Source organism: Microbacterium phoenicis (genome assembly GCF_047302325.1).
Lineage (GTDB): Bacteria > Actinomycetota > Actinomycetes > Actinomycetales > Microbacteriaceae > Microbacterium.
Genome location: NZ_CP154849.1, coordinates 1,351,519 through 1,462,138, shown reverse-complemented (window position 1 = coordinate 1,462,138; position 110,620 = coordinate 1,351,519). Strand labels below are relative to the sequence as shown.

The following is a 110,620-nucleotide window of genomic DNA, read 5'->3' as shown; positions in this document are numbered from 1 at the left end:
GTTTCGGGAACAGCGCCGGGCATGTTCGCGACGCAGTAGTAGACCGCCTCGTGGACGGCGAACGTCGGGTCATCATGGGTCGTGGGCCTCGATCCCTCGAAGCACCCGCCCTGATCGATGGCGATGTCGACGAGTACCGCCCCCGCCTTCATGCCCGCAATCATGTCGAGCGTCACGAGCTTGGGCGCCGCCGCTCCCGGGATGAGCACAGACCCGATCACGAGATCGGCGGATGCCACTTGCTCGGCGATCTCGAAGCGGGTGGAGGCGCGGGTGTGGAGGCCCGTGTAGCGCTTCTCCAGTTCACGCAGGCGCGGCAGCGACACATCCAGGACGGTGACGTCCGCGCCCATGCCGAGCGCGTTGGCCGCAGCGTGCTCCCCGGCGACGCCGCCGCCGATCACGACGACCTTCGCTTTCGGCGTACCGGCCACGCCACCGAGCAGCGTGCCGCGGCCACCGGCCGCGGTCATGAGCGTGTGAGCGCCGACCGTGATGGAGATGCGGCCCGCCACCTCGCTCATCGGCGACAGGAGCGGAAGGGCGCGGTCGGCGGTCTGCACGGTCTCGTAGGCCACGGCCGTGGTCCCGGCGGCGATGAGGGCGTCGGTCAGCGGCCGATCCGCAGCCAGGTGGAGGTACGCGAACAGCGTGAGATCGTCACGGAGGTGGGGGTACTCCGCCGCGATCGGCTCCTTCACCTTCACGACGAGCTCGGCCCTCCCCCACGTCGATTCCGCATCGGGGGTGATGACGGCACCGGCCGCGGCGAACGCGTCATCTCCGATGCGCGAGCCTGCACCGGCGCCGGACTGCACGAGCACCTCGTGACCGCGCGCCACGAGCGCGTCGACCCCCGCAGGGGTGATGGCCACGCGGTTCTCGTTGTTCTTGATTTCCGTAGGGATGCCGATGCGCATGGCGTCACGCTCCTCGTCAGCGAGTGATGTGCGAATCATCCTGCAGAAGATTCGTTACAGCCGGGTGACAGTCGAAGATCATTCGGTGAGAATGGATTCACACTCCCGAATCGAGGAAGAATGACCGCGACTCCGCTCGATCCGACGAAGAATCATCGGCCGGCGGCTGACCTCGACGAGGTCGATCGGGCCATCGTCGAGGCCCTGGCCGCGGAGGCGCGGCTCACGAACGCCGAGGTCGCGGCCCGGGTCGGCGTCGCGGCATCCACCGCCCACGCGCGCACCCGCGCGCTCGTGGACCGCGGCGTGATCACCGGCTTCCACGCGAGCGTGGACCAGCGGATCGCCGGCGCGGGCCTGCAGGCCATCGTCCATGTGACCCTGCGCCCCGGCTCCCGGCATGAGAGCATCACCGAGTTCGCGCACGAGGTGCGCGGCCTGCCGCAGGTGATCCAGATGTTCTTCCTCGGCGGGTCCGACGACTTCCTCATCCATATCGCCGTCGCAGATTCCAGCGATGTCCGTGCCTTCGTCGTCGAGCACCTGTCGGCGCAGCGCAGCGTCGCGAACACGCGCACGAGCATCATCTTCGACTACCACCGCAACCGCGTCGCCGCCCCGTTCCACTGAGTCGGTAACCGCTTGAAACAAAGCGCCGACCACCTGAAACCTCTGCTTATCCTCGGACCATGTCCGCGCAGAGTCTCCCCGTCCTCGACCTCTCCCTCCTCGATCAGGGAGCGGATGCCGCAGAGGCGTTCCGCACCGAGCTGCGCCGCGCGACCCACGAGGTCGGCTTCTTCTACCTCACCGGCACCGGCGTCTCCCCCGAGCTGGAAGATCGCCTCCACCGCGCCGCGCGCACCTTCTTCGAGCTGCCCGATGAGGCCAAGCTCGAGATCGAGAACATCAAGAGCCCCCACTTCCGCGGCTACACACGCATCGGCGGCGAACGCACGCAGGGTCTCGTGGACTGGCGCGAGCAGATCGACATCGGCCCGGAGCGTCCGGCGATCGACGATCCCGACGCTCCCCCCTATGCCGCCCTCGTCGGACCCAACCTGTGGCCGAGCGCCCAGCCCGAGCTCCGCGAGATCACCGACGAGTGGACCGCGATCCTCTCCGCCGTGGGACGAAAGCTCCTCCGCGCCTGGGCGGAGGCGCTCGGCGCACCGGCGACGTACTTCGACGACCACTTCGGCGAGGCGCAGACTCTGCTGAAGATCGTCCGCTACCCGGGGTCGAGCGCCCCCGAGCCCCAGCAGGGAGTCGGAGCGCACAAGGACGCCGGCGTCCTCACGCTGCTGTGGGTCGAGCCGGGCAAGGGCGGCCTGCAGGTCGAGAAGGACGGCGAATGGGTCGACGCCCCCGCCGTGCCCGGTACGTTCGTCGTCAACATCGGCGAGCTCCTCGAACACGCGACCGGCGGCTACCTCACGGCGACGAACCACCGGGTCGTGTCGCCGCGCGCCCCCGGGGACCGCATCTCGGTGCCGTTCTTCTTCAACCCGTCGCTCGATGCGGAACTCCCCGCTATCGATCTGCCCGCCGAGCTCGCGGCGCAGGCCCGCGGGATCTCCCAGGACCCCCGCAACCCGATTCACGGCCTCCATGGCGAGAACGCGCTGAAGTCCCGACTGCGGGCCCACCCGGACGTCGCCGAGATCTGGCACCCCCACCTCGGCACGGCGCGCGTCTGAGTCGCGCACCCGGCCGGGAACGATGAAGGCCGCCCCACACCGTGGGGCGGCCTTCTCAAGAATGTTCTGCGCGATTGAACGCTGGCAGCGATGCCTTATCGACGGAGGCCGAGGCGCTCGATGAGCGAGCGGTAACGGTTGATGTCGACGTCCTGGAGGTAGCCCAGGAGACGGCGGCGCTGACCGACGAGCAGGAACAGACCACGACGCGAGTGGTGGTCGTGCTTGTGCTCCTTGAGGTGCTCGGTGAGGTCCTTGATGCGCTGCGTCAGCATCGCGACCTGCACCTCGGGGGATCCGGTGTCACCGGGGTGCGTCGCGTACTCTTCGATGATCGCCTTCTTGACGTCTGCTTCCAGTGCCATAGGTGATCCCCTTCCTCTTCGTTGCGCGGCGCCCGACGCCTGATGCGTGGGCTCTCTTTATCCGCGGCCGATCGAACGGCAACCACAGGAGTCTACAGGACGACGCGGACGCGGACGACCGAGGGCCTGGCCGCCGAAGCGACCAGGCCCTCGTGTGCGATGCGTCTCAGCCGACGGCGAGCAGATCGATGATGAAGATCAGCGTCTTGCCGCCGAGGAAGTGGCCGCCGGCCGGGCCGTAGGCCAGGTGCGGCGGGATGACGAGCTCACGCCGTCCGCCGACCTTCATCCCGGGGATGCCGTCCTGCCAGCCCTGGATGAGGCCGCGGAGGGGGAACTGGATGCTCTCGCCGCGGTTCCACGACGAGTCGAACTCCTCGCCGGAGACGTACTCGACGCCGACGTAGTGGACGGTGACGGTGTCGCCGGGCTTCGCCTCGGCGCCGTCGCCCTCGATCAGGTCGCGGACGACGAGGTCGGAGGGGGCGGCACCCTGAGGAGCGTCGATCTCGGGCTTGGTGCGGTCTGCAGTCATGAGTCCATCCAAACCGAGCGGCATCCGGTGGTCAAACGCGACTCAGGCCTGGATCGAGCCCTGGAGGTCGAGCTCGATCGTGACGTCCTTCCCGACGAGCACGCCACCGGTCTCGAGCGCGGCGTTCCAGGTGAGGCCGAAGTCCTCGCGGTTGATGACCGTCTTCGCCGTGGCGCCGGCCTTGTAGTTACCCCAGGGGTCGGTGCCGAAGCCACCGAAGTCGACCTCGAAGGTGACGGGCTTGGTGACGTCCTTGATGGTCAGGTTGCCGTCGACGAGGAAGTCGCCCTTCTCGATGCGCACGCCGGTCGACGCGAAGGTGATCTCGGGGTAGGTCTCGACGTCGAAGAAGTCGGCGCTGCGAAGGTGACCGTCGCGGCCCTCGTCCTTGGTGTCCAGCGACGCGGCGTCGACCTTGGCCTCGAGCGTAGCCTCGAGCGGGTTCTCGGGGGCGACGAGGGTCGCCTCCTTGACGTTGAAGTGGCCACGGACCTTGGAGATCATCATGTGGCGGACGCTGAAGCCCACCTCGCTGTGGGACGCGTCGAGGATCCAGGTTCCCGCCTTGTAGCCGGGGATGTCGAGGGTGGCGGTGGAGTCGGTCATGATCGTCCTTCGTGGAGGGGTTCCGGCACGCGCCGGCGGTCAAGAGGGCGAAACGTCGCCGGATCCGAGCCTATTCCCATGAATGCAGATCCGCCGGTACGCGACCCCTCTTGACACCGTGAGGGGGCGGCGGGATCATTTCAGTACACCAACTCAGCGCCCGGAAGACTCGCAGGCATCGCCGCGGCACCGGGCGCTGAGTCTTTTCTCCCCACGACTCTTCGCCCCGCCCGCGCCTCAGGACGCGAGGACGTCCTGCCGTGCGCGGGTAGCGCGCTCGAGGTATACGCGTTCGTCCGCAGCGGCTCGAGGATCCCGTCCGCTGACGACTCGTTGCCGAGCCGCCGCGAGGGACGTCGCCTCCGCAATGAAGCGTCGCATCGCCGAGACCCGGTCGCCCGGAAGCGACCGAGCCCAGGCGAGGGCGCGAGAACGCCCGCGGCGCGTGGCCAGCATGTCGACCTCGGCGGGAGAGAACCATCCCACCGCCGCATAGTCGGCGAGCCGGGCGCGGGTGAGACGCGCCTCCTCCCGGCGGAGGAGCACGATCCCCACGATGAACGCGGCGAACAGCGGCATCTGAAGGGTCAGATACAGCACGAAGAAGTCCGCCATGGCCGCGGAACCGTTCCACAAGGCGTGCAGGCCGATGGCGCACAGGATCCCGACGGTCCACCTGCCGAACGCGGCGCCTCCCCTCGAGCCCGACCGGGCGGCGAGCCCGAGGGCGTACCCCGTGGCAGCCGTGAACATGACGTGCGCGAACGGCGAGAGGATGCCGCGCAGGAAGAAGGTGAACGCGGCCCCCTCCGCACCGCCGGTGATGAGACTGTCGCCGAAGTACAGGATGTTCTCCGTGAAGGCGAACCCCGCTCCGACCAGCGCGCCGTAGACGACGCCGTCGACGGGACCGTCGAACGCGCGACGGGCAGCGACGAAGAGGAGGAGGACTCCGGCCCCCTTCGCGATCTCTTCCACGATCGGAGCCTGCACCACCGACGACACCGTCTCGGGCAGCCAGGGCGCCACGACCGAGACGACCAGCCCGACGCCGAGCGCCACCGCTACCGATGCGACGGCTCCCCACAGGAGCGCGAAGACGACGAGCCCGCGCGGCTCCGGCTCCCATCGGTCGATGATCCGGATGGCCGCCACCACGACCGCGAGCGGGACCAGGGCGAGGACGGCCGAGACGACCGAGGCGATCGGCCCGAGGAACGCGAGGAAGTAGACCGCGAGACCCAGGGCGACGAACCCGAGCACGATCGCGACGACCCACAGGACCACGCGCCCACCCGAGGCCGCCGGCACCGGGAGCTCGCGGTGCGGTGGAGCTGACGGTGGCGTCATCGCCGTCGCGTGGACCGGCTGCGCAAGGGGCGACGGGAACGACATGCGCTCAGCCTAGGGCGGCCCGATCGAGCGCCGGAGCGGGGGGACGATACCCTGGAGCAATGCGCTTCGCCCACGTTGTCCCCGACGGAGTCGACGAGCCGCAGCTGGTTCTCGTCGAAGAGGATCGCGTCACCATCGTGTCGCGCCTGTTCGACGGGGCCCCGTCTCGTCTGCAGCAGCTGATCGAGGGCGGCGACACTCTTCTCGACCGGGTGCGTGAAAGCGCACCCGCAGCCGAGTGGATGCCGCTCGGCACCCCCGTGTTCGCGTCGGCGATCCTCGACACACCGATCACCATCGCGATCGGCCTCAACTACTCCGCCCACTCCAGCGAGCTCGGCCTCAAAGCGGACGCCGCACCCACGGTCTTCATCCTGTGGCCCGGCTCCCTCACCGGCCACCGCCAGACCACGACCTGGCCTCGCTCGCTCAGCACGTCCGTCGACTACGAGGCTGAGCTCGGCGTGATCATCGGACGACCCGCACGCGACGTGGCGATCGAGAACGCCCTCGACCACGTGTGGGGCTACACGGTGGTGAACGACATCACGGCACGCGACATCCAGTTCTCCGAGGCTCAGTGGTCGCGCTGCAAGTCGTTCGACGGGTTCACCCCCACCGGGCCCTTCGTCGTGACGGCGGACGAGATCCCCGACCCGCAGGATCTGCACATCTGGGCGATCGTCGACGGGAAGATGGTGCAGGACGCCTCGACCGATCAGATGATCCACCCGGTCGCGAAACTCGTCTCGTTCCTGTCGCAGTCGGCGACGCTGCTGCCGGGAACACTCATCTCGACCGGGTCGCCGGGCGGGGCCGGCTACTCCCGTGACCCGCAGATCTTCCTGCGCGACCGATCGACCGTCACGGTCGGCGTCGACGGGATCGGCGAACTCACGACCTTCTGCCGCATCCTCGACTGACGCGGCGAACGAACGACGAAGCGGCGACCACCCGAGGGTGATCGCCGCTTCGCTTTGTGCGATGTCAGTAATCCAGCTGGGTCGACCCGTTGAGGACGTCGGAGCACGGCAGGTCGACGCCGTACACGTTGACGATGGCCGTCGGGTCTGCCGCGCAGGTCATCCCCGCCGCGATGGGCGGCCAGACGAGCGCGAAGAAGATGATGATCCCGACGATCATGAGGACGACGCTCACGATGATGGCCGCGAGGGCCAGTCCGTTCTTGACGCCGGCCTTACGGCTCTGAACAAGGGCGACGATACCCAGGATGAGGCCGATGAGCTGCGTGAAGGGGATGATCGCGAGGATGAGCGCGACGATTCCCATCGTGCGCCCCGGCTTCGCACCGGGCGTGGGTCCGCCCGCGTACTGCGGCGCGTTGCCGTAGGCCGGAGCCTCGTACGCCGGCGGCGCGGGCGGGATGTTCTGAGAGTTCGGCTGGTTGGGGTCGGTCATGGGGTGTCCTTCACATCGCTGATCGGCCGAGATACGACCCTGACGCTAGCGTCCATGGTTCTCTCAGACAACCTGAAATCATTTCTGGTCCGCAGCGGTCGGTTTCGTGATAACCGGGATCGCGCGCGTGACCGCCTGCAGACCCGACAGCCGCGCCGGGGACAGCTGCTTGTCGACCTCCTCGCGTGACATCAGACCGGCCTCGACGACGAGGTCGCCGACGTTGCGCTTGGTCAGCAGCGCCGTCTTCGCGAGGGCCGCCGCCGCGGTGTACCCGATGAACGGCGTCAGCGCCGTGATGACGCCGACGGACGAGCCGACCATCGTGCCGAGCCGCTCGCGGTTCGCGGTGATGCCGTCGACGCAGTTGACGCGGAGGGTGCGCATGCCGCGCCGCATCCAGGTGATCGACTGGAAGATCGAGTGCGCGATGACCGGCTCGAACGCGTTGAGCTGCAGCTGCCCACCCTCGACGGCCATCGTCACGGTCAGGTCCGCACCGGCGACGGCGAATGCGACCTGGTTGACGACCTCGGGGATGACGGGGTTGACCTTTCCGGGCATGATGCTCGAGCCCGCCTGCCGCGGCGGCAGGTTGATCTCGCCGAATCCCGCCTGCGGGCCGCTCGAGAGGAGACGCAGGTCGTTGCTGATCTTGGACAGCTTGATCGCGTTGCGCTTGAGCGATGACGAGAACGACATGAATGCGCCGGTGTCGCTCGTGGACTCGACGAGGTCTTCCGCGGTCTCGAGGTCCAGCTCGCTGATCTCACGCAGGTGCCGCAGGACGGCACCGGAGTAGTCCGGATGCGTCGTGATGCCGGTGCCGATGGCCGTCGCACCCATGTTGATCTCGTAGAGGAGGTGCGCGTTCTCGCGGAGGCGGTGGTAGTCCTCCCCGAGCGTTGTGGCGAACCCGTGGAACTCCTGCCCGAGCGTCATGGGAACGGCATCCTGCAACTGGGTGCGCCCCACCTTGAGCACGTCGTGGAACTCGTCGGCCTTCTTCAGGAAGGACTGCCGCAGCAGATCCAGCTCTTCGAGGAGGGACTGCAGGTCGAGGCCGAGTCCCACCTTGATCGCCGTCGGGTAGACGTCGTTGGTGGATTGGCTGCGGTTCGTGTGATCGATCGGAGACAGGAAGGCGTAGTCGCCCTTCTCGCGTCCGGCCATCTCGAGCGCGACGTTGGTGATGACCTCGTTCGCGTTCATGTTGGTCGAGGTGCCGGCGCCGCCCTGGATGACGCCCACGACGAACTGGTCGTGGAACTCGCCGTCGATGACGCGCTGAGCGGCCTGGTCGATGAGGTCGGCGCGGGATGCCTCGAGCACGCCGATCTCCTTGTTGGCGCGCGCGGAGGCCTGCTTGACCATCGCGAGGGCGACGACGAGGTCGCGGTAGACCGAGATCGGTCGCATCGAGATCGGGAAGTTCTCCAGAGCCCTCGCCGTGTGGATGCCCCAATAGGCGTCGGCGGGGATCTCCATCGATCCCAGGGAGTCGGTTTCGGTGCGCGTCGTCGCGTCAGATGCCATGTGCGGTGTCCTCGTGGGTCACAGGGGTGCAGGGATGGATCGAGCCTATCCCCGCACCCCCCGACCTCACCGGTTCACGCTGGACATGTCGGCGTAACGATCGCCGACCGCCGGCGCGACGTCACCGAGTCGGCGCAGCTGGTCATCGGTCAATGTCAGGTCGGCGGCTCCGATGTTCTCCTCGAGCCGCTCGAGCTTGCGCGTCCCGGGGATCGGGACGATGTCCTCGCCCTGCGCCAGGAGCCACGCGAGCGCCACCTGAGCCGGAGTCGCCTCGGCTTCCGCGGCGATCCCCTCGACGACCTCCACGATGCGGAGGTTGGCGGCGAGCGCCTCGTCCTCGAACCGCGGGTTGCTGCGACGGAAGTCGTCCTCGGCCAGCTGGTCGACCGAGCGGATGGCGCCGGTCAGGAAGCCGCGACCGAGCGGCGAGTACGGGACGAACCCGATGCCGAGTTCGCGCAGCGCCGGCAGCAGCTCCGCCTCGGGGTCGCGGGTCCAGAGGGAGTACTCGGTCTGCACGGCGGTCACCGGGTGCACCGCATGCGCGCGACGGATGGTGGCGACGGATGCTTCCGACAGTCCGTACCCGCGGATCTTGCCCTCCTGCACGAGCTCGGCGAGCGCGCCGACGGTGTCCTCGATGGGGACGCCCGGGTCCATCCGGTGCTGGTAGTAGAGGTCGATGCGATCGGTCTGCAGGCGCTGCAGCGACCCCTCGACCGAGCGGCGGACGTTCTCGACGCTGCCGTCGACGCCGGAGCGGCCGTCCGGGTGGCGGACGATGCCGAACTTCGTCGCGAGCACGACCTCGTCGCGGCGACCCGACTCCGCGAGCGTCGCGCCGAGGAGCTCCTCGTTCGTGTGAGGTCCGTACATCTCCGCGGTGTCGAGCAGGGTCACGCCGCGATCGAGGGCGCCGAGGATCGTCCGCTTCCCTCCCGCGTCGTCCTGCCCCGCGCCGGTGTAGAACGCGCTGATGCCCATGAGGCCGAGGCCGATGCGACCGACCTGCGGTCCGTGGGCTCCGAGTGTGGTGGTCTTCATGATGGGCCGATCTCCTTGTCGTAGATGTCGATCTTGTGGTCGATGGCGGCGAGGCTGAGGGTGACCTCGTCGAGCTGCCGTCGGACGACCTCCCTGTGCTCGACGAGCAGCCGGCGGCGTTCGGCGACCGTCCCCTCCCCTTCGCGGGCGAGCTCGGTGTAGCGACGCATCGTGGCGATCGGCATCCCGGTCCAGCGCAGCCGCGCGAGGAAGCGGATCCAGACGAGGTCTGCGTCGGAGTACCGACGGTGGGATGACGATGCCCGGTCGACCGGGTGCAGCATCAGCCCGGCCCGCTCGTAGTAGCGCAGCGTGTGGGCGCTGACGCCGGTGGCGTCGGCTGCTTCGGCGATCGAGGCGCCGGAGGGACCGGAGAGGAGGGTCATGCCTTCACGGTAGAACTTCGAGCGCGCTCGAAGTCAAGCGGTGGCTCAGGAAGGTTTGCGCGAGAACGCCTCGAGACGCTCCTGCGGGCTGAGGGCGGCCATCCTCTCGACCCACTCGGCCGAGAAGTACTCGCCGGTGGGGGCGTCGACGACGGGTACGACCGTGTGAGTGATCGTGTCGTCGTACACGTGGACGAGGTGGAAGGACTGGCCGGCATCCATCCCGTTCACATCCGTCGCGGGGCGCTGCAGATTCATCGTGTAGCAGGTGGCCGACGCCACACTCACGGGGATGCCCGCGAACGTCCCGCTCGTCGTGTAGTGCAGGTGGCCGGCGAGGATGCCGCGCACGTCGGTTCCGGCGACGATGTCGGCGAGGGCGTCCTGCTCCCGGAGCTCGAGGATGTCGAAGAACGGGATGTGGCTCGGCAGCGGTGGGTGGTGGAGTGCGAGGAGGGTGCCCAGCGGCGCCGGCTCGGCGAGGACACCGCGGAGCCATTCGCGCTGGGCCGCGTCGACCGCACCGTGATGCCAGCCGGGCACCGTGGAATCGAGCACGACCAGTCGCAATCCGCCGAGGTCGTGCACGGCCGTGAGCGGCTCGAGCGAGCCTGGTTCATCGAAGAGACCCTCGCGCATCGCCGGCCGTTCGTCGTGGTTGCCCGCGACCCACACGATCGGCGCGTCGAGCCGCTCCGCGACCGGCTCGACGATCTCGCGCAGGCGCCGATACGCGTCGGGCTCGCCGAGGTCGGTCAGGTCGCCCGTCACGACGAGGGCGTCGGGACGGATGCCGGTACGCTCGATCGCCGCAAGGGCGGCCTTCGCTCCTCCGGTCGAGTCGTACGCGCCACCGAGGCGACTGTCGCCCGCGAGCAGGTGGGTGTCGCTGAGGTGGACGATCGAGCGGAGGGCGGGCGCGTGCCGGCCGAAGGAGACGGACTGCATACCGTCAGCCTATTGACGGTCCCGGACGGCCCGCGATCAGTGGTTGAAGAGGATCAGCAGGAGCCCGCCGAGGACGACGAGCCCGCAGACGGCGAACGAGCCGTATGCGCTCACCAGGGCGACGCGCTTCTGCGCGGGGCTGAGCGGGTTCTTCTTCGCGGCCTTCTTGGCCGCCTTCGCCGCCCGCTTCTGCTCCTTCGGCGTCATGACCGTCAGCGCGTCCGTGAAGGTCGCGGGAATGACGACGGGCACGCGTCCGGCGCGGACGAGCAGCCGCAACCCGGCGGCGTAGAAGAACACGACGACCGACGCGGCGAGGATCGCGGCGACGAAGACCTGGACGAAGGCGAGCCAGTCGATGCTGACGCTCATCGGACGCCCTCCTCTTCGGATGCGGCGGCCGCCTGCGCGACGCGCTGCTGACGGCGAGTGGGCGGCGGCTCCTCGGTGAGGTCGACCGCGGCGCCGGAGTCGGCCACCTCGCTCATCGCGTTGGCCGCGGTGACCTCGTTGCGACGCGAGCGCAGGAAGATCGCGAGGACGATCGCGACGGCGATGACCGCGCCGATAATGACGCCGATGAGCTCACCGACCCCCTGCCCGAACAGGTTCTCGAAGCCCACGATGAGGAACGCGGCGAGCGCACCGACGATGCCGGCCGCGGGGAGCGTCAGCACCCAGCCCACCGTGATGCGCCCGACCGTGCCCCACCGGACGACCGCGCCGCGGCGTCCGAGGCCGGATCCGATGACGGAGCCCGAGGCCACCTGGGTCGTCGACAACGCGAACCCGAGGGCGCTCGATGCGAGGATCGTCGAGGCGGTGGATGCCTCTGCCGAGAAGCCCTGCGCCGGCTTCACGTCGGTGAGGCCCTTGCCGAGGGTGCGGATGATGCGCCAGCCGCCCATGTAGGTGCCGAGGGCGATCGTGAAGGCGCACGCGAAGATCACCCAGAGCTGCGGGTCCGACTGGGTCTGCCAGCCGACCGTGATGAGCGCGAGGGTGATGACACCCATCGTCTTCTGCGCGTCGTTCGTGCCGTGGGCGAGGGCCACGAGGGACGACGTGAAGATCTGCCCCCAGCGGAAGCCGTCGCGCCCGTCGGGCTTGTTGTCGTAACGGCGCGTCACGACGTAGGCGATCTTGGTCGCCACGAAGGCGATGATCCCGGCGGTGAGCGGCGCGATGAGCGCCGGCAAAACGACCTTCGAGAGCACGACACCCGTGTCGATGGCGCTGATCGAGGCGCCGACGACCGTCGCGCCGATGAGGCCACCGAACAGAGCGTGGGACGAGCTCGAGGGGAGCCCGAGGAGCCACGTCAACATGTTCCAGGTGATGGCTCCGATGAGCCCCGCGAAGATGATGGCCGGGAAGATCGATTGCGAGAGCTGGTCCTCGCGAATCATGCCGCCCGAGATCGTCTTCGCGACCTCGGTCGACAGGAACGCGCCGACGAGGTTGAGGACGGCCGCCAGGAGCACGGCGACCTTGGGCTTCAGTGCACCCGTCGCGATGGGCGTGGCCATCGCGTTCGCGGTGTCGTGGAAGCCGTTGGTGAAGTCGAAGAACAGTGCCAGTGCGATGACCAGGACGACGATGAGTGCTGCGGTCTCCACAGTTCGCTTTCCGTCGGGAATCGGGGGAACGGGCGCCGCGGCGATCGGCAGTGCGAACGAAAAGTTCACCCAGACGTCAGCGAGTGTTCAGTCGGGCCTGGAAAATCCTCGCACACGTTGCGCCATGGCATAACCCGCGCGCGCTCGCGAGGGTCGGTTAGCGTGGTCGGGTGACTTCCGAAGCTGTGACACCGCCCGTCGCCGACCGCCGCCCCTTCACCCGGACCCATCACGGCGACGCCGTCTCGGACCCCTACGAGTGGCTGCGCGCGAAGGAGGACACCGAGGTCGTCGGTCACCTCGAGGCCGAGAACGCCTACACCGATCAGCGCACCGCACACCTGGAGGGCCTGCGGAACCGGATCTTCGACGAGATCAAGGGTCGCACGCTCGAGACCGACCTCTCGGTCCCCTCGCGACGCGGGCAGTGGTGGTACTACGGACGCACCCTGGAGGGCAAGCAGTACGGCATCAACTGCCGCGCCCCCATCGCGGACGTCGACGACTGGACCCCGCCGGTGCTCTCCCCTGACACGGACGTCCCCGGTGAACAGGTCCTGCTCGACGGCAACGTCGAAGCCCACGGCCACGACTTCTTCTCGCTCGGGAGCCTCGACGTCTCGAACGACGGCACACGCCTGCTGTACGGCGTCGACATCGCGGGCGACGAGCGTTACACCCTCCGCATCCGCGACCTCGCATCGGGTGAGGATCTGCCCGACGTCATCGAGAACACGTCCTCCGGCGCGGTCTTCTCCCCCGACGGCCGGCATGTCGTCTACACGACGGTCGACGACGCGTGGCGTCCCGACACCGTCTGGCTCCACGTCGTGGGGACGGATGCCGCGTCGGATCGGATCCTCTTCACCGAACCGGACGAGCGCTACTGGGTCGGCGCCGGTTTCACCCGCAGCGACCGGTTCCTCGTGATCGGGGTCGGATCGTCCATCACCTCCGAGGAGTACCTGGTCCCGGCCGATGACCTCACCGCCGAGCCGCGCTCCGTGTGGCCGCGCCGCGAAGGCGTGGAGTACTCGCTCACCCACGCGGTCGTGGGCGGCGAGGACGTCCTCTACATCCTGCACAACGATGGCGCCCTGGACTTCGAACTGGTCCGGGTCGCGGCATCCGACCCGACCGGCCAGCGCCACGTGGTCCTGCCGCACCTCCCCGGACGCCGACTGCTGGACGCCTCGGCGTACCGCGACTGGGCGATCGTCGAGTACCGACGCGACGGCCTCGCCCGGGTCGGCATCCTCGACTACGCGACCGACGACGTCCACGAGATCGCGTTCGAGGAGCCGCTGTACGCGGTCGGGGCGAGTGGGTCGTCGGAGTGGGCACCGCCCGTCATCCGGCTCGGGTACGCCTCGTTCGTGACCCCGGGCACGGTCTTCGACTACGAGGTCGCCACGGGCGAGCTCCTGCACCGCAAGAGCCAGCCCGTCCTCGGGGGCTACGATCCCTCGGACTACGGGCAGGAGAGGGTCTGGGCGGTCGCCGACGATGGCACGCGGATCCCGGTCTCGCTCGTGTGGAAGCGCTCGTTCGGCGAGCCGGGCATGTCGCCGCGCCCCGTCCATCTCTACGGCTACGGCTCCTATGAGCACTCGATCGAGCCGGGCTTCTCCGTGGCGCGCCTGTCACTCCTCGACCGCGGCGTCATCTTCGCCATCGCGCACGTGCGCGGCGGGGGCGAGATGGGCCGGCAGTGGTACGAGGAGGGCAAGCTCCTCCACAAGCGCAACACGTTCACGGACTTCGTCGCCGTCGGCCGCCACCTCGTCGCGGAGGGGTACACCTCGCCCGACCGTCTCGTCGCCGAGGGCGGATCCGCCGGTGGGCTCCTGATGGGCGCGGTCGCGAACCTCGCCCCCGACCTGTTCGCCGGCATTCTCGCCGGCGTGCCCTTCGTCGATGCGCTGACGACTATCCTCGACCCCTCCTTGCCGCTGACCGTCATCGAGTGGGATGAGTGGGGCGACCCGCTGCACCACGAGGACGTCTACGCCTATATGAAGTCGTACACGCCCTACGAGAACGTCCGGGACGGCGTCTCGTACCCCCGCATCCTCGCCGTCACCTCCCTCAACGACACTCGCGTCCTCTACGTGGAACCGGCGAAGTGGGTGGCACGACTGCGCGAGGTCGGTGCCGACGCTCTCCTGAAGTGCGAGATGGTCGCCGGTCACGGCGGGGTCAGCGGCCGGTACAACTCCTGGCGGGAGCGTGCGTTCGAGCTCGCGTGGCTGCTGGACGTGCTGGGACTCGCCGACAGCGAGTGACCGTCGCGATCGCGTCGCGCCGCTGGGTACGATGCCGCCATGGCCTCTGATCCTCGCTACCGCGCGTCGGTCCGGATCGATCTCGACCTGGTCTGCGCGCATCCCGACGACCTCCTCGCCGGCATCGACGATGCGTCTCGCATGTCGGCATCGACGATCGATGCCGAAGACGCCCTCCTCTCGCTCCTCGACGTCGCGGTCACCCCCGGTGCGGAGCGCCTCGTCCGTATCGAATCGACCAGCACGACCATCGTCGATTCGGAATGGGAGGGGACATCCGGCGCGGTTCCGGAAGGCTCCTCCGACACCGCCCGAGTGGCGCGCGCGGGCGCGAGACTGGCTGGCATCGACTGGGCGCTGAACGAGCTCTTCGGCGGGGCGACCGGTGACGCGACGGCATCCGAGTTGCGGCAGCGCACCATCATCAAGGGACTCGTCTGGAACGCCTCCGTCATGGTCGTGGACTGCCTGTTCGATGACGTCCTCCACCTGGCGGATGCCTCGGGCGACCACTCCGCGTGGCGGGATACCCACGTCATCTCGCAGTTGCCGCCGCAGTACGCGACCCATTACGACCGAGGGTTCGCGCAGAAGTTCCTCGCCGCGACGATCGAGGTCACATCGCGCCTGAGCGCGTCGCCCGTGTACCCGCCGACCGTCGCGCACGAGCTGGCGCTCAAACTCGTCCTCGATGAGGCGGAGCGCAACGCGGACCGGCTGAGCGGCGACCTGCCCGAAGGATGGCGGGAGCACCTCGACACCGTGCTGTTCCAGGATCTCGACGTCGACTCGCTGTTCGCCGAGCAGGACGCGGCGTCGAAACGGGATGCCGCAGCGGCGACCCCTCCCCTCGACTTCGCGAGCTGGTTCATCCCGTACGCGCACGCACCGGCGCCCGCGCCGTACGCGAGCGACGACCTCAAGGAGCCCGCAGGGCGCTAGCACGGCCGACCCCGTCGAGGCAATTGTCAGTCTTGGCCTTCGGCATCCCATAAAATCGGAAGTCCCCAGGGGGAGTACTCCGATACGGTCGGTTCGTCATTACGGATGTGAAGGCGCATCCCGGACCACCGGTCTCGAGCAATCGAGATGGAGAAGACTCTGGCGTCATCTGTTCACGCCATCGAGGAGACTCCTGTGGAAATCACCCCGCTCGTCTGGGGCATCACGATCGCCGTCACGATCGCCTTCTTCGTCTACGAATTCTTCGCCCACGTGCGCAAGCCGCACGAGCCGTCCATCGCCGAATCGGCACGCTGGTCGGCCTTCTACATCGGCCTCGCCCTGCTGTTCGGCGTCGTCATCGGCTTCATCCCGGGCTGGGGATGGGTGTACTCGGGTGAGTACTTCGCCGGCTACCTGACCGAGAAGGCGCTGTCGATCGACAACCTCTTCGTCTTCCTCATCGTGATGGCCGGCTTCGCCGTGCCGAAGATCTACCAGCAGAAGGTGCTGATGATCGGCATCGTGATCGCCCTGGTCATGCGCGGTGGGTTCATCGCGGTGGGCGCCGCTCTCATCGAGAACTTCTCGTGGATCTTCTACATCTTCGGCGCGCTGCTGCTCTTCCTCGCGTACCGTCAGGCCTTCGCTCACGGCGACTCCGACCCGGCCAACGGCAAGTTCATGCAGTTCGTCCGCCGTCATCTGCCCGTCAGCGACGAGTACAACGGCGACAAGCTGACGGTCAAGAAGGACGGCAAGCGCTTCGTGACCCCGATGCTGCTCGTCATCGTCGCGATCGGATTCGTCGACCTCATCTTCGCCGTCGACTCGATCCCCGCCATCTACGGCCTCACGAACGAGGCGTACATCGTCTTCACCGCGAACGCATTCGCGCTCATGGGCCTCCGCCAGCTCTTCTTCCTCATCGGCGGTCTGCTCGAGCGCCTCGTGTACCTCGCCCAGGGTCTGGCGGTCATCCTCGCCTTCATCGGCATCAAGCTCCTCTTCCACGCCCTCCACGTCAACGAGCTGCCCTTCATCAACGGCGGCGAGCCGCTGCTGTGGGTCCCCGAGATCCCGATCTGGCTCTCGCTCGTGTTCATCGCCGCCACGATCGTCGTCGCCACGGTTGCGAGCCTCGCCAAGACGCGGCGCGACGACGCCAAGGCGCTCGCGAGCGGGGCGCCCACGACCACTCCCGAGCAGAAGAAGGAGCACAGCTGACCGATGATCAGCGACCATACGCAGACGCCCACCGTTGAGGCCGACGCCGTCGGACGGATCCGATGAACGACCTCGCCCTGAACATCGCCCTCGTCGTGGTGTTCGTCCTGGTGGGCGGAGTGTTCGCGGCCACCGAGATGGCTCTGGTCACACTCCGTGAGAGTCAGATCAATGCGATCGCCGCTCGCGGCAAGCGGGGCGCCAAGGTGGCTGGACTGGCGCGGAACCCCAACACGTTCCTGTCGGCGGTTCAGATCGGCGTGACCGTGGCGGGCTTCGCGTCGGCGGCCTACGGCGCCACGTCGATCGCGCCCTCGGTCGCGCCGGTCCTCGAGTCGTGGGGCGTCGATCCCGGATTGGCGTTGACCCTCGCGACGCTGATCCTGACCCTGCTGATCGCCTACCTGTCGCTCGTGCTGGGAGAGCTCGTGCCGAAGCGGCTGGCGATCCAGCGGAACGCGCAGTTCGCCTACGCCGTCGCCCCCGTCCTCGACGGGTTCGCGAAGGTCATGCGACCCGTCATCTGGCTGCTGTCAGTCTCGACGAACGCGCTCGTGCGCCTGCTCGGCGGTGATCCTCACAAGACCGGTGAGGAGATGACCGACGAAGAGGTCCGCGACATCGTCGCGAGCCACGAAGGCCTGCCCGAGGACGAGCGTCGAATCCTCGAAGACGTGCTCTCGCTGCGGGGTCGCCAGCTCAGCGAGGTCATGCGCCCGCGTCCCGAGGTGACGGCGCTGGATGACACCGCCACGATCGGTGACGCCGTCGCCGAGGCACGGGAGCTGCCGTTCTCCCGGTATCCGGTCGCCGACACCTCCATCGACGACATCGTCGGGTTCGTCCACGTCCGCGATCTGTTCGAGGCGGTCGTCGAGGGCCGGGATGCCCCGTTGTCGGGCATCGTGCGTCCGATCCCGTACTTCCCGTCAACGGCGCGCGTCCTCCCGACGCTGACGAAGATGCGGGCCGAGGGCCACCAGATCGCAGTGGTCGTCGACGAGTACGGCGGGACCGACGGCATCGTCACACTCGAGGATCTCGTCGAGGAAGTCGTGGGCGAGATCTTCGACGAGTACGACACCGCGGTCGCCCCGGACGCGGACCGCGAGATCATCGACGGTCGCCTCAACCTGCAGGACTTCTCCGAGGCCACGGGCATCGTGCTCCCCCGTGGGCCGTCCGACACGGTCGCCGGCTTCGTCACGGAACGGCTCGGCCGTCTGGCGGTCGTCGGCGACGTGATCGAGGTCGACGGCGCGACGATCGAGGTCACGGCCCTCGACCGTCGTCGCATCGCCGAGGTTCGCGTGACGTCGCGCGACGCGGTCGAAGCGGACGAGAGCTGACGCTGGGGCGCCGGTCTCGAGCAGATGCGGGCCCGGGATCATGAGATGCACCGTGAGCTATCGTCGGGCCATGGACCCCGCGGACGACGAGCGCGTCGCAGTGAAGGCCTCCGCGCTGGCATGGGGTTTGCTCTGGATTCTCGGCACTGCCCTCGCGGCGATCTTCTTCGCCGCCCAGGAGTTCGGCGAGTCCATAGGGCGATGGTCCGAAGTGACCACGGCCGGCGCCAGAGGCATTCCGATGCCGCGCTGGATGAGGTTCTCGATGCACGCGAGCGCCTCAGTCCTCTTCGCGATCTTCATCGTTGTCATGGCGCGGCTCATCGTCCGCGAACTCCGTCGGCGTCGTGGGAGCTGAGTTACCGAGTCCTGTCAGCGAACGGAGGAGTGCGAACCGCCCTCACGCGCGACGAGGCTTCGCACCTCAACCACCGCTGAGAGACCGAGCTTCAGACTCTCCTCCTGTTCCCGCCTCACGTCGGGGTGCAGGTCGTCCTCCGTCAGGATCTCGAGCGTGACCGCGTTTCCTTCTTCCAGTCGATCGAGGATGAACGGCAGATCATCCTCCATCAGCGACACGTCGAACGGCGCGTCATCGGGCAGCGGTGAGACATACGGCTGATCGTCGGCGATCTCCTGAGGCGGCTCATTGACCCGCCGAGCGTCATCGATGACGTCCCAAATGCGTTCGAGATCGTTGAGGATGCCTCGCGGATCCATCTCGACACGGTCGCCCGAAGATTGATTCTCCATCTCGGCGCTGATCGTCAATGCGGTTCGGTAGGTCATGATCACGCATCGCACACTACATAGGTCACGCGAGTCGATGCGCAGCCAGGGGCGCCGGCCAAATGGAATACCGAGCTAATGGTGCCGGCTACAGGACTTGAACCTGCAACCCCCGTATTACAAGTACGGTGCGCTACCAATTGCGCCAAGCCGGCAGATGGCCCAGTCTAACCGGGCCGCGCAGCTCACTCCGCAGGCGCGGTGGGCGTCGGTGTCGCGGTCTGCTCGGTGTAGAACTTGTCGCTCGCGCTCGTCAGGACGAACTGCGAGAACTCCGCGGCATCCTTCAGCGCACCCATGTACGGCTGGCCGTTGACGAGGATCATCGGCGTTCCGGCGAGCTGCAGACCGTCGGCGTCGGGGATGCCGGCGATCGCACGCTCCGTGGCGTCCTTCGTCCACTCGATGTAGTCGCCGTCCTCGATGCAATCGCGGACCTTGTCGGGCTCCTGGGCGCCGACGGCCTGCGCGAGGTCGGCGAGTTCCGTGTCTGAGAACCCATCGGTGTCCATCGCGGGCTGACGGCTCAGCAGTTCCGTGTTGTAGGCGAAGAAGACGTTCTCGTCGTGCGTCGCGACACACGCCGCAGCGGCGGCGGCGCGCAGCGAGTACTTGGTGCCGTTGGACTTGGCTGTCAGCATCGACACGGGGTGGTAGCTGAGCGTCGCCGCGCCCTCGTCCACCCACGTCTTCAACTGATCCACGTTGGCGAGCTGCCATTCGCGGGCGCCCGGAGAGAGGTAGTCCACGTAGACGCGGATGTCGACGGGAGCCGCGGATGCCGTCGGTACGGGTGCGGCCTTGTCCGACTCCGGGGTGGCCTCGACCGCGCTGTCGTCGATCGTGCCCTGGCTGCCCGCGACGCCGGCGACGTCGCTGACGGCGAAGCCGTCGGAGCTGGCGGTGTCCGGGGTCAGATCCCGTCCACCCATCGTCGAGGTCACCGACCAGACGACGACGGCGGCTACGGCGGCGACCGCTCCCGTGGCGAGGACGCCGAGCGAGATGCGGCGCGCAAGGCGGACGCGCGACTGCTTGACGTGGACGCGCTGCGCCTTCTCGCGCACGGCCTCGCGACGATCGGTCGCGGATGACGGGGTGTCGCCGGAATCGGTGGACATGAAACCTCGGGGAGATCTGTGGTGCGGCCAGAGGGCCCGGCGCCCGGGTGTGGCGCACGCTCCGATGTTAGTCAGACGCGCTGGAAAAAGGCTGACGAGGAGGCATCCCTCAGCTCCCCGCAGCCGTGGCATACTGAACACGCACCCGATGGCGGGTGTGCGGGGTGTCCCCCGCTCGCTTCACAACGGATCGTCCGGCACGTACCTGCCGGTGAAGGAGAAGAAAAGATGGCGTCCGTCACGTTCGACAACGCAACCCGTCTGTACCCCGGTGGCACCCGCCCGGCGGTCGACAAGCTCAACCTCGAGGTCGCCGATGGCGAGTTCCTCGTCCTGGTCGGCCCCTCCGGTTGCGGTAAGTCCACGTCGCTCCGCATGCTCGCAGGCCTCGAGGAGGTCAACTCCGGCTCCATCCGCATCGGTGACCGCGACGTCACCGACGTGCCGCCGAAGGACCGCGACATCGCGATGGTGTTCCAGAACTACGCGCTGTACCCGCACATGACCGTGGCCGAGAACATGGGCTTCGCGCTCAAGATCGCCGGCGTCGGCAAGGAGGAGCGCGCCTCCCGCGTTCTCGAGGCAGCCAAGCTCCTCGACCTCGAGGAGTACCTGACCCGCAAGCCGAAGGCCCTCTCGGGTGGTCAGCGTCAGCGTGTCGCCATGGGTCGCGCCATCGTGCGTCAGCCCCAGGTCTTCCTCATGGACGAGCCGCTGTCGAACCTCGACGCCAAGCTCCGCGTCCAGACGCGTACGCAGATCGCCTCGCTGCAGCGCCGCCTCGGCGTCACCACGGTCTACGTCACCCACGACCAGACCGAGGCCCTCACGATGGGTGACCGCATCGCGGTCCTCAAGGACGGCCTCCTGCAGCAGGTCGGCACCCCGCGCGACCTGTACGAGAAGCCGAACAACGTGTTCGTCGCCGGCTTCATCGGCTCCCCTGCGATGAACCTGTTCCCGGCCGACCTGGCCGAGGGCGGCATCCGCTTCGGCTCCGAGGTCGTCCCGCTCGACCGCGACACCGTCGGCCGCGCCAACGGCAGCCAGGTCACGGTCGGCGTCCGCCCCGAGGACATCGAGGTCGGCCCCGCAGACGGCAAGGGCCTCGCGGTCCAGGTCGACCTGGTCGAGGAGCTCGGCGCCGACGGCTACCTCTACGGTCACGTGGACATCAACGGCAAGCGTGCCGACATCGTCGCTCGCGTCGACGGCCGCAACCACCCGAACGCGGGCGAGACGGTCACGCTGGCCGCCAAGCCGGGCCACGTGCACGCGTTCGACATCGAGTCGGGCGACCGCCTCAACGACAAGCCGGTCGTCTCGGCCTGATCGTCATCATCAGCAGGACCGCGGCGCGGGTGGGTCTTCCGGACCCCCCGCGCCGCGGTGCGTGAGTCGGAGGTCACCCGCGTGGTCCATTCCCTGAGCATCACCGCCAGCAGCGTCGACGCGGGGCTTCTGGCTCTGCCGTGGGCGACGCCTCTCGGCGAATGGCCCAGTGACGCGATCGTCTCGCTCCCGAAGGGGCTCTCCCGCCATCTCGTGCGCTTCGCGAGCCTGTCGGGGCGTGTCGTGGCGGTGAAGGAGACGACGGCGGAGATGGCCCGCCGCGAGTACGAGATGCTCGGCTCGCTCGCTCGGCTGGACGTCCCCTGCGTGAGCCGCGTCGCCGTCATCGACGGCCGCCGCACCGCGAAGGGCGAGCCGCTCCCCGCCGCTCTCGTCACCGCGCACCTGCGCTTCTCGCTCCCCTACCGCGCTCTCTTCACCCAGGTGCTGCGTCCCGACACCGCCACACGCCTCGTGGACGCCCTGGCGGCGCTCCTGGTCCGCCTCCACAACGTGGGCTTCTTCTGGGGCGACGTCTCGCTGTCGAACACGCTGTTCCGACGGGATGCCGGGGCGTTCGCCGCCTACCTCGTCGACGCCGAGACGGGCGAGCTGCACGAGGGCGGCCTGACGCGCGGCCAGCGCGAACACGACCTGGACGTCGCGCGCACGAACATCGCTGGCGAGATCATGGACCTCGAGGCCGGTGGGCGTCTCGAGGGCGGTGTGGACGCCGTGGCGATCGCCGACGGCATCATGTCGTCGTACCGGTCGCTGTGGAGCGCGCTCACCGAGACCGAGACCTTCGCGGCGAACGAGACCTGGCGCATCACCGAGCGCGTGCAGCGGTTGAACAGCCTCGGCTTCGACATCGGCGAGATGTCGATCGACGAGACATCCGACGGCACGAAGGTGCTGATCCAGCCGAAGGTGGTGGATGCCGGGCACCACCAACGGCGTCTGCTGCGCTTGACGGGGCTGGATGTCGAAGAGAACCAGGCCCGTCGGCTGCTCAACGACATGGACGAGTTCGCGGCCCGCGTCTCGCGCCTCGGCAGCGACGAGGAGATGGTCGCCCACGAGTGGCTGACCCGCGTCTTCGAACCGGTCGTCAAGGCCATCCCGTGGGAGCTGCGCAGCAAGCTCGAGCCCGCCGAGGTGTTCCATCAGGTGCTCGAGCACCGGTGGTACATGTCACAGGCCCGCGGGCGGTCGATCCCGATCGCCGAGGTCCTGTCCTCCTACATCGACGGCGTGCTGCGTCACCGCCGTGACGAGGCGACCGTGATGGGTCCGCCGACCGAGACGACGGCGCTTCCGGTGATCACGTCCGACGTGCCCGTCAGCGACGACGACGAAGACGAGGTCGACTGGCGCGACCTCGTCTGATCGTCGTCGTCAGTACCCGACGGTGAACCGCTCGCGCACGTGCGCGGGCGACTCGATCTCATCGAGGACGGCGATCGCGAAGTCGGCGCCGGAGATGAAGGACTCGCCCTTGTCGTCGGTGACGATGACGTCGCCGCCGATGCGATACGAGCCGGTGCGCTCCCCCGGCGCCCAGGCGCCGAAGCCGCCGGCCGGGTGGATGTAGAACCAGTCGCGACCGCTGGTGTCGGCCTGGAGGTCCTCGAGGATGCCGATGGCTTCCATCGCCTCGGGCTTGATCTCCTCGGGGAAGCCGCTGTCGATCACGCGGGGACCCCCCGGGGCGACGAGGCTGCCACCGGCGCCGCCGATGACGCCGACGCGCACCGAGAGCGGCAGCGCCGCGATGACGCCGTCGACGGCCTCTCGCATCTTGCCGACCATGTCGCCGCGGGGCGAGGTCGCGAAGACGACGACATCGACTCCGTTGAGTTCTGCCGCGAGTGCCGGGGCGTCGAGCATCGTGCCCTCGACGTAGGTCGCCCCCTCGATCCGGTCAGCGGGGATCTTGCGCGCGACGGAGACGACGGTGTGTCCTCGACGGACACCCTCGGCGACGATGTTGCTGCCGGCGTAGCCGGTGCCTCCGATGACGGCGATGCGGGTCATGATGGTTCCTCTCCTGCGGATGAACAGTCGAGTGCCAGTCTGACCCGTTTCCCTATGGTCACGCTATCCGTCGCCCATGCGGCGACGGATGCGAGTCACTCGCTCGCGGCCCGAAGGGTCGACACCTGGTACAGGGCGACGGATGCCGCGATGCCGGCGTTGAGCGATTCGGTCGCCGCGTTGATCGGGATCGACACGATCTGGTCGCAGGTCTCGGTCACGAGGCGCGACAGGCCCTTGCCTTCGGAACCCACGACGATCACGACGGGGCGGTCCGCGAGCTCGAGCGCCGGCAGCGACACGTCGCCTCCGCCGTCGAGACCGAGGATGAAGACGCCCTGCTTCTTGAACTCCTTGAGCGTCGTCGTCAGGTTCGGGGCGATCGAGACGGGGATGCGGGCGGCCGCGCCCGCACTCGTCTTCCACGCGGCGGAGTTGACGCCCGCCGAGCGGCGCTGCGGCAGGATGATCGCCTGTCCGCCGAAGGCGGCCGTCGAGCGGATGATCGCGCCGAGATTGCGGGGGTCCGTGATGCCGTCGAGGGCGACGAACAGCGGCAGCTGGCCGCGGTCGATGACCTGCTCGAGCAGGTCCTGCGGGTGCGCGTACTCGTAGGGCGGCACCTTGAGCGCGACGCCCTGGTGCACGCCGTCGAACCCGGCCATGCGGTCGAGCTCCTGACGCGTGACCTCGAGCACGGGGATCTCGCGGTTCGTCGCGATGGACAGCATCTCCTTGACGCGGTCGTCCATCTCGACGCGCTGCGCGATGTAGAACGCGGTCGCGGGGATCTTGGCGCGGAGAGCTTCGAGCACGCTGTTGCGGCCGGTCACGGTCTCGGTGTCGTCACCGGACTTCGCCTTGGGCGCGCGCCCACCGGTCGTCTGCCGGATCTGGGGCTTGCCACCGGCCGCAACGAAGCGCTCCTTCGCGGCCTTGCGCTTGCCGGCCGGGTGCCAGGCGCGGTCCTCGGCCTTGGGCGTCGGCCCACGACCCTCGAGAGAGCGCTTGTTCTTGCCGCCGGACCCCTTTGTGGGGCCCTTCTTGCCGCGTCCCGCGGACGGGTTGCCGAACTTAGCCATTGTTCATACTCCAATGGGTCCCGGAGGGACCGTCTTCGAGGACGACGCCTGCCGCCGCGATCGCGTCGCGGATGCGGTCGGCTGCCGCCCAGTCCTTGGTCGCGCGGGCCTCCGCGCGCTGGTCGATCATGGTGGTGACGAGGCGGTGCAGGGCGGTCGCCATGGCCTGCGCCATCACCGCGGACCACTTCACATCCATGGGGTCTATGTCGAGGAGGCGAACCATCGCCATCACCTGTCGAAGGGAATCCTCGGCGGCGGCGGAATCGCCCGCATCGAGGGCGGCGTTGCCCCGGCGCACCGTCTCGTGGAGGACCGCCAGCGCCTGCGGCACGCCGAGATCGTCATCCAGCGCCGCCGCGAACTCCTGCGGAACATCGGACGCGAACCAGCCGACGGATCCGTCACCGGCGCGGAACGCACGTTGCAGGAACGCGCGGATGCGGCCGAGCGCGGCATCCGCTTCTGTGAAGGTGGACTCGGTGATGTCGAGATTCGAGCGGTAGTGCGCCGAGATCAGCGCGTAGCGGACCACGAGCGGGTCGGTGTCACGCAGGACGTCCTCGGCCAGAAGGAAGTTGCCGAGAGACTTCGACATCTTCTGGTCGCCGACCGTGACGAGCCCGTTGTGCACCCAGTAGCGCGCGAAACCGTCGCCGGCCGCCGTCGATTGGGCGAGCTCGTTCTCGTGATGCGGGAAGCGGAGGTCGAGGCCGCCGCCGTGGATGTCGAACTCGGGACCGAGGTATCGGCGGCTCATTGCGGAGCACTCGATGTGCCAGCCCGGTCGCCCGGAGCCCCAAGGAGAGTCCCATGTCGCGTCCGCAGGCTCGTCGGGCTTCGCACCTTTCCAGAGCGCGAAGTCGCGCGGATCGCGCTTGCCGCGCGGGTCCGCATCGGCGGCCGATTCCATGGCGTCGACCGACTGACGGGTCAGCGCGCCGTAGGGCGCCCAGGAACGCACGTCGAAGTAGACGTCGCCGGCGGCGGCGTACGCGTGCCCCGCCTCGATCAGACGCTCGATGAGCTCCTGCATCTGCGGGATGGATGCCGTCGCCCGCGGTTCGTAAGTGGGGGGCAGGATGCCGACCGCGGCATACGCGCGGGAGAATTCGAGCTCCATCCGGTAGGCCAGCGCCCACCAGGGCTCCGATTCCGTCGCGTTCGCGAGGACCTTGTCGTCGATATCGGTGACGTTGCGGACGAAAGTGACCCGGCCGAACCGGTGCTCGAGCCACCGGCGGAGGATGTCGAAGCTCAGCGCCGCGCGCACGTGGCCGATGTGGGGACCGGATTGGACCGTCGGACCGCAGACGTACATCGTGACGTTCTCGGGGTCGGCGGGCGCGAAGTCGCGCAGCGCCTGAGCCTGGGAGTCGTAGAGCCGAACCGTCACCGGTCCATGCTACCGGCGGGTGGCATCCGAGCCCGCTCCGAGGCGATAGAAAGGACGGGTGCTGCACGTGTTCGCCGTCTTGGCCGCCGCCCTCCTGTTCGGGACGACCGGAACGGCCCGGGCACTCGGACCCGACGAGGCGTCGGCCCTCTCGGTCGGCGTAGCACGCTTGCTGGTCGGCGGGACGGCCCTGGCCGCGCTGGCGTTCGGACTGGCCGCAGCGCATCGTCGCCGGGTGCCGGATCGCCCTCGGCCGAAGCCGACCTGGCGTCCGCTCGCCCTCATGGCCGTCACCGGTGTCGCGCTCAGCCTCTACCAGCCGCTGTTCTTCGTCGGCACGCAGACGAACGGTGTCGCGGTGAGCACGGTGATCGCCCTGGGCTCCGCTCCCGTGCTCGCCGGCATCCTGGAATGGATCCTCTCGCGCCGCGTGCCGTCGATGCTGTGGATGGGCGCGACCGCCCTCGCTGCGATCGGCGTGGTCCTGCTGGGGCTCGGGGGCGGAGGCGGCTCGGGCGGCGTCGACGCGCTCGGTCTCGCCGCCGCCGTCGGCGCGGGCGCGTGCTTCGCCGTGATCGCGAATGCGCAGCGCCGTCTCCTCGACGCGGGGTGGGACGCGTTCACCGTCGTGGGCGCCATGGGAGTCGGATCCGCGTTGGTGTGCGCGGCCGTCATCCCGTTCGTGGATCTGTCGTGGACCGTCACCCCGCCTGGCATCGCGATGGCGCTGTGGCTCGGCCTCGCGACGATCGGCGTCGCCTACGCGCTCTTCACGTGGGGGCTGCAGGGACTCACTGCGGCGACCGCCGCGACGCTGACGCTCGCCGAGCCGCTGACCGCGACGGTGCTGGGTGTGACCGCTCTCGGCGAGACACTGTCCCCCCTCGCCGTCGTCGGGCTCGCGGTCCTGGCCGCCGGGCTCGTCACGCTCGCGTGGGGCAGCCGTCGGCCCCGCGACCCTCGACCTTTCGCCGTGGAGGCCTGACATGCCCGTATCCGACGACCTCGACATCCGCGTCGACGATCTGACCGGCGAGTCAACCGTCGCGCTCGTCCGCCAGCACCTCGCGGGGATGCACGAGCTCTCGCCCGCCGACAGCGTGCACGCGCTGGACGTGTCCGCGCTTCGGGATCCCGCCGTGACGGTGTGGTCCGCGTGGCGGCGCGACGAGCTCGCGGGGATCGGCGCACTCGCCCGCCTGAGCGACACGGACGGCGAGCTGAAGTCGATGCGCGTGACCGCCGCCCATCTCGGGACGGGGGTGGGACGCGCGATCCTCCGCCACATCCTCGCCGTCGCCAGGGCGCAGGGCATCAGCCGAGTGTGGCTCGAGACGGGGTCGGATGCCGGGTTCCTCGCCGCCCGGACGCTGTACGCCAGCGAGGGGTTCACCGAGTGCGAACCGTTCGGCTCCTACCGACCGGACCCCGCGTCGACGTTCATGACGCGTCCCCTCTGACCCGCGCGATCAGGCGGGGACGACGACCGCGACCGCGAAGGCCGCCACCCCGTCTCCCGTCCCCGTGAACCCGAGGCCGTCGGTCGTCGTCGCCGACACGGTGACCGGCGCGCCGAGCGCGTCCGACAGCACGCGCTCGGCTTCGACGCGCCGCGCGGCGAAGCGCGGGCGCTTGGCCTGCACCTGAACGCTGACATTGCCGATCACCCAGCCGGCCTCCGCCGCGAGCGCGCGGGTCCGAGCCAGGAACGCCGCCGCATGCGCCCCCGCGTACTCGGGCTGATCCGTACCGAAGTGCGTGCCGATGTCCCCCAGGCCCGCGGCCGCGAGGACCGCGTCCACGATCGCGTGGGCGACGGCATCCCCGTCGGAATGTCCCTTCAGCCCCGATTCCCCGGGCCACTCCAGACCGGCCAGCCAGAGGGTGTCGTCCCCGCCGAAGGCATGTACGTCGGTCCCGATCCCGACGCGCGGGATCACCGGGGCGGGGGCCGGGACGACCGGCGGAACCGGTGCGACGAGTGCGCGGGCGCGCTCGAGGTCTGCCGCCGTCGTGATCTTGAAGGCGAGGTCGTCTCCGGGAACCGTTCGCACGACCGTTCCGGCTGCCTGGAGGAGCGCGGCGTCATCGGTGTGGTCGGTAGCCGCGTCGCGGTACGCCTCGTCGAGCACCGCGCGTCGGAATCCCTGCGGGGTCTGGGCCGCGGCGAGGACCGAGCGGTCGACCGGCTCGACCACCGCGTCGTCCTCGACGCGCTTGAGCGTGTCGACGACGGGGAGGACGGGGATGACGGCATCCGATCCGCCTTCAACGGCGTCGATCACACGCGCGAAGACCTCGGGAGGGGTGAGGGCACGCGCGGCATCGTGGACGAGGACGATCTCGACGTCCGGCCAGACCGCCCCGAGCCCGGCGGCGACCGACGTCTGCCGGGTGGCTCCTCCCGCCACCACGGAGACCAGGTCCCGGCGACCCCCGGCAGCCTCGAGCGCCTCGGTCTCCGCGTCGCCGACCCGGTCGGCCGGCGCGACGACGATCACCTGCGCCTCGGGTGCGGCGAACACCCCGCGGAGGGCGTGGCGCAGGATCGTGTGCGAGTCGATGCCGACGAACGCTTTCGCCGACCCCGTGCCGAGTCGTGTGCCCGAACCTGCCGCGACGACGATGACAGCAACACGCGGAACGGGGATGAGGCTCATGCCTCCGAGCGTACCGAGCCGTCGGCGACCGGGCTGCGGCGCAGCAGAAGGACGGCGACTCCCAGGAGGAGGGCGCCGACCACCGCTATCGGGAGGTCGAGGAACCACTCCATGACGGCGAAGGGCGGTACGAAAGCGCACACCCACGCGACCGCCACGATCCCCGTGGCCGGCGTGCGCCCGAGTGTGCCCAGTGCCTCCCACTTCGCGAGCACCAGCGAGAGAGCGAGCAGCACTCCGAGCACCACGATGAACAGGATCGGACGCGACCACCACCACGCGGGCGAGGCCGGCACCGGTGCGGCGCCGGGGATCAGCAGGCTGACGCCCGTGAGGGCGAGCATGACCGGAAGGTGCCAGAGGTAGATCGTCATGAGGCGCGACCCGAGGACGAAGACCACGCCCTGCATCGCCCGGAGCGCCATGAGGCGCGCGAGCACCGGCTTGAGCAGGCGCAGCAGGCAGGCCTGCGCTATCCCGAGGATGACGAGCGGAACCGTCGGCGGATTGAGGTTGCCGAGCATGCTCGCGGAGTACGGGCCGAGGGCGGTGAGCGGCCAGAGCAGGAGGTAGCACGCCGCCGCGATGGCGACGAGGGAGAGCGGATGCCGTCGGTCGAACCATCCGTCGGCGTACCAGAACCCGAATTGCTGAATGAGCGGCCAGACGAAGAGGAGATTGAGCAGCCCGATCTCCGGGATGCCCGTCGAGAAGCGCACGGCGTCGACGAGGACGACGCCCGCCGCTAGGGCCAGAAGGGTGAGGACGGGGCGGCGGGCATGGCACGCCGCCAGGAGCGGCACCGCTGCCTGACAGAGCAGGTAGGCAGCGAGGAACCAGAGGGGGGATCCGGCACCGATGGCGGCATCGGCCACAAGCTGGTCGGGCAGCCCCGCCGCGGTCGCGACCCCGAGGACGACGGCGAAGAAGATGAACAGTGGCAACGCCGGCTGAGCGAGACGGAGCGTGCGGGTCCGCACGAACCCGGCAGCGTCGCCGCCCTTCGCGGTCCAGGAGCGCCAGCCCGTCGCCGAGGCGAACCCGCCGACGACGAAGAACAGCGGCATGATCTGCCCCACCCAGGTTGCCGCGTTGAACCAAGGCTGCTCTTCGGCGGGACGGGATGCCACGAGCCCGCCGTCGGGGCCGGGACCGATCCCCACCTGCACGAGGTGGACGACGATGACGAAGAGGACGCACACCACGCGGGCGAGGTCGAGCGTGAGATCACGACGCGAGAGGTCGACGGCGGTGGTCACGGAACGGGTGGTCACGGGCACATCATGCCGCACCCCGTCACCGCCGTGCGGCATGTGCTCGGACAACGAAGAACGGCCGGCTGATCAGCCGGCCGTTCTCAGGATGTGTCAGGAAGCGAGGACCTCGTCGAGGACTGCGGATGCCTTCTCCTCGTCGGCCTTCAGCGCCAGCGCGATCTCGGAGATGAGGATCTGCCGGGCCTTGGCCAGCATCCGCTTCTCCCCCGCGGACAAGCCACGGTCCTGGTCGCGACGCCAGAGGTCGCGGACGACCTCGCTGACCTTGATGACATCGCCCGACGCGAGCTTCTCGAGGTTCGCCTTGTAGCGACGCGACCAGTTGGTCGGCTCCTCGGTGAAGGGTGCGCGGAGGACGTCGAAGACCTTCTCGAGCCCGTCCTTGCCGATCACGTCGCGGACGCCCACGAGATCGACGTTGTCCGCAGGGACCTCGATGATGAGATCGCCCTGGGTGACGTTGAGCTTCAGGTATTTCTTCGTCTCGCCCTTGATGACGCGATCCTTGACCTCGATGATGGTCGCAGCGCCATGGTGCGGATAGACGACGGTTTCGCCAACCTCAAAAAGCATGCAGTTGTGTCCTTTCGGCAACCTCCAGAATACCACAGGCGACATACGCTAAGGTTCGCCGCCCACCTGCCCGATGCCCCTCCCACGACCCCATAGGATGAGAGGGTCGCCGTTCGTGTCATCTGGAGGATCCGTGAAATCGCGTCTCATCGCGTCCCTGGCCCTGGGCGCCGCAGTCGTTCTGGGCACCACCGGCTGCAACATGCTGGCCCCACAGGCGACGACCATCCAGTACTCCGCGTCAGACGGCGTCAACATTCCCGATTCCGGGCCCCTTAAGGTGCGGAACGCCCTGATCATCGCCGACGAGGAGGGCACGCTGGGCAATCTCGTCGCCTCGATCGTGAACTCCACCGATGACGCCCTCGCCCTGAACGTCTCGATCGAAGGCCAGCCGCAGAGCGTCGAGATCGCCGCGAACTCCTCCGTCACCCTCGGCGTCGACATGGCGCCGATGACCTTCGACAACGTCGGCAAGCCCGGCGCGAACGTCGAGGTCTCATTCCAGTCCGGTGAAGGCGAAGGTGTCCGCGTCTTCGTCCCCATCCTCGACGGCACGCTGCCCTACTACACGCAGTTCGTGCCGACCCCCGCCGCGACGGCGACGCCCGCCGGCTGATCTCACGCTGCACGACGAGGGCCCCCACCGACTCGGTGGGGGCCTTCGTCGTATGGCGGCGTCGTCAGGCTTCGAAGCGATAGCCGAGCCCGCGCACCGTGAGCAGCATGCTCGGGTCGCTGGGGCTCTTCTCGATGCGGGAGCGGATGCGCTTGATGTGGACGTCGAGGGTCTTCGTGTCTCCGAAGTAGTCGCTCCCCCAGACGCGGTCGATGAGCTGACCGCGGGTCAGGACGCGACCGGCGTTGCGCATGAGGAGCTCCAGGAGCTCGAACTCCTTGAGCGGCATCGAGATCTCGGTGCCTTCGACCGAGACCGTGTGGCGGTCGATGTCGAGGGTGACGCGCCCGCCTTCGATGACGCGGTCGTCGACGTCGAGCTCGTCGTTCTCGCTGCGGCGGAGGACCGCGCGCATGCGTGCGAGCAGTTCCCGGGACGAGTACGGCTTGGTGATGTAGTCGTCCGCGCCGAGTTCGAGTCCCACGACGATGTCGACTTCGCTGTCCTTGGCCGTCAGCATGATGATGGGCACCTTCGAGGTGGACCGGATGACGCGGCACACCTCGGTCCCCGGCATCCCGGGCAGCATGAGGTCGAGCAGGACGATGTCGGCGCCACGCGAGGTGAACGAGTCGAGGGCGATGCCACCGTCTTCGGCGATCTCGACCTCGAATCCCTCTCTGCGCAGGAGGTAGGCGAGCGGGTCGGCGAGATCGGGTTCGTCTTCGACGATCAGGACGCGGGTCATGGTGTCTTCCTTTTGGCGGGCGCCTTCGCGCCGATCTTCTTGGGCTTCTTCTTGCGAGTGGGGGTGTCGCGATCCGCCTCGGCGACGAGCGGAAGCCGGATCGTGAACGTCGACCCGCGACCGGGACGCGACCACAGCTCGACCGACCCGCCGTGCCGCTGCACCGCGTGCTTCACGATCGCGAGACCGAGGCCGGTTCCGCCGGTGCGGCGAGAGCGCGCTTGATCGGCGCGGTAGAACCGTTCGAAGACGCGCTGCTGATCGTCCTCGGGGATGCCGATGCCGTGGTCGGCGACGGCGATCTCGACGGCGCCGTCGGCTTCGCGGACGCCGATCCCCACCTGCGCTCCGGCGGGTGAGTAGGCGATCGCGTTGGCGAGCAGGTTGCTGACGGCCTCGGTGAGGATCTGCGGGTCGCCTCGCACGAAGAGACCCTTCTCCCCTCCCCTGGCGACACTGATCTCGGCCGACTCCGCGGCGATGGCCTGGGATTCGATGGCCGACCGGACCACCTCGTCGACCGCCACGTCGCGCATCTCCGCGATCTCATCCGCGGACTGCAGGCGCGAGAGGTTCATGATGCGGGAGGTCAGCTGCCCGAGGCGGGTCGCCTCACCGCTGAGCCGCCGCACGAAGTGGCGCACCTGATCGGGATCGTCGGCGGCGGACTCGATCGCCTCGGCGAGCAGTGTGACCGCGCCGACGGGCGTCTTGAGCTCGTGGGAGGTGTTCGAGACGAAGTCGCGGCGCATCTGCTCGACGCGCTCGCGCTCGGTGATGTCGCGGATGACGATCAGCGTGAGCCGCGGCGTGATGACGCTGGCCCGTGCGGCGACGACGCGCGGTTCGACACCGCGATTGAGCGTCATGTTCTCGGTCGCGGGGAGTCCCGTCTGGCGAGCGTTGCGCACGAGGTGCCGGAGGCGATCGGCGTCGAGGGTCTCGTTGACGGTGAGCGAGAACACCTCTGCCGTGGCGGATGCCGCGAGCACGAGCATGGACGGATCGACCACGACGGCGGCGTCGTCCATCGCCTGGAGGACGGAGGCGGTGCCCTCGGGCATGTCCAGCGATGTCACCAGCCGGGTGCGCGCGCGCTCCTGCATCGCGTAGACCACGAGTCCGACCGCGCCGGCGCCCACGAAGAGCCCCACGACGAGCGCCAGCAGCTCGAGCTGCGTCGAATCCATGACCCCAGCGTAAGGTGGTCGCACCCCCGCAATCGGACGGAAATCGGCCCGTGCGTCGCGCACCGTCGACTGTTCACCGTGTCGGCACCGACCGTTAACCTGAGCGCGGGAGGATCGCCGAGGTCTCTGCGCGACAGGTCGCGCCCCTCACCCGCCCGCACGAAGAGAAGGTGCTCCATGCGCGAAGTTTTCCACCAGTCCCTCGAGGACGTGCAGACCCGTCTCGTCGAGATCTCCGACCTCGTGACGGTCGCGATCGAGCGGGCGACCCGCGCGTTCGCGACGAGCGACGTCGCCCTCGCCGAGGACGTCATCGACAACGACAAGGTCATCGACGACAAGGCCATCGAGCTCGACGAACTGGCCATCGAGATCCTCGCCCGTCAGCAGCCGGTCGCCCGTGACCTGCGCATCGTCGTCGCAGCGCTGCGTGTGAGCGCCTCGCTCGAGCGGATGGGTGACATCGCCGAGCACATCGCCCAGCTGACGCGCATGCGCTTCCCCGAGCGCGCCGTCCCGAAGGGCCTCAAGAACACCTTCACCAAGATGGGCGAGATCGACACCGAGGTGGCCCGCACCCTCGCCGACCTCCTGCGCACCGAGGACCTGTCGCTCGTGAGCCGTCTGCACGAGCTGGACGACGAGCTCGACGCGCTCCACCTCGCGGTCTTCGAGAAGGTGCTCAGCGACAACTGGCAGGGCGAAGCGTCGGCGACCGTCGACGCGACGCTCGCCTCCCGCTACCACGAGCGCTTCGGCGACCACGCGCTCTCCGTCGCGAAGAAGGTCTCGTACCTGGCCACGGGCACGTGGTCGGCCGACCCCGAGGGCGTCGACGCCGAGGTCTGATCCCGGCTCGGGCGCGCCCGGACGACGAAGAGCGGATGCCGCGAGGCATCCGCTCTTCGTGTTCCCGGTGGCGTGCCGGTTACTTCTTGCCCTGCGAGGCGACCGCGGCGGCGCCTGCGGCGGCGGCTTCGGGGTCGAGGTACTCGCCCGGCTCGAGAGGCTCGAGGTTCTCGTCGAGGCGGTACACGAGCGGGATGCCGGTGGGGATGTTCAGCTCGGCGATGTCGTCGTCGCTGATGCCGTCGAGGTGCTTCACGAGTGCGCGGAGGGAGTTGCCGTGCGCGGTGACCAGAACGGTCTTGCCGGTCTTGAGGTCGGGGACGATCTCGTTCTCCCAGTACGGGAGCAGGCGGTCGATGACGATCTTGAGCGACTCGGTGCGGGGCACGTCGCCGTCGATGTCGGCGTAGCGCACGTCGCCGACCTGCGTGTAGGGGTCGTCGTCGGAGATGTCCGGCGGCGGAACGTCGAACGACCGGCGCCAGAGCATGAACTGCTCCTCGCCGAACTCGTCGAGGGTCTGCGCCTTGTCCTTGCCCTGCAGGGCGCCGTAGTGGCGCTCGTTCAGACGCCACGAACGCTTGACGGGCACCCAGAGGCGGTCGGCTGCGTCGAGTGCGATGTTCGCGGTCTGGATGGCGCGCGACAGCAGCGACGTGTGGAGGATGTCGGGGAGCAGACCCGATTCCTTCAGCAGCTCGCCGCCGCGCTGGGCCTCCGCCTTGCCCTGATCGGTGAGGCGGACATCCACCCAGCCGGTGAACTGGTTGGACTTGTTCCACTCGCTCTGACCGTGCCGAAGGAGGATCAACGTGTAGGGGGCTGTCATGCCCGCAATCCTACCGGCGCGCCGGATGGGATCATGGGGTCATGACGCGTTCCGATCCGGTCGTGGGGCAGGTGACCCGGGGGACGACGAACACCAACCGGCTGCGCCGTGTGGACCGCTGGATCGCTCGGCATCCGATCCTGCGACGGACCGCGGACCCGCTCGTGGTCGACCTGGGATACGGGGCCAGCGGCGTCACGGCGTTCGAGCTCGAAGCGAGGCTCCGCCGCGCTCGCTCCGACGTCGAGGTGCTGGGGCTGGAGATCGACCCGGCACGCGTCGCTCGGGCGCGCGAACAACTCGCTCGGGTGCGCACGGGTGAGGCGAGCTTCGCCCGGGATGCCCGGGTCTCCTTCGCGCGCGGCGGGTTCGAGATACCTGTGCCGGGCGGTCGACGTCCGGCCGTCATCCGCGCGTTCAACGTGCTGCGGCAGTACGACGAGCACGAGGTCGCCGACGCATGGGCGCGGATGGCGTCGCGCCTGCGCCCCGACGGCATGCTCGTCGAGGGGACGTGCGATGAGCTCGGTCGGATCTCGACCTGGATCGAGGTGGGGCCGGATGCCGCTCCTCGCAGCCTGACCATCTCGTTGCGGCTCGCGGAGCTCGACTCCCCCGCGGTCGCGGCGGAGCGCTTGCCGAAGGCGCTCATCCACCGGAATGTGCCGGGGGAACGCGTGCACGACGTGATCGAGGCGCTAGACCGGGAGTGGACGCGCGCAGTCGCGGCGTCAGCGTTCGGGCCCGTGCAGCGGTGGCGCGCCGCACTCGACGCGCTCGTCGCCGCCGGATGGCCGATCGGCGGTCGCGCGCGATGGCGGCTCGGAGAGCTGACCCTACCCTGGGACGCCGTCGCGCCGCGGTGAAGGACGAGGTCAGACCCGCGGCAACCGGGCCCGGGCGTCCGCCGGGCTGAGGCCCGTCGCGCACAGCAGGTCGGTCGCCAGCGGGCGGAGGGCCGTGATGAGCGTCTGGTCACCCAGCGAGCCATCGGGCACGAGCGCGATCGGATCGAGCCGCGCGGCGACGGCGGTGAGCACCTCGCGCGCAGCCGGCTCGTAGGTGATGTCGGTGAGGGACTGCTGCACGAGGTCGGCGCCGCGGATCAGCTCGACCAGCAAGTCGGCGGCAACGTCGCGCTCGCGGCCGTCGTCGACGAGGTAGGCGGCGCGTCGCGCGACGACGCGGAGGTTGCGCACCGCGAGGTCCATGCTCGCCCGCATCCGTTCGTACCGTTCCAGCTCGAACCGTTGCCGCCGAAGGAACGGCGAGATGCGGGCGATCGCGGCACCGGATTCGACCGAGGTCTTCCAGTCGTCCACGAGGCTCTGCAGCTCGCGCGCTTTTTCGAGGCCGCGTTCCGTGCGCACCCGGCTGCCGCGGCGCAACCCCTGCGCGACGGTGCCGGCGGCGCCCTGGAACGCGGTGAACAGGCGCCCGGCATCGGTCAGCGCGGTCCGCAGCGGACTGCGCGGGATGAGGGCGGTCACCAGCAGCGCCATCGCGCCGCCGATCAGAGCGTCGAGCAGGCGCAGGAAGGGCACCTGCGCCGGCACGACGACGACGATGATCGACTGGATCGCGGCGGCGATCGCGAACCCCGCCTGCGGCGACACGAAGCGGGCGATCGACAGACTCACGCCGAGGGTGAGGGCGAGCTGCCACCAGCCGTTGCCGGCGAGGAACACAACGAGCTCGGCGACGAACACGCCGAGCGTCATTCCGATGACCGTCTCGAGGACGCGCCACGGTCGTGCGTCGCGGACGAGTCCGAGGCTCGAGATCGTGACGGTCGCCGCGATCAGCGGGGCGGGATGCCCGAGGCCGTAGTGCGCGATCGAGAACGCCGTGCTGGCTGCGACGACCAGCTGCAGGATCGCGACGGCGGATCCCTTCAGCCGGGCCCACCCCTCCCGCGGGTACCGGCGGGCGGTGGGCACCGGAGCCGTCGCCGTCGGTTCCCCCGTCATCGTCAGCGGCGCTGGGACAGGCGCGGCAGGCGCGGGACGGATGCCGCGCGCCCCGCATCCGGCGGCACGACGACCTCTTGCGCCGCGGCGATCTCGCCGTCAGGAACCTCGACCGTCAGCGCAGCGTCGACGGGCACGGACCGCTTCACGATGGCGAGGGCGATGGGGCCCTCCTCGTGGTGACGAGCGACGGAGGTGACGGCTCCGACATCGGCTCCGTCGAGCCGGACCGCTGCGCCGGGTGCCGGGAGTTCGGCATCCGATCCGTCCAGTTGGAGCGACACGAGTCGCCGCGGCGGGTGGCCGAGGTTGTGGACCTTGGCGACGGTCTCCTGTCCGCGATAGCACCCCTTGTCGAGGTGGACCGCGGTGCGCAGCCAGTCGACCTCGTGCGGCAGGGTGCGTCCGTCGGCCTCGCTCGCGGCGCGGGGGCGCCAGGCAGCGACGCGCAGCGCGTCGGCGGCGAGGTACCCGGCGAGGCGCCTCTCACCGCGGACCGCGGCGGCGGCCAGGTCGTCGAGGACCGTGCGCGGCACGACGGCCTCCGCCCAGTCGAGGTCCGCCCCCGGGTGCGGGTCGACGGCGGCGTATCCCCAGCCGCCGATGCCGACGTTCGGCCACGGATCGCGCCAGACGACCTCGGCACCGAGCGCATCGACGGCCGCGTTCGTGCCGGCGACGACGGCGAACGCCTCGGATGCGTTCTGCGGGTCGACGCGCAGACGGAAGCGCATGCGGGTCAGCCACGTGAGGAGCCCATCGGCCCGGTCCCGGTCGACGATGAGCCACGTGCACTCCCCGTCGTCGACGACGGATGCCGCATGCTCCACGTGCCCTTGCGGATCGAGCACCAGCAGTTCGGTGCCGACGCCCGGAGCGAGCGCGGTGAGCGCCTGGGACGTGATCGAGTCCAGCCACGAGAGCCGGTCCTCGCCCGCGACCGTGAGGACGGTGCGATCGGCCAACGGCGCGACCGCGGAGCCCGCGGCGAGGTCACGCTGCTCGCGGACGGGGTTGCCGAGGTGCGCGAGACCGCGCTCGTCGACGACGGCGCCGGGGACCCCCGCGAAGGCGTCGGCGGTCACTGGACCCTCGCCAGCCGCGCTGATGCGTGCGACGACAGTGCGGTGCCGAGGGCCGCGATGTCCCAGGCCCAGAGCAGGTGACCGTCGACGAGGCCGTACATCCGGGTGGCGGACGAGTAGTCCTTCGCGCCGGCGGGACGCACGATCGCATCGGTTGCGATGTCGATGCGCGGGCCGCGGACCTGCCCGAGGTAGAGCTCGCTGATGCCGTCGGAGTGAACGAGCGCCACTTCGATCTCGAACCCGCCGCCGTCGGCGCGGAGCGCCTCGACGTCGTCCACGGTCCGGGCCGCGTCACGGGGGGCGAGGGCGGGAAGGAGCGCCGGCCCCGCGTCCTGCTCCGTCGCGGGTCGGGACAGTCGCCAGTACCCCGTCTCGGCGACGAGGTCGTGGCGGGTGCCGTCGGCATCCTCGAACCAGGCGGTCGCCGCGTAGTTGAGCGCGTCCCCGCCGTCGTGGCTGAAGCTCACGCGGTGGGAGAACTCGCCTGACATGGTCCGACCCTGCGCGTCGTATTCGAGGACGCCGGTGCCTTCCCAGACCCCGATGAGCCAGGAGAGCGGGACCAGATCAGCCGGAAGGTCGGTCGGCAGATCGATCACGGTGTCAGCGCTGACCGCGGTAGAGGTTCCACACCACGACGCCGGACACGAACGCGATCGCGAGCGATGCGAGGCCGAGCAGCCCGACGAAGAAGAGTTCGAGTGCGACGAGATCCATGCGGTCCACTTTAGCCGCCGCGGACGCGGGTGCGGTCGACGGATGCCGCCGGCTCAGAAGCCGGCGAGGAGCTCGGCGAGCGCGAAGCCGGCCCCGAGCAGACCCATGACGGCCAAGGCGCCGAGGACGCTCGCCGCGATGCGGACGATGAAGCCCTGCGACCGGCCCGAGGCGAGCTGGACCGCGAAGGCGACGAAGAAGCAGAGGCCGAAGCCGACGAGCAGCCACGCGCCGCGCCAGTCCGGTTCGACGAAGACGCCGACGGCGAGCGCGACGAGGGCGGCGACGACCCAGACCGCGATGACACCGGCGATCCGACGACGGGGCAGGATCTCGGGCGCGGTCATGATCCCATTGTTGCGCACAGCCCGGGCGGGTGCACCGGCGGCGACACGGCGCGTGCTGGGGGTACCCCTAAGATGAAACGCGTTTCCGAGTCTGCACCGGAGGGCCCTCCTTGGCACAGCTGCTCGTCCTGAGCTCCGCCGCCGGCGGCGACTCCGTCCTGCCCGCCCTCGAGCTCCTCAGCCACCGCGTCCGGCAGATCCCCGCCGAAGCCGCGCAGCTGGTGAACGCCCCGAATGCGGACGTCGTCTTCGTGGATGCGCGCAAGGACCTCGTCGGAGCGAAGTCCCTCTGCAAGATCCTCACGACGACGGGGCTCGACTCTCCGCTCGTCCTCGTCGTCACCGAGGGCGGCCTCACCGCCGTCTCACCCGACTGGGGCATCGACGACGTCATCCTCGTCACCGCCGGTCCCGCCGAGGTCGACGCCCGCATCCGCCTCGCCGTCGGTCGCGTCTCGAAGGAGCAGGTGTCGACGCGCATCCAGACCTCGGGCATCAGCATCGACGAGTCGTCCTACTCGGCGAAGGTGCACGGGAGGCCGCTCGACCTCACCTACAAGGAGTTCCAGCTCCTGCACTTCTTCGCGACGCATCCGTCCCGGGTCTTCACCCGCGAGCAGTTGCTCAGCGAGGTCTGGGGATACGACTACTTCGGCGGCACCCGGACCGTCGACGTCCACGTCCGACGCCTGCGCGCCAAGCTCGGCGACCTCGAGCAGCTCATCGGCACCGTCCGCAATGTGGGCTATCGCTTCAACGTGTACGAGGACGACCAGCTCCCCGGCTCGCCGGCCTGAGGCCGACACAGCGGCATCCGTCCGTCGTGTTCACGCATGGGACACGTCGCCCTGCAATGATGTGGGGATGATCGACACCCAGGTTCACGACTCCGGACTGGGCGACGCGGACGACGACGACTTCGACGACGTCGTCGAGGCGTACGACTCGCAACTGCCCGACAACCGCTACCTCGACCGCGAGCTCAGCTGGCTCGCCTTCAATCAGCGCGTCCTGGAGCTGGCCGAGGATCCGAACCTGCCGACGCTCGAACGCGCGAACTTCCTCGCGATCTTCGCGAGCAACCTCGACGAGTTCTTCATGGTGCGCGTCGCGGGTCTGAAGCGCCGCATCCTCACCGGACTCGCGGTCCCCACCAACGTGGGGCGCGCTCCCCTCGACGTGCTCGCCGACCTCGCCACCGCCGCGCACGCGCTGCAGGAGCGCCACGCCGCGGTCTGGTCGGAGCAGGTGCGGCCCGCCCTCGCCGAGTCCGGCATCGAGGTCGTGTCGTGGGCCGATCTGTCGGATGAGGAACGCGAGATCCTCTACGACTACTTCTCGTCGCAGGTGTTCCCGGTGCTCATGCCGCTCGCAGTCGACCCGGCGCACCCGTTCCCCTACATCTCGGGGCTCTCGCTCAATCTCGCGATCCGCATCCGCAACGCGCGGACCGGACGCCAGGAGTTCGCGCGTCTCAAGGTGCCCCCGATGATGCCGCGCCTCGTCGAGGTCCGGAAGGACGGCAACACCGTCCGCTACCTCCCGCTTGAGGAGCTGATCTCCGAGAACCTCGGCGACCTCTTCCCCGGCATGGAGATCCTCGAGCACCACACGTTCCGCCTCACCCGCAACGAGGACGTCGTGATCGAGGAGGACGAGACCGAGAACCTCATCCAGGCGCTCGAAGCGGAGTTGCTGCGTCGCCGGTTCGGTCCGCCGATCCGCCTCGAGATCACCGAGGACATGGACGACGTCACCCTGTCGCTGCTGCTCGACGAGCTCGACATCACCGAGAACGACGTCTACCGACTGCCCGCGCCATTGGATCTGCGCGGCCTGTTCTCGCTGTCGCAGATCGAGCGGCCCGACCTGCGCTACCCCGCGCACGTACCGAAGACGGCGACGCCCTTCCAGCCCGCCGAGCAGAACGGACGCGCGGACCTGTTCGCCGCCATCCGCAAGGAGGACATCCTCGTACACCACCCGTACGAGTCGTTCACGACCAGCGTCGTCTCGTTCCTGCAGCAGGCCGCCCGCGATCCTCACGTGCTCGCGATCAAGCAGACGCTGTACCGCACCTCGGGCGACAGCCCGATCGTCGAGGCCCTCATCAATGCGGCTGAGAACGGCAAGCAGGTGCTCGCCCTCGTCGAGGTGAAGGCGCGCTTCGACGAAGCGGCGAACATCGGGTGGGCTCGCACGCTCGAGAAGGCCGGCGTCCACGTCGTCTACGGCCTCGTCGGACTGAAGACGCACTGCAAACTCCTGCACGTGATCCGCGAGGAAGACGGCGCCCTCCGCAGCTACAGCCACATCGGCACGGGCAACTACAACCCGAAGACGAGCCGCATCTACGAGGACTACGGGCTGTTCACGGCGAACGAGCAGGTCGGTCGCGACCTCACCCGTCTGTTCAACGAACTCAGCGGGTACGCGATCGAGAAGAAGTTCAAGCGCCTGCTCGTCGCTCCCCTGCACCTGCGCAAGGGACTGCTGCGCCTCATCGACGCGGAACGCCGCAACGCGCTGGACGGCAAGCCCGCCTACGTGCGCATCAAGGTGAACTCGATGGTCGACGAGCAGATCATCGACGCGCTGTACCGGGCGAGCCAGGCCGGCGTGAAGGTCGACGTGTGGGTGCGCGGCATCTGCTCCCTGCGCTCCGATCTGCCCGGGGTGAGCGACAACATCACGGTCCGCTCGATCCTCGGCCGCTACCTCGAGCACTCCCGCATCTTCGCGTTCGCGCACGGTGGCGAGCCGCAGGTCTACATCGGCAGCGCCGACATGATGCATCGGAACCTCGACCGCCGCGTCGAGGCGCTCGTGCGCGTCATGGAGCCGGCGCACGTGACCGAGCTCCTCGCGCTGTTCGACCTCGCGATGGACGACGGCACGAGCTCGTGGCACCTCGGCGCCGAGGGCGAATGGACGCGTCATCACCTGGCCGCCGATGGCACTCCGCTCGTCGACCTGCAGGAGAAGACGATGTCGGACGTCCTGCGCCGGCGGCGCCAGCGGGCGGTGAGATGACCGAAACCGCGGTCTACGCCGCCGGCGGCGTGGTGTGGCGGATGCTCGACGGCAAGCTCCTCGTGCTCGCCATCCACCGCACCAAGTACCGCGACGTCACCCTGCCCAAGGGCAAAGTCGATCCCGGGGAGACGCTCGCCGAGACGGCCGTGCGCGAGATCCACGAGGAGACCGGCATCCGTGTGCACCTCGGGGTTCCCGTCGGTATCTCGAAGTATCGCCTGCCGAGCAAGCGGACGAAGATCGTGCACTACTGGAGTGCGCAGGCGACCGAGAAGGCCATCCGCGAGTCCGCGTTCGTCCCTAACCGCGAGATCGCTGCGCTGGAATGGATGCCGGCGCGCAAAGCGCTCGGCAAGCTGAGTTACCCCGTCGACGTCGAGATCCTCGAGAACTTCCTCCGCCTCGTGGACGACGGCGTGCTCGAGACCTTCCCCCTGGTGGTGCTGCGCCACGCGAAGGCGACTCCGCGCGAGGACTGGTCGGGAGAGGATGCCGCGCGCACCCTCGCGCCTCGCGGCAAGAAGCAGGCGAAGGCGATCGTCGGACCGCTCCGGGCCTTCGGTGTGCGCCGCGTGTACTCGAGCGACGCGGTGCGGTGCGTGGACACGGTCGCGCCGCTGGCGAAGGCGCTGCGCCGCGACATCCGTCGTACCGCCGCGATCTCGCAGGATGCCTGGGATGCCGGGACCGCGGACGCGCGCACTCTCGTCGGCACGCGCGTGCGGGCGCGCAAGCCCGCGGTGCTGTGCTCGCACCGGCCGGTCCTCCCCGACGTGATGCACGAGATCGCGCTGGCGACGGGAACGGTGAAGGGCTCCTACCTCGGCGCCGCGTCGTCCCTCGAACCGGGCGCCTTCTCGGTCGTCCACCTCTCGGCGACGAACCCCGGATCCGGGATCGTCGCGATCGAGACCCACGCACCGCAGGTGTGATCCGACAGACGGACCCGTTCGGACCGGGTCCGTTCACCTGTCGTTCACCTCCGGAGCGGAACCTGGTCACCGGCGGCTCTTAGCGTCGAGCCAGCCCCGCACCGGGGTGTCCCGATCACCCGAAGGAAATCACACGTGAAGCTCAACCGCATCGCCCGCGTGGGCGCTGTCGCAGCCGTCGCCGTCCTGTCGCTCTCGGCCTGCGCGGCCAACGAGGGCACCCCTGCTGGCAGCGGCCAGCCCTCCGACGGCGGCTCCTCGCTGTCGGGCACCGTCAAGGCGACCGGCGCCTCGTCGCAGGGCGCGGCCCAGCAGGCGTGGACCGCTGCGTTCCAGACGGCGAACCCGGACGTCACGGTCAACTACCAGCCGACCGGCTCGGGCACCGGCCGCGACAACTTCATCGCGGGCTCCAGCAACTTCATCGGCTCGGACCGCGCGTACAAGACCGATGAGATCGCCGCCGGCACCTTCGGCGCGTGCGCCACGGCCGACATCATCGAGGTCCCCGCCTACATCTCGCCCGTCGCCGTCGTCTTCAACCTCGAGGGCGTCAAGGAGCTGAACCTGACTCCTGAGGTCATCGGCAACATCTTCAACGAGAAGATCGAGAAGTGGAACGACCCGGCGATCGCCGACCTCAACGAGGGCGTCGAGCTTCCGGACCTGGCCATCACTCCCGTCTTCCGCGGCGACGAGTCGGGCACCACCGGCACGTTCACCGCGTACCTCGCGGCTGTCGCCCCGGATGCATGGCCCTACGAGGACGACGACGCCTGGCCCGTCAAGACCACGCGCTCCGAGGCAGCACAGCAGACCTCGGGCGTCGAGGCTGCTGTCAACGGCGGTCAGGGCACGATCGGCTACATCGACGCCTCCCGCGTCGGCGAGCTGGGCTCGGCCGCCGTCAAGGTCGGCGACGACTTCGTGCCGTTCTCCTCCGAGGCCGCCGCGGAGCTCGTCGCGTCGTCGCCGCTCGAAGAGGGCCGCGCCGACGGTGACCTGGTCTTCGACGTCGACCCCGCCAAGGCACCGGCCGGCTCGTACCCGATCGCTCTCGTGAGCTACCTCATCGGCTGCGCGCAGTACGAGGATGCGGCCACCGCCGACATCGTCAAGGCGTACTTCTCGTACATCGTCAGCGAAGAGGGCCAGAAGGTCGCCAACGAGGCAGCCGGCTCCGCTCCCCTGTCGACCGAGGTCGCCGAGAAGGCCCAGACCGCGATCGACATGATCACCGCCAAGAAGTAAGACCCTCGCTGCTGGTGGCTCCCGCTCGTCGGGAGCCACCAGCAGCACTCACGTCCGCCCCGCTTCCGACCCGAGGACTGCGATGCCCCCCACCACCGAACTGGTCGCCGACCAGGACACCACCCGGCGACCGACGCATCGACGTGGCGATCTCGTCTTCTCGAGCACCGCGCTCGGCGCGGGCATCATCATCCTGATCGTCCTCGCGGCCGTCACGCTCTTCCTCATCGTCGAAAGCGTGCCGGCCTTCACCGCGAACCCCGACGAGACCCAGTTCCTGAGCGGCGAGCCGTTCTGGGAGTACGTCTGGCCATTCGTCTTCGGCACCCTGTGGGCCTCCGTCATCGCGCTCGTCGTCGCGACGCCGCTGGCGATCGGCATCGCCCTCTTCATCTCGCACTACGCGCCGCGCAAGCTCGCCTCGGTGCTCGGGTACGTCATCGACCTCCTCGCCGCGATCCCGTCGGTCGTCTACGGCCTGTGGGGCGCCCTCGTCTTCTCGCAGATCCTGCAGCCCTTCTACGTCTGGCTGAACGAGAACTTCGGCTGGATCCCCTTCTTCGCCGGTGCGGTCTCCCCCACCGGGCGTACGATCCTCACGGCATCCCTCGTCCTCGCCGTGATGATCCTGCCGATCATGACCGCCATCACGCGCGAGGTCTTCCTGCAGACGCCCGTCCTCCACGAGGAGGCGGCGCTGGCCCTCGGCGCGACGCGCTGGGAGATGATCCGCATGGCCGTCTTCCCCTTCGCCCGCGGCGGCATGGTCTCGGGCGCGATGCTCGGACTCGGCCGCGCTCTCGGCGAGACGATGGCCGTCACGATGGTCCTCTCGGCGACGGGAGCGGTCACCTTCCAGGTGCTCAACTCGAACAACCCGACGCCCATCCCCGCGAACATCGCCCTCAACTTCGGTGAGGCGTACGGCGACGGCGTTAACGTCCTCATCGCGACGGGCCTCATCCTCTTCATCGTGACCTTCGCGGTCAATGCGATCGCCCGGTGGGTCGTCAACCGCCGCGCCGAGTTCTCTGGAGCGAACTGATGACCACCCTCACCCGCTCCGAAACCCGCTCGCCTGTGGGCAACTCGCTCACCGCGGGGCAGCTGCCGAAGTGGATGCCGTGGCTGCTGCTCGTCGGCGCGCTCGTGCTCTCCGGCATCCTGTTCGCCATCATGAACAGCCCCGGCGATGTGGCCGATTTCAACATCGCGGGTGCCACCTTCGTCGGTGTCGTGCTGTTCGCGATCGTCCTGGTCGTGCTGTCGAGCGTCGTCGAGACGCGGCGTCGAGCCGCTGACCGGCTCGCGACCGTGCTGGTGTCGATCGCCTTCACGATCGCCCTGCTGCCGCTCATCTCTCTGCTGTTCACGGTCATCGTCAACGGCATCGCCCGGTTCGACCCGATGTTCTTCTCCTACTCGATGCGCAACGTCGTCGGTGAGGGCGGCGGCGCCGTGCACGCGATCTGGGGAACGCTCATCGTGACCGGCTGGGCCACCGTCATCTCGGTGCCGATCGGTCTCATGACGTCGATCTACCTCGTCGAGTACGGCCGCGGCCGGGTCGCGAAGCTCATCACCTTCTTCGTCGACGTGATGACCGGCATCCCGTCGATCGTCGCGGGTCTGTTCATCGTCGCCGTCTGCGCGCTGCTGTTCGGGCCGGGCCTCAACACCGGCTTCATGGGCTCGCTGGCCCTGTCGGTGCTGATGATCCCGGTCGTCGTCCGCTCCAGCGAGGAGATGCTGCGGCTGGTTCCGAACGAGCTGCGCGAGGCGAGCTACGCGCTCGGCGTGCCGAAGTGGCTGACGATCGTCAAGGTCGTCCTCCCCACCTCGATCGCCGGCATCACGACGGGCATCATGCTGTCGATCTCGCGCGTCATCGGCGAGACCGCGCCGCTGCTGCTGACCGCCGGGTTCACCCAGTCGCTCAACATGAACGCGTTCGACGGCCCCATGATGACTCTCCCGGTGTTCGTCTACGACCAGTTCCAGAACCCCGGCACGAACATCCCCGCCGCGCTCGAGCGTGCCTGGGCCGGAGCGCTCACGCTCATCATCATCGTCATGGCGCTGAACCTCATCGCACGCTTCGTCGCGAAGAAGTTCGCCCCCAAGTTCGGCCGCTGACCCGCGGCATCCGACAGAAAGCACCCCGAAGTGTCCAAGAGCATCGAAGTCAACGACCTCAACGTCTACTACAGCGACTTCCTCGCCGTGGAGGGCGTGTCCCTCGACATCGAACCCCGCAGCGTCACCGCCTTCATCGGCCCGTCCGGCTGCGGCAAGTCCACGTTCCTGCGCACGCTCAACCGGATGCACGAGGTCATCCCCGGCGCGCGCGTCGAGGGTGAAGTGCTGCTCGACGGCGAGGACCTGTATGGCCAGGGCGTCGACCCCGTGCTCGTGCGCCGCCAGATCGGCATGGTCTTCCAGCGTCCGAACCCGTTCCCCACGATGTCGATCCGTGACAACGTGCTCGCCGGTGTGAAGCTCAACAACTCGCGCATCTCGAAGTCGGACGCCGACGCCCTCGTCGAGAAGTCGCTGCGCGGAGCGAACCTCTGGAACGAGGTCAAGGACCGGCTCGAGAAGCCGGGCTCCGGCCTCTCGGGCGGTCAGCAGCAGCGCCTCTGCATCGCGCGCGCGATCGCCGTATCTCCCGACGTCCTGCTCATGGACGAGCCCTGCTCGGCGCTCGACCCGATCTCGACCTTCGCGATCGAGGAGCTCATCCAGGAGCTCAAGAGCGAGTACACGATCGTCATCGTCACGCACAACATGCAGCAGGCCTCGCGCGTCTCGGACAAGACCGCGTTCTTCAACATCGCCGGTACCGGCAAGCCCGGCAAGCTCATCGAGTACGACGAGACCGGCACGATCTTCACCAAGCCGTCCGTGCAGGCCACCGAGGACTACGTCTCGGGTCGCTTCGGGTGATCCTCTAGTTCGGGACGAGGGATGCTGCGCGGAGCGCGGTGTCCCTCGTTCTGGTTTGTGGGGTGGTGTGGGCGGGGTGCTGTGTGGGGGCGGTGTGTCGCGTGTGCGGATGCAATAGATCGAGGGCGACACGCGGCATCCCGGGTCCGAACAGCGGGGTGTGGCGGCGGATCTATTGCATCCGCTGACGCTGGGGGCGGGCCTGTGCCTTTGTCGCGCGGGTCGCGGCGGGACTATCGCGTTCGCGGACTTCTCCCCCGCGGGAGTGGGATGCCGGTTGTCCCCGCCATGAGCCGGTGCGGCTCGTGAGGGCCGGGAACGGGCGAGGCTCGCGGGCATGTGCGAGCTCCGGCATCCGATCGTCCGTCTGCGGCAGTTGTTCGATGCGGGGTGGTCGCAGCGTCGGGTGCAACGGGCGCTGCGGCGCGGCGAGCTGGAGCGGGTGCGGATCGGGGTCTACGCGTGGCCTGAGGCGTGCGCGGAAGCGCGGCTGGCCGCGAGGCACGGCGGCTCGCTGGCGTGCGTGAGCGCGGCGCGGCACCGCGGCCTCTGCGTGATGGCGGATGCTCGGATGCCGCATGTCTGGATGCGGCCAGGGCAACGCACGTACGACCATCCGTGCGACTGCACCGAGCATTGGGATGCCGCCGGCCCCGGGGAGGATCGACGGGAACCGTCACTCGCTCGGATTCTGCGACAGATCCTCACCTGCTACGGCGGGGAGGCGTTCTTCGTCGCGCTGGAATCCGCGCGGCGGCAGGACCTCCTGGACGGTGACGACATGCGCTGGCTGAGCCGGCACGTGAATCAGGAAGGGCGCGATGCGCTCGGACTCAGCAGGGACGACGCAGACAGCGGGCTCGAGTCGATGCTGCGGTGGCGGCTGCGCGGCCTCGGACTGCGCGTGCAGACACAGGTGCGTATCGCGGGCGTCGGCGTCGTGGACGCGCTGATCGGCGACCGGCTGATCGTCGAGGTCGATGGTCGCGACAATCACGACGGGCCGTCGCTGCGGCACAAGGACCTCGTGCGCGACGCCGACGCGGCCATGTGGGGATACGTGACTCTGCGGTTCGACTACGCGCTCATCGTCCATGACTGGGACATGGTCGAGCGCGCGATCCTCGGAGCGCTCGCGCGGTTGTGAGGGGGCGCGACGCCGTATGCGGATGCAATGGATCGGCGGCGACACGCGGCATCCCGAACCCCATGGGCCGCGTGTCGAGCCTCGACTATTGCATCCGCGAACGCCGGCGACGCCTCAGTCGCGCGGGCTGAGCAGGTACTGGTTGAAGGATGCCGTGAGCTCGGCGTCGAGGGTCAGGGGCCGCCCGTCGACCGCCGTGATGGGCGCGACCAGGCGGACGCTCGAGACGAGCCACGCGGCATCCGCCTCGTGCAGCGCCGAGACCGGCAGGGTCTCGTACGCGGTCTCGAAGCCGCGCTCGGCGAGGTGGTCGAACAGGCTCAGCTGGGTGGTCCCGTGCAGGATGCCCCCGTTCGGCGCCGGCGTCACGAAGGTGTCGCCGCGGCGGATGATGAGCGACGCGGTCGGCGCCTCGAGCACGAACCCATCGGAGCTGACGAAGACGGCATCGTCGGCACCGCGGCGCTTCGCCTCGCGGATCGCGGCCATGTTCACGGCGTACGACAGGGTCTTCGCGCCCAGCAGCAGCCACGGTGCCCGACCCGGCAGGTCGATGCTGTAGCCGCGATCGAGGACGGCCACGGCGATGCCCTCGGTGCGCGGCTTCGTGAAGTCCGCCGCGGGCGCCACCGTCACCCACGCGGTCGGGGTGGGACCGTGCTCGACGCCGCGGCTCAGGATCAGCTTGATGACCGCCTCGCCCTCCCCTGACGCCGCCTGCGCGCGGCTGATCGCCTCGCGCCACTGCTCGAGGTTCGGGGCGGGCAGCTCGCAGATCTCGGCCGAGTGCGCGAGCCGCGCGAGGTGCGGCTCGACCTCCTGCGCGTGTCCGTCGACGACGCCGATCGACTCGAAGATCCCGTCGCCGCGCTGCGTGCTCAACTCCCCCACGGTCAGCGCGGGAGTCGAGGGATCGATCTCGCTGAACGTGTCGGCGAAGTCGGTGCGTGCATCGTCGGATGCCGCGGGGTCGATCATGAGAGCGAAGCGCCAAGCCATGGCACGAAGCCTACGCGGCGGCATCCCTGTCAGCGGCTGCAGTAGTCCGCACGCGGCGCGCCGTCCCACGGGCCACGGGATGCCGCGTGTCACCAGCGATCCATTGCATCCGCGCGCGCGACCCAAAACCACGACACCCGTCAGCCGATGCAATAGTCCCCGCGCGACACACCGCCCGCCAGCCCCGGGATGCCGCGTGTCGCCGCCGATCTATTGCATCCGCGCACGCGCCTCGAGACCAAACCCCGACACGCCCGACCGACCCCGAATCCGCGCCGGACCGGAATACCTCGGGAGCCCCTCCGTTACACTTTTCTAGCCGGGCCGCAGTAACCCCGGGCTCCATCTTCAGCCGCTGCGAGCGGCCACGCGCCGAGAGGCGTTCTGCGGTCCGGCACTTTCATGCCTACGTGAGGCCGTCGCGTCGCCACAGTGCCGCGGCCGCGACGAGGTCCCCGGCGTACGTGTCGAGGCGCAACGCGCGCGTCGTGAACGTCGAGGCCCGCACCGGCTCGCTCTCGTCGTAGTCGTCGGCGAGATCGGTCGCCCCCGCTGCCACGACGCGCGAGAAGGATGCCGCCCGCTCGAGCGCGAGCGCGAAGTCACCCGCGAACACCCCGCGCAGGATCAGGTCGATGAGCGAGACGAGCTCATCGGGGCTCGCAGGAACCGGCGCACCGGCGATGACGACGTCCGCCGACGACAGCCGAGTCCGTCCGCGCTCGTAGAGCAGCGCGGCGGTCGCCGCGTCGTCGTGGATCATCAGCTGCAGCAGGTACAGCCGCCACAGCGCACCCGGCAGGGATCGTGCCGGCGAGTGCGCCCACAGCTCCGCGATCGTCGCGATCCCGTGCGCGTCGGTGAAGGTGACGAGCCGGTCGATGACCTCGTCGTGCGGCTGTTCGCGTACCCGCGACAGCAGAGCGGATGCCGTGGCGTGAGCCACACGGCTGGCTTCGGCGGGATCGTCAGCGGCGAAGTTGCGATCGAACGAATCGGGTGAGCGGCGGACCGGCTTGTGGAAGTCGCGGGACGCGTCAGACATCCCTCCAGGCTACTCCGGCAGCAACGCACCCCGCCCGGCCGGAGCCGAGGCGGGGCGCGTTGTGGAGGCTGTCAGGCCGTGGGGATCGCGACGATCGGCTCGGTCGTCGGCTTGCCGTCGGGCGACCCGCCCGCCTGCTCGACCGTAATCGCGATGATGTCGCCGGGCTGGAAGTCGCCGTCGAGAAGGGCGGTGACGTCGTTGGACGGGTCGAAGGTCCCGGCCGCGATCGGCTCATCGCCGCGGACGAACCAGAGTTCGAACGTGCGGTCGTCGGCGATGCTGGGGGCATCGTCGGTGGTCAGGACGACCTTTCCGAGCGAGGGAGACCAGTGCACCTCCGCCTCTCCGCCGTCGGTGAACTGACCTGTGGCGCTCTGGGCGTCGGGCGCGGCCTCGATCTGCTCGAGCGCCTGCACCTGAGCCGGCGTCCGCACCTGTTCCATGATGGAACCGACGCCCCAGCCGATGCCGACGAGGAGAGCGGCCGATGCGACGAGCGCGAACAGACCGCGCGTCCAGGTGCGACGTTGGACCGCCTGCACCACCTCGGTCGGCGGGCCGGCGACGACGAGCTCGGGCTCGGGCTCAACGACGGGCTCGGGAGTAGACGCGGGGGCCACCGGCATCCGCTGCGGGAGGGAGCCGATCTGCGCGAGGAGCCGGTCGCGGACGTCTGCGGGAGGCGCTTCTTCTCCCGTTCCTTCGGCGAGAAAGGCGGCAACGTGCGCATCGGCGTCGACGAGCTCTTCCCATTCGGGGTGAGCGGCGAGCGCCTGCTGATAGGTCTGTTCGTCCTCGGGCGACAGTGCGTTGAGCGCGTGTCCTGCCGACAGTTCGGCGAAGTCCTTTTCGTTCACAGTGTCACCCCCATTTCCTGTCGTAGACGGTTCAATCCATCACGCATCCGTGTCTTGATCGTTCCGAGCGGTGCTCCGAGGAGCGCCGCGATTTCACTTTGGCTGTACCCCCCGAAATACGCGAGGGTGATGGCTTCGCGTTGCGCGTCGGGCAGCGTGCGAAGCGCGCGTACGACGCGACGACCTTCGATCCGCAACTCGACCTGTTCGGCGATGCCTTCTTGTTGTGTGTACGCGTCGCGAGTTCCGACGCGTACGTCCCGGTCCACGCTGGACTGCGATGCGCGAACCCGGTCGACGGCCCGACGATGAGCCATCGTCAGGATCCAACTTCTTCCTTGCCCCTTGTTCGGAGCGAACCCGGAAGCGGATTGCCAGATCTCGAGGAATACCTCTTGTAGTACTTCCTCGCTTTGGGAGGGGTCTACGAGGACCCGTCGGATGAGTCCGAACGCCCGCGAGGACAGCATGTCGTAGAGCTCTGCGAAGGCCGTCTGATCGCCACCGGCGATGCGCACGAGGAGCTCGCCGGCGTGATCCGCCGACTCCCCGTCGTCAGGGACTTCTACACCGTCGATAACCATTGCCTCCAGCATGCCATCCCCGCGGGCGCGAACACGGATCACGGGGCTCGAATCCCTGGTGAGCGGGGCGGATCGAGAGCGATTCGTAATCACACCCAACCCGCGCGAATCCGCGGATTCAAAAAAATCTCGACAGATGTGCAATCCGTTTGCCTAGTGGTTCCGAAGACCTGTCATCGCCGCCGCAGAGGGCGGTCCCAACACATGGAGGAAATCATGCTCAGCACGAAGAAGAAGATGACCGCAGCGCTCTCTCTGACGCTGGCCGGCGCTTTCGCACTCGCCGGATGTTCGTCGAACTCGATGGACAGCGGTAGCGGCAGCGGCTCGAGCGAGGCTCCGTCCTCGCAGGCTCCCATGGAGACGCCCGAAGCCTCGGACGGTGGCATGGACACCGCCTCGAACCTCGTCGGCCCCGGCTGCGCGGACTACGCCAAGCAGGTTCCGGACGGTGCCGGCTCGGTTGAGGGCATGTCGAAGGACCCGGTTGCGACCGCCGCGTCGAACAACCCGCTCCTCAAGACGCTCACCGCTGCCGTCAGCGGCCAGCTCAACCCCGACGTCAACCTGGTCGACACCCTGAACGGCGACGAGTTCACCGTCTTCGCTCCGGTCGACGATGCCTTCGCGAAGATCCCGGCCGAGACGATCGAGGGTCTGAAGACCGACTCCGACACGCTGACCAAGATCCTCACCTACCACGTGGTCCCCGGCCAGATCGCGCCGGCCGACATCGACGGCACGCACAAGACCGTCGAGGGCCAGGATCTCGAGGTCACCGGCTCGGGCGACGAGCTGATGGTCAACGATGCCAAGGTCATCTGCGGTGGCGTCCAGACCGCGAACGCAACCGTGTACCTCATCGACTCGGTGCTGATGCCCCCGATGTAATTCACGGTCTCCTGACCGGCGGCGTCGTCGAAGCTCTGCGGGCTTCGGCGGCGCCGCCTCCTTTTGTTTCCTCCTTGCGGGGGATGCCGGTACCCCGGCCTCTGCGTAGCGTCGAGGCATGGCGAACAACAACATGCGCGGAATGTCGTTCGGTCTGTCGATCGCGTTGGGGATGCTCGGCGGCGCGATCGTCGGGATGCTCTTCCTCGACAACATCGGCCTCGGCGCCGCCTTCGGACTCTCGTTCGGGATCATGTTCGGCATCATCTTCGGCTCGCAGAAGAGCACGAAGTGACGGATGCCGCCGCCCTCGCCCATTAGGCTGGGTCGCTGAGGGCCTCTAGCTCAGTCGGTAGAGCATCGGACTTTTAATCCGCGGGTCGTGGGTTCGAGCCCCACGGGGCCCACCTCATTTCGACCCAGCGACCTCTATCCCAGGATGGGATCAGCGGTTCGCGACTCGCCTAAGTGGCAGCTTGACAGCAGCTGACAACTTTCCTGCCGGCTGCGTGGTGCGGTTTCGCCGCATAGCGCCCGATCCCCGCTGTCGCGACAGCACCGTCTCAGAAGCGGTCCGTCCGCGCTAGCGATGTCGGCGAGCGTCGATAGCGTGTCCGCGTCGGCGCGCAACGGCGCCGCATGACGCAGAAGGAACCTCCCAATGGCAATCATCACCTCGCCTTACCACTCGACTGACCAGCGTGATCCGCGTGTCTGGCACGACTACAGCGACTGCCCCAATGGCCAGCAGATCTCCCCGGCGAACCGCGCCGTCGGCAGGGGAGGCCTGCCCAGGTGTGGAGGTTGTCAGCGACTCGACTGATAGAGCGGGGAGCGGCGACCAGCGGTCCGCCGCTCCCTCACCCATCACCTGCGCTGCTCTCATCGGCATCGGTCATCTTCGTACCGTCGACGAAGCTCAAGCGACTCAGTGAGTCCGACGAGCGCTCGGGTGAGTGAGGGCGGCTGCGTACCTCGTAGCGGCCGTCTGCCCGAGCAAGAAAAAGCCCCGACTGTTACCACACAGCCGGGGCGAGACGAATGAGAAGTCCGCCTATCGGTATCAGAATACCCCGGAAACCTGAGAGCTGACGCGGCGCCCCGTGAGTCCAGAGAGTGCGCAGGAGCGTTACGGTTGCGGAATGCTCCGCCTCGTCGCGCAGGTCTATTGGTCGTTCAGCAGATGGACGCTCGCAACCGAGCCCGCGCCGACCCGACCCACCGTCGTCCTCGGGGCGCCGCACACCTCCAACTGGGACTTCGTGCTCATGCTGGCGATCGCCTGGCGCCTGAAGATGCGCTTCCGCTGGCTGGGCAAAGAGAGTCTCTTCCGCGGCTGGCGCGGCCCACTGATGCGCTCGATCGGCGGCATCCCGGTCGATAGAGCGAACCCCGCCGGGGTGGTCGACGCCCTCGTCCGCCGCATCCGTGACGGCGAGGTCTTCGGCCTCGTGGTGACGCCTGAAGGCACCCGCGGCGGCGTCGACCACTGGAAGTCGGGTTTCTACCGCATCGCCCGCGAGGCCGGCCTTGCCGTCACGCTCGGGTACGTGGATCGCACGACCATGACGACCGGGCTGGGGCCGACGCTCGCACTCACCGGCGACGTCGGCGCCGACATGGATGCCATCCGCGCGTTCTACGCCGACAAATCGGGACTGCGTCCCGCCCGACGAGTCGAGCCTCGCTTGCGCGAGGAGGGCGATCCGCGCGCGGCAGCTTCGGCCTAGCCGCAGCTGGATCCGGCGACAAGAAGTCTCACTCCTCTGTCGCCCCAGCGTCGGGCACCACGAACCAGTCGGTGAACGATCGGGCGCGGCCGTCGTCGGTCAGCTCGATGACCATGAGGTTGTCGTACTGCCGGCTCTTCGTCGTCGAACTCGGGTAGCTGGTTCGGCCGCGGATGATTGCGATGTCACCGTCGACCGCGGTCAACTCGTGCTCGAACGACCACGTGCCGGGGTCGTCCTTCTGACCGAGCCAACCCGCGAGGATGGCATCGTGGCCGATCCACGGCTCGGTCGAGGGGCCGTCGCGGTACTCCGCGTCCGGCGTGAAGAGCGACCGGATGTCGTCCGGGTCGTTGGTCCCCCACGCACGGACGTATCGGCCGATCCAGTCGTCGGCGGCTGCAGCCGCCGTCTCGCGATCCCACATCACCTCAGGGTCGCTGACGCCTGCGGCGAGCACAAGATCGTTCGAGACCCTTTACGCGCGCGACCGAGCGAGCAGGTAGATGAAGTACGGCGCACCGACGAGGGCGACGACGATACCCGCGGGCAACTGCGCTGGGGCGATGACCGTTCGTCCAAGCAGATCGGCGATCGCGACGAGCGCAGCGCCGAGCAGCATCGAGACCGGAACGACGCGCGAGTGACGTCCGCCGACGAGGGCCCGAGCGGCGTGCGGAGCGACGAGCCCGACGAAGCCGAGCACGCCGATCGCGCTCACACTGAACGCGGCGAGCAGCGCGGCCGTCACGAGCAGGATGAACCGCGTGCGCTCGAGCCGCACGCCGGCCAAGCGGGGCGTGTCATCGTCGAGCGCGAGCAGGTCGAGCTCACGCGTCCGCGGCACGACGAGCAGCAGCGCGACGACCATCGCCAGCGCGACCGGCAGCGCATCCGACCACCCCCGGCCGTACGTCGTGCCCGACAGCCAGGTGTAGATCGCCGGCGTGTCGAACGGATTCGCGCGAAGGAGGAGGAACGTCGACAGCCCGGCGGTGCCGTACCAGACCCCGATGCCGATGAGGACGAGCCGGTCGGCGCTCAGCCCGCGGCGCCACGCCAGGCCGTACACCAGCGCGAACGCGAGCAGCCCGCCTGCGATCGCGGGCGGCAGGATCCCGACGCCGAGCGCAGCACCCGACGTGATGGCGATGACCGCTCCGAGGCCGGCACCGCCGGTGATGCCGAGGATGCCGGGCTCCGCCAGCGGATTGCGGCTCGCCGCCTGCACCAGCGCGCCGGCCAGCGCCAGCGCAGCCCCGGCGGAGACGGCCGCGAGCACCCGCGGCGCACGCTCATCGAGTGCGAACCGGATGACGGGTGCGGCATCCCCCTGCATCCAGAGCAGCAGATCGCCGGTCAGCAGCCACCGATGCCCGCCGAGCAGCCCGAGCAGGACCGCCGCCAAGAGGAGCGCGGACGTGGCCACGACGACGAGGACGACCCGCCGCCGGTTGCGGACGGTGATGGTCGCCGCGGGCGGGCGGCGCGTGGGTCCGGCGTCACGAGCCCTGCGGGCCAGCGCGACGAGCAGCACAGCGCCTAGCAGCGTCGTCGCGACCCCGGTCGGCACCGACGTGGCCCGGTCGGCGCCGAGGATGGCGCGGATCGCGACATCGGAGCCGACGACGACCGTCGCGCCGACGAGGCCCGACGCGATGAGGAGGATGCTGTGGCGCTGCAGCGCGGGCACCCGCGTGCTCAGCAGCCGCGTGATGATGGGCGCTGCGAGCCCCACGAACCCGATCGGTCCGGCGAGCGTCACGGCGGCAGCCGTGAGCAGCACCGCGAGGATCGTGCCGATCGCACGCGTCGACCGCACGGGCACACCGAGCGACTGCGCCGTGTCGTCGCCGAGGGCGACGATGTCGAGACGGCGCGAGAGCAGCACGCCGACGACGACGGCGACGACCACCAGCGGCGCCGCCTGCTGGAACGCAGCGAGGCCGAGCTGGCTCAAGCTGCCGCTCCCCCAGGCGAACAGACCCGTGGTCTCCTGCGCGAACAGGATGAGCAGCGCGGATGTCGCCGCCTGCAGCGCGAGCATCACCGCGGAGCCCGCGAGGATCAGCCGCGTCGTCGACGACCCCGCACCACCGGCGAGCCCGAGCACGACCGCCGCCGCGGCGAGCCCCCCGACGAAGGCAACCCCGCCCGAGGCCCAGAACGGCAGCGTGATGCCGAGAACGGAGACGAGCGCGACGGCGAAGTACGAGCCGCTCGTCACCGCCAGCGTGTCGGGCGACGCCAGCGGATTGCGCGCCAGCGACTGGAACAGCGCACCGGCCGCGCCGAGGGCGAAGCCGACCAGCAGACCGGCCGCCAGACGCGGCACGCGCGACCCGAGGAGGATCTCGCGCGCACCCGGCTGCGCCGTGCCGTCACCGAACAGAACCGGAAGGAGCTCGGTGAGCCCCAGCCCCGAGGTGCCCTGCGTGAGGTGGATGCCCGACGCCAGGAGCAGGATGCCGCTGAGCAGCACCAGCACCGCGGTCACCCCGAGGGCGAATCGCGCGCCGGTCTGGGCAAGCGCCGGCGGCACCGCCGCTGCAGCGCCCCGCTCCCGGCTCCTGGTGTCGGACGTCACCTGCGGGCTCAGCTCGTGAGCGCTGCGACGTAGGCGTCGAGGATCTGCTCGGCGGAGCGGGGACCACCGAAGGTCCAGATGCCCACCGGGAAGCCGGCGATGCGATCCTCGGCCACCGCGGGGACCGAGTTCCACACCTCGCTCGTCGCGAGCTCCGGCATGATGTCGCTCTCGGCGTCGTTCGTGCTCGTGTGCAGCAGGTACGCGTCGCCGATGGCCGTCGCACCCTCGATATCGGTGATGCCGAGACCGTAGGCGGGGTCGGCCTCACCCGTCCATGCGTTCTTCAGGCCGAGCTCCTCGCCGATCGCGCCGATCAGCGAGCCGCTGCTGAAGAAGCGGAGCGACACGTTGCCGCCGTCGATCCACCCGTCGAAGTACGCGAACGAGTCCGAGACGAGGTCCGCCTCGGACACCGTCTGCTTCGCCTCCGCGACGCTCGCGTCGAATGCATCGAGCACGGCGTCGGCACGCTCCTCGCGGCCCGTCGCCTGCGCGATCAGCTCGAACGTCGCCTTCATCTGACCGATCGGGTCGGCGGCATCCGCGCCCTTAGTAGTCAGCACCGGCACGCCGTACTCCTCGAGCTGACCGATGATCTCGTCCTCGGCGGTGTAGGCCTCCACGATGATCAGGTCGGGGTCGGCGCCGAGGATCGCGTCGAAGTTCGGCTCCTGACGCGTGCCGACATCGGTCACGCCCTCGGGCAGCGCCTCGGCGCTGTTCCACGTCGTGTACCCCTCGGCATCCGCGACCGCGACCGGCGTGACGCATAAGGTCAGCGCGTCCTCGATCTGCTGCCACTCCAGCACGGCGACGCGCTCGGCGGGCGCGTCGAGCTCGACCGTCCGGTCGAAGGCGTCCGTCAACGACACCGGGCCCGTCGAGGTCGCCGTGGAGTCATCGGCGCAGTCGGCGCTGGCCGCGGCCGAGGGCGTCGAGGCGTCGCCGGTCGTCTGCGTGGTTCCGCACGCGGTGACAAACAGCAGGGGCAGGATCAGTGCGGCGCCGAGCAGGGGGCGCGCGGATCGAAGGGTCATGCTTCTCTTTCGGTGAGGGACGGGAGTCGGAAAGGGCTCAGGCCAGGGCGCGGCCGTGGTGACGACCTCGGGGATGCACGCGAACGAAGCCGGTCGCAGGATCGCGGTCGACCTCGATCCGCAGTCCGTACACCTCGCTGAGGTGTTCAGAGGTGAGCACGTGTTCGGGTGCTCCGTGCGCGACCACGCGGCCCTGATGCAGCAGCACGACCTCGTCTGCGACGGTCGCCGCCTGGCCGAGGTCGTGGAGGACGACTCCCAGGGCGGTGCCGTGCTCGTCCGCGAGTTTGCGCACCAGATCGAGCGTCTCGACCTGGTAGCGGAGGTCGAGGTGGTTCGTGGGCTCGTCGAGCAGCAGGACTCCGGTGTCCTGGGCGAGGCAGGTCGCGAGCCAGACGCGTTGCAGTTCGCCGCCGGAGAGCTGATCGACGGCGCGTCTTTGCATCCCGGCGAGACCGGTGAGCTCGAGGGAACGGTCGATCGCGTCGAGGTCACCCTGGGTCATCGCGGTGAAGCGGCGGCGATGCGGATGCCGACCGTAGGCGACGACGTCGCGGACGGAGAGTCCGGACGGGTGAGGCCGGGACTGCGAGAGCAGCGTCACGTGGCGCGCGAAGTCACGCGCGGATAGCGGCGACACCGGGATGTCACCGTCGAGGACGTGGACGTCGCCGGACGAGCGCTCGTGCAGGCGCGCGAGCGCGCGGAGCACCGTCGACTTGCCGCTGCCGTTCGGGCCGATGAGCGCCGTGACCACTCCAGGACGGATGCGCACGGACACCCCGTGGACTACCTCCTGCCGTCCGTAGGCGAGGACGAGGTCATCACCGCGCAGCTCAGTATCCACGAGAGGTAAGCCTAGCCTTACCTGATTCTGAATGCTCACCTGAGTCGGGGTCATCGCACTGACGCAGCGACCCGGCGTCCTCAGTAGTACACCGCCAACCGCCCCCGCGGGCCTTCGACAACATCGACCGGCGTATCGAAGATCCCCGTCAACACATCTCCGCGGATGATCTCATCCGGAGTCCCGAACGCAGCAACCCGGCCGTCCTTCATCGCGCACACCCGATCCGCGTAGTGGCCGGCGAAGTTGATGTCATGCAGCACGACGACGATCGTGCGACCCAGCTCGCGCGCCGCGCGCTGCAGGTGGCTCATCATCTGCACGGCGTGCTGGATGTCGAGGTTGTTGAGCGGCTCGTCGAGCAGCACGTACTCCGTGTCCTGCGCGAGCACCATCGCCACGTAGGCACGCTGACGCTGTCCGCCCGACAACTCATCGAGGTAGCGGCCCTCGAGCCCGTCGAGACCCAGGAAGTCGATCGACCGATCGATGACCCGCTCGTCGTCGACCGTGAGCCTTCCTTGCGAATGCGGATATCTCCCGAACCCGACCAGCTGTCGCACCGTCAGACGAGTGACGAAATGGTTCTCCTGCCGGAGGATTGCGACGACCTTCGCGAGCTCGCGCGACTTCACCGCCGCGACGTCGTGTCCCCCCACCGAGATCGACCCGGCGTCGGCGGGCAGCAGACGACCGATCATCGTCAACAGCGTGGACTTGCCGGCGCCGTTCGGCCCGATGAGCGCCGTAATGCCGCTCGCGGGCAGGTCGAGGGTCACGGGGCCGATCGCGACCTCGGTGCTGTAGCGCTTCTCGACGGCGGTGAGAGAGATCACAGGCGTCCCTTTCGGAGCAGGTGGATGAGGAAGAGCGTGCCGCCGACGATCTCGACGATGACGCCGACCGACCCGGCGGCGTAGAAGACGTGCTTGAGCACGACGTACGCACCACCGAGCACGACGAATCCGACGAGCGCGGCGAGCGCGAACATCCGGCGATGGTCGAACGTGTCGGCCAGCTGATAGGTCAGCATCGCGACGAGGAAGCCGAAGAAGGTCATCGGCCCGATCAGCGACGTCGAGACCGCCATGAGGATCGACACCATCAGCAGCGCCAGGATCGAGTCGCGCCGCTGCGACGACCCGAGACTCAGGGCGACCTCGCGTCCCAGCCCGAGCACGTTCAGCCGGCCACCGCCCCACAGCAGCAGCGCTGCTGCGACCACAACGAGCGGAATCGCGATCGGCAGGTGCGTGCCGTCTGCATTCGCGACGCTGCCGATGAGCCGCGCAGTGAGCAGGTCGAACTCGGTGGGCGTCAGCATCCGTTGAAGGAACGTCGAGAACGCGGCGAGCGCACCGCCCAGGATGATGCCGACCAGCAGCATGATCTGCACGTTCGCGTAGCGGCCCGAGAGCAGCCAGCCGTAGAGAACACCCGAGAACGCGAGCATCGCGAGGATCTGCAAGAGATAAGGGCCCGTGCCCTGGACGAGCAGCGCGCCGGCCGCACCGAAGAAGAAGATCGCGGCGGTCGAGATCGCCGTGTAGAGCGACTCGAAGCCCATGATCGACGGCGTCACGATGCGGTTGCCGGTCACGGTCTGGAAGGTGATGGTCGCGATCCCCTGACAGACGGCGACGATCGCGATGACGACGACGCTCGTGACCCGCAGCTGAGCGATCCGCCAGAAGCCGGCGCTGCCCGCGGGGGCAGGGTTGTCCCACGCGAGGATGCCGACGGCCACCACGGCAGAAAGGACCACCAGCAGCGCGACGGTGAGCGCGTAGCGCCGGGCGCGGAGCGCGGTCGGGAAGGCACCCGACAGCGCGACGGTGTCAGCCACGACGACGCTGCCGGAGGAGGAGGGCGATGAACACGATGGCTCCGACCATGGCGAGGATGAGCGAGACGGGCACCTCGAACGGCGCGTTCACGACACGGGCGAGGATGTCGCACACGGTGACGAGCGCGATGCCGCCGAGCGCCACCCAGGGCAGGTTCGAACGCAGGTCGTCGCCCCGGATCAGCGACACGACATTGGGGACGATGAGGCCGAGGAAGGGCAGGTTGCCGACGACGACCGTGACGACACCGGCGGCGAGGGCGATGAGCACGGTGCCGATGAGGACGACGCGCGAATAGTCGATGCCGACATTCGTCGCGACGTCACGTCCGAGACCGGCGATCGTGAAGCGGTCCGCCGTGATGAACACGACGACGACGACGAGCAGGACGATCCAGAGCGGCTCGTACTGTCCCCGCAGGACCGAGGTGAACGACCCGGTGAACCAGGCCGCCATGCTCTGCAGAAGATTCGTCGACAGCGCGATGAAGGTGGACACCGCGCCGACGACGGCTCCGAGCATCATCCCGACGATCGGGACGATGATCGACGACGTCAGCATGACGCGACGCAGGAAGAGGAAGAACAGCATCGTGCCGACGAACGCCATGCCGACCGCACCGATCATCCGGACCATGAGCGGCGCGTCGGGGAAGATCAGCATGACGAGCAGCAGACCCAGGCCCGCCCACTCGGTCGTGCCGGTCGTGGTCGGCTCGACGAACCGATTCTGCGTCAGCTGCTGCATAACGAGCCCGCACATCGCCAGCGCTGCTCCCGCGAGGACGAGCCCCACCGTGCGCGGGATGCGGGTGATCGCGAACATCTCCGCACCGTCGTCTGCGCCGATCACGTCGTAGACGCCGACGAAGAGCGACAGGACCACCAGCCCCCCGACGACGGCGATGCCGCCGACGAGGGGCCAGGTGAGCAGGCGCCCGCGGGAGCGTCGGCCCACCGCGGGCGCCGTCAGAGCGTCGGTCATCGACCTTCGAGCGCGTCGGCCAGGTCGTTGAAGAACTGCGTGTACGTCTCGATGCCCTCGTTCAGGTAGGTGCCCTGCGGCATGTAGACCACGTTGCCCTCGGTCACCGCGGTCACGTTCTTCAGAGCTTCAGAGTTGCTGATCAGGTCGGTGGCGGGCGTGTACGCCTCGTCGGTGTTGACGCTGACCGCGGCATCCCGATCCATCACGAGGATCCAGTCGGGGTTCGACGACGCGACCGCCTCGACCGAGATGTCATCGCCCTGGTGGTCGGTCGACCCCTCGGACTCGAGCGCCGGGGTCAGCCCGAGGATGTCGTACACCGGGCCGAGGGTGCGACCGGTCGTCGGCGCGGCGTAGTTGATCTCGCCGCCCGAGGTGATGAGACCCATCGCCGTCTCGCTCGTGTCGTACGCGGCCTTCACGCGATCGATGGCGGCCTCGAAGTCGGCGACGAGGGTCGCCGCTTCGTCCTGCTTTCCGAAGATCTCGCCGAGGGCGGTGACCTGGCGCTTCAGTTCCGCGTCGAGCGGCTCGCCGTCGCGCGGGTCGAGCTCGACGATGGTGGCGTCCGGCACGAGGGTCTGGAAGTCGCCGTAGTACGTCGAGAAGCGCTGGCCGTTGATGATCAGGTCGGGGTCGGCGGCGACGACGGCTTCGAGGTCGGGCTCGCGGTGGTTGCCGAGGTTGGCGACGTTCGGGTCGTCCTTGAACGACAGCCCGGCAGGGAAGATGTCGAGCGGCGCGCCGACGACCTCGACACCCCAGGAGTCGAGCATCGCGATGGTGCGGTTGTCGGTCGCCACGACGCGCTTCGGCGGCGTCGCGACGGTCTGCTCCCCGTGGTTGTCCTCCACCGTGACGGTCGTCGCCTCCGCCTCGGCGGCGGGTTCGGCCTCGGCTGTCGGGCTCGCGCATCCGGCGAGGATGACGGCTGCGAGCGCGACCAGCGGGGTGGCGGTGAGGGGACGGATGCTGCGCATGTGACTGCTCCTGTCGTCGGAGGCGCGGGCGCGTATGAGCGCGCTGGCGCGTCCGTTCGGAAGGGGATGCCGGACGATCGCCGGTGCGTCTTAGGCTAGCCTTACCTACGTGAGCTCCGTCAAATCCGCCTCCTCCTTCCGCCTCGAGCGGCAGCCGCTCGACCTGACCTTCCGGCGGGCGACGCTCGCCGCCCGGACGTGGGAGACGTCGACGTACGTGCGCGTCCGACTCGAGGGCGACGACCTGCGAGGCTTCACGTCGCTCGGCAGCGACGATCACATGCGACTCTTCTTCCCCGCCGAGGCCACCGACGACCTCGAGGTCATGCGTCAGTCACCGAGCCGCGAGTACACGCCGCTGGCGTGGGATGCCGATGCGGGTTGGCTCGAGGTGGAGTTCGCGGTGCACGGAGACGCTGGCGTCGCGGCCCCGTGGGCGGCGACGGCCCCGCTCGGTTCTGTGATCGGCGTCGGCGGCCCTCGCGGGTCGATGGTGATCGCCGGCCGCCCGGACTCCTGGTTCCTCGCGGGTGACGAGACCGCCGTGCCGGCGATCCGACGCTTCGCGGCGCTGATGGATGAGGATGCCACCGGCCGCGTCCTCATCGAGGTCACCGATGCCGCGCACGAGCTCAGCGTCGCGGCGCCGACCGGCGTGACCGTCGCATTCACCCACCGAGGCGACGCGTCGCCGGGGACGGCCCTGGCGGCTGCGCTCGATGACCTCTCGGAAAGTGAACGCCCGGCCGGCGACGTCTTCGGGTTCGTCGCGGCCGAGCAAGGGATCGTCAAGGCGGGGCGCCGCCTGCTGCTCGAACGGTGGGGCGCGGCATCCGATCAGGTCGTCGTGAAGGGCTACTGGAAGTCGGGCGAAGTCGAGTATCACGCACCGCACTGACGTGCGATCGGTGCCCGGGTAGCTTGCTCACTGCCCGGGCACCGACCGCACGCCGCGAAGCGTTACATGCGGCCGAACGTCGCGTCGATGTCGGCCATCTCCATGGCAGCCGTCGCTTCGATGAGCGCCCGGAGCTCCTTGTCGGCTCCGGGCGAGAACTCCTCGGGCCGCTCCGGCGAGATGGTCATGGGCGAACCCGCGGGTGCCTGCTCACTGGCATCCAGCTGCGTCCCGTCGTTCGACGGCGACGCCCCCTGGAAGATCCGGCCGGCTTCGGACTGATTGCCCAGATCGAACGAGTACTGCTTGCTCTGCAGCCCCAGGTCGACGAGACGCTTGACCTCGGGGAACTGCTCGGCGTTCGTCTTCGGGATCGGGAGCGACGTACGCCAATTCACCCCGAGGGTCTCAAGGGCCTTGGCGTAGGCGTTCTCATGCGCCTGGTCCCGCACGATGAGGTACGAGATCGTGCTGCGCGCTGTCTTGTTGTCGGTCATCTCGTAGAGGCGGCACTTCTGCAGGCGTCCCGTCGACTCGAGCATGAGGTTGTAGAGCAGGTCGAGCACGAGGTTCCCCGAGTTGTAGACGTAGCTGCCCATCCACGGATTGCCCGCGGCATCCACCGGCAGCGCACCCTGCGCACCCACGAGGTAGTGATGAATGTTGCTGTGATCGACGGCGATGCTCAGCGGCGTCGCACCGCCGGCACCCGGCTCGTCGACGGGATCGGTCGGCTTGCCCTTGTACTCGGGTGAGCCGTCGAGCAGACGCGAGATCGTTGTGCCGATGAGCTCGACGTGGCTGATCTCCTCGGTGCCGATGCCCTGGATGAGGTCCTTGTAGGGCTTGCCCGAGGGTCCGCGGAAGTTGATGCTCTGGAACAGGTATTGCATCATCGTGCGCATCTCGCCGAACTGTCCGCCGAGACCCTCCTGCAGCGCGTTCGCGGCGGCGGGATCCGGCTCGTCCTGTGCGATCTCGTTGATGAACTCTTGAACGTGGAAGTACATGGTTCCTCCGGGGGTTGGGGATGCCGACGATCCACCTGTCTCCGCGCCCCGCCGCGCCCCTTGCCGACGTAGATGACACCCGCTACCTTCCGGCCCGTGAGTCGATTCAGCCGACCCCGGCGATGCGTTCGTGGGTCGCGCGGACGAAGGCGGCATATCCTCCCGGCGTCCGTCCCCAGAAGCGGCCGGACGTGACCACCTCGTTCTCGTCCGTCGCGACCACGCGTGCGCCGAGCGACCGCGCCGCGTCGACGAGCTCGACGTCCTCGTGCTGGTCGAGGTCGGCGAATTCCCCCGCAGCGACGTACACCTCGGCACGCAGTCCGAGGTTCGCGCCGTGCGTATTGCCCGCCGGACGGCCTCGCGGGTGCGTCGCCAGCCAGTGCTCCGCGTGCTCGGCGGTGAGGTCCGCGAAATCCGGACGGACGGTGCCGAGGACCACATCTGCTCCCGCGGCGCGCAGGTCGAGCTGATGACTGAGCCAGGTGGCCGGGACGGTCGAGTCTCCATCCGTCGTGCTGATCCACACGTCAGCCGGGGGCGATCGCAGCTCCGCGACGGCTGCCGCCACGCCGACGCGCCGAGCCGTCCCCACGTTCCGCGCGTCGATGTCGATGGTGCGGACCGGCCACAACCGCGCGATCCGGGCCGAGGCATCCGTGCACGCATCGAGGACGACGACCGTCGAGATCCGCACCCCCGTATGGGTTCGCCGGGTGTGCTCGATGGCTGCGGTGAGCGCCGCGAGACAGTCGTCGAGGAGCTCGGCTTCGTTGTGCACCGGGACAACGATCGCCACCGAAGGCACGCCTCTCGCCGTCATGCGACGATCCCCGTCTCGGCAGCGACCGATCGGGCACCCGTGAGCCCGTAGACCTCGAGTACGAAGTCCTCCTCCTCGTGCAGCACCAAGCGGGTGAACCCCGCGGCCGCACGAAGCGCCGCGTGGACGTCGTCACCGGACTGCGGATACTCCGCGACCGGATGCCGCCAGTGGCAGGCGATGAGGTGGCCACCGGCATCCATTGCTCGTCGGATTCGGTCGATGGCGGTGGTCAGGTCCGCGGCATCCCAGTAATAGCCGACCTCCGACAGGACGACGAGGTCGAACGTGCAGGCGGGCCACTCCCCCGGCAGCGCGAGGCGCTCGAGACGCACACCCTCTCGATTGCCGAGGCGACGGCGTGCGATATCGAGCGGAGCGTTCGCGATGTCGACGGCGAGCACCGCGTCGCACCGGTCGGCGAGCGACTCGGTGAGAACACCGGTGGAGCACCCGAGCTCGAGGGCGGACGAATACCGAGCGCGAGGCAGGCTCGCCAGGGCGATGCTGCGTTTGCGCTCCTCGTACCAGCGGGTCTCGAAACCCCACGGATCATCGCCGTTGCGACGGTAGAAGTCCTCGAAGAAGGTCTCCGCCAGACTGCGCTCGGCCGGGCGGACGAAGACCTCGAACAGCCGGTCGAAGTGCGCCTGCATCCCCTCGTGGAGCATCACCTCGTCACCCGGTGCCGCTGAGAGCGGGGCGATCTGACTGCGGTGGCGTTGCGTCGCGGCGCGCTTGAGCGCCACCGTCGCCTCATCGAGCGCGACGATCTCGAGGTCATTCCAGGGCGCGTCGTCCGGCGATCCCCAGTGCCAGAGCCAGATCGGGTACTCCCGCCACGGGATGTCGAGAGCCGAGCACACCTCGGCGGTCACCTCGGCCGCGACTCGATGATCGCGGTGCCCGTCGCCGACCCACGGCACGACGACGAGGCGGGCGCTCTCCCCCTGAAGGAGCGCGCGAAGCGCAGACTCGATCCCGCCGCGGTGGGCGTCCGTGCCGCCGTCCGGGAGCCCGAGGAATTCGACGTCGATCGCCGTGCTCAGTTGATCGAGCGCGTCCGCGACTTCCCGCCGTCGCACCGCGGCGAGTTGCGCCGGCGTGTAGGAGGGCGAGTCGGGATGAGAGCCCTCGCCGTCGGTCGCGATGAGGACCGTGACTTTCGCACCGCGACGAACCGTGCGTGCCATCAGCCCGGCGGCACCGAGCGTCTCGTCATCGGGGTGCGCCGCGACGACGATGAGGTGCTCGAAGGTCTCGTCCACCGCCGGCAGCGTTCGGCCGGCGAACGCCTCGCGCCACACCGCTTCGTCCGTGCCCGGATCACGGTGACTGAAGCTCACCATGAGCCGCGCCCTTCCGCGATGTCGGCGCCGATGCGAGCCAGGTCGCGTTCGCCGTGGTGCTGACGCAGATAGATCTCGAGATCGGCCACCCGGCGGGCGTGCGCCTCGTCGGCCACGAGGGGCAACGGCCCCAGAGCGCGAGCGGATTCGGCGAGCGTCGTCTCGACCGCGTCGGCGACGATGGCCCGGACGCGCGCGGCAAGGGTGGCGGGGTGGGATGCCTGAGGCAGCCCGTTCATCTCTCGAGCCGCCGAGCGGAGGGCGAGCCTGGCTGCCCAGAGCGCGGCATCCACCCGTCCGAGGTGCACCCGCGAAAGCTGGTCGGCGCCGTCGCGTCGTGCGGCGTCGACCAGGGCATCCCGCAGCGGTAGGGCGCCGCCCCACCAGCACGCCGCCACCCCGATACCGCCTGCCGCGAAGCCCGGGCGGCGCAGGTACCACCCCGATTCGCCGACAGGCAAGGCGGGAGCCGCGGCGAAGTCCACCGGCGCGCTCACGACCTGCGGAAGTCCCTTCGCGTGCCACGGCCCCTCATGAGGTGTCACCTCGGGCGTCTGCAACGCCACGGCGAAGAGCCGACGTTCGTCGCCGACCCAGGCCGTGATGAGCGCGTGGCTCAGGTGCTGTGCGAGCGAGCACCATGGCTTGGTCCCCGTCAGCCGCCACCCGGACCCGTCGTCCCACGCTTCGAGCCGCATTCCGGCGCCTTCGGCGGCGAACACGCCCCAGGTGGATTCGGAGTCCGCCTGGATCGACGCGAGGTCCAGGTCGTATCCATCGCGACCGGCCTGATCGAGGATGTCGAGGGCATCGAGGTGAGGTTCGAGGATGCGCGCTGCCCCCACATCCCGAGCCGCGACCGAGGCGAGGAACGACCAGTCGTCGGCGAGAGAACGCTGGCGTCCGCGTGCGGCGCCTGCGCCGACGGCCCAGGCGAGCGTGGCCGCAACGTCCGTCCCGAACCCATCGATCCGGTCGGCCTCATCGAGCGACGCTGCGGCCGCACCGTCGATCCGCCCGGCCGCGTTCGCTGTCGGTGAGTCTTTCCGCATGCCATCCACTCCCGGAGTGTCTCCTCGCCACGCACCCGTCGTTAGAGGCTTGCCATTCCCCCAATCTCTCGGATAACACCCCTAACCGTGGCTCGACGGCTGGCGCCTCACGACTTCGGCCCGGTAGACAGACGTCATGCCCACATCCGTCCGCACCCCCGGCCCTCGCGTCAGCGGCGCGGCGCTCGTCCTCGTCGGTATCGGCGGAGGATTCGGGGCGGGCTGGCTGATCGCGCGTGCGCCGTGGTCGATCCTGGCGGCCGGCCTCTTGACGCTCTCGACGGTCGCTATGGCCATCGGTGTGCTGTGGACGATGCGGCCTAACTGGGACGACAAGACGTGGCCGCCGAGCGGCCGCGACCTGCCGCCCGACATCCGATTGCGGCGAAACTTCCGCATCCTCGGCATCATCCTTCTGACGCCGACGCCGATCATCGTGGCCCTGCTGGTGTGGCTGATCGTCGAGGGATCCGCGACGTGGAACGAGATGCTCCTCCTCGCCCTCCCCGCCGCCACCTACGCGGCCATGGGCGTGTGGGTCCTCCGACGGTCTCGGTGGGACGCGGGTTACGCAGCCTCGTCGGCCACCGGAGATGGACGGCCGGAGCAGCACGGCCCGCAGCGCGAAGAAGACGAATGGCGTGTCGTCGGCGGGCCGCTGAAGGGGACATTCCCGAGCACGGCCACGGTTCCGCTCGTCGTGATGGCGGTGCTCGCGTCTTTCCAGCTGCTGCGCATCGCCGACGAGTTCCCCTGGGGCGGGGTCGTCTGGGCAGCAGTGGTCGCCACCGGCCTCGTTTGCTGGTTGCTGTTCGTCCGCCGCCAGCAGCGCCCGCTCGAGGTCCTTCCGGCGCGGGAAGAGATCCGCTTCCGCGGGCGCATTCTGCGATGGTCCGAGGTTACTCGCGCGGAGTTGTCCGCAGACCCACCGTGGAAAGGAGCTCCGCGCACGCTGATCCTCAGCATCGGGGGCGGCTCGCCCCATCGCGGACGCGTCGTCCTCCGCCGGAAAGGCGATCTCGAGCTCAGCGACGACGAGACGACCCTGCTGGCACGCATCATCGACGCCTCGGCCATCGACTTGCCCCACGACAAAGATGACCCGCGCGGTAGGTTCTCGCGACAGCTCTACCCCAACAACCTCACCAAGGCCGAGGCTGCTGCTGTGGTCGCCGATCCCCCGGGTGCCGATGTGGGCCTGCCGATCTCGGCGCCCGTGTGAGTCTGCACGTCGAGCAGAATCGAGGCCTCTTGACGCCTCACTTGCATTTTGCAAGTATCGCGCCATGAGCCTGTTCATCACCTGCCCGGTCGCCGACGTCGCCCGGGCCACCGCCTTCTACAACGCCATCGGGTGGACCCTCAACGCTGAGATGTCCGACGACAACGTCTCGTGCTTCGCCATCGCCCCCGACCAGTACGTCATGCTCGGCAGCCGCGAGATGTACGCGAGCGTCGGCGGCGTCGAGGAACTGATCGGCGGCCCCGACACTCCGTCCAAAGTCACGGTCTCGTTCGATATGAACAGTCGCGAAGAGGTCGACGCTCTCCTCGAGCGAGCGCGGGCTGCGGGGGCGCGGATCGGCGCCATCGACGACTACCCCTTCATGTACCAGCGGCAGTTCGACGACCTCGACGGCTACCACTACTCGCCGTTCTGGATGAAGCCGGACGCCGACCAGACCCCGTGAGCGACCTCGCCGCCGCACTCGAGGTCGTCGGGGCGCGCTGGGCTCTGCTCATCGTGGAGCAGTTGCTCGAGGGCCCGCAGCGGTACGGCGACCTGCAGCGCCAGCTCGGGGTTCCGACGAACATGCTGGCGACGCGCCTGAAGGAGCTCGAGGCGACCGGGGTGCTGCGCAGACTTCCCCTGAAGCACAACACCCGGGCGTATGTCCTCACCGGCCGCGGACTGGAGCTCGCTGACGCGATCACGGCGCTCGGTCGATGGGGCGCCGGCGTGCCCGATGCCGAGTAGCCGTCAGCCCCCGATGGCGTTCATCCCTCGCGCGGGCGATCGCGTCTGAGAACGGTCCGCCGATCGCACGCGTGAGACGTGTCGGCCACGACCGGCTGACAGGCCTCACGAATACACCGAAGAGCATCCCTCGCGCACCGATGTGATCAGAGGTGCGGGAAAGCCTCTATCTGAGAGTCCAGCGGAACACTCCAGAAGTCGACGTTCCATGCCGCTGTGCCACCCGCCGGCACGCGATCCGTGTAAGTCGTGTCGATCCCCACGATCTTGCCCGCCTTGCGTGCAACGACATCAACTCGCACCATGTCCTGATCTTCGGAGAAGTTCGACGTGACGGTTCCGCTGACGTTCATCCAGTCGTATTCGGACCCCGTCTTCAACTCCCCCATATCGAAGCTCCCTGTTTCGGCTGCTGCCGAATGGGTTGCAGCGTCGGCAGTTGGACCTCGAACCTCAATGCGATCAATCTCGGCTGAACCGATGTCGAAGAAGTTTCCTACGTAAAAGGAAGTACCCGAGAGGATGATCCCGTAAGAGCTGTCTGTGTCGATCAGGACATCGTTGGCGTCGTACGCCTCGACGTCGATTCCTGCGCCAGAGAAGATGTAATCCTTGTTTGGGTTGGTCAGCTCAACGGCATACCACCCCATCCCCGACTCCGTATCGACGCCGAACGCTGTCTCGCCAAGCACAAGCTCCTGGGCGGGTGCGATCGCTGGTTCCGCCTCAGCTGGTTCCTCCTCAGCGGCTGGCGCTTCGGCGACGTTGCCGGAAGCGACCTCCTCAGTAGTGGTGTCGTCAATCGCATCGCCGACGGCCCCTGCAGCAAGAGACACAAAAACGATCACACCGACAATGGTTCCGACAACCGCCAGGATGAGGGCCGCAAGGCCCTGCCACTTGGTCTTTCCCTTTTGGAACAGGGCGACGACTCCGAGAACGAATCCCACAGGCAGGAGTACCCAGCCGACGAAAAGAGCTCCCGGTATACAGGCGAACACCGCGCCTATGACAGAGCAGACAAGAGCCGCAACTCCCAAGATGTTGGTTCGTTTTGCGCTCAGCTCGGGGCGGTCGACCGCTGCCGAAGATGGGGCGGGTCGCACGCTGCTCGTCCAAGCGGTGCCGTCGAAGTATCGCTCGGAGCCGGGATTCGAGGAATCTGGATACCAACCGGGGGCATACGTCGAAGACGACGGCGGGGTGGGGGTAGTCATTTGGTTTCCTCTGCGTCCGTTCTGAATCTTTGGCAAGCCCCAACGCGAGTCGATCGCGTGCTCGGCGAGGGTACCTACAGCAGATTCACTCGCCGATGAACGGCGTCTTTCGCATAAGGCAGGCGCGCATCGGTGCGCTCCGCTCCCCCAAAAGCAGCGTTCCCCCGCCGCTTCCATTCCAGAGCATACTCACAGGATCGAGAGGCGGGCGAACGTGTTTTGCACTGCCGGTGGCTTCAGCGCCCCAGGAAATCTTCCGATGAAAGGGTCGAGCGTGGGCCCGGCCTCCCAGGGCGCGGGTTCTGCCAAGCGGCACAGCTGCGATTCAGAGGAGATCGGAGCGTCAGGCACGGCTTCGCCTGTCCGACAATCCCCGAGGCCCCATCGGAATTCACACTCGGGGACGCGATCGACTTCGCCGTCTCCCTATCAGGAGTGGACGAGCACGACTCTTGCGGCCGTCCGCGCTGTCGGCAGCGGGCGCAGACGCCGACGAAGGTCTCAAAGGCCGCATCATGAACATGGGCAACGCGCAGGAAATGGGCTCGCCGCCGTGGTGACTTTCGTCCCCCGCCCTCCTGTTCCTCCTCGTCTTCGTCCGATTCCGCAACACCCCATGTCTGCCGCAGTCGTTAAGCTCGCTCAGGCCGGGTGTCCGGCGATCACCTGGGGGAGAAAATGAAGATTCGTCACGCGTTCATCTCGGCTACTGCCGCCGGAGCCATGTTGCTGGGGGGCTGTGCGGCTACCGACGATGGTGCGACCAGCAGCGCATCCGCCACGCCTGCTGCGATCGAGGTCGACGAGCAGCTGGTAACGGTCGACGTCCGCGTGGCGAAGTCGATGCTCGACCCGGAGGGCGCGCTCACCGACGACGAGATCGTTGCGAGCGCGAAAGAGAAGGGCCTCTCCGCGGTGGTCGAAAGCGACACCGTTGTCTACACGATGACGAAGTCTCAGCGGGACGAGATGCTCGCCGACATGCGGTCTTCAGCGCGGGAATCCGCCGATGATCTCGTCGCCGACGACGCAAACTCGGTCACCGCCGTCGACTTCGACGATGAGATGACGTCCTTCACGGTGTCGGTCGATCCCGCGAAGTACAGCGCGATGGAAGGATTCCTCGTGCTCGGCTTCTACATGCAGGGCGCGCTCTTACAGCAGTTCCAGGGAATCTCCGCCGACGACATCGACGTGACCGTCGACTTCATTGACGACTCGACGGGCGAAGTGCTCGACTCTGGCTCGTTCCAGGACATGCGCAAGAACCTCGACCAGTAGGTCACCCCGCACGCCGGTCCGCCAGCGCTCAGCCTCCGATGGCGTTCATCCCTCGCGCGGGTTGCAGGAACGACGGGTCGTTGATCGCGTGACCCGGCAACTTGCCGAGCACGCACGCGTGAAGCGTCTCGGCGATGACACGGTGACGGTGGTCGGGCGCGGCGGCAACCGGCATCCCACGCACAGCGCTCGTGACGTCGTACTCCGTCAGCGAGAAGAGGCAGTTGCGGAACTGACCGTCGGCGGTCAGGCGCAGTCGGTCGCACGCTCCGCAGAAGGGTGCCGTCACCGACGCGATGACGCCGACCTCGTGCGGGCCGCCGTCGATCCGCCACTTCTCGGCGGGAGCACCGCCGCGACCGGCGACCGGCTCGAGGTTCCATCGCTCCGACAGCGCCTCGAGGATCTCCTCGCGCGTCACCATCGCGCTGCGGTCCCACGTGTGTCCGGCATCTAGCGGCATCTGCTCGATGAACCGCAGCTGCGCCCCGACCTCCATCGCGAAGGCGACGAGGTCCGCCAGCTGGTCGTCATTCACACCCCGCATGGCGACGGCGTTCAGCTTCAGAGGCTTCAGATCGGATGCCGCGGCTGCCGCGATCCCCTCGAGCACGTCGTCGAGCCGGTCGCGACGCGTGAGCGCAGCGAACCGCTCCCGGTCGATCGTGTCGATGCTGATGTTCAGCCGTGTCAGACCCGCATCGATCAGGTCGGGCAGCACCTCGGCGAGACGGATGCCGTTCGTCGTCATCGCCACCTCGACCGGTCCGTCGGGCCCCGAGATCGCGGCAACGCGGCGCACCACGTCGACGATGTCGGTGCGAAGCAGCGGCTCGCCACCGGTGAGCCGGAAGGTGCGGATGCCGAGGCTCGCCGCCACCTCCGCGATCTCGACGATCTCATCCGTCGTCAGGATGCTCGTGCGGGCCAGCCACTCGTTGCCCTGCTCGGGCATGCAGTAGGTGCAACGCAGCGAGCACCGGTCGGTCAGCGAGATCCGGAGGTCGCGGTGGACGCGTCCGTGGGTGTCGACGAGACCGACAGCCGGATCGGGAAGGGCGGCGGATCCCGAGGGGACCTGCGGCGCACGACCGAGCGAGATCGGGATGGCGCTCACCGGCTCGTTCGCTCTCGTCGCCTCATCCTCCGAGCCTAATCGGCACGGCTGGGAACAGGGCTGGTCGGTGGCACGATCCGTCAGCGCACTGCGGCGAGCACGACGGGGTCGGTGCACCCCCGCGCGAAGCCTCGAATGCGCCGGTCCATGTCTCGCTGCAGCACGGTTGCGCCGATCCGTTCAGCGAGCGGAGCCAGCCATTTCGGGCGGCAGGCGAAGTTGTACCGCCAGACGGCGAGAGTGCTGCCGGGGTCGCCTGCCACGGGAGTGAACTTCCACCCGCCGGCGAGTCGCTCGAAGAACCATGAGCCCTTCGTCATCTTCATCCCGACATTCGAGGGCGGGTTGTAGGAGACGTACTCGCTCTCCATCCGGAAGCCGAAGCGCTGCACGGTGTAGGTCCGTACGCCCTTTCCTGGCGCGGTCGCGCCGTCGACGAAGTACTGACGACGGATGAACGGGTCCCAGCGCTTGCGCGTTTCGCCCGTGGTCTGCGACACCGCGAACGCGACCTCCACCGGGACCGGCACGACGCTGCGGGACTCGATGACGGGCATGGACTCATCGTGGCAGGTTCGCCGGCCCTTCCGACACGACGTCGTGACCCGCTGCCAGGATGAGGGCGTGAACACACTCACGGGGTCTCGATGGGTCGTCACCGGCGCTGCCGGCAACATCGGAGTCGCGCTCCGTCGTGCGCTGCACGCGGCAGGCGTCAAGCTCGTCTCGACCGACGTCAGAGAAGTCGAGGCCGTCGACCGCGCCGGTGATCGCACCCTGGTCGCCGACCTGGTCGACCTCGCTGCGCTCACGGCGATGTTCGCGGGCGCCGACGGCGTGATCCATCTGGGCGGGTTGTCCGATGAAGCCGACTTCCACGACCTCGCACAGGTGAACATCGTGGGCACGTACCACGTGCTCGAAGCCGCTCGTCGGTCAGGCGTCTCTCGGGTCGTCTACGCGAGCAGCAACCGGGTCACCGGGATGTATCTCACGGACACCCTCCTAGACCCGGACATGCCGCCTCGACCCGACGGCTTCTACGGGGTCTCCAAAGTCGCGGGTGAGGCGCTGTGCCGCCTCTACTCCGACAAGTTCGACCTCAGCACCATCGCGCTTCGGATCGGCAGCTATGAGAATGAGCCTGGCAATCCGCGCGAGCGCGCGACCTGGCTGAGCCACCGCGACGCGATCGCCGCATTCACCGCCGCGATGACGACCGACGAGCACCACGCCGTCTTCTACGCCGTATCGGCCAACACCCAAGCCTGGTGGGATCGGGCGGCCGGCGAGCGGGTCGGATTCCGTCCTACGGACGACGCCGCGGACTGGGACATCCCCGGCGACACCGTCGAGCCGCAGGGCGGGCCGTTCGCGACGCCGTCGTACTCGCTCGACCGGATGCGGGACTGACGCAGACTCACGCCATCGGCACGAACCGCACGTGCGACGGTTCGACCCGCAACCACACCGTCTCGCCGGGCGCCCACGACGCAGCCCCATCGGCCACGTCGACCACTGCCGCCGACGTGAACACCCGCGCCCCCGCCACCGTCGGCTCCACGCGAACCACGTCCGCCGACCACGCGTTCGCACCCGAGCCGTCCGCGATGCGCACATCGCCTGGCCGGAACACGGCGGCCAGCGCGACCCCGTCGGCGGCGGCGAGCGCTGTCGACGCGGCATCCGCGCTCATCAGCACCCGGCCCGCGGAGTCCGTCCACCCGCCGCGAACCGAGAGCCCCGGCATCCGATTCATGTCGGCGACCGATGCGACGAAAGCGGATGCCGGAGCTCCCAACACCTGCCGCACCGGACCTCTCTGCACCACAGCACCCGCCTCGATGACGAACAGCCGCTCCGCCAGCGCAACCGCGTCGCCGGCGTCGTGCGTCACGGCGACCGTCGTCACCCCCGCGAGCTGCTCGCGCAGCATTCCGCGGATCTCGGACGCCGTGACGGGATCGAGCGCGACCAGCGGCTCGTCGAGCAGCACCACCTGCGGCGAGGCTGCCAGCGCCCGGGCGATCGCGACGCGCTGCTGCTCTCCGCCCGACAGCTCGCGCGGCATGCGGGACCCCAGCCCGCCCAGGCCGACCCGGTCGAGCCACGCGTCGGCGTCGGCGCGCGCCTGCGAAGCGGGTGTTCCGGCGACGCGCGGGCCGAAGGCGACGTTCTCGCGCGCGCTCAGATGCGGGAACAGACGCGGGTCCTGCCCGAGTAGCACCACGCCGCGCCGCATCGGCTCCAGACGCACCCGAGGCGCGGACACCTGCTCGACGGTCCGGCCGGCGACCTCGATCTCACCGTCGTCGAGCGGCACCAGCCCCGCGAGTGCTCCAAGCAACGTCGACTTGCCCGCCCCGCTCGGCCCCATGACCGCGACCGTCTCCCCCGCCACCACATCGAGGGCGACATCCACCCGGAACCGCGGCCGGTCGACGACGACGTGCGCCTGCAGCCCACTCATCGCGCCGCCCCGGGTCGCCACCCGCGCACCAGCATGAGGACGAGGACCGCGGTCGCGAGAAGCATTAGGGCGAGGGCGACCGCGGTCCCCTGCGTCACGCCTGCGCCGTTGAACGCCGTGTAGATCGCGAGCGGCATCGTCTGTGTCACGCCGGGCCGATTGCCGGCGAACAGGGCCGTCGCACCGAACTCGCCGATCGCGCGGGCGAAGCACAGCACGACACCGGCGACGATGCCGGGTGCTGCGAGCGGGAGGGTGATGCGCCGCAGGATCGTCCAGCGCCCGGCGCCCAGGGCGGCGGCCGTCCGCTCGAAGTCCACTCCGGTCGACCGCACCGCGCCCTCGACGGCGAGCACGAGGAACGGCAGCGCCACGAACGTCTGCGCCACGACGACCGCCGGCGTCGTGAACGAGAGGCCCCAGCCGCCGAGCCAGCCCTGCCGACCGAACAGATACAGCAGTGCGATGCCGCCGACCATCGGGGGCAGAACGAGGGGAACGGTCACCGCTGCGCGCAGCACCGCCGCCAGCCGCGGACCCGATCGCGCGATCAGCAGCGCCAGCGGCACACCGATCACGACGCACACCGCGGTTGCCGCCGCCCCGGTGGCGAACGACAGGCCCAGTGCCTCGAGCGCCGCGGGCGAGGTCACGTCGACGACGAACGTCGACCAGTCCACCCGTGCGATGAGGGCCAGCAATGGGAGGATGAGGAAGGCGAGACCGATGAACGCGGGGAACGCGAGGCTCCGCGGGACGTATCCCCGCGCGGAGCTCACGGCGCCCCGAAGCCGTGGTCTGCGAGGATCTTCTGCCCGGCCTCGGAACGCACGAAGGCGACGAACGCGCTAGCCGCGTCGGGGTTCGCGGCATCCTTCAGCGCGGCGATCGGATACCTGTTGACGACCTCAGCAGCGCCCTCGGGAACGACCGCCTCGACGTCGCTGCGCCCGACGACGTCGGTCGCGTAGACGAGGCCCGCATCGGCTTCACCGGCCGCGACCTTCGTCAGCACCGCCAAGACGTTCTGCTCGAGGCTCGCGGCGTCGACGGTCACACCCGCCGCACTCAGCAGCGTCGCGGATGCCGCGCCGCACGGCACCTCGGGAGCGCACAGCACCGTGACGACATCCGCCAGGTCGGCCAGCGCCGAGACCTTCTTCGGGTTGCCTGCCGGGACGGCGATCACGAGTGTGTTCGAGGCGAAGACCGCGGGTTCGAGGGCGAACTCCGACACCTTCGCCATCGTGGCCTCATCTGCCGACGCGAACACGTCCGCCGGCGCCCCCTCGGCGATCTGCGACGCGAGCGTCGACGACCCGTCGTAGACCGGACTGATCTCCACCCCGGGATGCTGCGCCGTGAACGCCTCGTCGATCTTGTCAAACGAGCCCTTGAGGGATGCCGCGGCATACACCGTCAGGGAACCGCCGAGCTGGTCGCCTGAGGTCGACGGCGCAGCCGCCGCGCACCCGGTCAGCAGGAGCGCGAGTGCCCCGAGGGCGAACGGGCGGAGCAGGGATCGTCGCACGTCACTCCCCCGCCAGCTCGACGACGACATTGGTGGCCTTGACCGAAGCCCGTGCGAGGGTGCCGACCTCGAGCTCCAGCTCGCGCACCGCCTCTGCCGACAGGAGCGAGACGACACGGTGCGGGCCGCACTGCATGTCGACCTGGGCCATGACGCCGTCGACCTGCACGCGCGTCACGATCCCGACGAAGCTGTTGCGGGCGCTGGAGCGGTGCTCGTACCCGTCGCCCGGGTCGTTCGCCATCGAGACGGCGAACGCGGCGAGCGCCTCGCCGGGGATCTCGGCGGGCATGGCATCGGTCACCGGGAGCAGTCCCTGGTCGATCCAGCGCCGCACCGAATCGTCGCTCACGCCGAGGAGACGGGCGGCTCGCGCCACACGGTAGGTCGTCATGGAAATGATCATGCCGCATGCGCGGGCCATGTCGGCCGAAATGAGCCGCATCCGCGGATTCGAAGCCGTGAGCGAATCCGATCCCGCGGCATCCTCACCGCCGTAAACTCGGGACATGCGCCCCCTGGTCGATCCCGTGTCCGAGTTGGATCCCGACGAGCGCCGGCGGACCGCGCGGCACACGGTGCTCAAAGGCATCGGCGACGAGGGGCAGCGGCGCCTCGCGAACACGCGCGTGGCCGTGGTCGGCGCCGGGGGCATCGGGTCGCCCGCGATCCTCGCCCTGGCTGCGGCAGGAGTCGGGGCCATCACCGTGATCGACGATGACACCGTCGAGCTCCACAACCTGCAGCGTCAGATCGCGCACCGCATCGAGGACATCGGCGTCCACAAGACCGAGAGCACCGTGCGCGCCGTCGCCGCCCTGTCGCCCATCACCGTCGTCGCGCCGATCACGGCCCGCCTCAACGACGACAACGCGCAGGAGTTCTTCGCGGATGCCGACATCGTGATCGACACGAGCGACTCGTTCGCCACGCGGCGCGCCGTCGCGGCCGCGACCGAGGCGCTCGGCCTCCCCCTGGTGTGGGGAGCGGTCCGCGAGTGGCACGCGCAGATCACGGTCTTCTGGTCGCAGCCGTCCGAGGGCGACCCGGTCGTGCTCAACGACCTCTTCGCGGTCGGCACCGAGGGCGACCCGCCCACCTGCGCGCAGGTCGGTGTGCTCGGCGCCCTGTGCGTGCAGGTCGGCGGCGTCCTCGCCACCGAGGTCGTGAAGCTCGCGATCGGCGTCGGCACCCCGTTGCTCGGTCGCATGCTCATCCTCGACGCGCTCTCGAGCCGCCAGCACGAGATCTCGCTGCGGTCGGCCGCCACGGCTGCGGCGGCGAGCGCATGAGCGGGCTCCGGAGCGTCGAGGAACAGCTCGCCCGGGTCCTCGCCGCGGTCCGGCCGCTTCCCGCCGAGGTCGTGCCCATCGCTGAAACATCCGGCCGCACGCTCGCGGCGCCGGCCGTCGCCGCTCACGACATTCCGCTCTTCGACAACTCCGCGATGGACGGCTTCGCCGTGCGCGCCGCGGACGTGGCGTCGGCCGAGGCGGGGCATCCCGTTTCGCTGCGGGTGGTCGCCGATCTTCCCGCCGGGGTGTCGGACGACCCCGCGCTCTCGGCGGGTGAGGCAGCCCGGATCATGACGGGATCGCCCACACCCACCGATGCGGACGCGATCGTGCCGTTCGAGAACACCTCCGGCGGGCTCGCCGACTCGCTCGACGTCGTCGAGGTGCTCGAGGCTCCCGCCGCGGGCGCGTTCATCCGCCGTCGAGGCGCGGACCTGCGCGCCGGTGACGTCGTCATCGCCGCCGGCGAGCGGATGGGACCGTTCCAGGTCGCCGCCGCCGTCGCCGCCGGGGTCGACGAGGTGACAGTCGTCCGCGCGCCGCGCGTCGCCGTCGTCTCGACCGGCAGCGAGCTGACGGGACCGGGCGAGCCCGTGCGCCGCGGGCTCATCCCCGATTCGAACGGACCGCTCCTCGCGCAGCTCGTCCCCGGGGCCGATGCAGAGGTCGTGATGGTCGCCCGCGTCGCGGACGATGGCAACGCCGTCGCGCAGGCCACCGCCGACGCGCGGGCCGCAGGTGCCGACGTCATCATCTTCACCGGCGGCGTGAGCGCCGGCGCCTACGAACCCGTGCGCGCCGCTTTCGACGGGCACGGCGAGGTCGAGTTCGCGAAGGTGTCGATGCAGCCCGGCAAGCCGCAGGCTTTCGGGACGGTGGGAGACGGATGCCTCGTCTTCGGCCTCCCCGGCAACCCGGTCAGCGTCGCCGTGTCGTTCGAGGTGTTCGTGCGACCCGCCCTCCTCGCGCTACAGGGACGGTCGGTCATCCACCGAGCACACATGACCATGGCGGCGGCGGAGCCTTGGACCACGCCGCCCGGACGGCGACAGTACCTGCCGGCCGCGGTCGATCTCGCGGCGGGGACCGTTCGCCCCGCGACGGCGGGGGGCTCGGGCTCGCACCTGGCCGGCGGGCTCGCACAGGCATCCGCCTTCGCGATCGTCCCCGCCGAGGTCGCGAGCGTCGCCGTGGGCGACGCCGTGGATGTCATGCTGGTCTGATGAGCTTCCCCCACCTCGACTCTGCCGGCCGGGCGCACATGGTTGACGTCACATCGAAGGCCCCCACGGTCCGGACTGCGACGGCGCGCGGGTTCGTGCGCTGCAGCACCGAGGTCGTCGCCGCCCTCCGCGACGGCACCGCACCGAAGGGAGACGTACTGGCGGTCGCGCGCATCGCCGGCATCCAGGCGGCGAAGTCGACGGCGACGCTCCTGCCACTCGCCCACGTCATCGGTGTGCACCGGGCATCCGTCGAGCTCGACATCACCGACGACGGCGTCGAGATCGAGGCGACCGTGGGAACCGCGGACCGCACCGGCGTCGAGATGGAGGCGATCACGGCCGTGTCCGTCACTGCGCTCGCCGTCGTCGACATGATCAAGGGCCTCGACCGCGCCGTGGTGATCGAGAACGTCCGCATCGTCGCCAAATCGGGCGGACGCTCGGGCGACTGGGTCCGGCCCGGCGAGGAGCAGTCGTCATGACGCTCATCCGTTACTTCGCGGCTGCCGCCGAGGCTGCCGGGACCGAGAGCGAGGAGCGCGCCGAGGCGACCCTCGCCGAGCTCCGCACCGCGATCCTCGACGAGCACCCGCAGCTGTGGTTCGTCCTGCCCGACTGCGCCGTGCTGGTCGACGGCGTCCGGACGGACGGCGACACTTCGTTGGCCGACGCGCGCCTCATCGACGTCCTGCCGCCGTTTGCGGGCGGCTGAGTCTCAGCCGCCGATGCCCTTCCACGCCGTCGTGCCGTCGACTTCCAGCTGACGCTTCCAGACGGGCAGGTCGGTCTTGATCGTCTCGATGACGGCGCGGCAGACCTCGAACGCCTCGGCCCGGTGCTCCGACGCGACGGCGATGACGACCGCGGCGTCGCCGACGGCGAGGTTGCCGACGCGGTGGCTGACGGCGACGACGGCGCCCGACGCCTCCCCCGCCTCGGCGGCGATGCGGTGCAGCGTCGACTCCGCGTCGGGGTGCGCGCTGTACTCCAGCCCGATGACGGTGGTGGCGGCATCCGGATCGTTGTCGCGCACCCGCCCGACGAAGGTGGTCACCGCGCCGTACTTCGGATCCTCGACAGCATGCAGATGCGCGTCGAGGTCGAGGGCGGTCTCTTCGAGCCGGGCGATCCGAACGGTGTTCACGAGTGGTCTCCGCCTCTCACCTGGTCGACGACGTGCGTCGCGACCGACACGATCACAGGGATGCCGGAGCTCACCGCGCGCGGCGACCCCGGCAGGTTGACGATCAGGACCCCCTCGGGGTCGGCAACACCCGCGACGCCGCGGGAGATCACCGACAGCGGGGTGTCGGTGAGGCCGACGCGCCGAAGCTCCTCGGCGATGCCCGGGAGCGACCGGGTCACGACGCGCTCGGTGCCCTCGGGCGTCTGATCACGGGGGCCGACGCCGGTGCCGCCGGTCGTCACGATGAGCCGCGCACCAGTAGTGAGAGCGTGGCGGAGCGCGGCCTCCACCGAGTCCGCACCGTCGGGGACGACGTCGAGCCCGGCGATCTCGACGCCCGCGGCCTCGAGCAGCTGCACGGCGAGCGGGCCGCCGCGGTCCTCGCGCTCGCCCGACGCGGAGCGGTCTGACACCGTGATCACGACAGCGCGAAGGGACGTCACGTGCTCACCCTAGGCCGTCCGACACAGGGGGGTGCGTCACGAGACGGTGACGAGCGAACGCTGCCAGCCCGACGAGCCGTTCGGCGCGATGGCTGCGCGCTCCTCGATCTGCATGTCGCCGTTCTTGTTGATCGCACGGACCGCCACGTAGTGAGTGCCGGGCTCGGCATCCCATTCGAGGACCCACTGCACCCAGGTGTCCTCGTTGATGGGGGTGGACAGCTTCGCCGGCATCCACTCGCCGTTGTCGATGCTGACCTCGACGCGTTCGATGCCGACGGTCTGCGCCCAGGCGACGCCTGCGATCGGCACCTTGCCGGCTTTCACGGGGCTGCCGCTCTTCGGGGTGTCGACGCGCGACGAGAACTTGATCGGCGCCTCGGCGCTGTAGCCGCGCGGGGTCCAGTACGCCTCGTCCTCGGCGAACGTCGTGATCTTGAGCTCGGTGACCCACTTCGTCGCAGACACGTAGCCGTAGAGGCCGGGGATGACCATGCGGACGGGGAAGCCGTGCTCGGGCGGGAGCGGCTCGCCGTTCATCGCGACGGCGAGGATCGCGTCGAGGTTCTCGTCGGTGCCGGCCGAGAGCGGCGTGCTCGCGGTGTATCCGTCGACGCTGCGGGACAGGATCATGTCGGCGCCCGCCTTCGGGCCCGCCATCTTGAGGACTTCTCGGAGCGGCACGCCCTGCCAGATCGCGTTGCCGACGAGGTTGCCGCCGACCTCGTTCGAGACGCAGGTGAGCGTGATGGCGTACTCGTCGAGGCCCATGTCGAGGAGGTCCTGGAACGACAGCTCGACGCGCTGGTCGACCATGCCGTCGATGACGAGGCGCCAGGTCGAAGGGTCGACGTTCGGCACCGTGAGCGCCGTGTCGACGCGGTAGAAGTCAGCGTTCGGGGTGATGAGCGGGCTGATGCCCTCGACGTCGAGCTCTGCGCCCGACGGGATCGTCACGGTCGACTTCGGGGCGGGCAGCTTGAGCGCCCGGCGAATGGCGTCGGCGGATGCGGTGGCGGCGCTCACCGTGCGGGCGGCGATGCCGACGATGACGGCGGATGCCCCGGCGATACCGGTCATCAGCAGGAAGCGTCGGCGGTCGAGACCGTCGTCACGCGCATCCCCGTCTGACGTGTGCGCGTCGCGCCAGGCCCGCAGCCGCCGGCCGAGCAGGAAGAGTATCGCGGCCCCGCCCAGCGTTCCGAGCAGCGGCGGAAGGAAAGCGAGCGGGGTCGCCTCGGCGCGAGTGATGATCGCTGCGCCCGACAGGATGCCGGCGACGAAGAGCGCGATCACGCCGAGCGGGGGCCGGATGTATTCGAGGATGCCGGCGATGGCCGAGGCGATCACGACGGCGAGGCCGAGCCCCGCGAGGAGTGCGATCTTGTCGTACTCCCCGAAGGTCGAGATCGCGAACTCCTTCAGCGGCCGCGGGACGATGTCGATGACGAATGCACCGACGGCGAGGATCGGACTGGCCGTGCTCGCGAAGATCAGCGCGGCCAGCTCGGCTACCGCGAGGAAGACCGCGCCTCCGACCACGCCCGAGACGGCTGCCCAGAAGAAGAACCGCTTGCCTGTGGTGTGAGTGCTCATGTCATCCCTTCTGAGCTTGTTCGTAGCGAACACCGATTCGGATGCACCTGGCTGCGGCGATGACATGCGTGACGGGCTTGCGACTCTCACTCTGACGCATCGGGCGCGGGGAAACTCCCTCTTGCGGATGCGAAGCGTATGGCCTTCACCCCGCGAACGGCCACGCCACTGTCAGCCGCAGTGGCTCGTCGTCGCGGGGTGAGTTGTGCCAGATCTCCCGCGGCGGGCCGATGGGGGTACGACCGGCATCCGTGATCCAGGCGTACACCTCGTCGTAGAGCGCGAGGATCTCGGGGAAGTCCGTCTCGCGGCCCTCCGCGTGACGGAGCGCGACCTGGCCGCCGGTCATCCGGTAGCTGCGGACGTCCTCGGTGCCATCGATCAGTCCGTCGACGGGTATGACGATCTCGAGCGGACCGTCGGAGTCGTCGGTGACGGGCGCGTGGAAGACCCCGAACGCATCCCCCGTCACCTGCAGCCCCGCACCCGCGGCGATCTGCCGCAGGTGGTAGACCTCGTCGTGGATGATCTGGTCCATCTCGTGCGGCGCCATGCGGCGCATCACGCTCAGGACGGGGCGGTCGACTTCGATCGCGGTGTCGACAGCGGACATCAGGGTCTCCTTCGTGAGATGAAGCCGCGCTCGAGCGAGCACGACATGGTGAGCCTGCGTTCGACGATCCATCGCTGCTGTCGCCTCGTCGAGCAGGGCGACAGCGGCATCCGGATCTTCCTCGGAGAGGTCGACGATCGACGCGATCTGATCCAGCGACAGGTCGGCCGACCGCAAGAGCGCGATCAGCCATCCCGTCTGGATCTGATCTGCCGAGTAATAGCGGTACCCGGTCTCGGCATCCACCCGGCGAGGAGGAAGCAGCCCCCGCTCGGCGTAGATCCGGAGCGCCTTCGCCGTCAGCAGGGTCGACGCGCCGAACCGTCCGGCGGTCATCCACTCGTCGTCTCGTGCAGTCACAGGATCACCCTCCGCCCTGCCCCTGGGGCGAGGTCAAGCGCCCGTTCGACACTCACGGAGCATGGCATACGTCCTCGCGGCGCGCACGGGTAGCGTGGGCGGGCGGCGAACTCGCCGGACCGGTACCGCGCGGGGGGGCGTAGGACATGACCACTGAAGAACGGCCTGCCCGCAGGGATCGGCTCACGCCGTTCCTTCTCATCGGCGCGGCGGCCCTCGCGCTCGTCGCGATCGTCTACCTCGCCGGCCGCGAGCTCGGCTTCCTCGCGCGGTGGTGGCTGTTCAGCGGGGCGCTCGCCTTCCCCGGCTTCGTGTTCGCCGGCATGCTCGCCGCATCCCTCATCCTGACCTTCCTCGCGCTACTCCTCCGGCGACGCCGGAAGGTCGCACTGTTCGGCACCGGTGTCGTGAGCGTCGGTCTGCTCGTCGTGCTCCTCGTGACGGCAGTCGCAATGCCCGCCACCGTCACCCCCGACGCCGTCCCGGCTCGCCAGGACGGTCAGCTGCGAGTGCTGGGCTGGAACGTCCTCCAAGGAGCGGAGGATGCGGCATCCCGCGCGGCTCTCATCGGTGCACTCCATCCCGACATCGTCGTCCTCAGCGAGCTCTATCAGGGCAACCTGCTCCGGGACGGCGAGGTACCGCCGGGGTATGTGAGCTACGGCGTGCGCGGCATCGCGGTGACCGTGCTCGTCGCGGACGACCTGCCGCGCTACCGGGTCGTCGACGCGGACGAATCGGGCCGCACGTCCGGTTTCGTCCTCGCTCCCGAGGTCGACGGTGCTGCGCCGCGCATCGTCGCCGCGCACCTCGTCGCCCTCAGCTTCCGTGGCGATTCCTCGGGGCGGGATTTCGGACTGGACTGGATCGCGTCGCACTGCGACTCCCCCGACACGATCGTCGCCGGCGACCTCAACGCCGTCCCCGCGAACATGCCCGCCGGCACGCTCGGCTCCTGCCGCACCGTCGGCACCTTCGCTCCGACCTGGCCGTCGATGATCCCCCCGCTGTTCGGCGCCGCGATCGACAACGTCCTCGCGACATCGGAATGGGAGGCCGCGAGAGTCGCGACGCTCGACATCGCCGACATCGCGACCGACCACCGACCCGTCGTCGCCGACCTCGTTCGCCGCTGACCCTCCCGACGGGAATAGCCTCGAACGGTGCCCGGCCCCGACATCCTGCGCTACGCCGCTTTCACGACCCACTCCGACGGCGGGAACCCCGCGGGCGTCGTACTCGACGCGTCGACCCTCGACGACGCGTCGATGCAGCGGATCGCCGCCGAGATCGACTTCTCCGAAACGGCGTTCGTGACGGGCGTCGGTGACGACGGCGCGCTGACGATCCGCTACTTCTCCCCCATCGCCGAAGTGCCGTTCTGCGGCCACGCGACCGTCGCCACCGCCGTCGCCCTCGCGGACGCCGGCCGCGTCAGCGCGGGTGCGATCCGTTTCGCAACGCCCGTGGGTGTGGTCGAGATCCGGGTGAGCACGGATGCCGCGGGCACACGCGCCTCGTTCACGAGCATCGAGCCGTCGGTGTCACCCCTCACCGAGGACGATCTCGCGGCGATCCTCGACGAGATCGGACTCGACGCGTCGGTCCTCGATGCGGAGCTGCCGCCGCGGATCGCGCACGCGGGCAACCCGCATCCGGTCGTCGTCGTCGCCGACCGCGCAGCGTTCGACGACTTCACGTTCGACGCGGAGCGCGTGCGAGCGCTGATGGATGACCGCGGCTGGCCCGCCACGATCACGGTCGCCCACCGACTCGGCCGGGACCGCTTCGTCGCACGCAACCTCTTCCCCGTCGGACGCATCACCGAGGACCCGGCGACCGGCTCTGCCGCTGCGTCGTTCGGCGCGTACCTGCGATCGCTCGATGCCGTTTCGCCGCCCGCGCGGATCGTCATCGAACAGGGTGCGCACGTCGGGCTTCCCGGCGAACTGACCGTGGATATCCCCGCGACGGGTGGCATCGTCGTCTCCGGCAACGCCGTGCGGATCTAGAGGATCGCCCGCAGCAGCCGGGCGACCTCCGCAGGCTGCTCCACGGCCGCGAAATGCCCGGCATCCGGCAGCACCCTCTCGTCGAAGTCCTCGATCAGCGCCGCGAGTCCGGCACCGTCGTCCGGGCCGACGAACACGTCACGAGCGCCGCGGACCGACCGCACGGGACAACGGATGCCGCGCCACGACGCCTCGTCGTAGGCGGCAGCTGCCCGCGATGCGGCGATGAAGGATCGAGGCCGGATCTCGTCGGCCAGCGCGTGCACGACCGAGGGGTCGATGCGCCGCGGTGGTGCGAACAGTGGTGCGCTCAGAAGGCGCAGAAGACCGCCGCGGTCGAGCGTGCGAAGCAGCGGAGCGGACGCGTCGCCCAGTCCGCGGAGGATGCGCATCGCCAGGAGCATCCCCGCGAATCCGGGCAGGCCGAACCCACCGCGCACGGGGCGCCGCACGGCGTCGAACACGGCCGGCCCCGACGGTGAGACGAGGAACACGGATTCGGTCTGATCGGAGAAGCGCGCCGCCAGATCGAGTGCCATGGCGCCGCCGAGCGAATGCCCGACGACGACCCAGCGCTCGTACCCCAGCCGCGTCACGGCCTCGCGGATGGCCTCACTGAATCGCTCGATGTCGATCCCGTCGGACGGGAACTGGCTTTCGCCCCAGCCGGGCAGATCCAGCGCGACGATGTTGCGTGTCGGGTCCCCCGACCCGGCGGCGGCTCGCAGCAGCGGGGTCCAGGTTGTCCACGAGCCGGCGGCGCCGTGAAGCAGGACGGTCGCGACGGGGCTCGCGGCGACACCGACGCGAGCGACGACGGTGCCGAGGGCCGTGGGGATCTCGACGCGGCGGAGGCCCAGGGCAGCGGCATCCGTCTCCAGTCGCGTCCGCGCGTGCGCGGATTCGCTTTGCCGCGTGATCGTCACGGAAGGTGTTCGGCACCGTCGGCGCTTCGGATCGGAGAGCGCGCCGGCCTCAGGCGGACTGATCCACCGTGGGGCAGAATCACCCCGTGAGCACCGATTCCCGCGCCTGGCGCGTCACCCTGGGCGAGGACGCCGAGATCCTCATCAGCATGACGCAGCCGGTCGCGGTGATCCGCGCAACAGGCGAGGATGACCGGGTCGTCTCGTGGACCGATCTCGACGTCGGCGATGTCGCGGTCGGTGCGACCGTGTTCGCGGCTCCGGACGGCGCCTGGGTCGTCTACGCGCCCAGCGAGGACGATGAGGGCGATCTGCACCGGTCGTTGACGACAGTCCACGTCCGCCGCGTCGGCCCGGCCGCCCGGGCGTACGCGGACGGCAGCAGGTATGCCGTCGGGGCGACCCGCCACGGGCTCTGGCTGCGCGAGCGGCAGGACCCTGACCCCCACGAACGAGCAGCGTGGTCGACGGACACGGAGCTCGTCGTCGTGGCTGGCGGGACGCTCACGACGCACTCGATCGATCGACGCATCCTCATCGTCGAGGACGTCGGCGACGCGCCCCGCCTGATGTTCTCGCCCGACGCGCCCGATGTGCGCGAGGAACATGGCGGAACCTCCTACCACTACCGGTACGCGACCACGCCCCTGCCCACCGGCGACCTACCGGAACACCTTTCCGCGATGAGGGGGGCGGTTCCGCTGTCCGACGAGGCGTTCCTTGCCGTCCTCGACCGGATCGGCCCCGACGAGGTCGTCGACACCACGCCGGACGTGCCCTGGCCTCGCATCCAGCTGCCGATGGAGCGACGGGATGCCGCGATCTCGGCGCTCGTCGATGAGTTCGGCGACCTCGCCCACTACTGGCGGGGTCCGGGCGGCGAACCCCGGCCGCTGGCGACCGGGCTGAGCGAGCCCCGCATCGACATAGTGGGTGAATGGCCTGACACGAGAGTCGAGGTGACGTTCCGGCATCCGCTTCTTCCCGACGGTCGCCTTCGGCGCGCGCTCCGCGTCTTCGACGACGCGGGTCGCATCACGCCGCATCCGTATGCGTCGATCCACCTCATGGAGGATCTCGACACCCACGCACCGCTGCCGCCGAGCACCCCCGGCGAGGTCCGCGCCTTCTGACGGGCGTCAGGACGCTCCGGGAGCTCGGGGCGGGCCGTAAGAATGCTTCTATGCTGGCGGATACAACCGACATCGACCGGCGGGGGACCATGAAGGTGCGAGCAGACGCGATCGAGGCGTGGGAGCAGCACGTCGCGCTGTTCGCGATCGTGAAGCTGGACCCGGACGGCATCGTTCGGGGATGGAACGTCGGGGCCGAAGCTCTCAAGGGGTACTCCGCCGACGAGATCATCGGGGAGCACTTCTCGCGGTTCTATCGCGCCGTCGAACGCGAGAACGGACTCCCCGGCACGCTGCTCGAGCGGGCGCGAGCCGACGGCAGCGTCGAGGATCACGGCTGGCGGGTCCGCAAGGACGGCTCGCAGTTCTGGGCTCACGTGACGATCACCGCGATCCACGACGACGCAGGCATCGGCGGGTTCGTGAAGATCGTCCGCGACACGACCTCCGAGAAGCAGGCTCAGGACGAACAGACCTCTCTTCAGCGCACGTTCGCGCACGACCTCATCTCGCCCGTGACGGCTCTGCGCGGCTATCTCGACCTGCTCGAGGACGAGATCGGCTCTGACCATCGTTACCTCCGGCTGGCCCTCGAGACCAGCGAGCACCTCGCGGCGATGGCGGGAGCCCTCATGGCCGATGCCATCCGCGGCGTGCGCGACGACGAGCGCACCTTCGACGTGTCGCTCGTCGTGCGGGGATCGGCATCCGTCGTCCTCCGGGCCGGTGCAGAGGAGCGCATCCGCTTCGACCGGCTCGACACGGCCGTCGTGCGCGGCGACGTCCTCGCGCTGCGCCGCGCGTTCGCGAACGTCCTCGAGAACGCCGCCCGCTACTCCGACGGCGACATCCACGTCGAGGTCGTCCGCAGCGAGGGGTCGGTCGCCATCACGGTACGAGACGCGGGCCGCGGCATCCACCCAGACGACATCGCGACCATCACCGACCCCGGCGAACGCGGCCGTCTCGCCGAGCCCGAGGACGGCGGCACCGGACTGGGGCTCGCGAGCGTCGCCGCGGCCGTCGCCGAACACCACGGGACCCTTCAGATCGAGAGCACGATCGACGTCGGGACGACGATCACTGTCACGCTTCTGGTAACGGGCTAGGCGCCCAATGCGTCAGCCGATACGGGTGCGGAGGGCCTCGGCATCCGTCTCGCCGTCGACGAGCACGGCACGCGCGAGGTCGCGGGCGTCCTCGACGTTCCACAGCAGCACGCCGACGGGCGTGCCCTTCTCGTCACGGTAGTAGACGACCGTGCGGTCCTCGTCGAGATCGACGACGAGCGGGTCCTTCTCGGGGTCGAGCGTGCCGACCGCCTCCCATCGCACGCCGAATACGGCCGAGTAGAAGTACGGGGTGTGGGTGTACGGGAGCCGCTCCCCCGCCATCGACCGACCGACGGCGGCGCCCATCTCGTTCGCGTTGTCCACGTGCTCGACGCGCGTGCGTCCCAGGATCGGGTCGGGGTAGGACGCGATGTCACCGGCCGCCCAGATCGCGTCGTCGCTCGTGACGAGGTGCTCGTCGACGATCACACCCTCGTCGACCTCGAGCCCCGCCTGCTCGGCGAGCTCGGTCACGGGGTCGACGCCGAGGCCGAGTACGACGATGTCGGCGGGACGCTCCTCGCCGCCCTCGAGCACGACGTGCAGGCGGTTGCCGGCGGCACGCACCTCGTCGACGCGCGCACCCGAGACGAGTTCGACCCCGCCGTCGCGGAACAGCTGCTCGTATCGCTTCGCGAGCGCGGGCGGGAAGGTGCCGTCGCCGAGGACCTCGGAGGGGAACACGAGCTCGGTCTCGACGCCGTTCTGTACGAGCGCCGCCGCGATCTCGGCTCCGATGTAGCCGCCGCCGATGACGACCGCACGCCCGCCGTTCGCGGTGAGGTCGCGGAGGCGACGGTAGTCATCCGCTGAGCGGAAGAACAGGATGCGGTCGTCCTCAGGAACCGGGATCTCGCGCGGCTTCGAGCCGGTCGCGAGGAGCAGACGGCGATAACCGAGGTCGTTGCCCTCGCCGATCGAGACGGTCTTCGCCTCACGGTCGATTCCTGTCACGAGAGTCTCGAGCCGGATCTCAGCGCCCGTCTCCTCGGTGCCGAGCGGAACCTGATCCCACGTGAAGTCCGGATCGGTCCACAGCTTCTTCGACAGCGCGGGACGCGTGTACGGCGGGTCGACGTCCGCACTGAGGATGCCGATCGTGCCGTCGGTGTCGAGTTCCCGGATGCCGCGGGCCGCCGCATCCGCCACCATTCCGCCACCGACGATCAGATAGTCGTACGTCCGCATCACACGCTCCGTTCGCATCGTTTCGGCCACGGTATGTCGGGGCCGTGCAGTCCGGCGCGGGGTTGCGGGATGCGGCCACGGCCGTTAGGTCGGGAGGATGAGGGGGTGCACACCGACGTGATCTTCATCGGCGGACGCTCCGGGGTCGGAAAGTCCTCCGTCGCAGCCGAGGCTTCCCACCTGCTCGCGAAGGCGGACATCCGCCACGCCGTGATCGAGGGCGACAGTCTGGATCACGCGCATCCGCAGCCGTGGCGCAGCGGCATCCCGCTCGCGGAGCGGAACCTCGCCGCGATGTGGGCGAACTACCGCGAGGCCGGGTATTCGAGGCTCATCTTCACGAACACGGTCAGCGTGCTGCAGGTCGCCGAGCTGGAGGCTGCTCTGGGCGGTGACGTGCGGTCGACGGCGGTGCTACTTACGTCGACGGATGTCGTCGCCGCGGAACGCCTTGCCAAGCGAGAGATTGGGACGGCGCTCGAGGAACACGTGGCCCGAAGCGCCGCGGCTGCGCGGCGGTTGGACGAGGCAGTTGAGGAAGCCGTGCGGGTCGCTACGGATGGGCGAGCGGTGGGCGAGATCGCGCGCGTAGTGCTGGAGCGGGCGGGGTGGGTCTAGGACTTCTGGCCTGATGAGAGATTCCTCATCTTCGAGGCGGTTCATAGCGTGTGGTTTCGGCGCTTTTCGGGGTCCGAATGTCGGAGGTTGATGCGAGAGTGCAGGTATGACGGACGAGGCGGAAAACCCCGGTGGCGAGGCATATCTCGCCGCCCTAGCGGGGATCCTTGCGGACGTCGAGAGCGCGGGACGTGTCATCGCTTCCGGGCAGATCGCGGAGCTTCGCGCGCTTGCGGCAGCGGGGCGATTGGCAGAGGCGCAGGGCGTTCGCTCCGACGCGAATGTCCTCCTGCACGACATGGCCCTGCGCTCCATCTCGGCCGAGGTCGCCGGGACGATGCGGATGACCGACCGGACGGTGCAACGACGCATCGGTGAAGCCCGGGTGACGATCGAAGGGTTCCCGGCGGCGGTGGCCGCGTGGGAAGCCGGCCGGATCGTCCGCGGGCACGTGAGCGCGATCGTCGACGCCGGAGTCAACCTGCCTGCGGAGATGTGGGCGGAGTTCGAGACCATCGCGATCGAACGGTGCGAAGGTGACACACCGAACCGGGTGCGGGGCGAGTTGGAGATCCTGGCGCACCGGATGCACCCGCGGTCCTTCGCGGAGCGGCACGAAGAGGCAGCCGCGGGTCGGTGTGTGCGACTCGTGCCCGGGCGGGACGGGATGAGCGACCTCATCGCAACCCTCCCTGCGATGATCGCGGAGGGGATCCACGACCGACTCACCCAGCAGGCGCGCGCGATCATCGATACCCGCGACGAACGGTCGGCCGGCTCGGAAGTCATCGCCACCGACGCCCGATCGACGGATCAGGTCCGTGCCGACGTGTTCGCCGACCTCCTCCTCGCGGGGACACCGGCGCTCGACGACACGCGTGACACGGCCGCTGGCCCGCTCGGCGCGATCCGCGCTCGCGTGCAGGTACTCGTGCCCGCGGCAACCTTGACCGGGGAGGACGACGGGCCGTGCGACCTCGCCGGTCGCTCGCCGATCGACCCCGCTACCGCCCGCACGCTCGCTGGGTCGACGCACATCTGGGAGCGACTGTTCCACGACCCGACGACCGGGGTCGCCGTCGCGACCGACTCCTACCGCGTGCCGTCCGGAATGCGACGGTTCCTGCAAGCCCGCGACCAACACTGCCGGTTCCCCGGATGCCGCGTCGCCGCGATCCGCTGCGAGATCGACCACACCCACGACCACGCCCTCGGCGGCAAGACAGAACTCTCCAACCTCGCCCACCTGTGTCAACGACACCACTCGATGAAGCAATTCACCGCCTGGAAAGTCCGACAACTGAAGGGTGGTGTCCTCGAATGGACCTCACCCCTCGGCAGGACCTACCGCGAAGACGCACCCACACCGGCCGTCGCCTTCACCCCTGCCACCACCGCGCCCGGAGACCCGGCACCCTTCTGAGAGGACGCAACGCACGCGGCCCGGGCAGACACGTTCGCCACGATGACACGCGCACGCACTCCATCGCACGAGCGCGCGCAGGCCCGGTCGCACCCCATCGCCCCCGGCTCCGCCTACCCGAGACCCCGCAACGCGGCTGCCTTGTCCCGCAGCACCCTCTGCTGCGCGGCATTCGCGGTCAGCGCCGCGGCCCTCGCCAGCTCCGCGCGCGCCTCGTCGTTCCGACCCAGCCGCGCCAGCAGCTCGCCTCGCACGCTCGGGACCACGTGCGACCCCTGCAGCGCACCCGACCGGTCCAGCGCGTCGACGATCGCCAGCGCCTCCGCCGGTCCCGCAGCCATCGACACCGCCGCTGCTCGGTTCAGCTCCACCATCGGACTCGGCGCGACCCGACCCAGCACCTCGTAGAGCACGACAATGCGCTCCCAGTCGGTCTCCGCCACGCTCGGCGCCAGGGCATGACACTGCGCGATGGCGGCCTGCAACGCGTACGGACCGCGACCCTTTCCTCGCGCGGCGGCCGCGGCATCCGCTCGGCGCAACTCGTCCGACGCCCGCGCGATCTGGCCGCGGTCCCACCGGGTCCGGTCCTGATCCCCGAGCAGAATCGGCTCACCACCCGCCGTCTCGCGCGCCGCGAAGCGCGCCCGCTGGAAGTCCATCAGTGCCAGCAGCGCGAGGACCTCAGGCTCCGGCGGGAGCAGACCCGCCACGACCCGCCCCAACCGGATCGCCTCGTCGGCCAGGTCGGGACGCACCCAGCGCTCCCCCGCCGTCGCCGCATACCCCTCGGTGAAGACCATGTACACGACACTCAACACGGCACCCAACCGGCCCGGCCACTCCGACGGGTCCGGAGTCTCGAACGGGATGCCGCCCGCCGCCAGCGTCTTCTTCGCCCGGGTGATCCGCGCCTGCACCGCCGGGACGGTCGTCAGCAGCATCCGCGCGATCTCCTCCGTCGTGAGCCCCGCCACGACCCGCAGCGTCAAGGCGACCTGCGACTCCCGCGACAGCGCGGGATGGCACGCCGTGAACACGAGCCGCAGCACGTCGTCGTCGATCGGCTCCCAGTCCGCCTCGACCACCTCGGCAAGGTTGTGCGCGATCCCGGCGTACCGATCATCACGCGCCGTCCGTCGCCGCCACGCATCGATCACCCGCCGCTTCGCGACCGTCGTCAGCCACGCACCGGGATTGACCGGCATCCCGTCACGCGGCCACGCCGTCAAGGCTTCGACCAGCGCCTCTTGAGCGACATCCTCGGCGAGACCGAGATCCCGCGTGACCTTCGCGAGGGATGCCACGATCCGCACGCCCTCGATCCGCCAGACCGCCTCGATCTCGCGCCGGACGTCACTCACCGGCTCACGCGCCCTGCTCTTCGCGCCAGCCCCTCTCCTTCTCGATGTACTCGTTGTCGGCGAAGTCCGCAAAGTCGCTCTCGTCGGTCACCCGACGCACCTCGAGCTTGCTGCCCGGTGTCAGCGGTGCGCGCTTCGCCCACTCCAAGGCCTCCTCGGCGGTCGCCGTCTGCACGATCCAGAACCCGTTGAAGAGCTCGTGGACCTCACCGTAGGGGCCGTCGCTGACCACCGGCGTCTCGCCGTCGAAGTCGACGACGTACCCCGGCTCGGGCGCCAGGCCGTCGCCGCCGACGAGAACGCCGGCGTTCATCATCGATTCGTTGTACGCACCCATCGCGTTGATGACCGCCTCGAAATCGGTCTCGGCGAAGGCCTCGGCCGCAGCCTGCGTGCTCCGCATGATCAGCATGTGCTTCATGGTCATCTCCTGAGTTCCGGGGAACGCTTTCCGTCCCTCTCACTATCGCGTCGAACAGGTGCGATCGGAATCGACATCGACGCCGAAAAAACTCAGGCGTGTTCCCCCAGCACCGATGGACGCGGCTCGATGACGGCGGCCACGATCGCCTCGATCGCGAACTCCGACGCGCGCCCCAGGTCGACCGCCGTCGGGTCGAGCAGCCATTGCACCTGCAGTCCGTCCATCACGGCAAGGATCGCGGCTGAGCCGTGCGCGATCGAGCCGGGATCCGTGATGCCCCGCTCCTCGCAGACCCGCTCGAACGCCTCGCGCAGGTCCTTCCGCAGCACGGTGTACCGGTGCTCGAAGTACGCCCGCCCGGGGTGGTCGTCGGTGACCGACTCCGCCGACAGCACGGCATACGCCTGCACGATCCCGGCCCGCTGCATGTTCATGATCGCGGTGTGCACGAGGTGGCGGAACAGCTCCATCCCGCCCGGGATGCGCCCGCCGTCCAGATCGACGACATCCGTCTGATCCCGATGCTCGAGCACGTCGAGCAGCAGCTGATCCTTCGACCCGAAGTGATGGAGGATGCCGGCGTGCGTCATCCCGACCTGGTCGGCGATGTCCTGCAGGGTGCCGTTCGCGAAGCCCTTGGAGCCGAAGATCTCCTGCGCCGCGTCGAGGATCTCTCGACGACGGACGAGCGTCGCGGGACGCGACTTCGTCTGGTGTCGGCTGTCGACCATGATCCGCCTTCTTCCCCGCGTGCGGATCAGATCTTACGCAGATCGCGACGCCCGCATCACTGGAGGGTTGTGAACTTACTTACTTGATTGTAAGTTTTCCCATGCAATCACACTCAGCGCCGAGTGGCACTCCTTCGGAGGTCTGTTCGCGGCGCCGGGACCACAGATGAAGGAGAAGCAATGAGGCTGAAGACCTCCCTCGCCGCCGCCGGTCTCACCGCGGCACTCATCCTCACCGGCTGCGCCGCCGGCGGAGGAAACAACGACTCCGGGAACCAGGGCTCCGGAGCCGCTCTCACGATCGCGAAGCCCGACGGCGCGATCACCACGGAATCCCACAACCCCTACCTCGGCGACTCGGCCGGCTCGCGTTACGGCTACTCGAAGGTCATCTTCGAGCCGCTCGCGCTCGTCAACCCGACCGGAGACCTCGGCACCACCCCGTGGCTCGCCGAGAAGGTCGAGTGGAACGACGACTACACCCAGCTCACCGTCACGCCTCGCAGCGGCGTGAAGTGGAGCGACGGTGAGGACTTCACCGCCGACGACGTCGTCTTCACCTTCAATCAGTACCTGAGCGGCAAGCTCACCGACACCGGCGCTCTCGGCGTCACCGAGGTCACCGCCGACGGCGACTCGGTCGTGCTGACCTTCTCGAGCTCGAAGTTCACCTCGCAGGGCCGCGTCCTGCACACCCCGATCGTCCCGGAGCACATCTGGAAGGACATCGAGGACCCCAACACCGACCCCCTGACCGATGAGGGCAAGCTCGTCGGCACCGGCCCGTACGTCATGTCGAACTGGTCGACCGAGTCCGTCTCACTCAAGGCGAACCCCGACTACTGGGGCGGCGACCTCGCCGTTCCCCAGTTGAACTACGTCTCCTACGGCGACAACGCCGCGCTCACCACGGCGCTCGTGTCGGGCGATGCGGACTGGGCTCAGGCCTTCATCCCGCAGGTCCAGGAGAGCTACCTCTCCGCCGACCCGGACAACGTGTTCCTGGTCTCGCCCACCCCGGGCGCCGGCACGCTCTTCATGAACCTGCAGAAGAAGCCCTTCAACAACCCCGCACTGCGCGAGGCGCTCGCCTGGACGCTCGACCGCGAGGCCTACGTCGACATCGCCCGAGAGGGTGCGAGCGAGGCGATCTGGAACAAGACCGGCCTCAGCTCCGTGCTCGAGAGCGAGATCATCGACGAGTACAAGGACGACAACTACTCCGTCGACGTCGACAAGGCCAAGGAGGTCCTCACGGACGCCGGCTACACCTGGAACAGCGGCACGCTGACCGACCCCGACGGTGAAGCCGTCGAGTTCTCAGTCTCGGTCCCGGCCGGCTGGAGCGACTGGAACACCGAGCAGGCCCTCATGTCGGAGGAGCTCGAGAAGGCGCTCGGCATCAAGGTGAACGTCGACCAGCCCGACTTCGGCGGCTGGGACGCCGGCAAGCAGGAGGGCAACTTCGACGCGATCATCCACTGGCTCGAGGACACCGGCAACGCGTACGGCCTGTACACGTCGACCATGGACCCGAAGTGGATCGTCGACGGCAAGGCGTCGTTCAACTTCGGCCGCTTCGACGACCCCGCGGTCACCGAGGCGCTGAACACCTACGCCAACGCTGCCTCGGATGACGAGCGCGCCGAAGCCGGCGCAATCCTGCAGAAGGCGTTCGTCGAGAACGTCCCCGCCATCCCGCTGGGTGCGCACCCGCTCCTCGGTGAGTTCAACACCCGCAACTACGTCGGCTGGCCCTCGGAGGACGACCAGTACGCCGCGGGTGACCCGACGCAGGTCGGCGTCGTTCAGATCCTGACGAAGCTGAAGCCCAAAGAGTAATCCGACCGCCGGTGGGACGGATGCCGCATGGCCCGCGGCATCCGTCCCGCTCCCCCTGCTCACCTCCACGAAAGCGAGCACGCACCGATGCGCGATTCGTTACTGTCCGTCGACGACTTCTCGGTCGTCTACGACGTCGACCCCCCGGTCGAAGCCGTCAGCCACGTCAGCCTCGAACTGCGCCGCGGCGAGATCCTCGGACTCGCCGGCGAGAGCGGATGCGGCAAGACCACACTCGCCTACGGCATCCAGCGACTACTCAAGGCACCCGCCGTCATCTCCAGCGGATCCGTCACCTTCCGCGACATCTCCGGCGAGGACATCGATGTCAACTCGCTCGGCCAGGAGGAGATGCGCCGCTTCCGCTGGGACAAGATATCCATGGTCTTCCAGGGAGCGATGAACGCCCTCAACCCCGTCGCCACGATCGGCTCGCAGCTCGCCGACGTCTTCGAGGTCCACCGGCCCGACATGAACCGGGCCGCGCGTCGCGACGCCGTGAACGAGCTGCTCGAGATCGTCAAAGTCGGCGCCGCCCGCAGCCGCTCCTACCCTCACGAACTCTCCGGCGGCATGCGCCAGCGGGTCATGATCGCCATGGCGCTCGCGCTCCGTCCGCAGCTGATGATCATGGACGAGCCCACCACTGCGCTCGACGTCCTCGTGCAGCGCGAGATCCTCAAACAGATCTCGCAGCTGCGCCACGAGTTCGGGTTCTCCGTCATCTTCATCACGCACGACCTGCCGCTGCTCCTCGAGATCAGCGACCGCATCGCCATCATGCGCAAGGGCGAGATCGTCGAGATCGACACCGCCGAGCGCATCTGGACCGCCCCGCAGCACGAGTACACGCGCACGCTGCTGTCCTCGTTCCCGCGACTCACCGGTGAAAGGGGGGTCGTCGTCCGATGACCACACTCGAATTCGACAGCGTCACGAAGATCTACCACGTCCGCGGCGCCGGTCAGATGAAGGCCCTCGACGACGTGTCGTTTACCCTGACGTCCGGTCAGACGATCGGCCTCGTCGGTCAGTCCGGCAGCGGCAAGTCGACGATCGCCAAGATCCTCACTCAGCTCGAGACGCCCACCAGCGGCGAGGTCCGCCTCGACGGCACCCCCATCCCCCGCCGGGGCAAGGGCCTGCGCGACTACCGGCAGCAGCTCCGCATGGTGTTCCAGGACCCGTTCGCCTCCCTGAACCCGTACCACTCGATCCGCCACCACGTCGAACGCCCGCTGCGGCTGGACAACGTCGTCCCGAAGAAGGACGTCGAAGACGAGGTGAGGCGCCTCCTCGACCGCGTCCGACTCGACCCCGACTCGGTCATCGACCGCCGTCCCCACGAACTCTCGGGCGGACAGCGGCAACGCGTCGCGATCGCCCGGGCCCTGGCATCCCGCCCCCGGCTGCTCGTCGCCGACGAGCCGGTGTCGATGCTCGACGTCTCGATCCGCATGGGCGTCCTGAACCTCCTCGCCGACCTGCAGCGCGAAGAGGGGCTCGGGGTGCTCTACATCACCCACGACCTCGCCACCGCACGTCACTTCAGCGACGAGATCCTCGTGCTCAACCAGGGCAGGGTCGTCGAGAGCGGCACCGCCGACGACGTCATCCTGCGTCCCCAGAACCCGTACACGCAGGAGCTCCGCGCTGCGTCCCCCGACCCCGAGAGCCACTTCGCGTCGGCTCCGGGACTGCCCGGAGGTGCCCGATGACCGCCGTCGAACCCCAGCTGCCCGTCGAGACGTCCGACGCGCTCGAGGTCGGCACCACCGCGACCACCGCCGTGAAGGGGCGCTCCCGCATCCCGTGGCGCTTCCTCGGCAGCCGCGCCCTGTTCTACCTCTTCACGCTGTGGGCGGCGATCACGATCAACTTCTTCCTGCCCCGCCTGATGAAGGGAGACGCGGTCGATCAGTACCTCGCCCGCAACCGCAACGTCACGCCCGAGGCAGCCGACGCGCTCCGGGCCCTGCTCGGCATCGACACCGACAAGTCGATGTGGCAGCAGTACGTCGACTACTGGGGCCTGATGTTCCGCGGCGACCTCGGCGTCTCGCTCCTGCACGGCCTCCGCCCGGTCGGCGAGGTCATCAGCGCGGCCCTCCCCTGGACGGTGGGGCTCGTCGGATTCGCCACGATCATCTCGTTCCTCATCGGCACGATCGGCGGCGCCATCATCGGCTGGCGCCGAGGGAGCCGCTCCGAGGTGATGATCCCGATCACGACCTTCCTCAGCACCATCCCGTACTTCTGGCTGGGGCTCCTCGCCATCGCCCTCTTCTCGGTCAACCTCAAGTGGTTCCCGATCGGCAAGGCGTACGGCGTCGGCTACTCCCCCGAGTTCACCCCGGAGTTCATCGGGCAGGTGATCCACCACGGCACGCTCCCGGCGGTGACGATCATCATCGCCTCACTCGGCGGCTGGATGCTCGGCATGCGCAACATGATGCTCACGGTCCTCGACGAGGACTACATCACCGTCGCGCAGGCCAAGGGCATGCCGAACTCGCGCGTGCTGTGGCGGTACGCCGCCCGCAACGCGGTCCTCCCCCAGATCCAGAGCTTCGCGCTGTCGATCGGCTTCATCGTCGGCGGCACGATCGTCATGGAGATGGTCTTCAGCTACCCCGGCGTCGGAAAACTGCTGCTGGATGCCACCAACGGCAAGGACTACGCGCTCATGCAGGGCGTCTTCCTGGTCATCACGCTGTCGGTGCTGGTGGCGAACATCCTCGCCGACATCGCCTACGCGTTCCTCGACCCGCGCACCCGCCAGACGGAGGCCTGAAATGACCACCACCGCCACCATCCGCATGGCCCGCACCGAGGACCCGACGCCCAACACGTTCTGGGCCCGCCTGGGGTCGGCGTTCGCGATGTTCCGGAACGCCAAGTCGATCACGGGGCTCGCCATCCTCGGCTTCTTCGTCCTCATCGCGATCTTCGCCGACGTGCTCGCCCCGTTCTCGCCCACTCAGGTCGACAACACGGCGCGGTTCCAGCCGCCGTCCGCCGAGCACTGGCTGGGCACCACCCACATCGGCGAAGACGTCCTCAGCCAGGTCATCCACGGCACGCGCGGCGTCATCGTCGTCGGCTTCCTCGCTGCGATCCTGGCCACCGTCATCGCCATCGTCGTGGGTGTCGTCTCGGGCTACGTCCGCGGATGGAAGAGCGAGGGCCTCTCGGCGCTGACGAACGTGTTCCTCGTCATCCCGGGGCTGCCGCTCATCATCATCGTCGCCTCGATGTTCGAGGAGCCGCCGCTCGTCCTCATCGCCGCGGTCCTGGGCATCACCGGCTGGGCGTGGGGCGCCCGCGTCCTGCGCGCGCAGACGATGTCGCTGCGCAACCGCGACTTCATCCAGGCTGCACGGGCCAACGGCGAGCCGCTGCGCCGCATCATCACCGTCGAGATGCTGCCGAACCTCATGGCTCTCATCGCCGCGAGCTTCGTCGGCACCGTGACCGCCGCCATCCTCGGCCTCACGACCCTGTCCTACATCGGCGTCATCCCGGTGAACACGTACAACTGGGGCACCATCCTCAACTGGGCGAGCGCCCAGGGCGCGTTCCGTCAGAACCAGTGGTGGTGGTACCTGCCCCCGGGACTCTGCATCGCCGCCATCGGCGTCGCGCTCTCGCTCATCAACTTCGGCATCGACGAATACGTGAACCCCCGCCTGCGTTCCGCCGGCGAGCGGGCCCGCGCGATGAAGAAGAAGGGCCTGAACGTCAACGACGCCGTCACCGCCGTCCGCACCGTCGAGGTCCCCGCCACCCGCCGGGAGGCCCGCGAATGACGACCGTCGACACCGCCGCTGCCGCTTACCTGGATGCCACTCTGTCGGTCGACGAGCGCGTCGCCGACCTGCTCGGGCGCATGACCCTGCCCGAGAAGGTCGGGCAGATGATGCAGTTCGACGCCCGCGAGGACCTCGAGCACATCGTGCACGAGCGCCACGCCGGCTCGATCCTCCACACGTCCCCCCAAAAGGTGCTCCGCGCCGCGGACCTGACCTCGCAGACCCGCCTGCGGATCCCGCTGCTGGTCGCGGAGGACTGCATCCACGGACACTCGTTCTGGGAGGGGGCGACGATCTTCCCGACACAACTCGGCATGGCCGCGTCCTGGGATGCGGACCTCGTCCAGCGCGTCGCGACCGCGACGGCGGCCGAAGTGGCGGCCACCGGCATCCACTGGACCTTCTCCCCCGTTCTCTGCATCGCCCGCGACCTCCGTTGGGGGCGCGTGGGCGAGACGTTCGGCGAGGACCCGTTCCTCATCGGCGAGCTCGCCTCGGCGATGGTGCGCGGCTACCAGGGCGACGGCCTCGACGACCCCGACGCGATCCTCGCGACCGCGAAGCACTTCGCGGGTTACTCCGAGACGCAGGGCGGCCGCGATGCGAGCGAGGCCGACATCTCGCGGCGCAAGCTCCGCTCCTGGTTCCTGGCGCCGTTCGAACGCGTCGCCCGCGAGGGATGCCGCACCTTCATGCTCGGCTACCAGACCACCGACGGCGTGCCGATCACGGTGAACGACTGGCTGCTCAGCGACGTGCTCCGCGGCGAGTGGGGCTACACCGGCACCCTCATCACCGACTGGGACAACGTCGGTCGCATGGTGTGGGAGCAGAAGGTGCAGCCCGACTACGCGCACGCCGCCGCGGCCGCCGTGAAGGCCGGCAACGACATGGTCATGACGACGCCCGGCTTCTTCGCCGGCGCCCTCGAGGCTTTCGAACGCGGGATGCTGGCCGAGGCCGACGTCGACCAGGCGGTCTCGCGCATCCTGTCACTCAAGTTCCGCTTCGGTTTGTTCGAGAACCCGCGCCTGCCCGACCGGGAGCGCATCGCCACGGTCATCGCGCAGGGCGCTCACACCGACCTCAACCTCGAGGTGGCGCGGCGCTCGCTCGTCCTCCTCCGCAACGACGGCACCCTCCCGCTGGCATCCGACACTCGGCGCATCGCCGTCGTCGGTCCGCTCGCCGACGACGCGCAGACGCAGCTCGGCGACTGGGCGGGCTCGTCCGGGCAGGTCGATTGGATGCCGGAGGGCCACCCGCGTGCGCAGATCACGACCGTCCTCGACGGTCTCCGCGAGCTCGCCTGCGGGGCGGTCGCGTATGCACGGGGCGCAGAGATCCTCCGCCTGACCGACGACCCTGCGGGTGTCTTCCCCGACGGGCAGCCGCGGCCGCCGATCGTCGTCCCGAGCGAGCCGGATGCCGCGCAGATCGCCGAGGCGGTCGCTCTCGCTGAGCGATCCGACGTGGCCATCGCCGTCGTCGGCGACCGGATCGAACTCGTCGGCGAAGGCCGGTCGACCGCGACGCTCGAGCTCGTCGGCGGCCAGCGGGCGCTCCTCGACGCCCTCGCGGCGACGGGCACGCCGCTCGTCGTCGTGCTGATGGCGTCGAAGCCGCTGATCCTGCCGGAGTCGGTGCGCGAGGCATCCGTCATCTGGGTCGCGAACCCGGGCATGCAGGGCGGACGGGCGATCGCGGAGCTACTGCTCGGCGAGATCGAACCCGCCGGGCGCCTGCCGATCTCGTTCGCGCGGCACGCCGGCCAGCAGCCGACGTACTACAACCAGATCCGAGGGCAGCACGGCGACCGCTACGCCGACCTCACGCAGGAGCCGGCGTTCGCCTTCGGCGACGGGCTGTCCTATACGACCGTCGAGTACGGCGACGCGGAGATCATGACGCCCGTCGTTTCGGTCGGCGACACGATCCGCGCGCGGATCACGCTGCGGAACACGGGGGATCGCCCCGCGCACGAGATCGTCCAGGTGTACGTCCGCGATACGGTGACCTCGGTGAGCTGGGCCGACAAGGAGCTCAAGACCTACCGCCACGTCGATGTCGCCGCCGGTGCCAGCGCCACGGTCGAGATCGACCTGCCGGCATCCGACTGCACGATCGTGGATGCCGGCGGCCGTCGCATCGTGGAACCCGGGGAGTTCGAGCTCCTCATCGGGCCGTCGTCCCGCGACGAGGTGCTGCGGGCGGTCTCGTTCGAGATCCGCTGACGCGACGGAGCAGCGAGGGGCGGGTGTCGTGGTGTCACCCGCCCCTCGCTCGACCTCCGCGTCCTACTTGAGCCCCGTCATCGTGATGCCCTGGACGAAGTAGCGCTGCAGGAAGAGGAACAGCAGCAGGATGGGCGTCACGACGAGCACGGACCCCGCCATGAGCAGACCGTAGTACGTGCCGTTCGAGCCGACCGAGTAGAGCGACAGCGCGACGGGCAGCGTGTACACCTGCTCGGTCTGGGCGATCACGAGCGGCCAGAGGAAGTTGTTCCAGGATCCGAGGAACGTGAGGATCGCGAGCGTCGCGATGGGCGGCCCGCACTGCGGGAGGACGACCCGCAGGAAGATCCTCCACTCCCCCGCACCGTCGATCCGCGCCGCCTCGATGAGGGCGTCGGGGACGCCCATGATGAACTGACGCATGAGGAAGACCCCGAGCGGCCCTGCGAGGAACGGCAGGATGAGCGCCGGATACGTGTTGACGAGCCCCATGTTCGCCACGAGGACGAACATCGGCACGAGCGTGACGACACCCGGCACCATGAGGGTCAGCAGCACGAGGCCGAACAGCACCTTCTTGCCCGGGAACTCGAGCTTGGCGAGCGCGTACGCGACCATCGAACAGAACACGATGTTGCCGACCACGACCACGAGGGCGACGACCACGGAGTTGAAGAAGAACTGCCCGTAGTCCAACTGCGTCAGCCAGCGGGAGTAGTTGTCGAGCGTCGCCTGCTCGGGCCACCACGTGATGGGACGCTGGAGCAGCTCGCCCTGTGTCTTGAAGCTGCCGAGCAGCATCCACATGAACGGGGCCAGCGTGATGATCAACCCGATCGTGAGCGCGAGATAGGTTGCACCCCGCGACCAGCTCACCGAGCGCCGCCGCCGGCGGGGCGCGGCATCCGTCGTCACCGCGGCCTTGTCCGGCTCGGTCACCGTCGTGATCGCCATGTCAGTTGTCCTTCGATCGCAGCAGCCGGAACTGCACGGCCGACAGCGCCGCGATGAACGCGAACAGCACGTAGGCCGCCGCGGACGCGAGCGAGTAGTCGCCGTATCCGAACTGGTTGTAGACGTAGTAGCTGATGGTGAGGGTCGAGTTGAGCGGTCCGCCCTGCGTCATGACGAAGGGCTCCTCGAACACCTGCAGGAAGCCGACCGACAGCAGCACGGCGCCCAGCAGCAGCGTCGGGCGCATGAGGGGAAGCGTCATGCTCGTGAATCGTCGCCACGCGCTCGCGCCGTCGACCTCCGCGGCCTCGTAGACGTCCCGCGGAATCGCCTGCAGCCCCGCCAGGAAGATGATCATGAGCGTGCCCATGTTGCGCCATGCGCCCATGAGGATGATCGAGGGCATCGCCCAGAACGGGTCGTTCAACCAGTCCGGTCCGTTGATGCCGACCCACGACAGCACCGTGTTCAGGAGCCCCGAGTCCTGCAGGATGAACTTCCACACGACCGCGACGGCGACGATCGAGGTCACGACCGGGGTGTAGAACCCCACCCGGAAGACGCTCCGGAACTTCTCGATCCCGGAGTTCAACGCGACCGCGAGCAGCAGGCCGAGCGCCATCGTGAGCGGGATTCCGACGCCGACGAAGTAGAACGTGTTGACGATCGACTTCACGAACAGCTCGTCCTGGAACAGCGCGACGAAGTTGTCGAACCCGATCACGTTCACCGAGAACGGCGAGCGCAGGTCCCGCACCCCGAGGTCGGTGAACGACATCGCGAAGGATCCCAGCAGCGGGCCCAGCATGAAGACCGCGAAGATGACGAGGAACGGCAGGGCGAACAGCCACGCCACCACGGCGGTGCGGCGCCGCTGGGCGGCGAAGCCTCCTCGCCGCCCAGCCGCACTCGTCGAGACGAGCGCCACGACGCTTACCAGCCCGTGCCGAGGGATTCGGCCTTGGCGACGATGGCGGATGCCGACTCCGCCGCGCTGCTGCCGTTGGCGACCTTCTCCGCTTCGGTCTCGATGAACGCCGACATCTCGTTCCAGCTCGGCACCGACGGCGGTGCGACGGTGTTCTCGAGCTGGTCGTTGAGGACCGACAGGCGCGGGTCGGAGGTGAACGGCTCGGAGTCGAGCGCGGAGGTCACGGCCGGGAGGGCGTTGACCGTCTCGAACCACTCCTGCTGCGTCTCGGGCTCGGACAGCCAACGGATCAGCTTCCAGGCTCCGTCGGCGTTCTTCGCTTCCTCGAACACACCCAGGTGGCCGCCGCCGAGGTACGAGTCGTTGTTGTCCGTGCCGGCAGGCACCGGCGCGGTGAGGACGTTCTCGTCGACCCACTCGGGCGACTCCTGGTCGCCGAGCACGCCCACCATCCAGGGACCGGAGATGAAGGTCGGGTTCGATCCGTTCGCGAACGCGGCCGTCTGCGCGTCGCCGTAGCCGGACATGGGCGCGAGCCCCGCGGTGAAGAACGAGGCGTAGTAGTCGAGCGCCTCGGTCAGGGCCGCCTCATCCCACGCATACGCGTCACCGGCGTCGTTCAGGACCTCGCCACCCGCCTGCGCGTAGAACGGCAGGATCACCTGGGTCGAGTCTTCCGCGTCGCCCATGGGGAGTTGGATGCCGTAGTCGGAGCCGTTCGCCTTCATCGCTTCCGCGAAGGCCGTCAGGTCGTCCCATGTCTTGGGCGCCTCGACACCCGCCTGCTCGGCGAGGTCCTCCCGGTAGTACATGACACGCGTCTCGACATACCACGGCACGGCGTAGGAGGTGCCTTCGACCTCGGTCGATTCGAGCGCCGTCTCGTTGAACGACTCCTCGTCGACGAGGTCGCCGGGGACCTTGGCGAGGCCGCCCGCGGCGACCATCGACGGAAGGAGCGACGACCCGATCATGATCGCATCGGGCACCGTGCCCGCGGCGACCGCAGTCTGATACTTCGTCATGACGTCGGTCCACGGGATCGACGTGACGGTCACCTTCGCATCGGGGTTCTCCTTCACGAACCCGTCCGCGAAATCGGCGAGGTTCTCGCCTTCCTCACCCATCGCCCACACCTCGATGGTGCCCTTCGCCGCGGACTCGTCGACTGTCGCGGCCTCGCCGCCGCCACCTTGACCGGCATCGTCTGCACGGCCGCACCCGGCGAGAGCCAGCATTCCGACCACACCGATGGCACTGAACGCAAGTGCCCTGTTCCGCATCTTCACGGGATCCTCCTCATCGAGTCTTGACGCCGCAGCAGTCGACGGGAAAAGTAACTTAGCAACTGCTCGCTTAGTTTGTTGAGCATAGACTGACGGCAACCGACCTCGCAAGAGAGCAGGCCATGAGCAACGCAGCCGAAGACACGCCCACCGACCTTCCCGGCCGACCCGACCTCCGTCGCGTCCGTGGGGACAAACGGCGGACCACGATCCTGGAGACCGCCGTCGAAGTGTTCGGCGAGCAGGGCTACCGCGGCACGTCGCTGCGCGAGATCGCGCGCCGCGTCGGCATCTCGGACGCCGGCCTCTTGCACCACTTCGGTTCCAAGGTCGGACTGCTCGCCGCGACCATCGCGGCGCGCGACGAGATCGACCGCGCACGCCGCGAGGAGTCCGAAGCCGCCGGCGTCAGCTTCGTCGACACGATGCGCGAGCAGGTGGCGCGCAACACCCGCTCCCCCGGCCTCGTCGCCCTGCACGTCGTGCTCTCCGCCGAAGCGACCGACCCGCAGCATCCCGCCCACGAGTCCTTCCGCGATCGCTACCGCGCACTCCGGCACCAGGACGATGAGTCGTTCTCCCGGTTGCAGGATGAGGGCCACCTGCGCAACGACCTCGACGCGGAGCGAGTCGGTCAGCTCGTGACGGCGATGATGGACGGCCTGCAGCTGCAGTGGCTTCTCGACCCGGACGCCGTCGACATGGCGGGACTGTTCGAGGACTTCCTGCACCTGCTCGAGATCCCGGCCCCGCGCGAGGACGGCGCGGCCGAGGGGCGCGCTCCGGCTAGCCCTGAGTGAGCACCTCGGGAGAGGCGTCGTCGGATCCGTCCGACAGCTCGACGCGCGTCCACGGGATCGGCGCCTCGGCGAACACCGGCTCCAGCACGCGCCACATCTCGTCGGCGTCGTCGCCGTAGAAGAACACGTCGTAACCGCCGAGGCCGGCGCCGTTGCCGTCGGTCTGACCGACACCGGCGTCGAGCAGCGCCTGGTCGGCGGCGAGTTCGGTCTCGAACAGCGCGTTCATGAGATCGACGTCGAACTCGCCCTCAGGCACCTCGAAGGAGACGATGACCCAGTCGTACTCGTCGGCTGTATCGATCTCTTCCTCGAGCTCAGCGGACGCGTCGGGTTCGGTCCGGCCGGTCACGTCCGAGAGCTGCATCTGCAGCAGGGACAGCGGTGAGCACGCGCTCAGCGCGGCGCCCGCTGCGACGAACAGCATCGCGGCGAGCAGGCGATGAGCGCGGGAGACCATGTCGCGATCGTAGCGCCCGCGGCGCCGCCGAACCTCACCCCGGAGCGAGGCGGTACAGCATTTCGGGGCGTCCCCGCTTGCCGTACCGGTGCGACACCGCGATCGCGCCGGACTCCGCGAGGTGCGCGAGGTACCGATGCGCGGTCGCCCGAGACATCTCGCAGGCTGCGGCGACCTCGGCGACGGAACGCCCGGCCCCGGCATCGAGCGCGGTCAGCACGCGTTCCAGCGTCGGGGCGGCGAGTCCCTTCGGCAGCGCTCGAGCCCCACGGGCCGGCGACGTGACGGTGCGGATGCCGCCGGTCGCCAGCAGCCGATCGATCTCCGCCTGTGCGAGCGGGCGCTCCCGCCCGGCATCCGCTCTCGCGTCGCGCTCCTCGCGATACCGTTCGAGCCGCTCCCGCAGCGCCGCCTCGGTGAACGGCTTCACGAGATACCCGACGACCCTACCGGCGAGCGCCTGACGGACGGTCGTCTGATCCTGCGACGAACTGATCACGAGGACGTCGGGTCCACCGTCCGCGACCGTCCGCAGCCGGTGCAGCACCTCGACGCCGCTGATGTCGGGCAGGCGCATGTCGAGCAGGACGAGGTCGACCCCCGACGAGCCCTGGGCGAGCGCTTCCCGCCCGGTGCCGGCCGATCCTGCGACGACGAACCCGGGCACGCCGTCGACGAATCGGCAGTGCAGGGCGCGCGCGCCCCGATCATCATCGACGACCAGCACGCGGATCGCCTGCCCGCTCACACCCGCTCCATCTCGAAGGCGAAGCGCGCCCCACCGAGCACGGACGAACCGACCTCGATCGTGCCGCCGCGGGAGGTCACCGTGCGCCGCACGGTGTCGAGGCCGTACCCCCGCCCGAAGCCCGACGGGTCCGTCTTCGTCGAGAACCCCTGCCCGAAGATGCGACCGACGACAGCCGGATCCACCCCCGGACCATCGTCGTCGACGGCCCCGATGAGGCGACCCTCGGCCTCGCGCAGCACGCAGCGCACGCGCCGCGCGCCGGCCTCGCCCGCATTGCGGCACAGGTTCGCGACGACCGACACGGCACCGTCGTCGAGGTCGCCGTCGAGCGCGAGGTCGAACTCCGCCTGCGCGCCGAGTTCCAGCAGCTCGGCACGCACGGCGTGCACGGTCGCAGCGGCGACGGGCTCTCCAGCGTCCTCGGCACCGGCCGCAGTGCGCACCGGGGCGACCTCCTCGATGTAGCCGAGCGCCGCAGCCGTGTCGCCGTGCGAGACGAGCCCGTGGACGACATGCAGTCGCGTGCCGAACTCGTGCGCCTGCTCGCGGAGCGCGGCGGTCGTCCGCCGCATCTGCGCGTTCTCCGCAGCGACCGCATCCGCCCGCCGGAACCTCCGCTCGACCGCGGTCGTCAGCGCGGAACTCGCGAGCGACGCGACGACGAGCGCGCCGATCCCCCACGGCAGCAGTGCGCCGAGCGCCGCGTCCCGGTCCGCGGCGATGCTCGACTCGAGCACACCGACGGCGACCATGCCGACGACGGTGCCACCGTCATCCCGCACCGGCACCTTCGCACGCAGCGACGGGCCCGAGGCGCCCCGCTCGGTGCCGAGGAACGTCCCACCCTCCAGCACGGGGGCGTTCGTGGTCTCGACCTGCACGCCGCGTTCGGACGCGAGCGGATGCGTGATGCGGACGCCCTCGTCGTCGGTGATGACGACGTAGTAGACGCCCGCGGACTCCACGACGAGCTCGGCGAGCGGCTGCAGCGCCGTCGTCGCCGCGGCGAGATCGGCGGCGTCGGCGAGATCGCCCGGGCGACCGGCATCCGTCACCGTCGTCAGGGTCGTCCGGACCTCGGCGAGATCCGCGAGGCTCCGGGCGACGGCCATGACCCGCTCGGCCGTCGCCTCGCGGATCGTGCGCTCCTGCACCGTCATCGCGACCGCGACCGTCGCCGACAACGCGGCGAGCGTCACCACCGAGGGCAGGACGAGCAGCGCGAGCCGGAGCACGCGGGGCCGCCGCGGAGACGCCATCGTTCACCACTCCCGTCCATGCACGGTGCGTGAGCGTTTAAGAGAACAAAAGCCGAAGGATGCCGCTGCCGCACCGCGCGCTGTCATCCTATTTCGATCTCGCGGAGACGACGATGTCCGCGCGAATGGAGCAATGATGACCCAGACAGATACCCCTGCACCGCCGCCGAGCAGGCGCCGCACCGTGGTCGGCCGCGTGGTCGGCGGTGTCATCGCCGCCGCCGCGATCGGAACCGCGGCCGCCGGGTCGATCGCCTCGGCGAGCACCGGCAGTGACATCAACGCGTCGATGACGATCGTCGCCCCCGCCGCCGCCGGCGGAGGCTGGGACGGCGTCGCCCGTGAACTCCAGCAGGCGCAGAAGGCCAACGGTCTCGTGAACAACGTGCAGGTCGTGAACATGCCGGGTGCCGGCGGCACGATCGCCCTCGGCAACGTCTCGGTCCTCGAGGGCCAGGCGAACAACATGCTCGTGGGCGGCACGGGTCTCCTGGCGGCCACGATCCAGTTCAACTCCGCCGCGACCCTCGATGACGTCACCCCGCTCGCGGTGGTCGTCGAGGAGTACGACGTCATCGTCGTCCCCGCCGACTCCCCGTACGAGACGCTCGACGACCTCGTGCAGGGCTGGAAGGAGGACCCGAAGGCCCTCCCCTGGACCGGCGGCGGCTCGTTCGACCAGCTCGTCGTCACCGACCTCGCGCTCGCTGCCGGCATCGAGCCTGTCGACACCACTTACATCTCCTCCGACGGCGGTGGCGAGGCGATCCAGGCTCTCCTCAACGGCACCGCGAAGGCCGCCGCCGGCGGCTACCCCGACAACATCGACCAGATCGAGGCCGGACGCCTGCGCGCCCTCGCCCTCGTGGCGAAGGAGCCCGTCGACGGCATCGACATCCCGACCGCCGCCGAGCAGGGCTACGACGTCTCGCTGACCAACTGGCGCTCGCTCTCGGCGCCGTCCGGTCTCGAGGACAGCGAACGCGAGGCACTCACGGAGCTCGTCCTCGACAGCGTCGCGACCCCCGAGTGGGCCGACGCGATGGACCGTTACTACTGGACCGAACGCATCATCACGGGCGACGAGCTCGACGCGTTCCTGAAGGACGAGGAGACGCGCATCCGCGGCCTCTACGAGGAGATGGGCCTGTGACCTTCCCCGCGAACCCCACCTCGGCATCCGCCGTCGTCGGCCAGCGCCTACGGCTGGTCTCCGGCCCCGGCGCCGCGGCCCTCCTCAAGGGCCTCACGATGCCGGTGATCCTCGTCGCCTTCGCCACCTACCTCGTCGTCGGCATCG

The 110,620-nt window shown here is 69.0% G+C and carries 116 protein-coding genes and 2 tRNA genes (2 of these 118 running past the window's edge); 52 read left to right on the top strand and 66 right to left on the bottom strand.

Translation table 11 applies throughout. The annotated features are described in order from the left end of the window. Positions 1-920: the 5' portion of an alanine dehydrogenase gene (gene ald / locus ABCU91_RS07155; protein WP_406923397.1), read on the bottom strand. The gene continues 190 nt to the left of window position 1, outside the view; the window shows 920 of its 1,110 coding nt (coding positions 1-920); its start codon is at positions 918-920; its stop codon lies off the left edge, out of view. Between the two features lie 120 nt (positions 921-1,040). Between ald and ABCU91_RS07150 the strand changes: the two genes are divergently transcribed. Beyond that, entirely contained in the window at positions 1,041-1,550 is a 510-nt protein-coding gene (locus ABCU91_RS07150; RefSeq protein ID WP_406922267.1) for an Lrp/AsnC family transcriptional regulator, read from the top strand. Positions 1,551-1,609: 59 nt separating this feature from the next. Further along, positions 1,610-2,620: an isopenicillin N synthase family dioxygenase gene (locus ABCU91_RS07145; RefSeq protein ID WP_413355321.1), complete on the top strand. Its 1,011-nt coding sequence runs from the start codon at positions 1,610-1,612 to the stop codon at positions 2,618-2,620. Positions 2,621-2,715: 95 nt separating this feature from the next. Here ABCU91_RS07145 and rpsO read toward each other — a convergent pair whose 3' ends face one another. The 4 genes from rpsO to ABCU91_RS07125 all read right to left on the bottom strand — a co-directional run bounded on the left by rpsO (position 2,716) and on the right by ABCU91_RS07125 (position 5,521). Further along, a complete protein-coding gene (gene rpsO / locus ABCU91_RS07140; RefSeq protein ID WP_018187174.1) occupies positions 2,716-2,985 on the bottom strand; it encodes a 30S ribosomal protein S15 in 270 nt (89 codons plus the stop codon). Positions 2,986-3,151: 166 nt separating this feature from the next. Further along, positions 3,152-3,520 (bottom strand): FKBP-type peptidyl-prolyl cis-trans isomerase, encoded by a 369-nt coding sequence (locus tag ABCU91_RS07135; protein WP_091352309.1) that lies wholly within the window; start codon positions 3,518-3,520, stop codon positions 3,152-3,154. A gap of 42 nt (positions 3,521-3,562) precedes the next feature. Next, on the bottom strand, positions 3,563-4,126 hold the full coding sequence (locus tag ABCU91_RS07130) for a YceI family protein (RefSeq protein ID WP_091352306.1): 564 nt from the start codon (positions 4,124-4,126) through the stop codon (positions 3,563-3,565). Between the two features lie 237 nt (positions 4,127-4,363). Continuing rightward, the gene (locus ABCU91_RS07125) at positions 4,364-5,521 is read right to left on the bottom strand and encodes a PrsW family intramembrane metalloprotease (protein ID WP_413355320.1); all 1,158 of its coding nucleotides are present in this window, start codon (positions 5,519-5,521) and stop codon (positions 4,364-4,366) included. Between the two features lie 59 nt (positions 5,522-5,580). Between ABCU91_RS07125 and ABCU91_RS07120 the strand changes: the two genes are divergently transcribed. Continuing rightward, positions 5,581-6,444, top strand: coding sequence for a fumarylacetoacetate hydrolase family protein (locus ABCU91_RS07120; RefSeq protein WP_413355319.1), 864 nt, complete (start codon positions 5,581-5,583; stop codon positions 6,442-6,444). A gap of 64 nt (positions 6,445-6,508) precedes the next feature. On the opposite strand, the gene ABCU91_RS07115 is transcribed toward ABCU91_RS07120, so the two are convergent. The 7 genes from ABCU91_RS07115 to ABCU91_RS07085 form a co-directional block, all read right to left on the bottom strand. Further along, a complete protein-coding gene (locus tag ABCU91_RS07115; protein ID WP_413355318.1) occupies positions 6,509-6,940 on the bottom strand; it encodes a DUF4190 domain-containing protein in 432 nt (143 codons plus the stop codon). Between the two features lie 78 nt (positions 6,941-7,018). Beyond that, positions 7,019-8,476 carry an aspartate ammonia-lyase gene (locus tag ABCU91_RS07110; protein ID WP_133398281.1) on the bottom strand — a complete coding sequence of 486 codons (1,458 nt, stop codon included), beginning with the start codon at positions 8,474-8,476 and terminating at the stop codon, positions 7,019-7,021. Positions 8,477-8,542: 66 nt separating this feature from the next. After that, positions 8,543-9,523 (bottom strand): aldo/keto reductase, encoded by a 981-nt coding sequence (locus tag ABCU91_RS07105; protein WP_406922272.1) that lies wholly within the window; start codon positions 9,521-9,523, stop codon positions 8,543-8,545. Next, complete coding sequence (locus tag ABCU91_RS07100; protein ID WP_091352286.1) at positions 9,520-9,909, bottom strand: MerR family transcriptional regulator; 390 nt, start codon at positions 9,907-9,909, stop codon at positions 9,520-9,522. Before ABCU91_RS07100 ends, ABCU91_RS07105 begins: the two co-directional genes overlap by 4 nt. Positions 9,910-9,954: 45 nt before the next feature. Further along, positions 9,955-10,857, bottom strand: coding sequence for a phosphodiesterase (locus ABCU91_RS07095; RefSeq protein WP_413355317.1), 903 nt, complete (start codon positions 10,855-10,857; stop codon positions 9,955-9,957). Between the two features lie 36 nt (positions 10,858-10,893). Next, a complete protein-coding gene (locus tag ABCU91_RS07090; RefSeq protein WP_413355316.1) occupies positions 10,894-11,229 on the bottom strand; it encodes a peptidase in 336 nt (111 codons plus the stop codon). Then, positions 11,226-12,476 (bottom strand): inorganic phosphate transporter, encoded by a 1,251-nt coding sequence (locus ABCU91_RS07085; RefSeq protein ID WP_413355315.1) that lies wholly within the window; start codon positions 12,474-12,476, stop codon positions 11,226-11,228. The genes ABCU91_RS07090 and ABCU91_RS07085 overlap by 4 nt, the downstream gene beginning before the upstream one ends. 185 nt (positions 12,477-12,661) lie before the next feature. Between ABCU91_RS07085 and ABCU91_RS07080 the strand changes: the two genes are divergently transcribed. The 5 genes from ABCU91_RS07080 to ABCU91_RS07060 all read left to right on the top strand — a co-directional run bounded on the left by ABCU91_RS07080 (position 12,662) and on the right by ABCU91_RS07060 (position 18,637). Beyond that, the gene (locus ABCU91_RS07080; RefSeq protein ID WP_413355386.1) at positions 12,662-14,761 is read left to right on the top strand and encodes a S9 family peptidase; all 2,100 of its coding nucleotides are present in this window, start codon (positions 12,662-12,664) and stop codon (positions 14,759-14,761) included. A gap of 39 nt (positions 14,762-14,800) precedes the next feature. Continuing rightward, positions 14,801-15,703, top strand: coding sequence for a hypothetical protein (locus ABCU91_RS07075; RefSeq protein ID WP_406922276.1), 903 nt, complete (start codon positions 14,801-14,803; stop codon positions 15,701-15,703). A gap of 195 nt (positions 15,704-15,898) precedes the next feature. Further along, positions 15,899-16,930 carry a TerC family protein gene (locus ABCU91_RS07070; RefSeq protein ID WP_413355314.1) on the top strand — a complete coding sequence of 344 codons (1,032 nt, stop codon included), beginning with the start codon at positions 15,899-15,901 and terminating at the stop codon, positions 16,928-16,930. A 62-nt stretch (positions 16,931-16,992) separates the two neighbouring features. Further along, entirely contained in the window at positions 16,993-18,279 is a 1,287-nt protein-coding gene (locus ABCU91_RS07065; RefSeq protein WP_413355312.1) for a hemolysin family protein, read from the top strand. Positions 18,280-18,349: 70 nt separating this feature from the next. Further along, entirely contained in the window at positions 18,350-18,637 is a 288-nt protein-coding gene (locus ABCU91_RS07060; RefSeq protein ID WP_413355311.1) for a hypothetical protein, read from the top strand. Between the two features lie 14 nt (positions 18,638-18,651). On the opposite strand, the gene ABCU91_RS07055 is transcribed toward ABCU91_RS07060, so the two are convergent. From ABCU91_RS07055 to ABCU91_RS07045, 3 genes are all read right to left on the bottom strand, one after another. Continuing rightward, positions 18,652-19,068: a hypothetical protein gene (locus tag ABCU91_RS07055; protein ID WP_413355309.1), complete on the bottom strand. Its 417-nt coding sequence runs from the start codon at positions 19,066-19,068 to the stop codon at positions 18,652-18,654. Between the two features lie 79 nt (positions 19,069-19,147). After that, positions 19,148-19,223 (bottom strand) — tRNA-Thr (locus ABCU91_RS07050). A gap of 30 nt (positions 19,224-19,253) precedes the next feature. Beyond that, complete coding sequence (locus ABCU91_RS07045; protein WP_406922279.1) at positions 19,254-20,189, bottom strand: DsbA family protein; 936 nt, start codon at positions 20,187-20,189, stop codon at positions 19,254-19,256. A gap of 228 nt (positions 20,190-20,417) precedes the next feature. Here ABCU91_RS07045 and ABCU91_RS07040 point away from each other — a divergent pair, with 228 nt between their 5' ends. Then, entirely contained in the window at positions 20,418-21,521 is a 1,104-nt protein-coding gene (locus ABCU91_RS07040; RefSeq protein WP_413355308.1) for an ABC transporter ATP-binding protein, read from the top strand. An 81-nt stretch (positions 21,522-21,602) separates the two neighbouring features. Then, the gene (locus ABCU91_RS07035; protein ID WP_413355307.1) at positions 21,603-22,910 is read left to right on the top strand and encodes a DUF4032 domain-containing protein; all 1,308 of its coding nucleotides are present in this window, start codon (positions 21,603-21,605) and stop codon (positions 22,908-22,910) included. Positions 22,911-22,919: 9 nt separating this feature from the next. Here ABCU91_RS07035 and ABCU91_RS07030 read toward each other — a convergent pair whose 3' ends face one another. The 3 genes from ABCU91_RS07030 to cysS form a co-directional block, all read right to left on the bottom strand. Further along, positions 22,920-23,558 carry an NAD(P)-dependent oxidoreductase gene (locus ABCU91_RS07030; protein WP_413355306.1) on the bottom strand — a complete coding sequence of 213 codons (639 nt, stop codon included), beginning with the start codon at positions 23,556-23,558 and terminating at the stop codon, positions 22,920-22,922. Between the two features lie 95 nt (positions 23,559-23,653). Then, positions 23,654-24,640, bottom strand: coding sequence for a 23S rRNA (guanosine(2251)-2'-O)-methyltransferase RlmB (gene rlmB / locus ABCU91_RS07025; protein ID WP_406922282.1), 987 nt, complete (start codon positions 24,638-24,640; stop codon positions 23,654-23,656). After that, on the bottom strand, positions 24,633-26,036 hold the full coding sequence (gene cysS / locus ABCU91_RS07020) for a cysteine--tRNA ligase (protein ID WP_413355305.1): 1,404 nt from the start codon (positions 26,034-26,036) through the stop codon (positions 24,633-24,635). The genes rlmB and cysS overlap by 8 nt, the downstream gene beginning before the upstream one ends. 58 nt (positions 26,037-26,094) lie before the next feature. On the opposite strand from cysS, the gene ABCU91_RS07015 reads away from it, so the two are divergent. Then, positions 26,095-27,021, top strand: coding sequence for a DMT family transporter (locus ABCU91_RS07015; protein ID WP_413355304.1), 927 nt, complete (start codon positions 26,095-26,097; stop codon positions 27,019-27,021). A gap of 1 nt (position 27,022) precedes the next feature. Continuing rightward, positions 27,023-27,496, top strand: a complete 474-nt coding sequence (locus tag ABCU91_RS07010; RefSeq protein ID WP_413355303.1) for a GNAT family N-acetyltransferase — start codon at positions 27,023-27,025, stop codon at positions 27,494-27,496. A gap of 9 nt (positions 27,497-27,505) precedes the next feature. On the opposite strand, the gene ispD is transcribed toward ABCU91_RS07010, so the two are convergent. The 3 genes from ispD to ABCU91_RS06995 form a co-directional block, all read right to left on the bottom strand. Continuing rightward, complete coding sequence (ispD, locus tag ABCU91_RS07005) at positions 27,506-28,696, bottom strand: 2-C-methyl-D-erythritol 4-phosphate cytidylyltransferase (protein ID WP_413355302.1); 1,191 nt, start codon at positions 28,694-28,696, stop codon at positions 27,506-27,508. Continuing rightward, the gene (locus ABCU91_RS07000; protein WP_413355301.1) at positions 28,693-29,970 is read right to left on the bottom strand and encodes an acyltransferase family protein; all 1,278 of its coding nucleotides are present in this window, start codon (positions 29,968-29,970) and stop codon (positions 28,693-28,695) included. The genes ispD and ABCU91_RS07000 overlap by 4 nt, the downstream gene beginning before the upstream one ends. Positions 29,971-30,063: 93 nt before the next feature. Further along, positions 30,064-30,546 (bottom strand): CarD family transcriptional regulator, encoded by a 483-nt coding sequence (locus ABCU91_RS06995; RefSeq protein WP_018187148.1) that lies wholly within the window; start codon positions 30,544-30,546, stop codon positions 30,064-30,066. Between the two features lie 133 nt (positions 30,547-30,679). Here ABCU91_RS06995 and ABCU91_RS06990 point away from each other — a divergent pair, with 133 nt between their 5' ends. Continuing rightward, positions 30,680-31,165 (top strand): DNA modification methylase, encoded by a 486-nt coding sequence (locus ABCU91_RS06990; RefSeq protein ID WP_133398295.1) that lies wholly within the window; start codon positions 30,680-30,682, stop codon positions 31,163-31,165. A 64-nt stretch (positions 31,166-31,229) separates the two neighbouring features. Here ABCU91_RS06990 and ABCU91_RS06985 read toward each other — a convergent pair whose 3' ends face one another. Next, a complete protein-coding gene (locus ABCU91_RS06985) occupies positions 31,230-31,913 on the bottom strand; it encodes a winged helix-turn-helix domain-containing protein (RefSeq protein ID WP_406922288.1) in 684 nt (227 codons plus the stop codon). Beyond that, positions 31,910-33,103, bottom strand: a complete 1,194-nt coding sequence (locus ABCU91_RS06980) for a sensor histidine kinase (protein WP_406922289.1) — start codon at positions 33,101-33,103, stop codon at positions 31,910-31,912. The genes ABCU91_RS06985 and ABCU91_RS06980 overlap by 4 nt, the downstream gene beginning before the upstream one ends. Positions 33,104-33,280: 177 nt before the next feature. Between ABCU91_RS06980 and phoU the strand changes: the two genes are divergently transcribed. After that, positions 33,281-33,952, top strand: coding sequence for a phosphate signaling complex protein PhoU (gene phoU / locus ABCU91_RS06975; protein ID WP_091352240.1), 672 nt, complete (start codon positions 33,281-33,283; stop codon positions 33,950-33,952). Positions 33,953-34,031: 79 nt separating this feature from the next. On the opposite strand, the gene ABCU91_RS06970 is transcribed toward phoU, so the two are convergent. Further along, the gene (locus ABCU91_RS06970) at positions 34,032-34,781 is read right to left on the bottom strand and encodes a phosphoglyceromutase (RefSeq protein ID WP_091352238.1); all 750 of its coding nucleotides are present in this window, start codon (positions 34,779-34,781) and stop codon (positions 34,032-34,034) included. Between the two features lie 41 nt (positions 34,782-34,822). Here ABCU91_RS06970 and ABCU91_RS06965 point away from each other — a divergent pair, with 41 nt between their 5' ends. Next, the gene (locus ABCU91_RS06965) at positions 34,823-35,647 is read left to right on the top strand and encodes a class I SAM-dependent methyltransferase (RefSeq protein WP_413355300.1); all 825 of its coding nucleotides are present in this window, start codon (positions 34,823-34,825) and stop codon (positions 35,645-35,647) included. Positions 35,648-35,656: 9 nt separating this feature from the next. Here the strand turns inward: ABCU91_RS06965 and ABCU91_RS06960 are convergent, their stop codons facing one another. The 4 genes from ABCU91_RS06960 to ABCU91_RS06945 form a co-directional block, all read right to left on the bottom strand. Further along, positions 35,657-36,751: an FUSC family protein gene (locus tag ABCU91_RS06960; protein WP_413355298.1), complete on the bottom strand. Its 1,095-nt coding sequence runs from the start codon at positions 36,749-36,751 to the stop codon at positions 35,657-35,659. A 2-nt stretch (positions 36,752-36,753) separates the two neighbouring features. Beyond that, positions 36,754-37,836 (bottom strand): YgfZ/GcvT domain-containing protein, encoded by a 1,083-nt coding sequence (locus ABCU91_RS06955; RefSeq protein WP_413355297.1) that lies wholly within the window; start codon positions 37,834-37,836, stop codon positions 36,754-36,756. After that, complete coding sequence (locus ABCU91_RS06950; RefSeq protein WP_413355296.1) at positions 37,833-38,438, bottom strand: FABP family protein; 606 nt, start codon at positions 38,436-38,438, stop codon at positions 37,833-37,835. The genes ABCU91_RS06955 and ABCU91_RS06950 overlap by 4 nt, the downstream gene beginning before the upstream one ends. 171 nt (positions 38,439-38,609) lie before the next feature. Next, complete coding sequence (locus ABCU91_RS06945) at positions 38,610-38,903, bottom strand: hypothetical protein (protein WP_091352225.1); 294 nt, start codon at positions 38,901-38,903, stop codon at positions 38,610-38,612. A 110-nt stretch (positions 38,904-39,013) separates the two neighbouring features. On the opposite strand from ABCU91_RS06945, the gene ABCU91_RS06940 reads away from it, so the two are divergent. From ABCU91_RS06940 to ABCU91_RS06905, 8 genes are all read left to right on the top strand, one after another. Further along, the gene (locus ABCU91_RS06940) at positions 39,014-39,700 is read left to right on the top strand and encodes a winged helix-turn-helix domain-containing protein (RefSeq protein ID WP_406922293.1); all 687 of its coding nucleotides are present in this window, start codon (positions 39,014-39,016) and stop codon (positions 39,698-39,700) included. Positions 39,701-39,767: 67 nt separating this feature from the next. Beyond that, positions 39,768-41,936, top strand: coding sequence for an RNA degradosome polyphosphate kinase (locus ABCU91_RS06935; protein ID WP_406922294.1), 2,169 nt, complete (start codon positions 39,768-39,770; stop codon positions 41,934-41,936). Beyond that, positions 41,933-42,871: an NUDIX domain-containing protein gene (locus ABCU91_RS06930; RefSeq protein ID WP_406922295.1), complete on the top strand. Its 939-nt coding sequence runs from the start codon at positions 41,933-41,935 to the stop codon at positions 42,869-42,871. The genes ABCU91_RS06935 and ABCU91_RS06930 overlap by 4 nt, the downstream gene beginning before the upstream one ends. A 135-nt stretch (positions 42,872-43,006) precedes the next feature. After that, positions 43,007-44,122 carry a phosphate ABC transporter substrate-binding protein PstS gene (locus ABCU91_RS06925; RefSeq protein ID WP_413355295.1) on the top strand — a complete coding sequence of 372 codons (1,116 nt, stop codon included), beginning with the start codon at positions 43,007-43,009 and terminating at the stop codon, positions 44,120-44,122. Between the two features lie 82 nt (positions 44,123-44,204). Next, positions 44,205-45,167, top strand: a complete 963-nt coding sequence (pstC, locus tag ABCU91_RS06920) for a phosphate ABC transporter permease subunit PstC (RefSeq protein WP_413355294.1) — start codon at positions 44,205-44,207, stop codon at positions 45,165-45,167. Continuing rightward, entirely contained in the window at positions 45,167-46,258 is a 1,092-nt protein-coding gene (gene pstA, locus ABCU91_RS06915) for a phosphate ABC transporter permease PstA (RefSeq protein WP_413355293.1), read from the top strand. Before pstC ends, pstA begins: the two co-directional genes overlap by 1 nt. Positions 46,259-46,288: 30 nt before the next feature. Further along, on the top strand, positions 46,289-47,068 hold the full coding sequence (gene pstB, locus ABCU91_RS06910) for a phosphate ABC transporter ATP-binding protein PstB (RefSeq protein WP_251582391.1): 780 nt from the start codon (positions 46,289-46,291) through the stop codon (positions 47,066-47,068). 337 nt (positions 47,069-47,405) lie between these two features. Continuing rightward, positions 47,406-48,215: a type IV toxin-antitoxin system AbiEi family antitoxin domain-containing protein gene (locus ABCU91_RS06905; protein ID WP_413355292.1), complete on the top strand. Its 810-nt coding sequence runs from the start codon at positions 47,406-47,408 to the stop codon at positions 48,213-48,215. A 114-nt stretch (positions 48,216-48,329) separates the two neighbouring features. On the opposite strand, the gene ABCU91_RS06900 is transcribed toward ABCU91_RS06905, so the two are convergent. The 4 genes from ABCU91_RS06900 to sigK form a co-directional block, all read right to left on the bottom strand. Further along, entirely contained in the window at positions 48,330-49,214 is an 885-nt protein-coding gene (locus ABCU91_RS06900) for an aminodeoxychorismate lyase (RefSeq protein ID WP_413355291.1), read from the bottom strand. Between the two features lie 406 nt (positions 49,215-49,620). Then, on the bottom strand, positions 49,621-50,259 hold the full coding sequence (locus tag ABCU91_RS06895; RefSeq protein ID WP_413355290.1) for a DNA-directed RNA polymerase subunit beta: 639 nt from the start codon (positions 50,257-50,259) through the stop codon (positions 49,621-49,623). Positions 50,260-50,330: 71 nt separating this feature from the next. Further along, on the bottom strand, positions 50,331-51,119 hold the full coding sequence (locus tag ABCU91_RS06890) for an anti-sigma factor domain-containing protein (RefSeq protein ID WP_413355289.1): 789 nt from the start codon (positions 51,117-51,119) through the stop codon (positions 50,331-50,333). Continuing rightward, a complete protein-coding gene (gene sigK / locus ABCU91_RS06885; protein ID WP_413355385.1) occupies positions 51,116-51,715 on the bottom strand; it encodes an ECF RNA polymerase sigma factor SigK in 600 nt (199 codons plus the stop codon). Before sigK ends, ABCU91_RS06890 begins: the two co-directional genes overlap by 4 nt. A gap of 204 nt (positions 51,716-51,919) precedes the next feature. On the opposite strand from sigK, the gene ABCU91_RS06880 reads away from it, so the two are divergent. From ABCU91_RS06880 to ABCU91_RS06865, 4 genes are all read left to right on the top strand, one after another. Next, positions 51,920-52,594, top strand: a complete 675-nt coding sequence (locus ABCU91_RS06880; protein WP_413355288.1) for a fasciclin domain-containing protein — start codon at positions 51,920-51,922, stop codon at positions 52,592-52,594. Between the two features lie 118 nt (positions 52,595-52,712). After that, positions 52,713-52,889: a hypothetical protein gene (locus tag ABCU91_RS06875; protein ID WP_406922305.1), complete on the top strand. Its 177-nt coding sequence runs from the start codon at positions 52,713-52,715 to the stop codon at positions 52,887-52,889. A gap of 39 nt (positions 52,890-52,928) precedes the next feature. After that, a tRNA-Lys gene (locus ABCU91_RS06870) sits at positions 52,929-53,001 on the top strand. Positions 53,002-53,736: 735 nt separating this feature from the next. Beyond that, positions 53,737-54,324 carry a 1-acyl-sn-glycerol-3-phosphate acyltransferase gene (locus ABCU91_RS06865; RefSeq protein WP_413355287.1) on the top strand — a complete coding sequence of 196 codons (588 nt, stop codon included), beginning with the start codon at positions 53,737-53,739 and terminating at the stop codon, positions 54,322-54,324. A 28-nt stretch (positions 54,325-54,352) separates the two neighbouring features. Here ABCU91_RS06865 and ABCU91_RS06860 read toward each other — a convergent pair whose 3' ends face one another. From ABCU91_RS06860 to ABCU91_RS06825, 8 genes are read right to left on the bottom strand one after another with little or no spacing between them, the layout of a single operon-like run. Further along, positions 54,353-54,751: a nuclear transport factor 2 family protein gene (locus ABCU91_RS06860; RefSeq protein ID WP_413355286.1), complete on the bottom strand. Its 399-nt coding sequence runs from the start codon at positions 54,749-54,751 to the stop codon at positions 54,353-54,355. A 51-nt stretch (positions 54,752-54,802) separates the two neighbouring features. Then, entirely contained in the window at positions 54,803-56,911 is a 2,109-nt protein-coding gene (locus ABCU91_RS06855; RefSeq protein WP_413355285.1) for an iron ABC transporter permease, read from the bottom strand. Between the two features lie 8 nt (positions 56,912-56,919). Continuing rightward, on the bottom strand, positions 56,920-57,951 hold the full coding sequence (locus ABCU91_RS06850; RefSeq protein ID WP_413355284.1) for an iron-siderophore ABC transporter substrate-binding protein: 1,032 nt from the start codon (positions 57,949-57,951) through the stop codon (positions 56,920-56,922). 37 nt (positions 57,952-57,988) lie between these two features. Further along, the gene (locus ABCU91_RS06845) at positions 57,989-58,852 is read right to left on the bottom strand and encodes an ABC transporter ATP-binding protein (protein ID WP_413355283.1); all 864 of its coding nucleotides are present in this window, start codon (positions 58,850-58,852) and stop codon (positions 57,989-57,991) included. 26 nt (positions 58,853-58,878) lie between these two features. Further along, positions 58,879-59,634 (bottom strand): ABC transporter ATP-binding protein, encoded by a 756-nt coding sequence (locus tag ABCU91_RS06840; RefSeq protein WP_413355282.1) that lies wholly within the window; start codon positions 59,632-59,634, stop codon positions 58,879-58,881. Further along, a complete protein-coding gene (locus ABCU91_RS06835; protein ID WP_413355281.1) occupies positions 59,631-60,644 on the bottom strand; it encodes an iron chelate uptake ABC transporter family permease subunit in 1,014 nt (337 codons plus the stop codon). Before ABCU91_RS06835 ends, ABCU91_RS06840 begins: the two co-directional genes overlap by 4 nt. Then, positions 60,637-61,629 carry an ABC transporter permease gene (locus ABCU91_RS06830; protein ID WP_413355280.1) on the bottom strand — a complete coding sequence of 331 codons (993 nt, stop codon included), beginning with the start codon at positions 61,627-61,629 and terminating at the stop codon, positions 60,637-60,639. The genes ABCU91_RS06835 and ABCU91_RS06830 overlap by 8 nt, the downstream gene beginning before the upstream one ends. Beyond that, entirely contained in the window at positions 61,626-62,612 is a 987-nt protein-coding gene (locus ABCU91_RS06825) for a siderophore ABC transporter substrate-binding protein (protein WP_413355279.1), read from the bottom strand. The genes ABCU91_RS06830 and ABCU91_RS06825 overlap by 4 nt, the downstream gene beginning before the upstream one ends. A 109-nt stretch (positions 62,613-62,721) precedes the next feature. Between ABCU91_RS06825 and ABCU91_RS06820 the strand changes: the two genes are divergently transcribed. Continuing rightward, positions 62,722-63,510 (top strand): siderophore-interacting protein, encoded by a 789-nt coding sequence (locus ABCU91_RS06820; protein ID WP_413355278.1) that lies wholly within the window; start codon positions 62,722-62,724, stop codon positions 63,508-63,510. A 62-nt stretch (positions 63,511-63,572) separates the two neighbouring features. Here ABCU91_RS06820 and ABCU91_RS06815 read toward each other — a convergent pair whose 3' ends face one another. The 4 genes from ABCU91_RS06815 to ABCU91_RS06800 form a co-directional block, all read right to left on the bottom strand. Next, positions 63,573-64,520, bottom strand: a complete 948-nt coding sequence (locus ABCU91_RS06815) for a manganese catalase family protein (protein WP_413355277.1) — start codon at positions 64,518-64,520, stop codon at positions 63,573-63,575. 106 nt (positions 64,521-64,626) lie between these two features. Then, entirely contained in the window at positions 64,627-65,319 is a 693-nt protein-coding gene (locus ABCU91_RS06810) for a glycosyltransferase (protein WP_413355275.1), read from the bottom strand. 20 nt (positions 65,320-65,339) lie between these two features. Next, on the bottom strand, positions 65,340-66,692 hold the full coding sequence (locus ABCU91_RS06805; RefSeq protein WP_413355273.1) for a PIG-L family deacetylase: 1,353 nt from the start codon (positions 66,690-66,692) through the stop codon (positions 65,340-65,342). Further along, positions 66,686-67,744, bottom strand: a complete 1,059-nt coding sequence (locus ABCU91_RS06800) for an acyl-CoA dehydrogenase (RefSeq protein ID WP_413355271.1) — start codon at positions 67,742-67,744, stop codon at positions 66,686-66,688. The genes ABCU91_RS06805 and ABCU91_RS06800 overlap by 7 nt, the downstream gene beginning before the upstream one ends. 136 nt (positions 67,745-67,880) lie before the next feature. Between ABCU91_RS06800 and ABCU91_RS06795 the strand changes: the two genes are divergently transcribed. The 3 genes from ABCU91_RS06795 (at position 67,881) to ABCU91_RS06785 (ending at position 69,722) form a co-directional block, all read left to right on the top strand. Then, on the top strand, positions 67,881-68,966 hold the full coding sequence (locus ABCU91_RS06795) for a hypothetical protein (RefSeq protein ID WP_413355270.1): 1,086 nt from the start codon (positions 67,881-67,883) through the stop codon (positions 68,964-68,966). 64 nt (positions 68,967-69,030) lie between these two features. After that, positions 69,031-69,435, top strand: a complete 405-nt coding sequence (locus tag ABCU91_RS06790) for a VOC family protein (RefSeq protein WP_413355269.1) — start codon at positions 69,031-69,033, stop codon at positions 69,433-69,435. Further along, a complete protein-coding gene (locus ABCU91_RS06785; RefSeq protein ID WP_413355268.1) occupies positions 69,432-69,722 on the top strand; it encodes a winged helix-turn-helix transcriptional regulator in 291 nt (96 codons plus the stop codon). The genes ABCU91_RS06790 and ABCU91_RS06785 overlap by 4 nt, the downstream gene beginning before the upstream one ends. Before the next feature lie 146 nt (positions 69,723-69,868). On the opposite strand, the gene ABCU91_RS06780 is transcribed toward ABCU91_RS06785, so the two are convergent. Next, positions 69,869-70,939, bottom strand: coding sequence for a DUF2510 domain-containing protein (locus ABCU91_RS06780; RefSeq protein WP_413355267.1), 1,071 nt, complete (start codon positions 70,937-70,939; stop codon positions 69,869-69,871). Positions 70,940-71,617: 678 nt separating this feature from the next. Here ABCU91_RS06780 and ABCU91_RS06775 point away from each other — a divergent pair. Then, positions 71,618-72,220: a hypothetical protein gene (locus ABCU91_RS06775; RefSeq protein ID WP_413355266.1), complete on the top strand. Its 603-nt coding sequence runs from the start codon at positions 71,618-71,620 to the stop codon at positions 72,218-72,220. A 28-nt stretch (positions 72,221-72,248) separates the two neighbouring features. On the opposite strand, the gene moaA is transcribed toward ABCU91_RS06775, so the two are convergent. Both moaA and ABCU91_RS06765 read right to left on the bottom strand, forming a co-directional pair. Beyond that, positions 72,249-73,337 carry a GTP 3',8-cyclase MoaA gene (gene moaA, locus ABCU91_RS06770; protein ID WP_413355265.1) on the bottom strand — a complete coding sequence of 363 codons (1,089 nt, stop codon included), beginning with the start codon at positions 73,335-73,337 and terminating at the stop codon, positions 72,249-72,251. An 80-nt stretch (positions 73,338-73,417) separates the two neighbouring features. Next, on the bottom strand, positions 73,418-73,894 hold the full coding sequence (locus ABCU91_RS06765) for an SRPBCC family protein (RefSeq protein ID WP_413355264.1): 477 nt from the start codon (positions 73,892-73,894) through the stop codon (positions 73,418-73,420). A 67-nt stretch (positions 73,895-73,961) separates the two neighbouring features. Between ABCU91_RS06765 and ABCU91_RS06760 the strand changes: the two genes are divergently transcribed. Next, the gene (locus ABCU91_RS06760) at positions 73,962-74,750 is read left to right on the top strand and encodes an NAD-dependent epimerase/dehydratase family protein (RefSeq protein WP_406922335.1); all 789 of its coding nucleotides are present in this window, start codon (positions 73,962-73,964) and stop codon (positions 74,748-74,750) included. Positions 74,751-74,757: 7 nt separating this feature from the next. On the opposite strand, the gene ABCU91_RS06755 is transcribed toward ABCU91_RS06760, so the two are convergent. Genes ABCU91_RS06755 through ABCU91_RS06740 form a run of 4 tightly spaced genes read right to left on the bottom strand, consistent with a single transcriptional unit; the run spans position 74,758 to position 77,732 of the window. After that, positions 74,758-75,807: an ABC transporter ATP-binding protein gene (locus ABCU91_RS06755; RefSeq protein WP_413355263.1), complete on the bottom strand. Its 1,050-nt coding sequence runs from the start codon at positions 75,805-75,807 to the stop codon at positions 74,758-74,760. Next, on the bottom strand, positions 75,804-76,586 hold the full coding sequence (gene modB / locus ABCU91_RS06750; protein ID WP_413355262.1) for a molybdate ABC transporter permease subunit: 783 nt from the start codon (positions 76,584-76,586) through the stop codon (positions 75,804-75,806). Before modB ends, ABCU91_RS06755 begins: the two co-directional genes overlap by 4 nt. Continuing rightward, positions 76,583-77,338, bottom strand: a complete 756-nt coding sequence (gene modA / locus ABCU91_RS06745; protein ID WP_413355261.1) for a molybdate ABC transporter substrate-binding protein — start codon at positions 77,336-77,338, stop codon at positions 76,583-76,585. Before modA ends, modB begins: the two co-directional genes overlap by 4 nt. Before the next feature lies 1 nt (position 77,339). Further along, positions 77,340-77,732: a TOBE domain-containing protein gene (locus ABCU91_RS06740; RefSeq protein WP_413355259.1), complete on the bottom strand. Its 393-nt coding sequence runs from the start codon at positions 77,730-77,732 to the stop codon at positions 77,340-77,342. A gap of 115 nt (positions 77,733-77,847) precedes the next feature. On the opposite strand from ABCU91_RS06740, the gene ABCU91_RS06735 reads away from it, so the two are divergent. The 4 genes from ABCU91_RS06735 to ABCU91_RS06720 are packed head-to-tail and all read left to right on the top strand — an operon-like array spanning position 77,848 to position 80,571. Next, complete coding sequence (locus tag ABCU91_RS06735; protein WP_413355257.1) at positions 77,848-78,630, top strand: HesA/MoeB/ThiF family protein; 783 nt, start codon at positions 77,848-77,850, stop codon at positions 78,628-78,630. After that, complete coding sequence (gene glp, locus ABCU91_RS06730) at positions 78,627-79,856, top strand: gephyrin-like molybdotransferase Glp (RefSeq protein WP_413355255.1); 1,230 nt, start codon at positions 78,627-78,629, stop codon at positions 79,854-79,856. Before ABCU91_RS06735 ends, glp begins: the two co-directional genes overlap by 4 nt. Then, entirely contained in the window at positions 79,856-80,341 is a 486-nt protein-coding gene (gene moaC, locus ABCU91_RS06725) for a cyclic pyranopterin monophosphate synthase MoaC (RefSeq protein WP_413355254.1), read from the top strand. The genes glp and moaC overlap by 1 nt, the downstream gene beginning before the upstream one ends. After that, entirely contained in the window at positions 80,338-80,571 is a 234-nt protein-coding gene (locus tag ABCU91_RS06720; RefSeq protein ID WP_406922343.1) for a MoaD/ThiS family protein, read from the top strand. Before moaC ends, ABCU91_RS06720 begins: the two co-directional genes overlap by 4 nt. 3 nt (positions 80,572-80,574) lie before the next feature. Here the strand turns inward: ABCU91_RS06720 and ABCU91_RS06715 are convergent, their stop codons facing one another. The 4 genes from ABCU91_RS06715 to ABCU91_RS06700 all read right to left on the bottom strand — a co-directional run bounded on the left by ABCU91_RS06715 (position 80,575) and on the right by ABCU91_RS06700 (position 84,057). Next, a complete protein-coding gene (locus ABCU91_RS06715) occupies positions 80,575-81,003 on the bottom strand; it encodes a molybdenum cofactor biosynthesis protein MoaE (RefSeq protein ID WP_413355253.1) in 429 nt (142 codons plus the stop codon). Further along, positions 81,000-81,488, bottom strand: coding sequence for a MogA/MoaB family molybdenum cofactor biosynthesis protein (locus ABCU91_RS06710; protein WP_413355252.1), 489 nt, complete (start codon positions 81,486-81,488; stop codon positions 81,000-81,002). The genes ABCU91_RS06715 and ABCU91_RS06710 overlap by 4 nt, the downstream gene beginning before the upstream one ends. A 36-nt stretch (positions 81,489-81,524) precedes the next feature. Continuing rightward, a complete protein-coding gene (locus ABCU91_RS06705; RefSeq protein ID WP_413355251.1) occupies positions 81,525-83,084 on the bottom strand; it encodes a molybdopterin-dependent oxidoreductase in 1,560 nt (519 codons plus the stop codon). 145 nt (positions 83,085-83,229) lie between these two features. Next, the gene (locus tag ABCU91_RS06700; RefSeq protein ID WP_406922347.1) at positions 83,230-84,057 is read right to left on the bottom strand and encodes a MerR family transcriptional regulator; all 828 of its coding nucleotides are present in this window, start codon (positions 84,055-84,057) and stop codon (positions 83,230-83,232) included. A 146-nt stretch (positions 84,058-84,203) separates the two neighbouring features. On the opposite strand from ABCU91_RS06700, the gene ABCU91_RS06695 reads away from it, so the two are divergent. Both ABCU91_RS06695 and ABCU91_RS06690 read left to right on the top strand, forming a co-directional pair. After that, positions 84,204-85,193: an endonuclease/exonuclease/phosphatase family protein gene (locus ABCU91_RS06695; RefSeq protein WP_413355250.1), complete on the top strand. Its 990-nt coding sequence runs from the start codon at positions 84,204-84,206 to the stop codon at positions 85,191-85,193. Positions 85,194-85,220: 27 nt separating this feature from the next. Next, positions 85,221-86,069, top strand: coding sequence for a PhzF family phenazine biosynthesis protein (locus tag ABCU91_RS06690; protein WP_413355249.1), 849 nt, complete (start codon positions 85,221-85,223; stop codon positions 86,067-86,069). Here ABCU91_RS06690 and ABCU91_RS06685 read toward each other — a convergent pair. Further along, a complete protein-coding gene (locus ABCU91_RS06685) occupies positions 86,066-86,995 on the bottom strand; it encodes an alpha/beta fold hydrolase (protein WP_413355247.1) in 930 nt (309 codons plus the stop codon). The genes ABCU91_RS06690 and ABCU91_RS06685 overlap by 4 nt on opposite strands. 86 nt (positions 86,996-87,081) lie before the next feature. On the opposite strand from ABCU91_RS06685, the gene ABCU91_RS06680 reads away from it, so the two are divergent. Both ABCU91_RS06680 and ABCU91_RS06675 read left to right on the top strand, forming a co-directional pair. Continuing rightward, a complete protein-coding gene (locus ABCU91_RS06680; protein WP_413355246.1) occupies positions 87,082-88,128 on the top strand; it encodes a hypothetical protein in 1,047 nt (348 codons plus the stop codon). Between the two features lie 50 nt (positions 88,129-88,178). Then, the gene (locus ABCU91_RS06675; protein ID WP_413355245.1) at positions 88,179-89,237 is read left to right on the top strand and encodes an ATP-binding protein; all 1,059 of its coding nucleotides are present in this window, start codon (positions 88,179-88,181) and stop codon (positions 89,235-89,237) included. 12 nt (positions 89,238-89,249) lie between these two features. Here the strand turns inward: ABCU91_RS06675 and ABCU91_RS06670 are convergent, their stop codons facing one another. Further along, entirely contained in the window at positions 89,250-90,446 is a 1,197-nt protein-coding gene (locus ABCU91_RS06670) for an NAD(P)/FAD-dependent oxidoreductase (protein WP_413355244.1), read from the bottom strand. A gap of 87 nt (positions 90,447-90,533) precedes the next feature. Here ABCU91_RS06670 and ABCU91_RS06665 point away from each other — a divergent pair, with 87 nt between their 5' ends. Together ABCU91_RS06665 and ABCU91_RS06660 are read left to right on the top strand one after the other, a co-directional pair. Next, positions 90,534-91,046, top strand: a complete 513-nt coding sequence (locus ABCU91_RS06665) for an adenylyl-sulfate kinase (RefSeq protein WP_413355243.1) — start codon at positions 90,534-90,536, stop codon at positions 91,044-91,046. 106 nt (positions 91,047-91,152) lie between these two features. Beyond that, complete coding sequence (locus ABCU91_RS06660; protein WP_413355242.1) at positions 91,153-92,469, top strand: DUF222 domain-containing protein; 1,317 nt, start codon at positions 91,153-91,155, stop codon at positions 92,467-92,469. A 113-nt stretch (positions 92,470-92,582) separates the two neighbouring features. On the opposite strand, the gene ABCU91_RS06655 is transcribed toward ABCU91_RS06660, so the two are convergent. From ABCU91_RS06655 to ABCU91_RS06645, 3 genes are all read right to left on the bottom strand, one after another. Further along, a complete protein-coding gene (locus ABCU91_RS06655; RefSeq protein ID WP_413355241.1) occupies positions 92,583-93,833 on the bottom strand; it encodes an RNA polymerase sigma factor in 1,251 nt (416 codons plus the stop codon). A 4-nt stretch (positions 93,834-93,837) separates the two neighbouring features. After that, positions 93,838-94,254, bottom strand: a complete 417-nt coding sequence (locus tag ABCU91_RS06650) for a YciI family protein (protein ID WP_413355240.1) — start codon at positions 94,252-94,254, stop codon at positions 93,838-93,840. A gap of 92 nt (positions 94,255-94,346) precedes the next feature. Continuing rightward, positions 94,347-94,988: a TetR/AcrR family transcriptional regulator gene (locus ABCU91_RS06645; RefSeq protein WP_406922357.1), complete on the bottom strand. Its 642-nt coding sequence runs from the start codon at positions 94,986-94,988 to the stop codon at positions 94,347-94,349. A gap of 180 nt (positions 94,989-95,168) precedes the next feature. On the opposite strand from ABCU91_RS06645, the gene ABCU91_RS06640 reads away from it, so the two are divergent. The 6 genes from ABCU91_RS06640 (at position 95,169) to ABCU91_RS06615 (ending at position 102,876) form a co-directional block, all read left to right on the top strand. Beyond that, a complete protein-coding gene (locus ABCU91_RS06640; RefSeq protein ID WP_413355239.1) occupies positions 95,169-96,830 on the top strand; it encodes an ABC transporter substrate-binding protein in 1,662 nt (553 codons plus the stop codon). Between the two features lie 87 nt (positions 96,831-96,917). Beyond that, a complete protein-coding gene (locus ABCU91_RS06635; RefSeq protein WP_406922359.1) occupies positions 96,918-97,742 on the top strand; it encodes an ABC transporter ATP-binding protein in 825 nt (274 codons plus the stop codon). Next, a complete protein-coding gene (locus tag ABCU91_RS06630) occupies positions 97,739-98,548 on the top strand; it encodes an ABC transporter ATP-binding protein (protein WP_413355237.1) in 810 nt (269 codons plus the stop codon). The genes ABCU91_RS06635 and ABCU91_RS06630 overlap by 4 nt, the downstream gene beginning before the upstream one ends. Then, positions 98,545-99,624, top strand: coding sequence for an ABC transporter permease (locus tag ABCU91_RS06625; RefSeq protein WP_406922361.1), 1,080 nt, complete (start codon positions 98,545-98,547; stop codon positions 99,622-99,624). Before ABCU91_RS06630 ends, ABCU91_RS06625 begins: the two co-directional genes overlap by 4 nt. Before the next feature lies 1 nt (position 99,625). Further along, positions 99,626-100,639, top strand: coding sequence for an ABC transporter permease (locus ABCU91_RS06620; RefSeq protein ID WP_133398355.1), 1,014 nt, complete (start codon positions 99,626-99,628; stop codon positions 100,637-100,639). Continuing rightward, positions 100,636-102,876 carry a glycoside hydrolase family 3 N-terminal domain-containing protein gene (locus tag ABCU91_RS06615; RefSeq protein ID WP_413355235.1) on the top strand — a complete coding sequence of 747 codons (2,241 nt, stop codon included), beginning with the start codon at positions 100,636-100,638 and terminating at the stop codon, positions 102,874-102,876. Before ABCU91_RS06620 ends, ABCU91_RS06615 begins: the two co-directional genes overlap by 4 nt. 63 nt (positions 102,877-102,939) lie before the next feature. On the opposite strand, the gene ABCU91_RS06610 is transcribed toward ABCU91_RS06615, so the two are convergent. Genes ABCU91_RS06610 through ABCU91_RS06600 form a run of 3 tightly spaced genes read right to left on the bottom strand, consistent with a single transcriptional unit; the run spans position 102,940 to position 106,047 of the window. Next, a complete protein-coding gene (locus ABCU91_RS06610) occupies positions 102,940-103,833 on the bottom strand; it encodes a carbohydrate ABC transporter permease (RefSeq protein ID WP_413355233.1) in 894 nt (297 codons plus the stop codon). 1 nt (position 103,834) lies between these two features. Continuing rightward, positions 103,835-104,761 (bottom strand): carbohydrate ABC transporter permease, encoded by a 927-nt coding sequence (locus tag ABCU91_RS06605; protein ID WP_091352085.1) that lies wholly within the window; start codon positions 104,759-104,761, stop codon positions 103,835-103,837. A gap of 5 nt (positions 104,762-104,766) precedes the next feature. Beyond that, complete coding sequence (locus tag ABCU91_RS06600) at positions 104,767-106,047, bottom strand: extracellular solute-binding protein (RefSeq protein ID WP_413355384.1); 1,281 nt, start codon at positions 106,045-106,047, stop codon at positions 104,767-104,769. 125 nt (positions 106,048-106,172) lie between these two features. On the opposite strand from ABCU91_RS06600, the gene ABCU91_RS06595 reads away from it, so the two are divergent. Then, entirely contained in the window at positions 106,173-106,850 is a 678-nt protein-coding gene (locus tag ABCU91_RS06595) for a TetR/AcrR family transcriptional regulator (RefSeq protein WP_413355232.1), read from the top strand. Here ABCU91_RS06595 and ABCU91_RS06590 read toward each other — a convergent pair. Genes ABCU91_RS06590 through ABCU91_RS06580 form a run of 3 tightly spaced genes read right to left on the bottom strand, consistent with a single transcriptional unit; the run spans position 106,837 to position 109,320 of the window. Continuing rightward, the gene (locus ABCU91_RS06590) at positions 106,837-107,310 is read right to left on the bottom strand and encodes a hypothetical protein (RefSeq protein WP_413355231.1); all 474 of its coding nucleotides are present in this window, start codon (positions 107,308-107,310) and stop codon (positions 106,837-106,839) included. The genes ABCU91_RS06595 and ABCU91_RS06590 overlap by 14 nt on opposite strands. A gap of 34 nt (positions 107,311-107,344) precedes the next feature. After that, positions 107,345-108,058 (bottom strand): response regulator, encoded by a 714-nt coding sequence (locus ABCU91_RS06585; protein ID WP_413355230.1) that lies wholly within the window; start codon positions 108,056-108,058, stop codon positions 107,345-107,347. Continuing rightward, complete coding sequence (locus ABCU91_RS06580; protein WP_413355229.1) at positions 108,055-109,320, bottom strand: ATP-binding protein; 1,266 nt, start codon at positions 109,318-109,320, stop codon at positions 108,055-108,057. The genes ABCU91_RS06585 and ABCU91_RS06580 overlap by 4 nt, the downstream gene beginning before the upstream one ends. Positions 109,321-109,456: 136 nt before the next feature. Here ABCU91_RS06580 and ABCU91_RS06575 point away from each other — a divergent pair, with 136 nt between their 5' ends. Both ABCU91_RS06575 and ABCU91_RS06570 read left to right on the top strand, forming a co-directional pair. Beyond that, entirely contained in the window at positions 109,457-110,473 is a 1,017-nt protein-coding gene (locus tag ABCU91_RS06575) for a tripartite tricarboxylate transporter substrate binding protein (protein WP_413355228.1), read from the top strand. Further along, positions 110,470-110,620, top strand: partial view of a tripartite tricarboxylate transporter TctB family protein gene (locus tag ABCU91_RS06570; protein WP_413355227.1) — the beginning only. It continues 446 nt past the right edge of the window; 151 of the gene's 597 nt are visible here — the first part of the coding sequence; it begins with the start codon at positions 110,470-110,472; its stop codon lies off the right edge, out of view. The genes ABCU91_RS06575 and ABCU91_RS06570 overlap by 4 nt, the downstream gene beginning before the upstream one ends.

Excerpts from the sequence above, each read along its gene's own strand:
- ABCU91_RS06800 (WP_413355271.1), bottom strand. The coding sequence starts at position 67,744 with ATGCGGAAAGACTCACCGACAGCGAACGCGGCCGGGCGGATCGACGGT.
- ABCU91_RS06895 (WP_413355290.1), bottom strand. The coding sequence starts at position 50,259 with ATGTCTGACGCGTCCCGCGACTTCCACAAGCCGGTCCGCCGCTCACCC.
- ABCU91_RS06650 (WP_413355240.1), bottom strand. The coding sequence starts at position 94,254 with ATGAAGCACATGCTGATCATGCGGAGCACGCAGGCTGCGGCCGAGGCC.
- glp (WP_413355255.1), top strand. The coding sequence starts at position 78,627 with ATGAGCGGGCTCCGGAGCGTCGAGGAACAGCTCGCCCGGGTCCTCGCC.
- ABCU91_RS06905 (WP_413355292.1), top strand. The coding sequence starts at position 47,406 with ATGTGCGAGCTCCGGCATCCGATCGTCCGTCTGCGGCAGTTGTTCGAT.
- ABCU91_RS07075 (WP_406922276.1), top strand. The coding sequence starts at position 14,801 with ATGGCCTCTGATCCTCGCTACCGCGCGTCGGTCCGGATCGATCTCGAC.
- ABCU91_RS06825 (WP_413355279.1), bottom strand. The coding sequence starts at position 62,612 with ATGCGCAGCATCCGTCCCCTCACCGCCACCCCGCTGGTCGCGCTCGCA.
- ABCU91_RS06595 (WP_413355232.1), top strand. The coding sequence starts at position 106,173 with ATGAGCAACGCAGCCGAAGACACGCCCACCGACCTTCCCGGCCGACCC.
- ABCU91_RS06865 (WP_413355287.1), top strand. The coding sequence starts at position 53,737 with ATGCTCCGCCTCGTCGCGCAGGTCTATTGGTCGTTCAGCAGATGGACG.
- ABCU91_RS06580 (WP_413355229.1), bottom strand. The coding sequence starts at position 109,320 with ATGGCGTCTCCGCGGCGGCCCCGCGTGCTCCGGCTCGCGCTGCTCGTC.
- ABCU91_RS06660 (WP_413355242.1), top strand. The coding sequence starts at position 91,153 with ATGACGGACGAGGCGGAAAACCCCGGTGGCGAGGCATATCTCGCCGCC.
- ABCU91_RS06740 (WP_413355259.1), bottom strand. The coding sequence starts at position 77,732 with ATGACGACCTACCGTGTGGCGCGAGCCGCCCGTCTCCTCGGCGTGAGC.
- rpsO (WP_018187174.1), bottom strand. The coding sequence starts at position 2,985 with ATGGCACTGGAAGCAGACGTCAAGAAGGCGATCATCGAAGAGTACGCG.
- ABCU91_RS06575 (WP_413355228.1), top strand. The coding sequence starts at position 109,457 with ATGACCCAGACAGATACCCCTGCACCGCCGCCGAGCAGGCGCCGCACC.
- ABCU91_RS07150 (WP_406922267.1), top strand. The coding sequence starts at position 1,041 with ATGACCGCGACTCCGCTCGATCCGACGAAGAATCATCGGCCGGCGGCT.
- ABCU91_RS06970 (WP_091352238.1), bottom strand. The coding sequence starts at position 34,781 with ATGACAGCCCCCTACACGTTGATCCTCCTTCGGCACGGTCAGAGCGAG.
- sigK (WP_413355385.1), bottom strand. The coding sequence starts at position 51,715 with ATGCTGGAGGCAATGGTTATCGACGGTGTAGAAGTCCCTGACGACGGG.
- ABCU91_RS06610 (WP_413355233.1), bottom strand. The coding sequence starts at position 103,833 with ATGGCGATCACGACGGTGACCGAGCCGGACAAGGCCGCGGTGACGACG.
- ABCU91_RS07105 (WP_406922272.1), bottom strand. The coding sequence starts at position 9,523 with ATGAAGACCACCACACTCGGAGCCCACGGACCGCAGGTCGGTCGCATC.
- ABCU91_RS06755 (WP_413355263.1), bottom strand. The coding sequence starts at position 75,807 with ATGAGTGGGCTGCAGGCGCACGTCGTCGTCGACCGGCCGCGGTTCCGG.
- ABCU91_RS06795 (WP_413355270.1), top strand. The coding sequence starts at position 67,881 with ATGCCCACATCCGTCCGCACCCCCGGCCCTCGCGTCAGCGGCGCGGCG.
- ABCU91_RS06880 (WP_413355288.1), top strand. The coding sequence starts at position 51,920 with ATGCTCAGCACGAAGAAGAAGATGACCGCAGCGCTCTCTCTGACGCTG.
- ABCU91_RS07115 (WP_413355318.1), bottom strand. The coding sequence starts at position 6,940 with ATGACCGACCCCAACCAGCCGAACTCTCAGAACATCCCGCCCGCGCCG.
- rlmB (WP_406922282.1), bottom strand. The coding sequence starts at position 24,640 with ATGGCTAAGTTCGGCAACCCGTCCGCGGGACGCGGCAAGAAGGGCCCC.
- ABCU91_RS06850 (WP_413355284.1), bottom strand. The coding sequence starts at position 57,951 with ATGACCCTTCGATCCGCGCGCCCCCTGCTCGGCGCCGCACTGATCCTG.
- ABCU91_RS07090 (WP_413355316.1), bottom strand. The coding sequence starts at position 11,229 with ATGAGCGTCAGCATCGACTGGCTCGCCTTCGTCCAGGTCTTCGTCGCC.
- ABCU91_RS06845 (WP_413355283.1), bottom strand. The coding sequence starts at position 58,852 with ATGACCCCGACTCAGGTGAGCATTCAGAATCAGGTAAGGCTAGGCTTA.
- ABCU91_RS06630 (WP_413355237.1), top strand. The coding sequence starts at position 97,739 with ATGACCACACTCGAATTCGACAGCGTCACGAAGATCTACCACGTCCGC.
- ABCU91_RS06625 (WP_406922361.1), top strand. The coding sequence starts at position 98,545 with ATGACCGCCGTCGAACCCCAGCTGCCCGTCGAGACGTCCGACGCGCTC.
- ABCU91_RS06645 (WP_406922357.1), bottom strand. The coding sequence starts at position 94,988 with ATGGTCGACAGCCGACACCAGACGAAGTCGCGTCCCGCGACGCTCGTC.
- ABCU91_RS07145 (WP_413355321.1), top strand. The coding sequence starts at position 1,610 with ATGTCCGCGCAGAGTCTCCCCGTCCTCGACCTCTCCCTCCTCGATCAG.
- ABCU91_RS06930 (WP_406922295.1), top strand. The coding sequence starts at position 41,933 with ATGACCGAAACCGCGGTCTACGCCGCCGGCGGCGTGGTGTGGCGGATG.
- ABCU91_RS07095 (WP_413355317.1), bottom strand. The coding sequence starts at position 10,857 with ATGCAGTCCGTCTCCTTCGGCCGGCACGCGCCCGCCCTCCGCTCGATC.
- ABCU91_RS06960 (WP_413355298.1), bottom strand. The coding sequence starts at position 36,751 with ATGACGGGGGAACCGACGGCGACGGCTCCGGTGCCCACCGCCCGCCGG.
- pstA (WP_413355293.1), top strand. The coding sequence starts at position 45,167 with ATGACCACCCTCACCCGCTCCGAAACCCGCTCGCCTGTGGGCAACTCG.
- ABCU91_RS06945 (WP_091352225.1), bottom strand. The coding sequence starts at position 38,903 with ATGACCGCGCCCGAGATCCTGCCCCGTCGTCGGATCGCCGGTGTCATC.
- ABCU91_RS06600 (WP_413355384.1), bottom strand. The coding sequence starts at position 106,047 with ATGCGGAACAGGGCACTTGCGTTCAGTGCCATCGGTGTGGTCGGAATG.
- pstC (WP_413355294.1), top strand. The coding sequence starts at position 44,205 with ATGCCCCCCACCACCGAACTGGTCGCCGACCAGGACACCACCCGGCGA.
- ABCU91_RS07045 (WP_406922279.1), bottom strand. The coding sequence starts at position 20,189 with ATGTCCACCGATTCCGGCGACACCCCGTCATCCGCGACCGATCGTCGC.
- ABCU91_RS06805 (WP_413355273.1), bottom strand. The coding sequence starts at position 66,692 with ATGGTGAGCTTCAGTCACCGTGATCCGGGCACGGACGAAGCGGTGTGG.
- ABCU91_RS06965 (WP_413355300.1), top strand. The coding sequence starts at position 34,823 with ATGACGCGTTCCGATCCGGTCGTGGGGCAGGTGACCCGGGGGACGACG.
- ABCU91_RS06900 (WP_413355291.1), bottom strand. The coding sequence starts at position 49,214 with ATGGCTTGGCGCTTCGCTCTCATGATCGACCCCGCGGCATCCGACGAT.
- ABCU91_RS07030 (WP_413355306.1), bottom strand. The coding sequence starts at position 23,558 with ATGACCCGCATCGCCGTCATCGGAGGCACCGGCTACGCCGGCAGCAAC.
- ABCU91_RS06635 (WP_406922359.1), top strand. The coding sequence starts at position 96,918 with ATGCGCGATTCGTTACTGTCCGTCGACGACTTCTCGGTCGTCTACGAC.
- ABCU91_RS07065 (WP_413355312.1), top strand. The coding sequence starts at position 16,993 with ATGAACGACCTCGCCCTGAACATCGCCCTCGTCGTGGTGTTCGTCCTG.
- ABCU91_RS06620 (WP_133398355.1), top strand. The coding sequence starts at position 99,626 with ATGACCACCACCGCCACCATCCGCATGGCCCGCACCGAGGACCCGACG.
- moaC (WP_413355254.1), top strand. The coding sequence starts at position 79,856 with ATGAGCTTCCCCCACCTCGACTCTGCCGGCCGGGCGCACATGGTTGAC.
- phoU (WP_091352240.1), top strand. The coding sequence starts at position 33,281 with ATGCGCGAAGTTTTCCACCAGTCCCTCGAGGACGTGCAGACCCGTCTC.
- ABCU91_RS06735 (WP_413355257.1), top strand. The coding sequence starts at position 77,848 with ATGCGCCCCCTGGTCGATCCCGTGTCCGAGTTGGATCCCGACGAGCGC.
- ABCU91_RS06590 (WP_413355231.1), bottom strand. The coding sequence starts at position 107,310 with ATGGTCTCCCGCGCTCATCGCCTGCTCGCCGCGATGCTGTTCGTCGCA.
- ABCU91_RS06995 (WP_018187148.1), bottom strand. The coding sequence starts at position 30,546 with ATGCTTTTTGAGGTTGGCGAAACCGTCGTCTATCCGCACCATGGCGCT.
- ABCU91_RS07120 (WP_413355319.1), top strand. The coding sequence starts at position 5,581 with ATGCGCTTCGCCCACGTTGTCCCCGACGGAGTCGACGAGCCGCAGCTG.
- ABCU91_RS07135 (WP_091352309.1), bottom strand. The coding sequence starts at position 3,520 with ATGACTGCAGACCGCACCAAGCCCGAGATCGACGCTCCTCAGGGTGCC.
- ABCU91_RS06790 (WP_413355269.1), top strand. The coding sequence starts at position 69,031 with ATGAGCCTGTTCATCACCTGCCCGGTCGCCGACGTCGCCCGGGCCACC.
- ABCU91_RS06615 (WP_413355235.1), top strand. The coding sequence starts at position 100,636 with ATGACGACCGTCGACACCGCCGCTGCCGCTTACCTGGATGCCACTCTG.
- ABCU91_RS07060 (WP_413355311.1), top strand. The coding sequence starts at position 18,350 with ATGGACCCCGCGGACGACGAGCGCGTCGCAGTGAAGGCCTCCGCGCTG.
- ABCU91_RS07100 (WP_091352286.1), bottom strand. The coding sequence starts at position 9,909 with ATGACCCTCCTCTCCGGTCCCTCCGGCGCCTCGATCGCCGAAGCAGCC.
- ABCU91_RS06720 (WP_406922343.1), top strand. The coding sequence starts at position 80,338 with ATGACGCTCATCCGTTACTTCGCGGCTGCCGCCGAGGCTGCCGGGACC.
- ABCU91_RS06705 (WP_413355251.1), bottom strand. The coding sequence starts at position 83,084 with ATGAGCACTCACACCACAGGCAAGCGGTTCTTCTTCTGGGCAGCCGTC.
- ABCU91_RS06985 (WP_406922288.1), bottom strand. The coding sequence starts at position 31,913 with ATGACCCGCGTCCTGATCGTCGAAGACGAACCCGATCTCGCCGACCCG.
- ABCU91_RS06640 (WP_413355239.1), top strand. The coding sequence starts at position 95,169 with ATGAGGCTGAAGACCTCCCTCGCCGCCGCCGGTCTCACCGCGGCACTC.
- ABCU91_RS06860 (WP_413355286.1), bottom strand. The coding sequence starts at position 54,751 with ATGTGGGATCGCGAGACGGCGGCTGCAGCCGCCGACGACTGGATCGGC.
- ABCU91_RS06980 (WP_406922289.1), bottom strand. The coding sequence starts at position 33,103 with ATGGATTCGACGCAGCTCGAGCTGCTGGCGCTCGTCGTGGGGCTCTTC.
- ABCU91_RS07010 (WP_413355303.1), top strand. The coding sequence starts at position 27,023 with ATGCCCGTATCCGACGACCTCGACATCCGCGTCGACGATCTGACCGGC.
- ABCU91_RS07125 (WP_413355320.1), bottom strand. The coding sequence starts at position 5,521 with ATGTCGTTCCCGTCGCCCCTTGCGCAGCCGGTCCACGCGACGGCGATG.
- ABCU91_RS06775 (WP_413355266.1), top strand. The coding sequence starts at position 71,618 with ATGAAGATTCGTCACGCGTTCATCTCGGCTACTGCCGCCGGAGCCATG.
- ABCU91_RS06765 (WP_413355264.1), bottom strand. The coding sequence starts at position 73,894 with ATGCCCGTCATCGAGTCCCGCAGCGTCGTGCCGGTCCCGGTGGAGGTC.
- ABCU91_RS06935 (WP_406922294.1), top strand. The coding sequence starts at position 39,768 with ATGATCGACACCCAGGTTCACGACTCCGGACTGGGCGACGCGGACGAC.
- ABCU91_RS06670 (WP_413355244.1), bottom strand. The coding sequence starts at position 90,446 with ATGCGAACGGAGCGTGTGATGCGGACGTACGACTATCTGATCGTCGGT.
- ABCU91_RS07110 (WP_133398281.1), bottom strand. The coding sequence starts at position 8,476 with ATGGCATCTGACGCGACGACGCGCACCGAAACCGACTCCCTGGGATCG.
- ABCU91_RS07130 (WP_091352306.1), bottom strand. The coding sequence starts at position 4,126 with ATGACCGACTCCACCGCCACCCTCGACATCCCCGGCTACAAGGCGGGA.
- ABCU91_RS07040 (WP_413355308.1), top strand. The coding sequence starts at position 20,418 with ATGGCGTCCGTCACGTTCGACAACGCAACCCGTCTGTACCCCGGTGGC.
- ABCU91_RS06830 (WP_413355280.1), bottom strand. The coding sequence starts at position 61,629 with ATGACCGACGCTCTGACGGCGCCCGCGGTGGGCCGACGCTCCCGCGGG.
- ABCU91_RS06875 (WP_406922305.1), top strand. The coding sequence starts at position 52,713 with ATGGCGAACAACAACATGCGCGGAATGTCGTTCGGTCTGTCGATCGCG.
- ABCU91_RS07055 (WP_413355309.1), bottom strand. The coding sequence starts at position 19,068 with ATGACCTACCGAACCGCATTGACGATCAGCGCCGAGATGGAGAATCAA.
- ABCU91_RS06675 (WP_413355245.1), top strand. The coding sequence starts at position 88,179 with ATGCTGGCGGATACAACCGACATCGACCGGCGGGGGACCATGAAGGTG.
- ispD (WP_413355302.1), bottom strand. The coding sequence starts at position 28,696 with ATGAGCCTCATCCCCGTTCCGCGTGTTGCTGTCATCGTCGTCGCGGCA.
- ABCU91_RS06695 (WP_413355250.1), top strand. The coding sequence starts at position 84,204 with ATGACCACTGAAGAACGGCCTGCCCGCAGGGATCGGCTCACGCCGTTC.
- ABCU91_RS06815 (WP_413355277.1), bottom strand. The coding sequence starts at position 64,520 with ATGTACTTCCACGTTCAAGAGTTCATCAACGAGATCGCACAGGACGAG.
- ABCU91_RS06780 (WP_413355267.1), bottom strand. The coding sequence starts at position 70,939 with ATGACTACCCCCACCCCGCCGTCGTCTTCGACGTATGCCCCCGGTTGG.